Annotated in this window: 113 protein-coding genes and 4 pseudogenes (1 of these 117 running past the window's edge); 72 read left to right on the top strand and 45 right to left on the bottom strand. The window is 71.3% G+C overall.

Annotated elements, in window-relative coordinates; genetic code table 11:
• The 6 genes in view from kdpB to AB0M83_RS11030 are tightly spaced (at most 53 nt apart) and all read left to right on the top strand, a layout consistent with a single transcriptional unit that may run on beyond the window.
• Window positions 1–1,221 carry the 3' portion of a potassium-transporting ATPase subunit KdpB gene (kdpB, locus tag AB0M83_RS11055; protein ID WP_364515685.1) on the top strand. 837 nt of this gene lie to the left of the window's left edge, so only the last 1,221 of its 2,058 coding nucleotides appear in the window; its start codon lies beyond the left edge, outside the window; it ends in the stop codon at window positions 1,219–1,221.
• Window positions 1,222–1,226: 5 nt separating this feature from the next.
• Complete coding sequence (locus AB0M83_RS11050; protein ID WP_364515682.1) at window positions 1,227–1,817, top strand: potassium-transporting ATPase subunit C; 591 nt, start codon at window positions 1,227–1,229, stop codon at window positions 1,815–1,817.
• Between the two features lie 4 nt (window positions 1,818–1,821).
• Window positions 1,822–4,350, top strand: coding sequence for a DUF4118 domain-containing protein (locus AB0M83_RS11045; protein ID WP_364515680.1), 2,529 nt, complete (start codon window positions 1,822–1,824; stop codon window positions 4,348–4,350).
• Window positions 4,347–5,045 carry a response regulator gene (locus AB0M83_RS11040; protein ID WP_364515678.1) on the top strand — a complete coding sequence of 233 codons (699 nt, stop codon included), beginning with the start codon at window positions 4,347–4,349 and terminating at the stop codon, window positions 5,043–5,045. The genes AB0M83_RS11045 and AB0M83_RS11040 overlap by 4 nt, the downstream gene beginning before the upstream one ends.
• A gap of 21 nt (window positions 5,046–5,066) precedes the next feature.
• Window positions 5,067–5,291 (top strand): hypothetical protein, encoded by a 225-nt coding sequence (locus AB0M83_RS11035; RefSeq protein WP_364515676.1) that lies wholly within the window; start codon window positions 5,067–5,069, stop codon window positions 5,289–5,291.
• 53 nt (window positions 5,292–5,344) lie between these two features.
• A complete protein-coding gene (locus AB0M83_RS11030) occupies window positions 5,345–5,575 on the top strand; it encodes a hypothetical protein (RefSeq protein WP_364515674.1) in 231 nt (76 codons plus the stop codon).
• 150 nt (window positions 5,576–5,725) lie between these two features.
• Here AB0M83_RS11030 and AB0M83_RS11025 read toward each other — a convergent pair whose 3' ends face one another.
• Window positions 5,726–6,307, bottom strand: coding sequence for a hypothetical protein (locus tag AB0M83_RS11025; protein ID WP_364515672.1), 582 nt, complete (start codon window positions 6,305–6,307; stop codon window positions 5,726–5,728).
• Between the two features lie 222 nt (window positions 6,308–6,529).
• On the opposite strand from AB0M83_RS11025, the gene AB0M83_RS11020 reads away from it, so the two are divergent.
• Window positions 6,530–6,817: an acylphosphatase gene (locus tag AB0M83_RS11020; protein ID WP_364515670.1), complete on the top strand. Its 288-nt coding sequence runs from the start codon at window positions 6,530–6,532 to the stop codon at window positions 6,815–6,817.
• Window positions 6,818–6,974: 157 nt separating this feature from the next.
• The gene (smc, locus tag AB0M83_RS11015) at window positions 6,975–10,577 is read left to right on the top strand and encodes a chromosome segregation protein SMC (protein ID WP_364515668.1); all 3,603 of its coding nucleotides are present in this window, start codon (window positions 6,975–6,977) and stop codon (window positions 10,575–10,577) included.
• 4 nt (window positions 10,578–10,581) lie between these two features.
• Here smc and AB0M83_RS11010 read toward each other — a convergent pair whose 3' ends face one another.
• The 4 genes from AB0M83_RS11010 to AB0M83_RS10995 all read right to left on the bottom strand — a co-directional run bounded on the left by AB0M83_RS11010 (window position 10,582) and on the right by AB0M83_RS10995 (window position 14,311).
• A complete protein-coding gene (locus AB0M83_RS11010; protein ID WP_364515666.1) occupies window positions 10,582–10,806 on the bottom strand; it encodes a hypothetical protein in 225 nt (74 codons plus the stop codon).
• A gap of 125 nt (window positions 10,807–10,931) precedes the next feature.
• Window positions 10,932–11,432 carry a DUF3455 domain-containing protein gene (locus tag AB0M83_RS11005; protein WP_364515664.1) on the bottom strand — a complete coding sequence of 167 codons (501 nt, stop codon included), beginning with the start codon at window positions 11,430–11,432 and terminating at the stop codon, window positions 10,932–10,934.
• An 84-nt stretch (window positions 11,433–11,516) separates the two neighbouring features.
• Window positions 11,517–13,082, bottom strand: a complete 1,566-nt coding sequence (locus AB0M83_RS11000) for a sodium:solute symporter (protein ID WP_364515662.1) — start codon at window positions 13,080–13,082, stop codon at window positions 11,517–11,519.
• Window positions 13,083–13,102: 20 nt separating this feature from the next.
• Window positions 13,103–14,311 carry an anhydro-N-acetylmuramic acid kinase gene (locus AB0M83_RS10995; RefSeq protein ID WP_364515660.1) on the bottom strand — a complete coding sequence of 403 codons (1,209 nt, stop codon included), beginning with the start codon at window positions 14,309–14,311 and terminating at the stop codon, window positions 13,103–13,105.
• 140 nt (window positions 14,312–14,451) lie between these two features.
• Here AB0M83_RS10995 and ftsY point away from each other — a divergent pair, with 140 nt between their 5' ends.
• On the top strand, window positions 14,452–15,723 hold the full coding sequence (gene ftsY, locus AB0M83_RS10990) for a signal recognition particle-docking protein FtsY (RefSeq protein ID WP_364515659.1): 1,272 nt from the start codon (window positions 14,452–14,454) through the stop codon (window positions 15,721–15,723).
• On the opposite strand, the gene AB0M83_RS10985 is transcribed toward ftsY, so the two are convergent.
• Window positions 15,720–16,208 carry a hypothetical protein gene (locus AB0M83_RS10985; protein WP_364515657.1) on the bottom strand — a complete coding sequence of 163 codons (489 nt, stop codon included), beginning with the start codon at window positions 16,206–16,208 and terminating at the stop codon, window positions 15,720–15,722. The genes ftsY and AB0M83_RS10985 overlap by 4 nt on opposite strands.
• 143 nt (window positions 16,209–16,351) lie before the next feature.
• On the opposite strand from AB0M83_RS10985, the gene AB0M83_RS10980 reads away from it, so the two are divergent.
• The gene (locus AB0M83_RS10980; protein ID WP_364515656.1) at window positions 16,352–16,867 is read left to right on the top strand and encodes a GNAT family protein; all 516 of its coding nucleotides are present in this window, start codon (window positions 16,352–16,354) and stop codon (window positions 16,865–16,867) included.
• A 49-nt stretch (window positions 16,868–16,916) separates the two neighbouring features.
• Here AB0M83_RS10980 and AB0M83_RS10975 read toward each other — a convergent pair whose 3' ends face one another.
• On the bottom strand, window positions 16,917–17,693 hold the full coding sequence (locus AB0M83_RS10975) for an IclR family transcriptional regulator (RefSeq protein WP_364515654.1): 777 nt from the start codon (window positions 17,691–17,693) through the stop codon (window positions 16,917–16,919).
• A 113-nt stretch (window positions 17,694–17,806) separates the two neighbouring features.
• Between AB0M83_RS10975 and aceB the strand changes: the two genes are divergently transcribed.
• Both aceB and AB0M83_RS10965 read left to right on the top strand, forming a co-directional pair.
• Window positions 17,807–19,384: a malate synthase A gene (aceB, locus tag AB0M83_RS10970; RefSeq protein WP_364515652.1), complete on the top strand. Its 1,578-nt coding sequence runs from the start codon at window positions 17,807–17,809 to the stop codon at window positions 19,382–19,384.
• Complete coding sequence (locus AB0M83_RS10965; protein WP_364515651.1) at window positions 19,384–20,571, top strand: aldolase; 1,188 nt, start codon at window positions 19,384–19,386, stop codon at window positions 20,569–20,571. Before aceB ends, AB0M83_RS10965 begins: the two co-directional genes overlap by 1 nt.
• A gap of 3 nt (window positions 20,572–20,574) precedes the next feature.
• Here the strand turns inward: AB0M83_RS10965 and AB0M83_RS10960 are convergent, their stop codons facing one another.
• The gene (locus AB0M83_RS10960) at window positions 20,575–21,726 is read right to left on the bottom strand and encodes a DUF2786 domain-containing protein (RefSeq protein ID WP_364515650.1); all 1,152 of its coding nucleotides are present in this window, start codon (window positions 21,724–21,726) and stop codon (window positions 20,575–20,577) included.
• A gap of 56 nt (window positions 21,727–21,782) precedes the next feature.
• Here AB0M83_RS10960 and AB0M83_RS10955 point away from each other — a divergent pair, with 56 nt between their 5' ends.
• A complete protein-coding gene (locus AB0M83_RS10955) occupies window positions 21,783–22,109 on the top strand; it encodes a DoxX family protein (RefSeq protein WP_364515648.1) in 327 nt (108 codons plus the stop codon).
• Here the strand turns inward: AB0M83_RS10955 and AB0M83_RS10950 are convergent.
• Complete coding sequence (locus tag AB0M83_RS10950) at window positions 22,106–22,594, bottom strand: MarR family transcriptional regulator (RefSeq protein ID WP_364515646.1); 489 nt, start codon at window positions 22,592–22,594, stop codon at window positions 22,106–22,108. The genes AB0M83_RS10955 and AB0M83_RS10950 overlap by 4 nt on opposite strands.
• Window positions 22,595–22,602: 8 nt before the next feature.
• On the bottom strand, window positions 22,603–23,934 hold the full coding sequence (locus AB0M83_RS10945; RefSeq protein ID WP_364515644.1) for a PucR family transcriptional regulator: 1,332 nt from the start codon (window positions 23,932–23,934) through the stop codon (window positions 22,603–22,605).
• A 142-nt stretch (window positions 23,935–24,076) separates the two neighbouring features.
• Between AB0M83_RS10945 and AB0M83_RS10940 the strand changes: the two are divergent.
• The 4 genes and pseudogenes from AB0M83_RS10940 (at window position 24,077) to pucD (ending at window position 28,995) form a co-directional block, all read left to right on the top strand.
• Window positions 24,077–24,948 (top strand): annotated as a pseudogene (locus tag AB0M83_RS10940) (FAD binding domain-containing protein).
• A complete protein-coding gene (locus AB0M83_RS10935; RefSeq protein ID WP_364515641.1) occupies window positions 24,939–25,406 on the top strand; it encodes a (2Fe-2S)-binding protein in 468 nt (155 codons plus the stop codon). Before AB0M83_RS10940 ends, AB0M83_RS10935 begins: the two are co-directional and overlap by 10 nt.
• The gene (locus tag AB0M83_RS10930; protein ID WP_364515638.1) at window positions 25,403–26,743 is read left to right on the top strand and encodes an 8-oxoguanine deaminase; all 1,341 of its coding nucleotides are present in this window, start codon (window positions 25,403–25,405) and stop codon (window positions 26,741–26,743) included. The genes AB0M83_RS10935 and AB0M83_RS10930 overlap by 4 nt, the downstream gene beginning before the upstream one ends.
• On the top strand, window positions 26,740–28,995 hold the full coding sequence (gene pucD / locus AB0M83_RS10925) for a xanthine dehydrogenase subunit D (RefSeq protein ID WP_364515635.1): 2,256 nt from the start codon (window positions 26,740–26,742) through the stop codon (window positions 28,993–28,995). The genes AB0M83_RS10930 and pucD overlap by 4 nt, the downstream gene beginning before the upstream one ends.
• Here the strand turns inward: pucD and AB0M83_RS10920 are convergent.
• The 6 genes from AB0M83_RS10920 to AB0M83_RS10895 form a co-directional block, all read right to left on the bottom strand.
• Window positions 28,988–30,568 carry a ricin-type beta-trefoil lectin domain protein gene (locus tag AB0M83_RS10920; protein WP_364515632.1) on the bottom strand — a complete coding sequence of 527 codons (1,581 nt, stop codon included), beginning with the start codon at window positions 30,566–30,568 and terminating at the stop codon, window positions 28,988–28,990. The genes pucD and AB0M83_RS10920 overlap by 8 nt on opposite strands.
• 114 nt (window positions 30,569–30,682) lie before the next feature.
• Entirely contained in the window at window positions 30,683–31,243 is a 561-nt protein-coding gene (locus tag AB0M83_RS10915; protein WP_364515831.1) for a TetR/AcrR family transcriptional regulator, read from the bottom strand.
• A 203-nt stretch (window positions 31,244–31,446) separates the two neighbouring features.
• The gene (pucL, locus tag AB0M83_RS10910; protein ID WP_364515629.1) at window positions 31,447–32,331 is read right to left on the bottom strand and encodes a factor-independent urate hydroxylase; all 885 of its coding nucleotides are present in this window, start codon (window positions 32,329–32,331) and stop codon (window positions 31,447–31,449) included.
• Window positions 32,332–32,334: 3 nt separating this feature from the next.
• Window positions 32,335–32,652: a hydroxyisourate hydrolase gene (uraH, locus tag AB0M83_RS10905; protein WP_364515626.1), complete on the bottom strand. Its 318-nt coding sequence runs from the start codon at window positions 32,650–32,652 to the stop codon at window positions 32,335–32,337.
• The gene (uraD, locus tag AB0M83_RS10900; RefSeq protein WP_364515623.1) at window positions 32,649–33,128 is read right to left on the bottom strand and encodes a 2-oxo-4-hydroxy-4-carboxy-5-ureidoimidazoline decarboxylase; all 480 of its coding nucleotides are present in this window, start codon (window positions 33,126–33,128) and stop codon (window positions 32,649–32,651) included. Before uraD ends, uraH begins: the two co-directional genes overlap by 4 nt.
• A 79-nt stretch (window positions 33,129–33,207) precedes the next feature.
• Window positions 33,208–33,708 (bottom strand): helix-turn-helix domain-containing protein, encoded by a 501-nt coding sequence (locus AB0M83_RS10895; RefSeq protein WP_364515620.1) that lies wholly within the window; start codon window positions 33,706–33,708, stop codon window positions 33,208–33,210.
• A 130-nt stretch (window positions 33,709–33,838) separates the two neighbouring features.
• On the opposite strand from AB0M83_RS10895, the gene allB reads away from it, so the two are divergent.
• Both allB and alc read left to right on the top strand, forming a co-directional pair.
• Window positions 33,839–35,167, top strand: a complete 1,329-nt coding sequence (gene allB, locus AB0M83_RS10890; RefSeq protein WP_364515617.1) for an allantoinase AllB — start codon at window positions 33,839–33,841, stop codon at window positions 35,165–35,167.
• Window position 35,168: 1 nt separating this feature from the next.
• The gene (gene alc, locus AB0M83_RS10885; protein ID WP_364515614.1) at window positions 35,169–36,191 is read left to right on the top strand and encodes an allantoicase; all 1,023 of its coding nucleotides are present in this window, start codon (window positions 35,169–35,171) and stop codon (window positions 36,189–36,191) included.
• Between the two features lie 45 nt (window positions 36,192–36,236).
• Here the strand turns inward: alc and AB0M83_RS10880 are convergent, their stop codons facing one another.
• The 4 genes from AB0M83_RS10880 to AB0M83_RS10865 all read right to left on the bottom strand — a co-directional run bounded on the left by AB0M83_RS10880 (window position 36,237) and on the right by AB0M83_RS10865 (window position 39,274).
• Entirely contained in the window at window positions 36,237–36,410 is a 174-nt protein-coding gene (locus AB0M83_RS10880) for a hypothetical protein (protein WP_364515611.1), read from the bottom strand.
• A 313-nt stretch (window positions 36,411–36,723) separates the two neighbouring features.
• The gene (locus AB0M83_RS10875; protein WP_364515608.1) at window positions 36,724–37,479 is read right to left on the bottom strand and encodes an MBL fold metallo-hydrolase; all 756 of its coding nucleotides are present in this window, start codon (window positions 37,477–37,479) and stop codon (window positions 36,724–36,726) included.
• A gap of 35 nt (window positions 37,480–37,514) precedes the next feature.
• Entirely contained in the window at window positions 37,515–37,991 is a 477-nt protein-coding gene (locus AB0M83_RS10870) for a CoA-binding protein (RefSeq protein WP_364515605.1), read from the bottom strand.
• Complete coding sequence (locus AB0M83_RS10865) at window positions 37,988–39,274, bottom strand: O-acetylhomoserine aminocarboxypropyltransferase/cysteine synthase family protein (protein ID WP_364515602.1); 1,287 nt, start codon at window positions 39,272–39,274, stop codon at window positions 37,988–37,990. The genes AB0M83_RS10870 and AB0M83_RS10865 overlap by 4 nt, the downstream gene beginning before the upstream one ends.
• 293 nt (window positions 39,275–39,567) lie before the next feature.
• Between AB0M83_RS10865 and AB0M83_RS10860 the strand changes: the two genes are divergently transcribed.
• The 5 genes from AB0M83_RS10860 to AB0M83_RS10840 all read left to right on the top strand — a co-directional run bounded on the left by AB0M83_RS10860 (window position 39,568) and on the right by AB0M83_RS10840 (window position 43,323).
• Window positions 39,568–40,080 (top strand): DUF3887 domain-containing protein, encoded by a 513-nt coding sequence (locus AB0M83_RS10860; RefSeq protein ID WP_364515599.1) that lies wholly within the window; start codon window positions 39,568–39,570, stop codon window positions 40,078–40,080.
• Window positions 40,081–40,120: 40 nt separating this feature from the next.
• The gene (locus AB0M83_RS10855; protein WP_364515596.1) at window positions 40,121–41,419 is read left to right on the top strand and encodes a serine hydrolase; all 1,299 of its coding nucleotides are present in this window, start codon (window positions 40,121–40,123) and stop codon (window positions 41,417–41,419) included.
• 20 nt (window positions 41,420–41,439) lie between these two features.
• A complete protein-coding gene (locus AB0M83_RS10850) occupies window positions 41,440–41,853 on the top strand; it encodes a VOC family protein (protein WP_364515829.1) in 414 nt (137 codons plus the stop codon).
• Between the two features lie 62 nt (window positions 41,854–41,915).
• A complete protein-coding gene (locus AB0M83_RS10845) occupies window positions 41,916–42,329 on the top strand; it encodes a PPOX class F420-dependent oxidoreductase (protein ID WP_364515593.1) in 414 nt (137 codons plus the stop codon).
• Between the two features lie 136 nt (window positions 42,330–42,465).
• Complete coding sequence (locus tag AB0M83_RS10840) at window positions 42,466–43,323, top strand: sigma-70 family RNA polymerase sigma factor (RefSeq protein WP_364515590.1); 858 nt, start codon at window positions 42,466–42,468, stop codon at window positions 43,321–43,323.
• Window positions 43,324–43,328: 5 nt separating this feature from the next.
• On the opposite strand, the gene AB0M83_RS10835 is transcribed toward AB0M83_RS10840, so the two are convergent.
• Together AB0M83_RS10835 and AB0M83_RS10830 are read right to left on the bottom strand one after the other, a co-directional pair.
• Window positions 43,329–44,069 carry a (2Fe-2S)-binding protein gene (locus tag AB0M83_RS10835; RefSeq protein ID WP_364515587.1) on the bottom strand — a complete coding sequence of 247 codons (741 nt, stop codon included), beginning with the start codon at window positions 44,067–44,069 and terminating at the stop codon, window positions 43,329–43,331.
• A gap of 24 nt (window positions 44,070–44,093) precedes the next feature.
• Window positions 44,094–44,945, bottom strand: coding sequence for a putative RNA methyltransferase (locus AB0M83_RS10830; RefSeq protein ID WP_364515584.1), 852 nt, complete (start codon window positions 44,943–44,945; stop codon window positions 44,094–44,096).
• Between the two features lie 174 nt (window positions 44,946–45,119).
• Between AB0M83_RS10830 and AB0M83_RS10825 the strand changes: the two genes are divergently transcribed.
• Genes AB0M83_RS10825 through AB0M83_RS10815 form a run of 3 tightly spaced genes read left to right on the top strand, consistent with a single transcriptional unit; the run spans window position 45,120 to window position 49,162 of the window.
• Complete coding sequence (locus AB0M83_RS10825; protein WP_364515581.1) at window positions 45,120–46,502, top strand: ammonium transporter; 1,383 nt, start codon at window positions 45,120–45,122, stop codon at window positions 46,500–46,502.
• Window positions 46,499–46,837 (top strand): P-II family nitrogen regulator, encoded by a 339-nt coding sequence (locus AB0M83_RS10820; RefSeq protein ID WP_086677886.1) that lies wholly within the window; start codon window positions 46,499–46,501, stop codon window positions 46,835–46,837. Before AB0M83_RS10825 ends, AB0M83_RS10820 begins: the two co-directional genes overlap by 4 nt.
• A gap of 9 nt (window positions 46,838–46,846) precedes the next feature.
• On the top strand, window positions 46,847–49,162 hold the full coding sequence (locus tag AB0M83_RS10815) for a [protein-PII] uridylyltransferase (protein ID WP_364515578.1): 2,316 nt from the start codon (window positions 46,847–46,849) through the stop codon (window positions 49,160–49,162).
• A 70-nt stretch (window positions 49,163–49,232) separates the two neighbouring features.
• Here the strand turns inward: AB0M83_RS10815 and AB0M83_RS10810 are convergent, their stop codons facing one another.
• From AB0M83_RS10810 to AB0M83_RS10785, 6 genes are all read right to left on the bottom strand, one after another.
• On the bottom strand, window positions 49,233–50,609 hold the full coding sequence (locus tag AB0M83_RS10810; RefSeq protein WP_364515575.1) for an FAD-dependent monooxygenase: 1,377 nt from the start codon (window positions 50,607–50,609) through the stop codon (window positions 49,233–49,235).
• Window positions 50,602–51,264, bottom strand: a complete 663-nt coding sequence (locus AB0M83_RS10805) for a VC0807 family protein (RefSeq protein WP_364515572.1) — start codon at window positions 51,262–51,264, stop codon at window positions 50,602–50,604. Before AB0M83_RS10805 ends, AB0M83_RS10810 begins: the two co-directional genes overlap by 8 nt.
• On the bottom strand, window positions 51,261–51,863 hold the full coding sequence (locus tag AB0M83_RS10800) for a TetR/AcrR family transcriptional regulator (protein WP_364515569.1): 603 nt from the start codon (window positions 51,861–51,863) through the stop codon (window positions 51,261–51,263). The genes AB0M83_RS10805 and AB0M83_RS10800 overlap by 4 nt, the downstream gene beginning before the upstream one ends.
• A gap of 67 nt (window positions 51,864–51,930) precedes the next feature.
• Entirely contained in the window at window positions 51,931–53,235 is a 1,305-nt protein-coding gene (locus AB0M83_RS10795) for a GGDEF domain-containing protein (protein ID WP_364515567.1), read from the bottom strand.
• A gap of 810 nt (window positions 53,236–54,045) precedes the next feature.
• Complete coding sequence (locus tag AB0M83_RS10790) at window positions 54,046–54,798, bottom strand: glucose 1-dehydrogenase (RefSeq protein WP_364515564.1); 753 nt, start codon at window positions 54,796–54,798, stop codon at window positions 54,046–54,048.
• A gap of 22 nt (window positions 54,799–54,820) precedes the next feature.
• Window positions 54,821–55,408, bottom strand: coding sequence for a TetR/AcrR family transcriptional regulator (locus AB0M83_RS10785; protein WP_364515561.1), 588 nt, complete (start codon window positions 55,406–55,408; stop codon window positions 54,821–54,823).
• A gap of 120 nt (window positions 55,409–55,528) precedes the next feature.
• On the opposite strand from AB0M83_RS10785, the gene AB0M83_RS10780 reads away from it, so the two are divergent.
• Together AB0M83_RS10780 and AB0M83_RS10775 are read left to right on the top strand one after the other, a co-directional pair.
• Window positions 55,529–55,891 carry a hypothetical protein gene (locus AB0M83_RS10780; RefSeq protein ID WP_364515558.1) on the top strand — a complete coding sequence of 121 codons (363 nt, stop codon included), beginning with the start codon at window positions 55,529–55,531 and terminating at the stop codon, window positions 55,889–55,891.
• A gap of 53 nt (window positions 55,892–55,944) precedes the next feature.
• Window positions 55,945–56,817, top strand: coding sequence for a Ku protein (locus AB0M83_RS10775; protein ID WP_364515555.1), 873 nt, complete (start codon window positions 55,945–55,947; stop codon window positions 56,815–56,817).
• Between the two features lie 281 nt (window positions 56,818–57,098).
• Here the strand turns inward: AB0M83_RS10775 and AB0M83_RS10770 are convergent, their stop codons facing one another.
• The 4 genes and pseudogenes from AB0M83_RS10770 to AB0M83_RS10755 form a co-directional block, all read right to left on the bottom strand.
• Window positions 57,099–57,563 (bottom strand): MarR family transcriptional regulator, encoded by a 465-nt coding sequence (locus tag AB0M83_RS10770; RefSeq protein ID WP_364515552.1) that lies wholly within the window; start codon window positions 57,561–57,563, stop codon window positions 57,099–57,101.
• Between the two features lie 10 nt (window positions 57,564–57,573).
• Entirely contained in the window at window positions 57,574–58,467 is an 894-nt protein-coding gene (locus tag AB0M83_RS10765) for an ATP-binding cassette domain-containing protein (RefSeq protein ID WP_364515549.1), read from the bottom strand.
• Between the two features lie 155 nt (window positions 58,468–58,622).
• A pseudogene (locus AB0M83_RS10760) lies at window positions 58,623–59,141 on the bottom strand (ABC transporter transmembrane domain-containing protein); the annotation flags it as partial.
• Window positions 59,141–59,362, bottom strand: a complete 222-nt coding sequence (locus tag AB0M83_RS10755) for a hypothetical protein (protein WP_364515843.1) — start codon at window positions 59,360–59,362, stop codon at window positions 59,141–59,143. The gene AB0M83_RS10755 and the pseudogene AB0M83_RS10760, both read right to left, overlap by 1 nt.
• Window positions 59,363–59,579: 217 nt before the next feature.
• On the opposite strand from AB0M83_RS10755, the gene ffh reads away from it, so the two are divergent.
• The 17 genes from ffh to AB0M83_RS10670 all read left to right on the top strand — a co-directional run bounded on the left by ffh (window position 59,580) and on the right by AB0M83_RS10670 (window position 74,818).
• Window positions 59,580–61,118: a signal recognition particle protein gene (ffh, locus tag AB0M83_RS10750; protein WP_364515546.1), complete on the top strand. Its 1,539-nt coding sequence runs from the start codon at window positions 59,580–59,582 to the stop codon at window positions 61,116–61,118.
• Window positions 61,115–62,191, top strand: coding sequence for an amidohydrolase family protein (locus AB0M83_RS10745; RefSeq protein ID WP_364515543.1), 1,077 nt, complete (start codon window positions 61,115–61,117; stop codon window positions 62,189–62,191). The genes ffh and AB0M83_RS10745 overlap by 4 nt, the downstream gene beginning before the upstream one ends.
• Window positions 62,192–62,236: 45 nt before the next feature.
• Window positions 62,237–62,962 carry a type II CAAX endopeptidase family protein gene (locus AB0M83_RS10740; RefSeq protein ID WP_364515540.1) on the top strand — a complete coding sequence of 242 codons (726 nt, stop codon included), beginning with the start codon at window positions 62,237–62,239 and terminating at the stop codon, window positions 62,960–62,962.
• Window positions 62,963–63,065: 103 nt separating this feature from the next.
• Window positions 63,066–63,869, top strand: coding sequence for a type II CAAX endopeptidase family protein (locus AB0M83_RS10735; protein WP_364515537.1), 804 nt, complete (start codon window positions 63,066–63,068; stop codon window positions 63,867–63,869).
• A gap of 182 nt (window positions 63,870–64,051) precedes the next feature.
• The gene (gene rpsP, locus AB0M83_RS10730) at window positions 64,052–64,495 is read left to right on the top strand and encodes a 30S ribosomal protein S16 (protein WP_364515535.1); all 444 of its coding nucleotides are present in this window, start codon (window positions 64,052–64,054) and stop codon (window positions 64,493–64,495) included.
• Entirely contained in the window at window positions 64,492–64,731 is a 240-nt protein-coding gene (locus AB0M83_RS10725) for an RNA-binding protein (protein ID WP_003103110.1), read from the top strand. The genes rpsP and AB0M83_RS10725 overlap by 4 nt, the downstream gene beginning before the upstream one ends.
• A gap of 19 nt (window positions 64,732–64,750) precedes the next feature.
• On the top strand, window positions 64,751–65,263 hold the full coding sequence (gene rimM / locus AB0M83_RS10720; protein WP_364515532.1) for a ribosome maturation factor RimM: 513 nt from the start codon (window positions 64,751–64,753) through the stop codon (window positions 65,261–65,263).
• A gap of 1 nt (window position 65,264) precedes the next feature.
• On the top strand, window positions 65,265–66,011 hold the full coding sequence (gene trmD / locus AB0M83_RS10715; RefSeq protein ID WP_364515529.1) for a tRNA (guanosine(37)-N1)-methyltransferase TrmD: 747 nt from the start codon (window positions 65,265–65,267) through the stop codon (window positions 66,009–66,011).
• Window positions 66,012–66,178: 167 nt separating this feature from the next.
• Complete coding sequence (gene rplS, locus AB0M83_RS10710; protein WP_155545319.1) at window positions 66,179–66,547, top strand: 50S ribosomal protein L19; 369 nt, start codon at window positions 66,179–66,181, stop codon at window positions 66,545–66,547.
• 31 nt (window positions 66,548–66,578) lie between these two features.
• Entirely contained in the window at window positions 66,579–67,517 is a 939-nt protein-coding gene (gene lepB, locus AB0M83_RS10705) for a signal peptidase I (protein WP_364515526.1), read from the top strand.
• A 91-nt stretch (window positions 67,518–67,608) separates the two neighbouring features.
• Window positions 67,609–68,451, top strand: coding sequence for a ribonuclease HII (locus AB0M83_RS10700; protein ID WP_364515827.1), 843 nt, complete (start codon window positions 67,609–67,611; stop codon window positions 68,449–68,451).
• Window positions 68,448–68,771 carry a DUF2469 domain-containing protein gene (locus AB0M83_RS10695; RefSeq protein WP_003096226.1) on the top strand — a complete coding sequence of 108 codons (324 nt, stop codon included), beginning with the start codon at window positions 68,448–68,450 and terminating at the stop codon, window positions 68,769–68,771. The genes AB0M83_RS10700 and AB0M83_RS10695 overlap by 4 nt, the downstream gene beginning before the upstream one ends.
• Before the next feature lie 279 nt (window positions 68,772–69,050).
• Window positions 69,051–69,428, top strand: coding sequence for a YraN family protein (locus AB0M83_RS10690; RefSeq protein ID WP_364515524.1), 378 nt, complete (start codon window positions 69,051–69,053; stop codon window positions 69,426–69,428).
• The gene (locus tag AB0M83_RS10685; protein ID WP_364515521.1) at window positions 69,428–70,939 is read left to right on the top strand and encodes a YifB family Mg chelatase-like AAA ATPase; all 1,512 of its coding nucleotides are present in this window, start codon (window positions 69,428–69,430) and stop codon (window positions 70,937–70,939) included. The genes AB0M83_RS10690 and AB0M83_RS10685 overlap by 1 nt, the downstream gene beginning before the upstream one ends.
• A 649-nt stretch (window positions 70,940–71,588) precedes the next feature.
• Window positions 71,589–72,773 carry a DNA-processing protein DprA gene (gene dprA / locus AB0M83_RS10680; protein ID WP_364515519.1) on the top strand — a complete coding sequence of 395 codons (1,185 nt, stop codon included), beginning with the start codon at window positions 71,589–71,591 and terminating at the stop codon, window positions 72,771–72,773.
• Window positions 72,774–72,876: 103 nt separating this feature from the next.
• On the top strand, window positions 72,877–73,860 hold the full coding sequence (locus AB0M83_RS10675) for a tyrosine recombinase XerC (protein ID WP_364515516.1): 984 nt from the start codon (window positions 72,877–72,879) through the stop codon (window positions 73,858–73,860).
• Window positions 73,861–73,969: 109 nt separating this feature from the next.
• A complete protein-coding gene (locus AB0M83_RS10670) occupies window positions 73,970–74,818 on the top strand; it encodes a FliA/WhiG family RNA polymerase sigma factor (protein ID WP_364515514.1) in 849 nt (282 codons plus the stop codon).
• Here AB0M83_RS10670 and AB0M83_RS10665 read toward each other — a convergent pair whose 3' ends face one another.
• Entirely contained in the window at window positions 74,819–75,334 is a 516-nt protein-coding gene (locus AB0M83_RS10665; protein WP_364515825.1) for a M23 family metallopeptidase, read from the bottom strand. It lies immediately after the preceding gene.
• A 728-nt stretch (window positions 75,335–76,062) separates the two neighbouring features.
• Between AB0M83_RS10665 and rpsB the strand changes: the two genes are divergently transcribed.
• The 6 genes from rpsB (at window position 76,063) to AB0M83_RS10635 (ending at window position 81,829) form a co-directional block, all read left to right on the top strand.
• On the top strand, window positions 76,063–76,947 hold the full coding sequence (rpsB, locus tag AB0M83_RS10660; protein WP_364515511.1) for a 30S ribosomal protein S2: 885 nt from the start codon (window positions 76,063–76,065) through the stop codon (window positions 76,945–76,947).
• 94 nt (window positions 76,948–77,041) lie between these two features.
• The gene (gene tsf / locus AB0M83_RS10655; RefSeq protein WP_364515509.1) at window positions 77,042–77,857 is read left to right on the top strand and encodes a translation elongation factor Ts; all 816 of its coding nucleotides are present in this window, start codon (window positions 77,042–77,044) and stop codon (window positions 77,855–77,857) included.
• 118 nt (window positions 77,858–77,975) lie between these two features.
• Window positions 77,976–78,719, top strand: coding sequence for a UMP kinase (pyrH, locus tag AB0M83_RS10650; RefSeq protein ID WP_003065595.1), 744 nt, complete (start codon window positions 77,976–77,978; stop codon window positions 78,717–78,719).
• Between the two features lie 49 nt (window positions 78,720–78,768).
• Window positions 78,769–79,326 carry a ribosome recycling factor gene (gene frr / locus AB0M83_RS10645; RefSeq protein WP_285484806.1) on the top strand — a complete coding sequence of 186 codons (558 nt, stop codon included), beginning with the start codon at window positions 78,769–78,771 and terminating at the stop codon, window positions 79,324–79,326.
• Entirely contained in the window at window positions 79,326–80,423 is a 1,098-nt protein-coding gene (locus tag AB0M83_RS10640) for a phosphatidate cytidylyltransferase (protein ID WP_364515506.1), read from the top strand. Before frr ends, AB0M83_RS10640 begins: the two co-directional genes overlap by 1 nt.
• A gap of 80 nt (window positions 80,424–80,503) precedes the next feature.
• On the top strand, window positions 80,504–81,829 hold the full coding sequence (locus tag AB0M83_RS10635; RefSeq protein WP_364515504.1) for an MFS transporter: 1,326 nt from the start codon (window positions 80,504–80,506) through the stop codon (window positions 81,827–81,829).
• Here AB0M83_RS10635 and AB0M83_RS10630 read toward each other — a convergent pair.
• Entirely contained in the window at window positions 81,817–82,662 is an 846-nt protein-coding gene (locus AB0M83_RS10630) for a VOC family protein (protein WP_364515501.1), read from the bottom strand. The genes AB0M83_RS10635 and AB0M83_RS10630 overlap by 13 nt on opposite strands.
• A 112-nt stretch (window positions 82,663–82,774) precedes the next feature.
• Between AB0M83_RS10630 and AB0M83_RS10625 the strand changes: the two genes are divergently transcribed.
• Window positions 82,775–83,584 (top strand): methyltransferase domain-containing protein, encoded by an 810-nt coding sequence (locus AB0M83_RS10625; RefSeq protein ID WP_364515498.1) that lies wholly within the window; start codon window positions 82,775–82,777, stop codon window positions 83,582–83,584.
• On the opposite strand, the gene AB0M83_RS10620 is transcribed toward AB0M83_RS10625, so the two are convergent.
• Window positions 83,524–84,144, bottom strand: coding sequence for a PadR family transcriptional regulator (locus tag AB0M83_RS10620; protein ID WP_364515495.1), 621 nt, complete (start codon window positions 84,142–84,144; stop codon window positions 83,524–83,526). The two genes, AB0M83_RS10625 and AB0M83_RS10620, sit on opposite strands and share 61 nt — an antisense overlap.
• Window positions 84,145–84,305: 161 nt before the next feature.
• Here AB0M83_RS10620 and AB0M83_RS10615 point away from each other — a divergent pair, with 161 nt between their 5' ends.
• The 6 genes from AB0M83_RS10615 (at window position 84,306) to AB0M83_RS10590 (ending at window position 91,080) form a co-directional block, all read left to right on the top strand.
• The gene (locus AB0M83_RS10615) at window positions 84,306–85,313 is read left to right on the top strand and encodes an iron chelate uptake ABC transporter family permease subunit (protein ID WP_364515492.1); all 1,008 of its coding nucleotides are present in this window, start codon (window positions 84,306–84,308) and stop codon (window positions 85,311–85,313) included.
• Window positions 85,310–86,338 (top strand): iron chelate uptake ABC transporter family permease subunit, encoded by a 1,029-nt coding sequence (locus tag AB0M83_RS10610; protein ID WP_364515490.1) that lies wholly within the window; start codon window positions 85,310–85,312, stop codon window positions 86,336–86,338. Before AB0M83_RS10615 ends, AB0M83_RS10610 begins: the two co-directional genes overlap by 4 nt.
• A 10-nt stretch (window positions 86,339–86,348) precedes the next feature.
• Window positions 86,349–87,167 (top strand): ABC transporter ATP-binding protein, encoded by an 819-nt coding sequence (locus AB0M83_RS10605; protein WP_364515487.1) that lies wholly within the window; start codon window positions 86,349–86,351, stop codon window positions 87,165–87,167.
• A complete protein-coding gene (locus tag AB0M83_RS10600; RefSeq protein ID WP_364515484.1) occupies window positions 87,157–88,164 on the top strand; it encodes an iron-siderophore ABC transporter substrate-binding protein in 1,008 nt (335 codons plus the stop codon). Before AB0M83_RS10605 ends, AB0M83_RS10600 begins: the two co-directional genes overlap by 11 nt.
• A 13-nt stretch (window positions 88,165–88,177) precedes the next feature.
• On the top strand, window positions 88,178–88,663 hold the full coding sequence (locus tag AB0M83_RS10595) for an Lrp/AsnC family transcriptional regulator (RefSeq protein WP_364515481.1): 486 nt from the start codon (window positions 88,178–88,180) through the stop codon (window positions 88,661–88,663).
• Between the two features lie 107 nt (window positions 88,664–88,770).
• On the top strand, window positions 88,771–91,080 hold the full coding sequence (locus AB0M83_RS10590; RefSeq protein ID WP_364515479.1) for a pyruvate dehydrogenase: 2,310 nt from the start codon (window positions 88,771–88,773) through the stop codon (window positions 91,078–91,080).
• Here the strand turns inward: AB0M83_RS10590 and AB0M83_RS10585 are convergent.
• Both AB0M83_RS10585 and AB0M83_RS10580 read right to left on the bottom strand, forming a co-directional pair.
• Window positions 91,073–91,666, bottom strand: a complete 594-nt coding sequence (locus AB0M83_RS10585; RefSeq protein ID WP_364515476.1) for a hypothetical protein — start codon at window positions 91,664–91,666, stop codon at window positions 91,073–91,075. The two genes, AB0M83_RS10590 and AB0M83_RS10585, sit on opposite strands and share 8 nt — an antisense overlap.
• Window positions 91,667–91,757: 91 nt before the next feature.
• Window positions 91,758–92,525 carry an RDD family protein gene (locus AB0M83_RS10580; RefSeq protein WP_364515473.1) on the bottom strand — a complete coding sequence of 256 codons (768 nt, stop codon included), beginning with the start codon at window positions 92,523–92,525 and terminating at the stop codon, window positions 91,758–91,760.
• Between the two features lie 176 nt (window positions 92,526–92,701).
• On the opposite strand from AB0M83_RS10580, the gene rlmN reads away from it, so the two are divergent.
• From rlmN to AB0M83_RS10565, 3 genes and pseudogenes are all read left to right on the top strand, one after another.
• Complete coding sequence (gene rlmN, locus AB0M83_RS10575; protein ID WP_364515470.1) at window positions 92,702–93,808, top strand: 23S rRNA (adenine(2503)-C(2))-methyltransferase RlmN; 1,107 nt, start codon at window positions 92,702–92,704, stop codon at window positions 93,806–93,808.
• A 34-nt stretch (window positions 93,809–93,842) separates the two neighbouring features.
• Window positions 93,843–94,115: a hypothetical protein gene (locus tag AB0M83_RS10570; RefSeq protein WP_364515823.1), complete on the top strand. Its 273-nt coding sequence runs from the start codon at window positions 93,843–93,845 to the stop codon at window positions 94,113–94,115.
• Between the two features lie 253 nt (window positions 94,116–94,368).
• Window positions 94,369–94,592: pseudogene (locus AB0M83_RS10565) on the top strand (IS5/IS1182 family transposase); the annotation flags it as partial.
• A 65-nt stretch (window positions 94,593–94,657) separates the two neighbouring features.
• On the opposite strand, the gene AB0M83_RS10560 reads toward AB0M83_RS10565, so the two are convergent.
• Entirely contained in the window at window positions 94,658–95,614 is a 957-nt protein-coding gene (locus AB0M83_RS10560) for a TIGR03619 family F420-dependent LLM class oxidoreductase (RefSeq protein ID WP_364515467.1), read from the bottom strand.
• A gap of 198 nt (window positions 95,615–95,812) precedes the next feature.
• The gene (locus tag AB0M83_RS10555; RefSeq protein WP_364515464.1) at window positions 95,813–96,706 is read right to left on the bottom strand and encodes an MBL fold metallo-hydrolase; all 894 of its coding nucleotides are present in this window, start codon (window positions 96,704–96,706) and stop codon (window positions 95,813–95,815) included.
• A 316-nt stretch (window positions 96,707–97,022) separates the two neighbouring features.
• On the opposite strand from AB0M83_RS10555, the gene AB0M83_RS10550 reads away from it, so the two are divergent.
• The 8 genes and pseudogenes from AB0M83_RS10550 to AB0M83_RS10515 all read left to right on the top strand — a co-directional run bounded on the left by AB0M83_RS10550 (window position 97,023) and on the right by AB0M83_RS10515 (window position 104,036).
• Window positions 97,023–98,000, top strand: a complete 978-nt coding sequence (locus AB0M83_RS10550; RefSeq protein WP_364515461.1) for an aldo/keto reductase — start codon at window positions 97,023–97,025, stop codon at window positions 97,998–98,000.
• 293 nt (window positions 98,001–98,293) lie between these two features.
• Window positions 98,294–98,719: a MarR family transcriptional regulator gene (locus AB0M83_RS10545; protein WP_364515458.1), complete on the top strand. Its 426-nt coding sequence runs from the start codon at window positions 98,294–98,296 to the stop codon at window positions 98,717–98,719.
• A 79-nt stretch (window positions 98,720–98,798) separates the two neighbouring features.
• Window positions 98,799–99,236, top strand: a complete 438-nt coding sequence (locus AB0M83_RS10540; protein WP_364515455.1) for a hypothetical protein — start codon at window positions 98,799–98,801, stop codon at window positions 99,234–99,236.
• Between the two features lie 20 nt (window positions 99,237–99,256).
• A complete protein-coding gene (locus AB0M83_RS10535) occupies window positions 99,257–101,143 on the top strand; it encodes a RiPP maturation radical SAM C-methyltransferase (protein WP_364515452.1) in 1,887 nt (628 codons plus the stop codon).
• Between the two features lie 11 nt (window positions 101,144–101,154).
• A complete protein-coding gene (locus AB0M83_RS10530; RefSeq protein ID WP_364515449.1) occupies window positions 101,155–101,781 on the top strand; it encodes a DUF5825 family protein in 627 nt (208 codons plus the stop codon).
• Window positions 101,778–103,031, top strand: a complete 1,254-nt coding sequence (locus AB0M83_RS10525) for an MFS transporter (RefSeq protein ID WP_364515446.1) — start codon at window positions 101,778–101,780, stop codon at window positions 103,029–103,031. The genes AB0M83_RS10530 and AB0M83_RS10525 overlap by 4 nt, the downstream gene beginning before the upstream one ends.
• A gap of 137 nt (window positions 103,032–103,168) precedes the next feature.
• Window positions 103,169–103,732: pseudogene (locus tag AB0M83_RS10520) on the top strand (radical SAM protein); the annotation flags it as partial.
• A 37-nt stretch (window positions 103,733–103,769) separates the two neighbouring features.
• Window positions 103,770–104,036 (top strand): hypothetical protein, encoded by a 267-nt coding sequence (locus AB0M83_RS10515; protein ID WP_364515821.1) that lies wholly within the window; start codon window positions 103,770–103,772, stop codon window positions 104,034–104,036.
• On the opposite strand, the gene AB0M83_RS10510 is transcribed toward AB0M83_RS10515, so the two are convergent.
• On the bottom strand, window positions 104,026–104,544 hold the full coding sequence (locus AB0M83_RS10510; RefSeq protein WP_364515443.1) for a hypothetical protein: 519 nt from the start codon (window positions 104,542–104,544) through the stop codon (window positions 104,026–104,028). The genes AB0M83_RS10515 and AB0M83_RS10510 overlap by 11 nt on opposite strands.
• A 45-nt stretch (window positions 104,545–104,589) precedes the next feature.
• Between AB0M83_RS10510 and AB0M83_RS10505 the strand changes: the two genes are divergently transcribed.
• On the top strand, window positions 104,590–105,459 hold the full coding sequence (locus AB0M83_RS10505; RefSeq protein WP_364515441.1) for a helix-turn-helix domain-containing protein: 870 nt from the start codon (window positions 104,590–104,592) through the stop codon (window positions 105,457–105,459).
• Window positions 105,460–105,519: 60 nt separating this feature from the next.
• Here the strand turns inward: AB0M83_RS10505 and AB0M83_RS10500 are convergent, their stop codons facing one another.
• Entirely contained in the window at window positions 105,520–106,017 is a 498-nt protein-coding gene (locus tag AB0M83_RS10500) for a MarR family transcriptional regulator (RefSeq protein WP_364515439.1), read from the bottom strand.
• A 134-nt stretch (window positions 106,018–106,151) separates the two neighbouring features.
• Between AB0M83_RS10500 and AB0M83_RS10495 the strand changes: the two genes are divergently transcribed.
• Complete coding sequence (locus tag AB0M83_RS10495; protein WP_364515436.1) at window positions 106,152–107,096, top strand: NADP-dependent oxidoreductase; 945 nt, start codon at window positions 106,152–106,154, stop codon at window positions 107,094–107,096.
• 225 nt (window positions 107,097–107,321) lie between these two features.
• On the opposite strand, the gene AB0M83_RS10490 is transcribed toward AB0M83_RS10495, so the two are convergent.
• The 4 genes from AB0M83_RS10490 to AB0M83_RS10475 form a co-directional block, all read right to left on the bottom strand.
• Window positions 107,322–108,122: an arginine deiminase-related protein gene (locus tag AB0M83_RS10490; RefSeq protein ID WP_364515433.1), complete on the bottom strand. Its 801-nt coding sequence runs from the start codon at window positions 108,120–108,122 to the stop codon at window positions 107,322–107,324.
• Between the two features lie 94 nt (window positions 108,123–108,216).
• The gene (locus AB0M83_RS10485; protein WP_364515430.1) at window positions 108,217–108,363 is read right to left on the bottom strand and encodes a hypothetical protein; all 147 of its coding nucleotides are present in this window, start codon (window positions 108,361–108,363) and stop codon (window positions 108,217–108,219) included.
• A 90-nt stretch (window positions 108,364–108,453) separates the two neighbouring features.
• Window positions 108,454–108,936, bottom strand: coding sequence for a hypothetical protein (locus AB0M83_RS10480; protein ID WP_364515427.1), 483 nt, complete (start codon window positions 108,934–108,936; stop codon window positions 108,454–108,456).
• A 297-nt stretch (window positions 108,937–109,233) separates the two neighbouring features.
• Window positions 109,234–110,559 (bottom strand): helix-turn-helix domain-containing protein, encoded by a 1,326-nt coding sequence (locus AB0M83_RS10475; protein ID WP_364515424.1) that lies wholly within the window; start codon window positions 110,557–110,559, stop codon window positions 109,234–109,236.
• Between the last annotated feature and the right edge of the window lie 287 nt (window positions 110,560–110,846).

The following is a 110,846-nucleotide window of genomic DNA, read 5'->3' as shown; positions in this document are numbered from 1 at the left end:
GGCATCGCGGGCATGGATCGCCTGGTGCAGCGCAACGTCCTCGCGACGAGCGGCCGCGCGGTCGAGGCAGCCGGCGACGTCTCGACGTTGCTGCTCGACAAAACCGGCACCATCACCTTCGGCAACCGCCGGGCCACCGAGCTGATCCCGGTCGGATCGTCCACGATGGACGAACTCGCGCGTGCGGCCCGGCTGGCCAGCCTCGCCGACGAAACCCCCGAGGGCCGCAGCGTCGTCGAGCTGACGTCGGACCACGCGGCCCAGGACGAGCGGGGAGAGTTCGTCCCGTTCACCGCGCAGACGCGGATGAGCGGGCTCGACGTCGGGGATCGGCGGATCCGCAAGGGCGCGGCAAGCGCCGTCCGGGCGTGGGTGCGCGACAACGGCGGCGAGTTCCCCGACGAGACCGAGCGCGTGGTCGACGAGATCAGCGCCCAGGGCGGCACGCCGCTGGTGGTCGCCGAAGACACCGAGAACACTACTGTGCGCGGCGTGATCCGGCTGTCCGACGTCGTCAAGCCAGGCATGAAGGAGCGCTTCGAGGAACTCCGCGCGATGGGCATCAAGACGGTGATGATCACCGGCGACAACCCGCTCACCGCCAAGGCCATCGCCGCGGACGCGGGGGTCGACGACTACCTCGCCGAGGCCAAGCCCGAAGACAAGATGGCGCTCATCAAGCAGGAGCAGGAGGGCGGCCGGCTGGTCGCGATGACCGGGGACGGCACCAACGACGCGCCCGCGCTCGCTCAGTCCGACGTCGGCGTCGCGATGAACACCGGCACGTCGGCCGCGAAGGAGGCCGGCAACATGGTCGACCTCGACAGCGACCCGACGAAGCTGATCGAGATCGTCGAGATCGGCAAGCAGCTGCTGATCACCCGCGGCGCGCTGACCACGTTCAGCGTCGCCAACGACCTCGCCAAGTACTTCGCGATCCTGCCCGCGATGTTCACCGGTATCTACGCCCAGCTGGGCGGGCTGAACATCATGCACCTGGCCACGCCGAAGTCGGCGATCCTCTCCGCGGTCATCTTCAACGCGCTGATCATCGTCGTGCTGATCCCGCTCGCCTTGCGCGGTGTGCGGTACAAGCCGTCGTCGGCCTCGGCCCTGCTGCGCCGCAACCTGCTCGTCTACGGCCTCGGCGGCATCGTCAGCCCCTTCCTCGGGATCTGGCTGATCGACCTGCTGGTGCGCCTCATCCCTGGAATCGGGTGACCTTCGTGAACACTCTCGTCAAGCAGACCTGGGCCGGCCTGCGCGTCCTCGTCGTGCTGACCGTCCTGCTCGGCGTCCTCTACCCCCTTGCCGTGTGGGCCATCGCCCGCATCCCCGGGCTGGAGGGCGACGCCGAAGGCTCGGTCGTCACGCGGAACGGCCAGGCCGTCGGGTCGTCGCTCATCGGCGTCGACCCGGTGCCCGCCGATCCCGCGCGCGACCCGTGGTTCCACACCCGGCCGTCGGTGGTCACCCCGGAGATGCCGTCGGGTGCGTCCAACAAGGGCCCGTACAACGAGGACCTGGTGAAGACCATTCAGGAACGTCGTGAGGCCATCGCCCAGCGCGAAAGCGTGTCGCCCGATCAGGTACCGCCGGATGCGGTGACGGCGTCCGGTTCGGGGCTCGACCCGGCGATCAGCGTCGCCTACGCGGATCTCCAAGCACAGCGGGTCGCTCGGAACACGGGCTTGCCGCTCGACCGGGTGAAGCAACTGGTCGAGGCGAACACAACGGGCGCGGGGATCGGCGTTCCCGGGGTGAATGTGCTCCAGCTCAACTTGGCCGTGCAAGGTGCGGCCGGAGGGGCACACTGACAGCGTGACCAGTGCAAAGAAGCCGCGCCGGGGGGAGCTGAGGATCTACCTCGGCGCGGCTCCGGGCGTCGGCAAGACCTTCGCCATGCTCGGCGAAGCGCGGCGCCGCCTCGACCGCGGCACCGACGTCGTCGTCGGGCTGGTCGAGACGCACGGCCGCGAGAAGACCGCGGTGCTGCTCGACGGACTCGAGGTCGTCCCGCGGCGGCACGCCGGCCACCGCGGCCGCGAGTTCGACGAGATGGACGTCGACGCTCTCCTCGAGCGTGCCCCCGAGGTCGCCGTCGTCGACGAGCTCGCGCACACCAACGTGCCCGGCTCGCGCAACGCCAAGCGCTGGCAGGACGTCGAGGAACTCCTGGAGGCCGGCATCGACGTCCTGTCCACGGTCAACGTGCAGCACCTGCAGAGCCTCAACGACGTCGTCGAGCGGATCACCGGCGTGACCCAGCAGGAGACCGTGCCGGACGAGGTCGTCCGCCGCGCCGAACAGCTGGAGCTGGTCGACATCACCCCGGAGGCACTGCGGCGGCGGCTCGCGCACGGCAACGTCTACCCGGCCGAGCGGATCGACGCCGCGCTCGGCAACTACTTCCGGCCCGGCAACCTCACCGCCCTCCGGGAACTGGCGCTGCTCTGGGTGGCCGACCAGGTCGACGTCGCCCTGCAGCGCTACCGCGCCGAGCAGAGCATCACCGACACGTGGGAGGCGCGCGAACGCGTCGTCGTCTCCATCACCGGCGGCGCGGAGAGCGAGACGCTCATCCGCCGCGCCAGCCGGATCGCCACCCGGGCCGGCGCCGAGCTGCAGGTCGTCCACATCCTGCGCGGCGACGGCCTGTCCGGGCTCGGGCCCGCCGCGATCGCCCGCTGCCGGACGCTCGCCGAAGAGGTCGGCGCGACCTTCCACACCGTCGTCGGCGACGACGTCCCGACCGCCCTGCTGGACTTCGCCCGCGGGGTCAACGCGACCCAGCTGGTGATCGGCACCTCGCGGCGCTCGCGCGTGGCGCGGCTGTTCGACGAGGGCATCGGCGCCGGCGTCGTGCGGCAGTCCGGGTCGATCGACGTCCACATGGTCACCCACTCCGAGGCGGGCGGACGGCTGCGGGCGCGGCTGAGCGCGAGCCCGCTGGGGTTCTCGCGGCTGGTCGCGGGCTGGGTGCTCGGCGTCGTGCTGCCGGTGCTGGTCACCGTCGTCGGCTCCTTCGTGCCGGCCGGGCTCGACTTCGCCACCGACGTCATCTCCTACGTGCTGGCCACCGTCGTCGTGGCGCTGGTCGGCGGACTCGGGCCGGCGCTGGTCGCGGCCGTGCTCGGCGCCGGCCTGCTGAACTTCTTCTTCACGCCGCCGCTGTACACGCTGACCGTGCACACCCCGCAGAACCTCGTGACGCTGATCGCGATGGTCGTGGTCGCGGTGCTCGTCGCGCTGGTCGTCGACCAGGCGGCGCGCCGGGCCACGCAGGCGGCGCGGGCGCGGACCGAGGCGGCGCTGCTGGCGTCCTACGCCCGGACCGTGCTGACCCACGCGAACCCGATCGAGCGGCTGCTGGAGAAGGTCCGCGAGAACTTCGCGCTGACGTCGGTGACGTTGCTGGAAAAGCAGGAAGGCACGTGGCGTCGGGTGGCGGTCGCGGGGGAGCACCCGTGCGCCGACCCGGATGAGGCGGACGCCGACATCGCCGTCACCGCCGACGTGCACCTGACCCTGCGCGGGCGGGCGCTCCCGGCGGCCGACCGGCGGGTGCTGGAAGCCGTGGCCGGGCAGGCGTTGCTCGCCCTGCGCCAGCAGCGGACGGCCGCCGCCGCGGCGCGCGCCGAGCGGAAGGCCGAGGCGACCGAGCTGCGCACGACGCTGCTGTCCGCGGTCGGGCACGACCTGCGCACGCCGCTGACGTCGATCAAGGCGTCGATCGGCAGCCTGCGCGCGCCCGACCTCGCACTGTCCGAAGAGGACACCGCCGAGCTGATGGAGGCCATCGAGCTGTCGGCCGACCGGCTGGCCGGGCTGATCGACAACCTCCTGGATTCGTCCCGGCTGGCCACCGGCGCGGTGAAGCCGCACCTGCGCCCGGTCGGCTACGACGAGGTCGTCGCGCACGCCTTGTCCAATGTGGACTCATCGGACGGTGTACGGGTGGCCGTGGACGACCAGCTCCCGGCGGTGCTCGCCGATCCCGGCCTGCTGGAGCGCGTGGTCGCGAACGTGCTGGACAACGCGCTCCGGCACGGTGGCGCACCGGTGTCCGCACGGGCTTCGGCGCACTCCGGGCAGGTGGAGCTGCGGATCGTCGACCACGGCAAGGGACTGCGAAAGGGCGCCGCGGACTCGGCGTTCGCGCCGTTCCAGCGTCTCGGCGGCGACCGGGACACGACACCGGGCGTCGGGCTCGGGCTGTCGGTGGCGAAGGGGTTCACCGAAGCGATGGGCGGCACGATCCGCGCCGAGGACACGCCGGGCGGCGGGCTCACGGTCGTGGTCTCCCTGCCCGCTTTCAGTGTCGAGTTCGAGGAAGAGGGGGTGCGATGAGCGACCCGGGTGCCACCGTGCTGGTGGTGGACGACGAACCGCAGATCGTGCGGGCGCTGCGGATCAACCTCACCGCCCGCGGCTACAAGGTGATCACCGCGCACGACGGCACGGCCGCATTGAAAGCGGTGGCCGAGACCAAGCCGGACGTGGTGGTTTTGGACCTCGGCCTGCCGGACCTGGACGGCACGGAGGTGATCGCGGGCCTGCGCGGCTGGACGACGGTCCCGATCATCGTCCTGTCGGCCCGCGGCGACTCGGCGGACAAGGTCCAGGCCCTCGACGCGGGCGCGGACGACTACGTCACGAAGCCGTTCGGCATGGACGAGCTGCTGGCGCGGCTGAGGGCGGCGGTCCGCCGCTCGGCGGTGACGGGCGCGGACGACGCGGACGCGGTGGTGGAGACGTCGTCGTTCAGCGTGGACCTGGCCGCGAAGAAGGTCCGCCGCCACGATGGCGTGGAAGTCCACCTGACGAAGACCGAGTGGGGCGTGCTGGAGCTGCTGGTCCGCAACCGCGGCCGGCTGGTGGCGCAGAAGCAGCTGCTGCACGAGGTGTGGGGGCCGTCGTACGAGCGGGAGTCCCACTACCTGCGGGTGTACCTGGCCCAGCTGCGGCGCAAGCTGGAGCCGGAGCCTTCGCGGCCCCGGCACCTGCTCACCGAGCCGGGCATGGGTTACCGCTTCGAGGTCTGAGGCAGCGGGTACCCGGGTCGGGTGACTGAGGGGAAACGAGTCCCCGGCGGCCGCCTGCCGGCGAAGGCCGCCCTGGGAATGGCGATCTTGTGGACCGTGTGCACGCTCGGCTTCGGCTTCCTCGCCTTCGACGGGGCACTGAGCGGCTGGCGGCAAGTACTCCAGATCGTGGTGGCGGCGGTCGGGCTGTTCCTGGCCGCCTGCTACTGGTTCCGGTACGCCCAGGCGACGCGGAACCGGGGCTAGTGGGTTACCGCTTCGAGGTCTAGGACGGCTTCGGACGGGGTACCTCACCAGGCATGGACGGGTCGAAGACGTGGCTGCTCGGCGGTGAGCGCATCCCGCCGGTGATCGTGCTGACGCTGGCGGTGGGAGCGACCTTCGGGGTGTTCGGCTGGATCCTCACGGCCTTCGACGGCGACGAAGTCGGCTGGGCGAGGTGGCTGCGCATCACGGCCGCGGGCGCCGGGGCTGTGCTGACGGTTTACCTGTGGAGGGTGTTCGCGCACCGGCTCCGGCGCGACGGCTAGCACCGAACCCCTGATCCGGCCGGGCCCGGTGCGCCCCACTGTGGCCTTCGGTGCTCCTCCCATGCCCCCACCGCCACCCTCAACGGAGGCGCTTCGCGCCGCAGTGCTGATTCAGCGCAACCAAGGCCGCCTTGGGGCGGTCGGGACTTCTTACTGCGCGTGCGTGGTGCTTCCGCTCGCGGACGGCGAGTCGCTCGTGCTCGGCGACGGCGAGCCCGCGCTGCTGGTCCCGCCTCCCGTCGGCGACGGTGTTGTCGTCGGGGGCGTCGTCGTGGGGTCCGGTGACGTGGTCGGCGTCGTCTTGGTCGTCGACGGCGGGGGAGTCGTCTTGGGGGTCGTCTGCGGCGGCGGGTTGCCCGTGTCGTCGCGCGGGGGTGGGGGCGGGTCGGCGTGGGTGACCACCGTCGTCGTGGTCTTGCCGTCCGGGCTGATCGACACCACCGTGCTGGGCGCGGCCGACGACGTGGCCGACGACGACGCCGACGTCGGCGCGCCGGCTGTCGACGGGCCGGTGGACGACGGGGTGTTCGGCGCCGTCTGCAGGCCGGCCTGCGAGGTGCCCTGGCCGCCGGTGCCGCCGGTGCCGCCCGCGGTGCTGGCGGGGTCCGGGCCGGCGAGCTCGGCGACCGCGGCGAACGCGGTCGCGACCACCAGACCGGCCACCCCGAGCACGACGTACCCGGTGCGGTTCGGTTTGCTGCTCTTCGGCGGGGCGGTGTCGATCCTGGTCACGTGCGAGCTCGATGCGGACCCGTCGGGGCGGGGCATTGCAGGCTCCTCGGGGGTTCGGGAAGGCGCGGTACGAGGCCGTTAATCGATCACTGCTTCCCCGGGCGGGGGAACCCGGGAGGACGACCTCGGCGGCGAGGCTATCACCGTCGGTGCCCTATTCGCCCAGGTAGTAGGCCTGCGCGATCACTGTGCGCAGTCGAAGTGTCCGGAAAGGATGAAAGCGTGCGTGAGGAACAAACGAACACCCGGTTGACGGCGTGGGTCCGCGGGCGCGTCCAGGGTGTCGGTTTCCGCTGGTGGACCCGCAGCCGGGCGCTCGAGCTCGGGCTGGTGGGCAGTGCCCGGAACATGCCCGACGGGCGTGTCGAGGTCATAGCGGAGGGTGATCGGAACCACTGTGAGCGGTTGCTGGCCGCCCTGCGGTCCGGAGAATCACCCGGAAGTGTGGAGACCGTCGTCGAGCGCTGGTCCGACCCGAAAGGGGGACTCAGCGGCTTCCTCGAGCGCTGAGAGGGCCTTGGTACTTCCGGGCGCACGATGTTGCCGAGGCCGTCGGCGATGTGCTAGGGCGCGCCGAGGAGGGACGCGTCCGGCGGTCCCCGGAGGCCCCCGGGTAGCCTGGGACGATTGAATCGCCAGTACCGGCAGCCAGAGGGGTCAGCACCCAGTGCACCTGAAAAGCCTGACGCTCAAGGGCTTCAAGTCCTTCGCCTCGGCCACCACGCTGCGCTTCGAACCGGGCATCACCTGCGTGGTCGGGCCGAACGGCTCGGGCAAGTCCAACGTGCTGGACGCCCTGCGCTGGGTCATGGGCACCCAGGGCGCCAAGGACCTGCGCGGCGGCAAGATGGAGGACGTCATCTTCGCCGGCACCGCGGGCCGCGCCCCGCTCGGCCGCGCCGAGGTCACCCTCACCATCGACAACGCCGACGGCGCGCTCCCCATCGAGTACGCCGAGGTGTCGATCACCCGCCGGATGTTCCGCGACGGCGCCAGCGAGTACGAGATCAACGGCGACCGCTGCCGCCTGATGGACGTCCAGGAGCTGCTGTCGGACTCCGGCATCGGCCGCGAGATGCACGTCATCGTCGGGCAGGGCCAGCTCTCGGCGATCCTCGAATCCAAGCCCGAAGAGCGCCGCGCCTTCATCGAAGAGGCCGCCGGCGTCCTCAAGCACCGCAAGCGCAAGGAACAGACCCTGCGCAAGCTGGCCAACATGCAGGGCAACCTCGACCGCCTCGGCGACCTCACCACCGAGCTGCGCCGCCAGCTCAAGCCGCTGGGCAAGCAGGCCGAGATCGCCCGCAAGGCCCAGTCGGTCCAGTCCGAGCTGCGCGACTCCCGCCTGCGCCTGCTCGCCGACGACCTGGTCACTCAGCGGGACACCATCGCGCGCGACGAGGCCGACGAGAAGACCGCCCGCCAGCGCCGCGCCGAGGTCGAGCAGACCCTCGAAGTCGTCTCCGCCGAAGAAGCCGAGCTGGAGTCCTCGCTGGCCGAGGACGCACCGCTGCTGCAGAGCGCACAGGAGACCTGGTACAAGCTGTCCGCGCTGGCCGAGCGCCTGCGCGGCACCGTCCGGCTCGCCATCGAGCGGCAGCGCCACCTCTCGGCCGACGTCTCGACGTCGACCGGCGGCCGCGACCCCGAAGAGCTCCTGGAGGAGGCCGAGCGGGTCGCCGAGCAGGAAGAGGAGCTCAACGAGGCCGTCATGGAGGCCCGGGAGCTGCTCGCCCAGACCGTCCTGCGGCGCGAAGACCTCGAACAGCGCGTCCAGGCCGCCGAGCGCGCGCACTGGGCCGCCGTCCGCGCCATCGCCGACCGCCGCGAGGGCATGGCCAAGCTGACCGGTCAGGTCGAGGCCCTGCGCAGCAAGAACGGCGCCACCTCCGACGAGATCGACCGCCTCAGCGTCTCCCTCGAAGAGGCCGCCGAGCGCGCCGAGATCGCCGTCGAAGAGCTCGAAATGGCCAAGGCCGAGGGCGGTGCCGAGGAGTCCGACGACGCCGGCCTGATGGATCGTCACGACCGCGCCGTCGAGGCCAACAACGCGGCCAAGGCGCGCGTCGAAGAGCTGGTCAAGGCGGAGCGCACCGCCGAGCGCGAGATCGCGTCCGAGAAGGCGCGGGTCGAGGCGCTGTCGATGGGCCTGCGGCGCAAGGACGGCGCGGGCGCGCTGCTCGGCGCGTCCCACGAGCTGCCGGGCCTGCTCGGCTCGGTCGCCGCGCTGCTCACCGTCGAGCCGGGCTACGAAGTCGCGCTGGCCGCGGCGCTCGGCCCGGTCGCCGACGCGGTCGCCGTCACCGGCGGCGAAGACGCCCTGCGCGCGTTGAAGTACTTGAAGGACACCGACTCCGGCCGCGCGGGCATCCTGCTCGGCGGCCCCGAGTCCACTGTGGACACCCACTCGTGGCCGTCGCTGCCGGAAGGCGCGCGCTGGGCTCGCGAGGTCGTGTCGGCGCCGGCGCAGCTGCGCCCCGCCGTCGAGCAGGCCCTCGACAAGCTGGCCCTGGTCCGCGACCTCGACGCGGCGCGCCACCTCGTCGCGGTGCACCCGGACGTCCGGGCGGTCACGGCCGAAGGCGACGTCTTCGGTGCCCGCTGGGCGATCGGCGGCTCCGGCAAGCGCGAGAGCGTCATCGAGGTCCAGGCCGCCGTCGACGAGGCCGGGGTGCGGCTGCGGACGGCCGAGCGCCAGCTGGAGCAGTACGCGGCCGAGCTGGAAGGCGCCCGCGCCGAGCAGCAGGCGCGTCGCGAAGAGGTCTCCCAGGCCAAGGACGCCCTCGGCGAGGCCAAGGTCCGCAAGGCCCGCTCGTCGGAGCGGCTCAGCCGGCTGCAGCAGGCGGTCCGCCAGGCGCAGACCGAGGTCGAACGGCTTTCGGGGCAGCGCGCGAAGGTCGAGCAGAGCCGCGTGCAGGCCATGGCCCAGCTCGCCGAGCTGGAGGAACGGCTCTCCGCCGTCGCCGAGCAGCCCGTCGAGGACGACCCGGACACCGCCGAGCGCGACGCCGCCGTCGAGGAGCTGGCCGTCGTCCGGCAGGAGGAGATGGAGGCGCGGCTCGCGCAGCGCACCGCCGAAGAACGGGCGCGCAGCATCGCGGGCCGGGCCGAGGGCCTGCGCCGCGCCGCGCACGCCGAGCAGCAGGCCCGCGAACGCGCCGAGCGCGCCGCCGCGAACCGCAAGCGCGGCGCCGAGATCGCCAACGCCGTCGTCAACGGCGGGGAGATCGCCCTCGAGCGCATCGAGCACTCCGTCCAGCGCGCGGCCACCGAACGCGACCAGGTCCAGGCTCGCCGTCAGAGCCGCGAGGCCGCGCTGACCGGCGTCCGCGCCAAGGTCCGCGAGCTGACCGGCGAGCTGGAGAAGCTGACCGACGCCGTCCACCGCGACGAGGTCCTGCGCGCCGAGCAGCGGCTGCGGCTGGAGACCCTGGAAGCGAAGATCGCCGAGGACTTCGGCATCGGCCTCACCGACCTCGTCCAGGAGTACGGCCCGGACGTCCCGGTCCCGCCGAGCGCGGGTGAGATGGCCGAGTACGAAGCGGCCAAGGACCGCGGCGAAGACGTCACCCCGCCGCCGCCCATGCCGTACGACCGGGACACCCAGGCCCGCCGCGCCAAGCGCGCCGAGAAGGACCTTTCCCTGCTGGGCAAGGTGAACCCGCTCGCGCTGGAGGAGTTCGCGGCGCTGGAGGAGCGCTACAAGTTCCTCTCCACGCAGCTGGAAGACCTCAAGGACACGCGCAAGGACCTCGAGGCCGTCATCAAGCAGGTCGACGAGAAGATCCTCGAGGTCTTCGCCGGGGCGTACGCGGACGTGGCCCGCGAGTTCGAGACGGTGTTCAGCGTGCTCTTCCCCGGCGGCGAGGGCCGGATGGTCCTCACCGAGCCGGACGACCTGCTGAGCACCGGCGTCGACGTCGAAGCGCGCCCGCCGGGCAAGAAGGTCAAGCGGCTGTCGCTGCTGTCCGGTGGCGAGAAGTCGCTGGTCGCGGTCGGCATGCTGGTCGCGATCTTCCGCGCCAGGCCCTCACCCTTCTACGTCATGGACGAGGTCGAGGCCGCGCTGGACGACACCAACATGCGCCGGCTGATCGGGCTGCTGGAGCAGCTGCGCGACTCGTCGCAGCTGATCATCATCACCCACCAGAAGCCGACCATGGAGATCGCCGACGCGCTCTACGGCGTGAGCATGCAGGGCGACGGCATCACGAAGGTGATCTCGCAGCGCCTGCGCACGGCCGACGACGAACCGGTCGCGGTCGGCTGACGCGTCACATCTCGTCTTCACGCGGGGCACGGCGCTCGTCGCCCCGCACGCGCGGCTCGTAGGTGCCGAGGTCGTTGCCGATGTACGTGGCGTCGCCGATCCGCGGACGGCGCCCGCGCGGCGTCATCATGCCCCGCTTGACGCCTCGTTTGCGGTCGGCCCGGTCCATGACCAGCGCGACGGCGAGCACCACGAAGAGCACGGCGCCGATCCCGATGAAGAACCCCATGTGAGAACCCCCTCTCCCGCTCCCAGGCTACGGGAAAGCGCCCCAATGTGGCCTTCGGTGCGTCAGACGCAACCAAGGCGGCCTTCGGTGCGTCTGACGCACCCAAGGCCGCCTTGGGGCGCTTGTCAGCCGGCGACCCAGAAGGCGTAGTCGGCCGAGTAGCGGACCGCCGTCTGCGCGCCGTCGGTGCAGGTCCCGGCCGGAGCCACCCCGCCCCGCGTGTTCAGCCGCTGGATGTAGGTCACCTTGCCGAAGATCCCGTCGCCGGTGTTGAGGTTCGCCTTGAGCAGCAGTTGCGGGATCGCGTCCGGCTGCGGCGAGTTGGCCACCGCCGCCGCGCCGACCGTGCTGCCGTCCACGATGGACGTCCACACCGGGCCCTTGCTGTGCAGCGCCACCGGCTTGCCGTGCTTCGACAGCACCGCCGCGGGCTGGATCAGCGTCCACGCGCCGGCGGTGCACCCGTAGATCTGCACGCCCTCGGCCGGGTAGCTCGCCAGCGCCCGGTTGCCGGCCGGGACCTTGATCGCGTCCGGCACGTCGCGGACCGCCGGGCTGGCCGAAGCCGTCGCCGCGCCGCCGAGCACCAGGGCGCCGACCGCGAGCGCCACCGTCATCCGTTTCATGAACCCACCTTCGATTCCTCCCGCCGCTTCCCGGCGGGCTCCCGATGACCGACACGGGCGCCCGCCGGAAACGGTTCAGAAGGATCAGGCGGCTTCGACCTCCACGGCCTCGCCCACGGCGTTCGCCTCCGCTGCCTTCGGGTCCGGCGTGCGGTGCCGCAGCGCGAGCAAACCGCCCACGACCAGCGTGATCACCACACCCAGCAGCGTGTACCAGGGGTAGGCCAGCGCGACCTTGTCCCCGGCCGCCTTCGAGAAGTCGATCCCGATGAGCCCGCCGGTCTTCGCGCTGAACTTGACCCCGAGGATGACGAACGCCATCACCACGACCGTGGCGACGAACGCGATGATCGCGTCCAGCTGCCGGGCCTTCTTGATCAGCAGGCCGAGCAGGAACGACCCGAGCAGCGCGCCGTAGGTGTACCCGGTGATGGCCAGGCCGAGCTCGATCACCGAGTTCTTCGTGGTGGAGAACAGCGAGGCGAAGAGCGCGAAGACGACCGCCCAGATCAGCGTCCACATGCGACCGTGCTGCAGCAGCTTCGAATCCTCCGGCGAGCGCTTGGTGAAGCGCTGGTAGAGGTCGGCCACTGTCGACGTCGAAAGGGCGTTGAGCGCGGACGCGAGCGCCCCCATGGTCGACGCGAGCACGCCCGCGATGAGCAGGCCCGAGACACCGACCGGCAGGTCGTCGATGATGAACCGCGAGAACACGTCGTCCGGGCTCTGCAGGCCGAGCTGCGCGACCGACTTGCGGCCGTTGAACACCCACAGCATCGCCCCGACCAGCAGGAACAGCGCGAACTGGATGGTGACGATGATGCCGCTGCCGATGAGCGCCTTCTGGCCGTCGCGCAGGCTGCGCGTGGCCATCAGCCGCTGGGCGATCAGCTGGTCGGCGCCGTGCGAGGCCATGGACAGCGCCGCGCCGCCGAGCACCGCCGTGATGAACGCGTACGGGCTGGTCAGCAGGTTCTTCGTGAAGTCGACGAGCATGAACTTGCCGTCGTCGGACGCCTGGGTCATCCAGTCGCCGGGCAGCTTGTTCAGCAGCACGATCGCCGCCACCGCCGCGCCGCCGAGGTACAGCGTCAGCTGGATGACGTCGACCCAGACGACCGCCTTGATCCCGCCGATGTAGGCGTAGATCAGCGTCAGCGCGGTCAGGATCACCACGATCACCCAGTAGTCCAGGTGGATGTTGTAGTGCCCGAGGATCACCTTGATCGGGATCGCGCCGGCGAACAGGCGGACGCCTTCGGCGAGCAGCCGGGTGATCACGAACGTCACCGACGCGGTGCCCTGCAGCCCGGAGCCGAACCGCTTGCCGAGGAACGCGTACGCGCTCACGAGGTTGCCCTTGAAGTACCGCGGCAGCAGCACGAACGCGGCGATCGTCCGGCCGATGATGTAGCCGAACGCCAGCTGCAGGAACAGGAACGCGTTGCCGAAGACGAGCCCCGGCGTGCTGATCACGGTGAGCGTCGAGGTCTCCGTGGCCACCACGGACAGCATCACCGCGCCCCACGGGAGGCTGCGCTCGCCGACGAAGTAGTCGGCCGCCGACCGTTGCTTCCGGCCGACGAGCACGCCTATCAGCGGCATCGCCGCCAGGTAGACCACGATGATGGCGAGGTCGAGACCGCGCATGGACTTCTCCTACTGTCTGTTCATCCGGCCTTCTCCGCGACTCGCAACCGCGTCACGGTGCCCCCCAGCGGGGCGGGAAGGATCAGGGGCCCGGCACCCGGGACGAGCGCGCCGAGCAGGCGCGGTCCGCGGGCACCGGTCGCGGACGGCACCGTACCGGGTACACCGCACCAGGTGAGCCAGCCGAGCAGCGCGGTGAGGTACGCCTCCTTGCCGGCGCCGGGCAGGCCGAGGTCGTCGCTGGTCTTGAGCACGGTGCCGGGCAGGTTCCGGGCGAGCGCCGCCATCAGGGCCGGGTTCGCGACGCCGCCGCCGGAGGCGATGACCGTCGTGACGCCGTGGCGCCGGCACTCGCCGGCGACGGTCACGGCGGTGAACTCGGTCAGCGTCGCCAGGAGGTCACCGGAGCCGACCGGCGGCAGCCCGGCGAGGGCGGCGTCGAGGTACGGCGCGTTGAAGTGCTCCTTGCCGGTGGACTTCGGCGGCGCGGCGGCGAAGTACGGGTCGGCGAGCAGCCGGGCGAGCAGGTCGGAGCGCACCGAGCCGCCGAGCGCGAGCCGCCCGTCGACGTCGCTGTGCCGCCCGGTGACGCGGTGGGCGGCGAGGTCGAGCAGCGCGTTGGCGGGCCCGGTGTCGTAGGCGATCGCCGGTTCGCCGCCGGCGACCACGGTGATGTTCGCGATCCCGCCGAGGTTGAGCGCGGCGACCGGCCGGCCGCCGTCCTCGGCCAGGCCGCGCAGCCACAGCTGGTCGAACGTGCTCGCCAAGGGTGCGCCGTGGCCGCCCGCGGCGACGTCCCGGGCCCGCAGGTCGGCCAGCACCGGCAGCCCGGTGCGTTCGGCGATCCAGGCGGGCTGGCCGAGTTGCAGCGTGCCGCGGACGTGACCGCCGGAGACCCAGTGGAACACCGTCTGGCCCAGCGAGGCGACGAGGTCCGCGCCGCCGGCGGCCAGTTCTTCGGCGCCGCGCGCGGCCGCGTCGGCGAACGCCTGGCCGACGCCGGTGTCGAGCCGCGTCAGCTCGCCGGCGGAGCAGGAGTTCGGCGGCAACGCGGCGAGCAGGCCCTCGCGCAGCGGCTCGGGGTAAGGGATGTCGAGCTCGCCGAGCGGGGTGAGCACGACCGTGTCGCCCTCGGCGCGCAGGTCGGCGGCGGCCACGTCGATACCGTCGATCGACGTGCCCGAAATCAGGCCGATCACCCGGAAGCCGTGGCTGGCGCTCATCCCCATCCGGAGGGGTTTAGTGCAGGGTCGGTGGTGGCGCAACCCCGCGTGGTGAAGTCTTGGCCCAATCGGGATCTACGTCGTTATGAATTGCCTGTGCGGACGGGGTGTCCGGGCCGGTGCGGTGCGGATGAAAGGATGGGCGGGTGTCGAGCACCTGGTTCCTGTTCGTAGTCCTCGCCGTCGTCGTGCTGGTCGCCCTGCTGGTGACCGGCCTGCTGGTCGCACGCCGGCGCCGGATCAGCCTGGACGCCCAGCGCGAGGTCGAGGAGAAACCGAAGGGCGGCTCCTACGCGGCCAGCGGGGGCATCGCCCTCGCGCCCGGCGGGACGGCCGAAGCGCCCGAGCACCCGGTCGAGGACCGGCCGGAGACCGACGGCCAGCCCGCGGTCGGCGACGACGCCGCCGTGCCGCGCGATTCGGCGCAGCGCACGGTCCGCGACGTCAAGCTGCCCGACGAGCCCGCTCCCGCCGTCGAGGAGATCGACCCGGCGACCGGCCGCCTGGAGCGGCTGCGCGGCCGGCTGTCGAAGTCCCGGTCGGTGTTCGGGACGAGCCTGCTCGGCCTGCTCGGCGCGGGTGACCTCGACGAGGACTCTTGGCAGGACGTCGAAGACACGCTGCTGATGGCCGACCTGGGCGCGGCCACCACGACCCAGATCGTCGAGCGGCTGCGCGACGAGCTGTCCCGCCGCGCGATCCGGTCGTCGGCCGAGGCGCGCGAGGTCCTGCACGAGGTGCTGACGGCCCAGCTGTCCACCGACAGCGAGCGCGCGGTGCGGGCGCTGCCGCACATCGTCGACGGGCAGAAGCAGCCCGCGGTGGTGCTGGTGGCCGGCGTCAACGGCACGGGCAAGACGACGACCACGGGCAAGCTCGCCCGCGTCCTGGTGGCCCAGGACAAGACGGTGGTCCTGGGCGCGGCGGACACGTTCCGCGCGGCGGCGGCCGACCAGCTGCAGACGTGGGCCGAGCGCGTGGGCGCCGAGGTCGTCCGCGGCAAGGAAGGCGCGGACCCGGCGGCGGTGGCGTTCGACGCGGTGAAGCGCGGCATCGACTCCGGGGTCGACGCGGTCCTGATCGACACGGCGGGCCGGCTCCACACCAAGACGGGCCTGATGGACGAGCTGGGCAAGGTCAAGCGCGTCGTGGAGAAGCAGGCGAAGGTCGACGAGGTCCTGCTGGTGCTGGACGCGACGACGGGCCAGAACGGCCTGATGCAGGCGCGCGTGTTCGCCGAGGTCATCGACGTGACGGGCATCGTCCTGACGAAGCTGGACGGCACCGCCAAGGGCGGCATCGTGTTCCAGGTCCAGCGCGAGCTGGGCGTGCCGGTGAAGCTGGTCGGGCTCGGCGAAGGGCCGGACGACCTGGCGCCGTTCGAGCCGGGCGCCTTCGTGGACGCCCTGCTGGGCTAGACCCGGAAGAGCGGCGTCCCGTCCGCCTTGCGCAGGCCCAGCTGCAGCAGCACCGGCGCGGTCGGACGCTGGACCGGGATGAGGAACGGCGACGTCCGCCGCGCCGCGACCGTCAGCCGGGACCAGCCGATGCCCTGCAGCGTCGGGCCGGAGCGGGTGCGCCGCAGCGGGTCGACGACCATGGCCGCCCCGAAGTAGTGGCCGTCCGGCACCGAGATGCGGGTGGTGTGGCCCAGCACGACCGAGAACACCGTGCCCGTGCGGCTGCCGGCTTCCTGCAGCGTCAGGATCACCGGCGTGCGCCCCTTCGCGGCGAGGTGGTGCCGCACGCTCATCTCGACGGTCCCGGCGGGCGACCCGGCCGGGCGCGGCCACACGGGTGACGGGGGAGAGCCGTCGAGGGCGCGGTCGACGAGCCGGTCCAGGAGGTTCGAAGCGGCGCCCTGCGCGAGCCAGGCGAGTGCGCCGCCGGTGAGCGGGTCCATCGTGGTCCCTCCGGCGAAAATCGGATGACGGGCGCCCGCGCGGCGGCGCACACTCCCGGGCATGCCCGGTTGACGCACTTCCGCTCGTGCCCCTCCTCGTAGCAGACGTCCCGAATCCGTCATTCGCTACGAGAGGAACCATCATGACCACCATTCACGGCGAACGGGTCCGGTTGCGCCCGATCGTTGCAACCGATCGCGGTCGCGTACGCGAGATCCTCGGCACTCCCGAGGTCGCCCGCTGGTGGGGCGACCCGGACCACGAGACCGAAGGCCTGTACACCGTCGAGGACGGTGTCACGCGCTACGTGATCGAAGTCGACGGCGTGGTCGTCGGGCTGATCCAGAGCTGCGAGGAGCTGGACCCGCAGTACCGCCACGCGGGCATCGACATCTCGGTGCACCCGGACTTCCACGGCCGCGGCATCGGCACGGACGCGCTGCGCGCCCTGGCCCGCCACCTGCTGGACCAGGGCCACCACCGCCTGACGATCGACCCGGCGGCGTCGAACGAGACGGCGATCCGGGTGTACACGAAGGTGGGATTCCGCCCGGTGGGCCTGATGCGCGACTACGAGCGCGCCCCGGACGGCACCTGGCACGACGGCCTGCTGATGGACCTGCTGGCCGGCGAGCTGACCGAGCCCGCAGGTCCGTGAATGTCCCATTGAGAGACGTAGAGTCCCTCCATGCGACATTCACGGACTGTCAGACCGTGACCGCCGCCTGGGACAGGCTCGCGCCCAGGGCGTCCGCCACCCGCTGCACCGCCGGGGCGATGTGCGCCACCGCCTCGGCGGTCAGCCGCCCCGACGGCCCCGACACCGACACCGCCGCCGGCACCGGCGCGCCCGGCACCGCCACCGCGACGCACCGCACTCCCAGCTCCTGCTCCGCCTCGTCCAGCGCGTACCCCTGCTCCGCGATCCGGGAAAGCTCGACGGCCAGCAGGTCCGCGTCGGTGAACGTGTGCTCGGTGTAAGCCGGCATCCCCGTCCTCGAAAGCAGTGAGCGCACGTCGTCCGCGGGCAGGTGCGCCAGCATCGCCTTGCCGACGCCGGTGCCGTGGGGCAGCAGCCGCCGGCCGACCTCGGTGAACATCCGCATCGAGTGCTTCGAGGGCACTTGCGCCACGTACACGACTTCGTCGCGCTCCAGGACCGCCAGGTTCGCCGTCTCGCCGACCTCCTCGACCAGCTCCGCCAGCAGCGGCCGCGCCCAGGCGCCGAACTGCATGCTCGCGTTCTCGCCGAGGCGGATCAGGCGCGCGCCCAGCGCGTAGCGGCGGTTGGTGTTCTGCCGGACGTACCCGAGGTCGACCAGGGTGCGGATGAGCCGGTGGATCGTCGGCATCGGCAGCCCGGACAGCGTCGCGAGCTCGGACAGGCTGGCCTCCCCGCCGGTGTCCGCGAGGTGTTCCAGCAGCTCGAAGGCACGCTGCAGGGACTGGACGCCGCCGTCGCGCCCGTTCTTCTCCGCTGCCACCGGTGGCCCTCCTTACGTCGGCGTTGAGGTTCCGCTATGCAGAAACTATAGTCCGGCTGGTAGAAAACCGTAGGGCCGTTATCCAAAGATCCGAACCTTCGAGGTGTTTCCCCATGTCTTCTGAAGTCCAGGTGCTGGGCGAGCCGGTCGAGCGCGGTGACGAGATCCTCACGCCGGAGGCGCTCGACTTCCTCGCCGGCCTGCACGACGCGTTCGCCGGCTGTCGCGACGAGCTGCTCCAGGCGCGGAGCAAGCGGCGCGAAGAGGCCCGGACCACCGGCCGGCTCGACTTCCTGCCGGAGACGAAGGAGATCCGCGACGGCGACTGGCAGGTCGTCGGCGCCCCGCCCGCGCTGCGCGACCGCCGCGTCGAGATCACCGGGCCGACCAGCCGCAAGATGACCATCAACGCGCTCAACTCCGGCGCGAAGGTGTGGCTCGCCGACCTCGAGGACGCCAACACGCCGCACTGGGCGAACGTCGTGTCCGGCCAGGTCAACCTGTACGACGCCGTCCGCGAGACGATCTCGCTCGAGAGCGGCGGCAAGAGCTACGCGCTCAAGGACGACGTCGAGCACGCCACGATCGTGGTCCGCCCGCGCGGCTGGCACCTGCCCGAGCGCGGCCTGTCCTTCGGCGGCCGCGAAGCCGTCGGCGCGCTCGTCGACTTCGGCCTGTACTTCTTCCACAACGCGGCGGAGCTGCTGAAGCGCGGCAAGGGCCCGTACTTTTACCTGCCGAAGATGGAGAGCCACCTCGAAGCGCGGCTCTGGAACGACGTCTTCACCCACTCGGAGAAGGCACTCGGCATCGAGCACGGCACCGTCCGCGCGACCGTGCTGATCGAGACCATCCCGGCCGCGTTCGAGATGGAGGAGATCCTCTACGAGCTGCGCGAACACGCGTCGGGCCTCAACGCGGGCCGCTGGGACTACCTGTTCAGCGTGATCAAGTACTTCCGTGACGCGGGCGAGAAGTTCGTGCTGCCGGACCGCAACTCCGTCACCATGACCGCGCCGTTCATGCGGGCCTACACCGAGCTGCTGGTGCGCACGTGCCACAAGCGCGGCGCGTTCGCGATCGGCGGCATGGCCGCGTTCATCCCGAGCAAGGACCCCGAGGTCAACAAGGGCGCCTTCGAGAAGGTCCACGCGGACAAGTCCCGCGAGGCCGGCGACGGCTTCGACGGCTCCTGGGTCGCGCACCCGGGCATGGTCGAGCTCTGCAAGGAGGAGTTCGACAAGGTCCTCGGCGACGAGCCGAACCAGCTCGGGCGCACTCGCGACGAGGTCAGCGTCACCGCCGACCAGCTGCTCGACGTCGCCTCGACGCCGGGCGGCGCGACGGCGGCCGGCCTGCGTGCCGCGGTCGACGTCGGCGTCCGCTACATCGCGTCCTGGCTGAGCGGCAACGGCGCGGCGGCGATCCACAACCTGATGGAGGACGCGGCCACGGCGGAGATCTCGCGGTCGCAGATCTGGCAGTGGGTCAAGAACGGGACCACGCTGGACACCGGCGACGTCGTGACGAAGGAGCTGGTGCGCGGCGTGCTGACCGACGTCCGCGGCGAGCTCGCCCGCGAGCTGCCCGCCGACCGGCTGCTGCCGGCCGTCGAGCTGTTCGAGCAGGTCGCGCTGGCCGACGAGTTCCCCGACTTCCTGACGCTGCCCGCCTACGAGCGGATCAAGTAGTGCGTCTTCCCGAGGACGTCTACGACGCCGCCGACGCGCGCCTGGCTGCGGCCGACGCGCGCGTCGCGGCGTCGTACCCGGGGGAGCGGCCGGGACGGCAGCCGGTGCACACGGTGTACGTCCCCGCCTCGCAGTACAAGACCCGCCTGGTCGCCGACTGGGGCAAGCAGGCGATGCGCGTCTTCATCGAGCACGGCGAGCTCCTCGGCGTCGACGCGGACGTGTACGAACGCGTCCGCGCGAAGCTGCTGACCGAGCCGATCGAAGACCTGCGGATCGACTTCGAAGACGGCTTCGGCCGCGTGCCCGACGACGTCGAGGACGCGGCCGCGCGGGCGGCGGGCCAGACCCTGGCCACCACCGGCGGGACGCAGTTCTGCGGCATCCGCTTCAAGAGCTTCGAAGCGGCGACGCGCCGGCGGGGCATCCGGACCCTGGACCTGTTCCTGGGTGCGCTGCTCGACAACGGGCCGCTGCCGCCCGGGTTCGTCGTCACGCTGCCGAAGGTGACGGCGGTCGAGCAGGTGTCCGTGGCCGCGGAAGTGTTGGAGCGCTTGGAATCCGCGTACGAACTCGCCGCGGGGACGCTGCGGTTCGAGGTCCAGATCGAGACGGCCCAGTCCATTGTGGACCTCGACGGGACGCTCTCGGTGGCGCGGATCGTGCAGGCCGCGGCGGGCCGGTGCACGGGCCTGCACTACGGGACGTACGACTACAGCGCCGGTCTGGGCATCGCGGCGGCGTACCAGAGCATGGAGCACCCGGCGGCGGACCTGGCGAAGGGTCTGATGCAGGTCGCGGCGGCGGGCACCGGCGTCCGGCTGTCGGACGGTTCCACCAACCGCCTGCCGATCGGCGACGCGCTCCCGCAGGCGTGGGCCGAGCACCTGCGCCTGGTGCGCCGGTCCTTGGAGCGCGGCTTCTACCAGGGCTGGGACCTGCACCCGCACCAGCTGCCGACGCGTTTCGCCGCGACGTACACGTTCTACCGCTCGGGCTTCCCGGCGGCGGTGGAGCGGCTGCGCGCCTACGCCGACAAGCAGGCCGGGGGAGTCCTCGACGAACCGGCGACGGCCCAGGCGCTGGCGGTGTACCTGCTGCGCGGCCTCGACTGCGGGGCACTCGACGAGACCGAGCTGCCGTTCGGGCGGCCGGAGCTGGAGAAGTACGCGCTCCGGCTCGCGTGAGGGTCACTCACCGAGCCGGGCGCGGTCGGCGGCCGACCGGCCGGCGTGCCAGCCCTCGTGGCTGCGCACGGTCACCGATTTGCTGACCACTGCGGGGAAGAGCGTGGTGAAGGCCGCCTCCACCGCCAGGTCGTGCGACGCCAGCACCGGCAGCAGCCGGTCCGGGTCCGGCGACTCCGCGATCGTCGCTTCGGCGGCCTGGTCGAGCCGCTCGCCGATGCGGGTCGCGTAGGAAACGAGGAACGACTTCCGGAACGCCCGGTCCCGGCCGTCGGGGTCGGCGATCATCGCCCGCGTCGTCTGGACGAGCAGGGAGGTGGTCAGCAGCGCGACGGCGTCCAGGTCGTCCTCGTCGCCGACGACGGTGACGAAGTCCCAGCGCGCGTCGAAGACAGCCCGGCAGCGGTTGGCCTGCGCGACCACGTGGACCAGCAGCGACTTCGCGTCGACGTAAGGGGTGTCGAGCCAGATCCGGCGGGACGCGGGCAGCTCGGGCCCGGCTTCGACCAGCACCCGGTCGAGGGCGTGCCGCGTCATGAGCTCCTGCGCCTTCGCCGAAAGGGCTTCGGCCTCCTCCGGGAACGAGCTCGATTCGGCTTTCGCGAGCAGCGCGCGGACGCGGCTCAGCTTCTTCTCGTCCACGGTGTGGCGGGCTGGTGTCGCGGTTCCCGGCGGGACGAGGGCCGGCAAGGTCATGAGGAAGCCCAGGGCTTCGATGACGGAGGTCAGCGCCTCGGCCGGAGTGAGGATGTGCTTCGCCGCCCACTGCGTCAGGTGCGGTTCGGACTCCGTCCACCAGCGGCGGGCGCCCACCTCACCGAGCCGGTCCGGCTCCTCGGCGTGCGCGGCCAGCGTGTCGAGCACGAAGGACCGGGCGAACTCGTCGACGCGCCGGGCGGCCTCATGGAGGTCCTCGGGCAGCCAGCCGCCCCGGCAGACCCGGGCGATCAGCTGCTGTCCCGCGCGGCGGGCACCTTCGGCCGCATCGGGTGGGAGTTCGAGGTCCGGTGCCAGCCGGTTCGCGGCTTTACCGGCCGCGCCGCGGACTCCCCGCGCGACGTCGGAGGCGGCGGCCAGCAGCGCGTCGCCGAACTCCTCGGCGGTCCGAGGACTCGCCGTCTCTTCGGCCGGAGTGCGTCGCTTCTGCTTACCCACGTGGCGAGTGTGCCGGAACCCGGTCACCTTCCCGGCGGCCGCCCCGTCGGGAAAGCATGCACATCGCCGTCATCATCACCGTGATCGTCCTGAACGCCGGAATCGGCGTCGCCGACCTGCTCAAGGCCCCGTTCGTCTTGGCCACTTCGAGCGCCGTCGACGTCCCACCGAGCTGGTTGCCGATGCTCGGCACGCTGAAGCTCGCCGGCGCGGCCGGCCTCACGCTGGGCCTGCTCGGAGTGCCCGCTCTGGGCGTCGCCGCCGGGATCGGCCTGGTCCTGTTCTACGTCGGCGCCCTCGTCGCGCACCTCAAGGCCCGCAAGTTCGCCACCGGCGCCGCCCCGCTGCTCTTCCTCGGTCTGGCGGCGGCGACGCTGGTCTAACGCAGCCGCGGGAGGGCGTCCCGCGCGAAGTGGCTCAACGTCCGCAGGTCCTCGGCGAACCGCTCGCGGTGGTCCGGGGGCAGCGGCCGGAAGAACAGCTGCTCGATGTTCTCGACGTGCAGCCGGCTCGCCCGCACCGTGGTCTCTTCGCCGAGCGGAGTCAGCCGCACGAGCTGAACGCGCCGGTCGCGCGGGGACGCCGTCCGCGTCACCAGGCCGAGTGATTCCATCCGGTCGACGAGCCGGGTCGCCCCGCCCGTCGTCAGCACCTGTTCCTGCGCGATCGCGCGCATGGTCAGCCCGTCCTCGCCCGTGCGGCCCACGATCAGCAGCACCTCGTACATCAGGTGCGTGATCCCGCATTCGCGCTCGAGGGCCCGCCCGAGCAGGTACTCGAGCCGGTTCGCCGCCCCCTGCAGCCGCCCGAAGGCCAGCACCCGCGGGTCGTACCCCGCCTGCCGGGCCGACGTGATTTCGGGTTCCACGCCGACCATCATCCTGCCTGGTCGCCGGCGCGCAACGCCAGGTAGACGTCGAGCTGGTCGGTGAACTCGGTCAGGTCCGCGCCGAGCAGCTCACCGGCCCGGCCGATGCGGTAGCGCAGCGTGTTGACGTGGACGTGCAGGGCCTTCGCCGCCCGCGTCGGCGAGCCCGAGCACTCCAGGAACACCCGCACCGTGTGCACCAGGTCCGTGTGCTGCTCGGCGTCGTAGGCCAGCAGCGGTCCGAGGACGCGCCGCCGCATCGCCGCGCGCAGCCCGTCCGGCGCTCCGGCCAGCAGCAGCTGGTGCACGTCCACCTCACCGGCCGGGACGACCGCGACGCGTCCCGCGCGCCGCGCCGCCACCGCCAGCGCGTAAGCCGCGACCGCGCGCGCCTCCTCGCGTGGCGCGGGATCGCTGACCCCGCAAAGAATCCGGGAGGCTCGCAGCAACGGCTCTACAGTGGACAGTTCGGCCGAAGAGGGCTGCTGGGTGGTCGCCGCGAAGGAAGTGTCCCCGGTGGACTCGAGCAGGAGCCCGTCCGGGAGCAGCTCCCGCAGGACGTCCCGGCTCTCGTCGCTGCCTTCGGTCCGCAACGCGACAACGCGCGCTTCGCCGGGCAGCTCGGCTTCAGGGGCCGCTCCCCGCGCCCGGGTGACTCCCACGAGCCCGGCGAGCTCTTCGGCCAGTTCCGCCTGCGCGGTGCTCAACGGGCCGCCGACGGCGATCAGCCACGGCACGGCGTGGCGCCCCTCGACCGGGATCAGGGTCAGCGGCCCGGCCTCCTTCGCCGCGTACCGGCGCACGACGTCCGGGGCCGGCACCGGCGGCGCGGAGGTCCCCGCGACCACCCGGCCGAGCCCGGACAGCACCCAGCACGGCAGCCCGAGCTCCGCCGACGCGCGCTCCAGCAGCGTTTCGACGGGGGCGTCCGCGGCGGCCTGCAAACGTTTGCGCGCACTTTCGGACGCGGCCGCGAGCGCCAGCACCACCTGCTCGGTGATCACCGAAAACGACAGGTCGGACGGCACTTCCAGCAGCGGGATCCGGTGCCGCTCGCAGGCCTCGACGACCTCGTCCGGGATGCCGCCGGAGTCGGCGCCGGACGCGGCCAGCGCCGCCGCGCCCGCCCGGGCCAGCGCGGCCACGAACGGCTCGGCGTCACCCGGGCGCCGCCACCACAGCAGGCCGGACAGCACCAGCTCACCCGCCGACAGGTACCGTCCGGGATCGGGCAGCTCCGTGACGTAGATGCGCGTCACGGGCCGGTCGAGCAGGTCGGCCCCGGCCAGCGGGCGCAGCCGCAGCCCCGGCAGGCCCAGCAGAGTTTTCACGGTCGTCATCAGGCTTGTAGGAAAGCACAAACGACCCGGCTTTCGCTCGGGTGCGTTTCATGCGGCCTGCCGTTGCCGCCCACGGCCGGTTCGGCGTCTACTGGTCTATCGCCCTCATCCGGCGAAGGAGCACCTCTTCCAAGGAGAAACCGTGGAGTTCCTGCGTCCCACGACGCTCGCCGAGGCCCTGGCCGTCAAGGCCGAGCGGCCCGGCGCCGTGCCGATCGCCGGCGGCACCGACGTCATGGTCGAGCTGAACTTCGACCACCGGCGTCCCGAGGCCCTGCTGGACCTGACCCGGGTCCCCGAGCTGGCGGAGTGGTCCACTGTGGACGACTCGGGCGGAGCGGTCCGGCTCGGCGCCGGCGTCCCGTACGCCCGCGTCATCGCCGAGCTGGGCGAATCCATCCCGGCGCTGGCCATGGCCTCGCGCACGGTCGGGTCGCCGCAGATCCGCAACCGCGGCACGGTCGGCGGCAACCTCGGCGCCGCGTCGCCCGCCGGGGACACCCATCCGGTGCTGCTGGCCCTGGACGCGCGGATCGAAGCGGCCTCCGTCCGGGGGACCCGCCTCCTCCGCGCGGAGGAGTTCTACGTCGGCGTGAAACGGCACGCCCTCGAGCCGGACGAGCTGATCACCGCCGTCCACCTGCCCGCGCACGCCGGGCCGCAGCAGTTCGCCAAGGTCGGGACGCGCAACGCCATGGTCATCGCGGTCTGCTCCTTCGCGTTGTCCCTGCGTCAAGGCCGGGTCGGCGCCGCCATCGGGTCCGCCGCGCCGACCCCGCGCCGGGCCCGGGCGGCCGAGGAGTTCCTGGCCGCCGAGCTGCCGTGGACGTCGGCCGAAGCGCTGCCGGACTCCCTGAAGCGCCGCTTCGGCGACCTCGTGGCCGAAGCGGCGTCGCCGATCGACACGTCCGGGGCAGCGCCGCGTATCGGAAGCACGCGCTCGGGGTACTCGCCCGGCGTACGTTGACTTGGGCCTGGGACGACCACCGGACGGGGGAGCGCGCATGCGCTTGAATGTCACGATCAACGGCGAGCAACGGCAGGCGGACGACGTCTGGGAAGGCGAAAGCCTGCTCTACGTGCTGCGGGAGCGGCTCGGCCTGCCGGGTTCGAAGAACGCCTGTGAGCAGGGCGAATGCGGCTCCTGCACGGTCTACCTCGACGATCTCCCGGTGTGCGCCTGCCTGGTCGCGGCCGGGCAGGCCGAGGGCCGCGTGGTGCGCACCGTCGAAGGGCTGGCCGACGGCGCCACGCTCGACCCCGTCCAGCAATCCTTTGTGGACGCCGGCGCGGTGCAGTGCGGGTTCTGCACGCCGGGCCTGGTCGTCGCCGCGCACGACCTGCTGAACCGCGTCCCCGACCCGTCCGACGAGGAGATCCGCGAAGCGCTGGCGGGCAACCTGTGCCGCTGCACCGGCTACGAGAAGATCCTCGACGCGGTGCGCGTGGCGGCGAAGGGCGGTGTCGCGTGAGGACGCTCATCTCCGGCGCCGCGATCGCCACGGTCAGCGGCGAGGAATACGCGAACGGGCACGTCGTCGTCGAGAACGACCGGATCGCCGAGGTCGGCGAAGGCATCTACACGGGCGAGTTCGACGAGCGCGTCGACGCGTCGGGCTGCCTGGTCACGCCCGGCCTGATCAACACCCACCACCACCTCTACCAGTGGGCCACCCGCGGCCTGGCCGCCGACCACACGCTCTTCGAGTGGCTGGTCGCGCTCTACCCGGTCTGGGGCCGGCTCGACGCGGAGATCACGCACGCCGCGGGCACGGCCGGGATGGCGCGGCTCGCCCTGACCGGCTGCACGACCGTCGCCGACCACCACTACGTCTTCCCGCGCGACGGCGGCGACCAGGTCGCGGCGCTGGCCGCGGCCCGCCAGCGGATCGGCGTCCGGCTGCACGTCGTGCGCGGGTCGATGGACCGCGGCGAGTCCGACGGCGGCCTCCCGCCGGACAACCTCGTCGAATCGACCGAAGAGGCGCTGACCGGCACCGAAGCGGCGATCGGCCGCTTCCACGACGACTCGCCGGAAGCGCACCTGCAGATCGCCGTGGGGCCGTGTTCGCCGTTTACGGTCACCGAGCGCCTGATGTCGGGCGCGGCCGAGCTGGCGAGGCGTAACAGCGTCCGGCTCCACACGCACCTCGCCGAGACGCTGGACGAGGAGAAGCAGTGCCTCGCCGAGGTCGGCTGCACGCCCGCGGAGTACGCGGACAAGCTGGGCTGGCTCGCCGAAGACGTCTGGCTCGCGCACACCGTCCACCTCGCGCCCGAGGCGATCCGGCGGTTCGGCGCGACCGGCACCGGGTCGGCGCACTGCCCGACGTCCAACGGCCGCCTCGGCTCCGGCATCGCCCCGGTCCGCGACCTGCTCGACGCGGGCGTGGCGGTCGGCCTCGGCGTCGACGGGGCCGCGTCCAGCGAGTCCGGCGGCCTCGGGGAAGAGCTGCACCAGGCGCTCCTGCAGGCCCGCCAGCGCGGCGGACCGCGCGGGCTGACCACGCGCGAGGCGTTGTGGATGGGCACCATGGGTGGCGCCCGGTGCCTGGGCCGCGAGGACGACCTGGGATCGATCGAACCCGGGAAGCTCGCCGACCTCGCCGTCTGGGACCTGACCGGCCTGAACCACGCCGGGATCGCCGACCCGGTCGCGGCGCTGGTGCTGGGCGCCACGCCGCCGGTGCGCCGGCTGTTCGTCGGCGGGAAGGCCGTCGTCGAGGACGGCACGCTGCGCGAGGCGGACGAGTCGGAGATCGCGTCCGAACTGGCGGCCGCGAGCGCCCGGTTGCGGGAGGGCAGATGACCACCACCGTCAGCACGCCGACGGTCGACGGCGTCGGCACGTCGCCGCGGCGCCCCGACGGCATCGTGAAGGTCCGCGGCGAGTTCGCGTACTCCTCGGACCTGTGGCACGAGGACATGGTGTGGGGCGTGACCCTGCGCAGCCCGCACCCGTACGCGCGGATCACGGCGATCGACATCACCGACGCCCTGACCGTGCCCGGCGTCTACGCGGTGCTTACCCACGAGGACGTCCCCGGCGTCAACCGCTACGGCCTGGAGCACGCCGACCAGCCGGTGCTCGCCTCCGACGTCGTGCGCTACCAGGGCGAACCGGTCGCGCTGGTCGCCGCCGACCACCCGGAGACCGCGCGCCGCGCGATGAAGCGGATCGCCGTCACCTACGAAGAGCTTTCCCCGGTGACGGACTCCGAAGCGGCTGTCGCAGGCGAAGGGCCTTCGCTGCACTCCGGTGGGAACGTCGTGCGGCACGTGAAAATCCGCCGTGGGCCGCAGGACCCGGCCGCCGACGTCGTCGTCTCGGGCGTCTACGAGGTCGGCATGCAGGACCAGGCGTTCCTCGGGCCGGAGTCCGGGCTCGCCGTGCCGGACACCGAAGGCGGCGTCGACCTGTACGTCGCGACGCAGTGGCTGCACGTCGACCAGCAGCAGATCGTGGCCGCGCTGGGTCTGCCGACCGAGAAGGTGCGGCTGACCCTCGGCGGCGTCGGCGGGGCGTTCGGCGGCCGTGAGGACCTGTCGATGCAGGTCCACGCGTGCCTGCTGGCGCTGCACACCGGCAAGCCGGTGAAGATGGTCTACAACCGCGAAGAGTCCTTCTACGGTCACGTCCACCGCCACCCGGCGAAGATGTACTACGAGCACGGCGCCACTCGCGACGGCCGTCTCGTGTACGTGCGTACGCGCCTGTACCTCGACGGCGGCGCGTACGCGTCCTCGACGGGCGCGGTGGTCGCGAACGCTGCCACGCTCGGCGTCGGTCCGTACACAGTGGACAGCGTGGCGGTCGACTGCTGGGGCACCTACACGAACAACCCGCCGTGCGGCGCGATGCGCGGGTTCGGCGCGGTGCAGGCGGCCTTCGGCTACGAGTCGCAGATGGACAAGCTCGCCGCCGCCTGCGGCCTGGACCCGGTCGAGATCCGCGTCCGCAACGCGATGAATGAGGGCGACCTGATGCCGACCGGCCAGGTCGTCGACTCCGCCGCGCCCGTCGCGGAGCTGCTGGGACTGGTCCGGGACAAGCCGATGCCCCCGGAGCGGCCGTTCGACCTGCGGCACATGCCGGGCGGGGTCTCGAACACGACCCACGGCGAAGGCGTCGTCCGCGGGGTCGGGTACGCCGTCGGGATCAAGAACGTCTGCTTCTCCGAGGGCTTCGACGACTACTCGACGGCCCGCGTGCGCCTGCAGCTCGTCGGCGGCGAGCCGGCGGCGACGGTGCACACCGCGGCCTGCGAGGTCGGCCAAGGCTTGGTGACGATCATGCAGCAGATCGTCCGGACCGAGCTGGGCGTCGAGCAGGTGACGGTCCTGCCGATGGACACCTCGATCGGCAACGGCGGCTCGACGTCGGCATCGCGCCAGACCTACGTCACCGGCGGCGCTGTCCAAGCCGCCTGCGTGGCGGTGCGGTCGCGGCTGCTTTCGCGGTTCGACGCGAAGGTGCGCATGGTCGGCGGCAAGCTCGTCGCGGCCGACGGCCAGGTGCTCGCCGACCTGGTGGACGTCCTCGCCGACGACGTCTACGACGAAACGGTGGAGTGGCGGCACCGGCCGACGTCCGCGCTGGATCCCGAGACCGGCCAGGGCAGCGCGCACGTGCAGTACGCGTTCGCCGCGCACCGGGCGGTCGTCGACGTCGACACGGAACTGGGCCTGGTCAAGGTGGTCGCGCTGGACTGCGCCCAGGACGTCGGCAAGGCGCTGAACCCGCAAGCCGTGCTGGGCCAGATCCAGGGCGGTTCGGCGCAAGGGCTCGGGCTCGCGGTGATGGAGGAGATCCAGACTTCCGGCGGGAAGATCCGGAACCCCTCCTTCACCGACTACCTGATCCCGACGGTCCTGGACATGCCGCCGATGAGCATCGACGTCCTGGAGCGCCCGGACCCGCACGCGCCGTATGGCCTGCGCGGGGTGGGGGAGCCGCCGACGATCTCGTCGACCCCGGCGATCGTGGCGGCGATCCGCGCCGCGACCGGGCTCGCGCTCACCCGCGTCCCGGTGCGGCCGGAGCACCTGACCGCTACTTGAGCTGCCAGTTCTGGTTGGCGTCGTCGTTGCAGCCCCAGAGCTCGAGCTGCACGCCGTTGACGTTGCCGGCGGGCTTGTCGCCGCCGGTGACGTCGACGCACAGGCCTGACTGAGTGCCGGTGATCGAGCCGTCCGGATTCAGCTTGAACTTCTGGTTCGCGCCGCCGTGACAGGTCCAGGCGATGAGCTTGGTCCCGGCCGCGGTGCCGCCGTCGTCGGCGTCGAGGCAGAGGCCGTCGGCCTTCAGCTCACCGGCGCCGGTGAACGTCCAGGACTGGTTCGGCCCGCCGTCGCAGTCCCAGATGTCGACCTTGGTGCCGGGCGTGGTGACGTTGCCGTTGATGTCGATGCAGCGTGCCGACGACGCGCCCTGCAGCGGGTGGGCGGTGTCGACGCTGCTGCCGCTCGCGTTGGCCTTCACGCGGTAGACGACCGTGCTGTGCGACGGGACGTTCGCGCTGATCGTGCCGGTGCTCGTGGTCAGCTCCTTCGACCACAGGTTGGTCAGCCGGTAGTTCGCCGCGGCGGGCAGCCCGGCCGCGGCGGCCGTCGTGGAGACGGTTTTCGTGGTGCCGTTTTCGTTGAACAGCACGACGGCGACGTCTCCGCCCTGGAGCGGCTTCGCCAGGACGTCGACGCCTCCTGATGACGAGATGCGCGTGGCCTGCTTGCCGAGCGGGTCCTGGTCGATGGCGATGACGTCGGCGTTGAGGTAGGTCGAGAAGGTCGCGACGCTGGCGGAGCGGAGGTCGGCGCCGGCGATCAGGGGCGCGGCCATGGCGGCCCAGAGCGTGAAGTGGGCGCGGTCCTCCTGGAAGTCCATGCCGTCGCCGACCTCGAGCATGTCGGGGTCGTTCCAGGCGCCGGGTTTCGCGGCGGACGCGAGGCCGACGTTCTGGCGGTAGATCGAGTCGATGCTGCCCCAGTTGTTGGTGATGTCGCCGGTGGTGCGCCACAGGTTGCCGACGTCCGGCGCCCAGGTGGACGGCGAGAAGTTGCCCCATTCGCAGATGCTGTAGGCGATCGGGCGGCCGGTGGCCTTGAGCGCGTCACGCATGGCGGAGTAGCGGCGCACGTAGTCCTGCTGGGTTTCGCCACCGGGGCTGCCGCAGTTGTCGTACTTGAGGTAGTCGACGCCCCAGCTCGCGAAGCTGTTCGCGTCGGTCTGCTCGTGGCCGAGGCTGCCGGGGTAGTGCTGGCAGGTTTCGCTGCCGGCGCTCTCGTAGATCCCGAACTTCATCCCGCGCGCGTGGATGTAGTCACCGAGGGCCTTGAGGCCGCTGGGGAACTTCGCGGGGTCGGCGACGAGGTGGCCGCCGGCGTCGCGGGTGCGCGTCATCCAGCAGTCGTCGAGGTTGACGTAGGTGTAGCCGCGGTCGCGCATCCCGGAGCTGACCATGAGGTCGGTGGTCTGCTTGACGAGCGTCTCGTTGATGTCGCACTCGAAGGTGTTCCAGGTGTTCCAGCCCATCGGCGGGGTTCTCGCGAGCCCGTTTTCCAGGGCGTCGGCAGAGGGGCTGAGGAGGGCGGCAGCGGCTACGGCGGTGGCGAGGACGGCGAGGACTCGGCGCATGGCGGCTCCAACCGAACGACGATGTTGAGGCAGGAGGACTAGACCACTTGGTAGTTTCAATGTCCGATACTGCGTGGTCAAGCGCCATGTTGAATATTCTTGTTGGATTCCCGACTAAAGTTGCGTCGTTTCTTGGAGCAGTCGCCGGGCGACGTCGACGGTTGCAGCACCCGCGACGGCCATGGCCTCGGTGTCCCGCAGCGCGCGGCAGAGGACGAAGGCGCCTTCGAGGTTGTTGACGGCGGTGATGGTCAAGGTCCGCGCGGCTTCGGTGCTGATGCCGAACTGGGCGAACCTTTCGGTACCGGCGTCGATCCAGGCGGTGAAGACCTCGGCGGTGGCCTGCCGCAGCGGCTCATTGGTGGCGGCGACCTCCAGGGCAACGGTCGCGATCGGGCAGCCTTCGACGTAGTCGGTGGCTTCGAGCGTCGCGATCCCGGCGGCGAAGAAGGCCTCGACCCCACTGACGAGATCGGGAGCGGGCGCGATGAAGAGGTCGAAGAGCTGGATGTAGGCGAGCCCGGAGGTCCGGATGACCTCCTGGCCGAGCTGCTCCTTGCCCCCGGGAAAGAAGTGGTAGAGCGACCCGAAGGGAGCGTTCGCCTCGGCGACGATCTGCTTCAGCCCGGTACCGCTGTAGCCGTTGCGCCGAAACAGTTCCGCGCCGGCGGCCATGATGCGTTCCTTGGTCCCTGCCACGGTCCCGAGGATACGCGCTTGCTAGAGCGTTCTACCGAGTCCGGCTTGTCCACACCCCCACGGTGATGTGGACAAGCCGACGCCGACGACGGCTTTTCGCGGGTTTCGTCGGTCGCCCCCGATACACTGGATGCGGGGCCGGACCCCCGGAGAGGGCGGGGGCTGCGCGGGGGTCGCTCTCAGTGGATGTCCCAGGCCGGGCCCGGGTCCTCGGCGTCGTCGTCGCGCAGGATCGTGCCCTCGATCAGCCCGTACGGGCGGTCCGCCGCGTAGAACACCTCGTTGTCGTTCTTCAGCCCGAACGGGCTCAGGTCCACCAGGAAGTGGTGCTTGTTCGGCAGCGACAGCCGCACCTCCGCCACCTCCGGCCGCGCCTCCAGCACGGCCGAACCCATCGCATACAGCGTCTGCTGCAGCGAAAGGCTGTGCTTCGTCGCGAACGTCTCGAGCATCAGCCGCCGGATCTCGCGGTGGCTCCCGGCCCAGTCGATGCCGTCGCCCTGGTAGCGCCACTTCGCCGTGACAGCCGTCGCCAGGATGCGGTCGTCGGTCTCGGCGAGAGTCGTGTACTGGTCGCGCGGGAAACCGTGGAACTCCGACCCTGTCGACTTCAGCAGGGTCAGGCCGTCGATGCCGGACACGACCCACGCGTGGCCGTCCCGGATCGTCACGGCCGTGGTGCGGCGCTCGTCGCCGGAGCGGCTGAACGCGTGGTCGTGCGGCTCGCCGCCGACGGCGATCCGGTCCCAGCCGTGCTCGTCGACCTTGATCCGCGCGCCGGTGATGTTCCCCTGCGTGCCGGTGAAGTGCCGCGCCAAGCGCAGGGCGAAGTCCTCGATCTCGCCGACCGGCGACTCCTTCGCGAAGGCGTACACGGTGTTCTTCTGCGTGTCGGTCGCGAGCACGCCCGCGTTGTCGCCGGTGAGGTGCGTCGCGGCGAGCTCACCGCGCAGCGACGTCGACACAGTGAGGTCCTTCAGGTGGTGCACGGGGCCGTCGCGGCGCACCGTCACCAGGCGGACCTCCGCCTTGCCGTACTGGTTGGGGCCCAGGGTGATGGCCACGGTTCAACTCCCTCGATAGGTCGAATAGGCGAACGGGCTGAGCAGGAGCGGCACGTGGTGGTGCGCGGTGCCGTCGGCGATCCGGAAGGTGAGGGCCACCTCCGGGAAGAAGGCGTCCGGACCCAGGTAGGCGCCGGTGTCGAAGACCAGGCGGTAGGCGCCGGGGTCCAGGGTTTCGGGGCCGAGGTCGCGGATCCGGCCGTCGTCGTCGGTGCGCCCGTCGGCGATCGGCTTCCCCTCGGCGGTCTCGAACCGGACGGCGATCCCCTTCGCGGGGCGCCCGGTCGCCGTGTCGAGGACGTGGGTGGTCACGAGGCTCACGCGGTCACCGCTTTCGCGAGTCGGAGTTGGGCGATCTTCAGCAGTTCCCGGCCGGCGACGGCCAGTTCGGTCGCGGGGTCGTTGTCCAGCCTTTCGCGCAGCGTCTTCAGCAGTTCTTCGCCACTGCGCCCGCTGGCGCAAACCAGGTACACGTGCCCGAACTTGGCTTCGTACTCGGCATTCGCGGCGGCGAACGCGTCGGCGTTGTCCACACCGGACTGTTCGTTCCGCGACCAGTCGCCCTCGGTGCCCCGCTGTTTCGGCTTTTCCCCGATCCGGGGGTGGGCGGCCATGGCCTGCCGGATCTCGTCGCTGCTCAACGGCAGCTCGGCGGCGGCGATCAGCGCGTCCCGGCTTGCGTAGGGCCGGTGTTCGAGAATCGTGTCCACCCAGCGGGGGACGGCGAGACAGGCGGTCAGCGCCGGACGGACGTCATCGGCGTCGGCGGCGTTGAAGGCGGTGAGGGTGAGCGGCACGGGGAACTCCTCGTGAGTGGCGTCCCGCTGACCGTACGTTGGCGCCGGAGTCTCGTCAACATTTTGTTGAACGCCCTGGTCAGTCGGCTTCCCGGTTGAGGTAGTTGTAGACGGTGAACCGCGTGACCCCCAGCGCGTCGGCCACCGACGAGACGGATTTCCGCAGGCCGAAGGCGCCGCGTTCGCGCAGCAGCCGGACGGCGCGCTGCTTGCCGGGCCGGTCGAGTTCGCCCAGCTTGGCGCCGAGTTCGCGCTCGACATCGGCGATCAGCCGGGCCAGCGCGTCGTTCAGTCCTACGGCCGGGCCGGCCGCGGGCTTTTCGCCCGCTTCGGCGCCTCCCGGCTCGACCCGGCGCACCTGCAGCGTCACCTGGGTCGCACCCGCGTCGAGTGCTGCCTGCGCGATCACCGGAAGCGCGTCGTAGAGCTCCTTCGCTTCGCCCCGGGCGAGCGTTCCGAGCGGGCCGAAGTCGGTGTCCAGCCCGGCTTTCACGGCGGCGTCGCGCGCGGCGATCGCGTGCTCGGGCGGCGAACCTTCGCCGTGGAACGGTTCGCTCGTGAACTCCGCTTCAAGCCGCACAGGATGACCGTAACGTGCCACGTCCGTCGTTGACGAGCGGCGCGAGCCGTGGTTACTGTCGTTGTGCGAAACCGCCTTTCCGTACTGTGAAATCGGCGGTGGTTCAATCCTCCCGGAGAAGGGTTTTCGGATGGATCTTGTGGTGCGCGCGGCCCGAGCCGTCACGGCCGAGGGCGAAGTTCCGGCGACCGTCGGTGTCGACGATGGCCGGATCGTCGCGGTCGAACCCGGCGGGGCTTCCCTGTCCGGCGACCGCGTGCTCGACCTCGGCGACGACGTCGTGCTGCTGCCGGGACTCGTCGACACGCACGTCCACGTCAACGATCCCGGCCGCGCGGAGTGGGAGGGCTTCGAGACGGCGACCCGGGCGGCCGCCGCGGGCGGCGTGACCACGATCGTGGACATGCCGCTCAACAGCCTGCCCCCGACGGTCGACGTCGCGGCCCTGGAGGTCAAGCGCAAGGCGGCGACCGGCCGGGTGCACGTCGACGTCGGCTTCTGGGGCGGCGCGATCCCCGGCAACGCCCGCGACCTGCGCGCTCTGCACGATGCCGGGGTGTTCGGATTCAAGTGCTTCCTGCTGCACTCGGGCGTCGACGAGTTCCCGCCGCTGGATCCGGCGGGACTCGACGAAGCGTTGCGGGAGCTGAGTTCCTTCGACGCGCTGATGATCGTCCACGCCGAGGACGCGCACGAGATCGACGAAGCCCCCGAGCCGCACGGCGGTCGCTATGTCGACTTCCTGCGGTCCCGGCCGCGCGCGGCGGAGAACCTCGCGATCACGCACGTCATCGAGGCGGCCCGCCGCAACGACGCCCGCGCGCACATCCTGCACCTGTCTTCGGCGGAGGCCCTGCCGCTGGTCGCGGCGGCGCGTCGCGACGGCGTGGCGCTGACGGCCGAGACCTGCCCGCACTACCTCAGCTTCATCGCCGAAGAGATCCGCGACGGCGCGACGCAGTTCAAGTGCTGCCCGCCGATCCGGGAGGCGGCCAACCGCGAGCTGCTCTGGCAGGGACTCGCCGACGGCGTGATCGACACCGTCGTCAGCGACCATTCGCCGTGCACGCCGGAGCTGAAACGCTTCGACAGCGGCGATTTCGGACTTGCCTGGGGCGGGATCTCCAGCTTGCAGCTGGGGTTGCCGGCGATCTGGACGCAGGCGCGGCAACGCGGGTTCGCGCTCACCGACGTCGTCCGCTGGATGGCCGAACGTCCGGCCGCGCAGGCCGGGATGCGCCGCAAGGGGCACCTCGCGGTGGGCTACGACGCCGACTTCTGCGTGTTCGCGCCGGAAGAGGCGTTCGTGGTCGACGTCGCGAAGCTGAAGCACCGCAACCCCGTCAGCGCGTACGACCGGCGGCCGCTCGCCGGCGTCGTGCGCTCGACCTGGTTGCGGGGCACCGAAATCACCGGCGACGAGCCCCGCGGCGCGTTGCTGACCCGGGGGAACTGCTGAAATGGAGGCCGCCTTGTCCGACGACCCTGTCCGTCCTGAGTGGACGGAACTGCCCGACCTCGCGTCACGTCGCTTCGGCGGGACGGTGATGTGGGCGACCGACGAGCTGTTCGCCGAGAAGGAGAACCTGGTCAACCCGTGGACGCCGGCGCACCGCGCCGAGACGTTCGGCCCGAAGGGTCAGGTGTACGACGGCTGGGAGACCCGCCGCCACCGCGGACCGGGCGACGACCAGGCCGTGGTCCGGCTCGGCCTGGCCGGCACGGTCACGGGCGTCATCGTCGACACGGCGTTCTTCAAGGGCAACTACCCGCCGTTCGTCTCGGTCGAGGCGGCGTCGGTCCCGGGCTACCCCTCGGCGGCGGAGCTGGCGTCGGCGGACTGGGACATCCTGGTCGACCGCGCCCCGGCGGCCGGCCACACGGAGAACTTCTACGCGATCAACGGTTCGCGCCGGTACACGCACGTGCGCCTGACACAGCACCCGGACGGCGGCGTGGCGCGCCTGCGCGTGCACGGCGCCCCGATCCCGGACCCGGACCTGCTGGACCTGGACGCGCTCGACCTGGCGGCCCTGGAGAACGGCGCCCTGGTCACCGGCTGCAGCAACAAGTTCTATTCGTCGCCGAACAACGTGCTCTCACCCGGTCTTGCGGCGCACCAGGCCGAGGGTTGGGAGACGGCCCGCCGCCGCGACGACGGCAACGACTGGCTGACGCTGCGCCTGGCGGGCGCGGGCATCGTCCGGTTCGCCGAGCTGGACACGAGCAACCTCAAGGGCAACGCCCCGGGCTGGGCGTCGGTCAGCGGCCGCGACACGTACGGCGAATGGGTCCCGCTGTTGCCGAAGACCCGACTGCAGCCGGACACCCGCCATCGGTTCGCACTGAAGGACGGTCCGGAGGTGACGGAGGCCCGCCTGGACATCTACCCGGACGGCGGACTGGCCAGGCTGCGCCTGTACGGCCGGCTCACCGAAGCGGGCCGGACCAATGTGAAGGCGCGCTTCGCCAAGACGCGGTGAGGTGCGTTTCGCGAGTCGCCGGCTGCCCTCGCCGGCGGCTCGCGATCAGCCCGCGTTCGGCCGGTTGAGGTAGGCGGAGGCCAGCGACAGGACGCAGGCGCACCCGATGATGGCGCTGACCCACCACTCGAGCCCGGCCACGACGCTCCAGACGAAGCCCGCCGCCGCCAGCACGGCGACGAGGATGTTCCGGAACTGCAGCGGGGTCGGTTTGGCCATGCCACCAGCCTCTCACGGGCTCGAGTCAGCCGGCTGCGCACCCAGGGACGACGCATCGCCGAACAGCGGCGCGACCGAGCGAGACGTCGCCGGACTACGACCTCCGTGCTCCGTGCTCCGTGCTCCGTGCCCGTGCCCGTGCCCGTGGTCCGGCCGGCGTCAACTCACGCCCGGAGGAAGGCTGCGCTTTCCGCGGCCCGGCCCCCGGCACCGGCGGCCCTTCCAGCAGTCCCGGCTCGGGTCCTCTCACGTCTCGACTGCGTTGACCTCCCGGTGATCCAGTTCGCGTCACCTCCTGATGACTCCGTCGGCGTCAGATCTCCGCGCGCTCGCCGGGTTCGAGCAGCACCAGCCGGTCGGTGAGACCGGCTGCCTCGAACTCCTTCCGCAGCGCGTCCGGCCCTTCGCTGAAGTGCTGCCAGCCGCGGAAGTGCAGCGGCACCACCTTCGCCGCGCCGAGCACCTTGGCCGCTTCGGCGGCGTTCGCGCTGGTCAGTGTCAGGGGAGCGCCGTCGAAGAGCGCCGTCCGGGCGGCGCCGGCGAACAGCACCGCGATGTCGACACGGAACCGCGACGCGATCTCCCGCACCAGTTCGACCGACGCGTTGTCCCCGCTGACGTACACCGTCGGCAGGCCGTCGCCGCTCAGCACGAACCCGGTGACCTCGCCGGTCGTCGGCTCGGCGCCCTCCGGCCCGTGCAGCGCCGGGACGGCGGTGACCGTCAGCGGTCCGACCTGCGTCTCCTCCCACGGCTTCAGTCCCCGCGCGGTCCCACCCAGCCGCTCGGCTCCGCTGGGCGTGATCAGCGTCAGCGGCACCGTCCCCAGGTAGGCGCGGCCGCGGTCGTCCAGGTTGTCGGGATGCTGGTCGTGAGACAGCAGGACAGCGTCCACCACGCCGACCGCGTCTTCGGTCAGCACGGAGTCCTCGGTCTTGATCAGCACGCGGTTGCCGATCGAGTGATCGCCGGGCGCGTCGAAGGTCGGGTCGGTGAGCAGCCGGACGCCGCCCAGTTCCAGGAGCGCGGTCGGACCACCGGACAAGGTGATCCCCAGGTTCTCGGTCATACCCCGGGCAACAGTGGGAACGCTCGTTCTCTTCCCTAGGGTGCCGACTGCCTCCGGGAGCTGATCACGCCGGTGTTGAACCCGGCCAGGTGGAGCCCGCCGGCGAAGCGCGCGTGTTCGATCTTCACGCACCGGTTCATGACGACGTCCAGCCCGGCCGCCCGCGCCCGTTCGGCCACCGGCTCGTGCCACAACCCGAGTTGCAGCCACAGCGTCCGCGCGCCCGCGTCGATCACCTCTTCGGCCACCTGAGGCAGATCGTCGTGTTTGCGGAACACGCTGACCAGGTCCGGTTCACCCGGTACGTCCTTGAGCGAGGCGTACACCGGTTTCCCGAACAGCGTGTCCAGCCGCGGGTTGACGAAGGTGACCTCGTAGCGCGTCGACGAGAGCAGGTACGTCGCGACGAAGTAGCTGGGCCGCGCCGGGTTGGCGGACGCGCCCACCAGCGTCACCGACTTCGTCCGGTTGAGGATCGCCCGCCGCTCGACGGCTCCCACCGCGTACGTCATCCGGCCACCGCCTTGCCCAGCGCCTGGTCGAGATCCCAGAGGATGTCGTCGACGTCTTCCAGGCCGACCGACAGCCGGATCAGGTCGGGACCGACGCCCGCGGCCGCGAGCTGATCCTCCGACAGCTGGGCGTGCGTGGTCGACGCCGGGTGGATCACGAGTGTCCGCGCGTCCCCGACGTTCGCCAGGTGGGACAGCAGCTCCACCGATTCGACGAACTTCTCGCCCGCTGCCCGGCCGCCGTCGATGCCGAACGAGAACACCGCACCCGGCCCGGCGGGCAGGTATTTCTTCGCCAGGTCGTGGTGCTGGTGGGAAGGCAGCCCAGCGTACGAAACCCAGGCCACCCGTGGGTCCGCTTCGAGGTACTCGGCGACCGCCCGGGCGTTGGCCACGTGCGCGTCCATCCGTTGCGGGAGCGTCTCGACCCCTTGCAACAGCAGGAAAGCCGAGTGGGGCGAGAGGACCGCGCCGATGTCCCGCAGCTGCTCGGCTCGCAGGCGCGTGCAGAACGCGTACTCGCCGAAGTTCTCCCAGTACCTCAGGCCGCCGTAGCTCTCGACGGTCTCGGTCATCCGCGGGAACTTCCCGTTGCCCCAGTCGAACTTCCCGGACTCGACGACGACGCCGCCGAGCGTCGTCCCGTGACCGCCGAGGAACTTCGTCGCCGAATGCAGCACGATGTCGGCGCCGTGCTCGATCGGCCGGCACAGGTACGGCGTCGCCAGCGTGGCGTCCACGACCAGCGGGATGTCGTGGGCGTGCGCGAGGTCCGCCAGCGCCGCGAGGTCGGCGATGCCGCCGCCGGGGTTGCCGATCACCTCGGTGTAGAGCAGCCGGGTCCGGTCGGTGATCGCGGCCGCGTAGTCGTCGATGCCGCCGCTGACGAACGTCGTCTCCACGCCGAACCGCCGGAGCGTGCCGGTGAGCTGGGTGACCGTGCCGCCGTACAGGCCGCTCGCCGACACGATGTGGTCGCCCGCCTCGGTGAGCGCGCTGAACGTCAGGAACTCCGCGGCCTGCCCGCTCGCGGTGGCGACGCCGCCGATGGCGCCTTCCAGGCTCGCGATCCGCTCTTCGAACGCGGCCACGGTCGGATTCCCGATGCGGCTGTAGACGTTGCCGTACTTCTGCAGTGCGAAGAGGTTCGCCGCATCGGCGGCGTCCTCGAAGACGAAGCTCGTGGTCTGGTAGATCGGCACGGCCCGCGCGCCGGTCGCCGGATCGGGGGTGCCACCCGCGTGCAGTGCGCGGGTCCGAAAGCCCCAGGTGCGTTCACTCATCGGTTCTCACCGTAACCGTCCTCCCCTTCGGATGGCCACGCCTCTCAGGTGCTGGGCGGGACCATTTCGTGCTTCCGAGCTTAGCACGATTTAGAATTTCGTGCGCTACACTCGAAAGTATGAAATGTGCTGCGTGTGGCAAGCCGCTGCCACCTCGGCGTGGAGCTGGGCGAAACCGCCAGTACTGCGACGCCACTTGCCGGAGTGCTGCCCGCCGTCAGCGAGCGCACGTAAAGAATGGCTTGACAATCCGGCCGCGTCAATCCACTCTTGACGTTGTGCCGGGAGGGCCCTTGGCCGCGGTCGGTGAGGCGTTGCGGAAAGTCCGTGAGGCCGAAGCGGCGCTGCGGGACACCGTGGACGCGGCCAGGGCGGCCGGGCACACGTGGCAGGAGCTCGGCGACCTGCTGGGCACCAGCCGGCAGGCCGCCTTCCAGCGGTTCGGCCGGCCGGTCGACCCGGCGACCGGAGCGTCCATGACGGAGCTGAAGCCGCCGGACGTGATCCACCGCGCCGAGGGGCTCGTGGCGGAGCTCGTCGGCTGCCAGTGGCACGAGGTGCGTCGCGACTTCGACGACCGGATGCAGGCGGCGGTCGGCGAGGACGAGCTGCGGCTCGCCTGGGCCCAGGTGGCCGGAACGGTCGGGAGTTACGAGGGGATGGGGGAACCGTATGCGCGGTCCACGGGCGACTACACGGTCGTCCACATGCCGCTGGCCTTCGAGGCCGGCGAGCGGACGGTGCAGGTGACCTACCGCGAAGACGGCCGAGTGGCCGGGTTGTGGATCCGGCCGCCCGAACAGTAGCCGGAGACCAAGGGGGAACGATGGAAGCACAGGGGGAGAAATGAAGAAAGCGATAGTGGGCGTGCTCGCGGTCCTGGCACCGCTGGTGGCGCCGGCCGCCCAGGCCGCCGAGATACCCACCGCGACGCACCAGCTCGAGTGGGTGGTCGACGCGACCGCGCGCGTCCCGGTGTCCGACGCCGAGGTGCGTGAGCACGTCGCCCAGGTCCTGTTGACCGCCGTGGGCGGTACAGCGGGCGTCAACGGCGCACTCGCGCAGCTCGGTCCGCTCGAGCTGAAACGGATCGTCGCCGAGGCGCCGGACCACGTGGAGGCCGCGGTCCACGGACCCGCCGACGACTACCTGCTCGACCTGCACGTGGACCAGGCCGGCCTGATCGACGGGCTGAGGGCGAGCCCGGACGACCCGGTCCCGGCGTCCTGGGCGGAGGTCGACGCGCAGCTCGCGGCGCTCGGCGCCCGCGTGTCGTTCGGCGCGTCGGAGATCCTCCCGGACGGGCGTTGCCAAAGCGTGCACGGCGTGCACACCGACGTGCAGCGGCCGCTGGGCTCGGCCTTCAAGCTTTATGTCCTCGGTGCGCTCGGCAAGGCGGTCGCCCAGCACAAAGCGTCCTGGAGCGAGCAGCTGGCGATCCGCGACGACTGGAAGAGCCTGCCGTCGGGGGTGCTGCAGAACGAGCCGGCCGGCACGCGGCTCCCGCTGTCCGAGTACGCCGACAAGATGATCTCGATCAGCGACAACACCGCGACCGACCACCTGATCCACCGGCTCGGCCGGGACGCTGTGCAGCGGCAGGTGGCCGCGTTCGGCAACCAGCGGCCGTCGGCGAACGTCCCGTTCCTGACCACGAAGGCGTTGTTCGAGCTCAAAGCCACGCAGTACCCGGCTCGCGCGGACGCCTACCTGGCGCTGCCGCGCTGGGCGCGTCCCGCGGCGGTCGCCGGGCTGGAACGCCTTCCGCTCACCGGCCTCCAGGGCTGGCAGTCGCCCGAGAAGATCGACGACATCGAGTGGTTCGGTTCACCGGACGACATCTGCCGCGCGTTCTCCGGGCTGCAGAAGGAGAACCAGCCGGAGATCGGGCACGCGCTGGCGCTGAACGACGGTGGCTTGGGACTCGACCGGACGAAGTTCCCGGAGGTCTGGTTCAAGGGCGGCAGCGAACCCGGCGTGCTGACCTTGAACTACCTGGCGCGCACCGCGGACGGCCGCTCGCTGGTCACCAGCGTCATGGTGTCGGACCCGGCCGCGCCATTGAACGAAAGCCACGTCGCTGGGCGGGGAATCGCCGTCGCGAAGGGTGCGGTGGCCCTTCTCGCGGCTACGCTTCGACCGTGACGGTGCGGTGGAGCCTGACGATGGATTGCGCGGAACCTCGCGCGCTGGCGAGGTTCTGGGCGGTGGCCCTCGGCTACATCGAGCGGCCGCCACCCGCCGGGTTCGCCAGCTGGGAAGCGTGGTTCGCCCAGCAAGGCGTGCCCGAGGCGGAGTGGGACGACGGCGCGTACCTGAGCGATCCGGAAGGGGTGCTGCCGAACCTGAGCTTCCTCAAGGTGCCCGAGGGGAAGGTCGCGAAGAACCGTCTGCACTTGGACATCCAGGCCGGCGGCGGGCGTGAGGTCTCCTGGCACACGCGGTGGGAGCGGGTCGTCGAAGCGGTCGCCCGGCTCACCGCGGCGGGCGCGACGGTGCTGTACGAGGACGAGCTGGACGGTCGTCCCGACCACGTCGTGATGGCGGATCCGGAGGGCAACGAGTTTTGCGTGCTCTGAACTGTCGATCCGGGTGCCCTGAGTTCGTGTAGGAGGTGGATCCGGATCACGAAGGAGCGCTGATGAGCTTCACCGCCGAAGAGATCGACTACCTGCGTTCGCAGCCGCTCGCCCGCGTCGCCACGCTCGGCGCGGGCGAGCAGCCGGACGTCGTCCCGCTGGCGTTCGAGTTCGACGGCGAACACTTCTGGGTCGGCGGCGTCGGCGCGACGGTGACGGCGACCCGCAAGTTCCGGAACGTCGCCGCCGGCCGCCGGAAGGTCGCGGTCGTGGTGGACGACCTGGTGTCGCTGCACCCGTTCGTCGCGCGGGCGATCCGGGTGTACGGCGACGCGGACGAGCCCGTGGAACGGACCGGCTTGGTCGGGCCGGGCCTGTACTCCCGGATCACCCCGCGGATTTCGTGGAGCTGGAACATGGCGGGGGAGCCGGTGGGCGAGACGTGGTACGAGCCGAGGAGGGCGGTACATGGGTAGTTGAGCGGGCGCGGCTCCGACGCCGGCCGGAATGCCGGAATGGCTCAGATCACTCCGTGCGTCCCAGCGTTCTCGTCACATCGGCCGCCGTGGCGGGGTCTACTGCTACGACTGCGGCGCGAAGGAGACGGGCACGGTGGACACGCTGACCGAGCGGTTCGAGCAGGAGCGGTCGCGGCTGCGGGCGGTCGCCTACCGGATGCTCGGTTCGGCGAGCGAGGCCGACGACGCCCTTCAGGAGGCTTGGCTGCGGTTCGACCGCACCGACACGGGTGAGGTCGAGAACGTCGGCGCGTGGCTGACGACCGTCGTCGCGCGGGTGTGCCTGTCCATGCTGCGGACGCGTCGCAACCACCGCGAGGAGCCTCTGGACGGCCGGCCCGAACAGAGCGAGGAGCGGCGGGACCCCGAGCAGGAGGCGGAGCTGGCCGACACTGTCGGGCTCGCGCTGCTGGTGGTGCTCGACGCGCTGGCGCCCGCCGAGCGGGTCGCGTTCGTGCTGCACGACATGTTCGCGGTGCCGTTCGACGAGATCGCGCCGATGATCGACAAGACTCCGGCGGCGGCCCGGCAGCTCGCGAGCCGGGCCCGGCGGCGGGTCAAGGGCGGTACCGCGGCGGACGCGGGCCTGCCGCGGCGGCGCAAGGTCGTCGAGGCGTTCCTGGCCGCGTCGCGGGGTGGCGACTTCGAAGCGCTGCTCGCGCTCCTCGATCCGGACGTGGTGCTGCACGCGGACCGGTTCGTCGGCCCGAGCCCGGCGCCGGTCGTGCTGCGCGGCGTCGAGAGCGTGCGCGAGGGCGCGGTGCTGGCGGCCGAGCGGTCTCGCGCCAGCGAGCTGGTCCTCGTCGACGGCTCGCCGGGGCTGCTGTGGGGGCACGCGGGGCGGCTGTCGGTCGTCCTGGCGTTCCAGGTGGACGGCGACCGGATCACCGGCATCGAGGTCATCGCCGACCCGGAGCGGCTGCGCGGGCTGGAGCTGGCCGTCCTCGACTGACGTGTTCAGCCCAGGGCGGCGCGAAGCCGCGCCTCGCGCTCGGCGGGCGTCTGGCGCGGGCAACTCACGCACTTCGGGTTGCCGACCTCGTAGATCAGGCAGCACGACGCGCGGCGGACAGCCGGCGTCCGGCCGACGCGCACGAAACGCGGCTTCGGCAGGTCCAAGCCGATCGCGGCCACGAGCGGTTCGGCCAGGGCCATCGCGCGCTCCGGGTCGGGTGTCCACAGCAGCCGGTTGCCGATCGAGTCCGTGGCGATGGCGCCGAGGGCGCGCGCACGGGCGCCGGTGACGGCGGCGATCGTGGCGATGGCGGCCCCAAGCGCCTTTCTGAACGCGGCGCCCAGTTCGGGCAGCCCGCCGGCGAGGGGACGGGTGGAGCGGGCGCCGAGCAACCGGCCGTCGGCGAGGAGGTCGATCTCCATGGCGTCGAGCGACGGGTCGGCCAGCGCCGGCCGCGGAGACCCGCCTGCTGCCGATCCGCCGGGTGGTACCGGGTGTGCCATCGGGTCGCTCGCCGAGTGCTGCGCATGGCCGGCCGGTACTGGGCTCGCCCCGCCCTCCGTCGCGGCGGCCAGGCTCTCTACAGCCGGAGCCACGAGCACCGAGGACAGCGAGTACCACCAGATCGTGCCGAGCACCTCCGGCCCGGCACACCCGTAGAGCTTGGCCGCGCCGCCGATGCGGGCGCGAACCCACTCCGCGTCCGCGAGCAGCGTCGCGGACGCGGTCCAGTCGGGCTTCACGTCACCCAGCCTTCCAGAACGTCCTCAGAGCCGCCGGTACGTGGAGACCGTGAACGACACCGTCACCGCCTGGGGCTCGGCCAGCGCGTCCAGGCGGGCACGTCGGTCGCCGCGGTCGAGGTGGAAGGCCGTCGGGCCCATCTCCACCGCCTGGCGGATCTGGCGCGGGGTCAGCTGCGCCGTCCGGCGGACCTCCGTGCGGCCGGTGCGGGCGAAGTACTCGCCGAGGGTGCCGTCCAGGCGCTCCTCCTTGCGGTCGTCCACCGACAGCACCAGGTCGCCCAGCTCGCGGAGGTGGTCCGGGTCCGGAGACGCCACCGTCAGCAGCCCGCCGGGCCGCAGGACGCGGTGGAACTCCGGCCCGTTGCGCGGTGCGAAGACGTTCAGCACCGCCGAGGCCACCTCGTCGCCCACCGGCCACGGCTCCCACAGGTTCCACACCGCCGCGCCCAGGCGCGGGTGGGCGCGAGCCGCGCGTCGCAACGCCACCGCGGAAACGTCCAGGGCGAGACCCCAAGCCGCAGGAGCCGCCTCCAAGACGTGCGCCAGGTAGTAGCCCGTTCCGGCGCCCGCGTCGATCACGAGACCGTCCGCCTCCGCGCACACGCGGGCCAGCTCGTCCGCGAGGGGCCGGTACGACTCCGACGCCAAGAAGTCCGCGCGGGCCGCGACCATCGGTGCCGTGTCCGCCGTCCCCGCCGGGATTCGCGCGTGCAACAGGTTCACGTAACCCTGCCGGGCTAGATCGAAAGAGTGGCTGTTCTCGCAACGCAGCGTGCGATCCACGGCCTCCAGCGGCGTACCGCACACCGAACAGCGCAATGCGTCCACGACCCGAGGTGGCAGTGAGTCATTCCCGTGGTCGCCAGACGTCATGGGGCTATTCGACCACGACGTTACGCAACCAGACACTCCAGGACACGTCCCGGGAAACCTGGCCGTAACAACCGGGCGCGGACAGTTCACGCGGGCGAAACCTCTCGCGCCGCCCCGTGAAACACCGCGAGCCAAAACTGCCTTCGCAGGACACCCAGGGCACGGGAGGACGATGTGCTGAACGCAGGAGACACCGCATGGGTACTGGCCAGCGCCGCGCTGGTCATGCTCATGACCCCAGGATTGGCCTTCTTCTACGGCGGCATGGTCCGCGCGAAGAGCGTCCTGAACATGCTGATGATGAACTTCATCGCGCTGGCCGTGGTGGGGGTGCTCTGGGCCCTCTACGGCTTCTCGATGTCCTTCGGCGACGACGCCTTCGGCGGCTTGCTCGGCAACTTCCACTTCGCCGGCTTGGAGAACACCTTCGGGAAGCTCGCCGGCTTCGCGGTCGCCGCCACCGACTCGGCGCCCGCCGTCGCGTGGCCCGGTACTGACGCGCTGCCGGTGCTCGCGTTCGTCATGTTCCAGCTGATGTTCGCCATCATCACGCCCGCGTTGATCTCCGGCGCCATCGCCGACCGCGCGAAGTTCTGGGGCTGGACGCTGTTCGTCGTCATCTGGGTGACGGTCGTGTACTTCCCGGTCGCGCACTGGGTGTTCTCCTTCAACGGCTTCATCGGCGAGAACTCGGTCGGCGGCTGGATCGCCAACAACCTCAAGGCACTCGACTTCGCCGGTGGCACCGCGGTCCACATCAACGCCGGTGCCGCGGGCCTCGCCCTGGCGATCGTGCTCGGCAAGCGCAAGGGCTGGCCGAAGGACACCGGCCGCCCGCACAACGTGCCGTTCGTCCTGCTCGGCGCCAGCCTGCTGTGGTTCGGCTGGTACGGCTTCAACGCCGGTTCGGCGCTGGCCGCCAACGACCTCGCCGCCGTCGCGTTCACCAACACGACCGTCGCCACCGCCGCCGCCGTGCTCGGCTGGCTGATCGTGGAGCAGCTCAAGTTCGGCAAGCCGACCACCCTCGGCGCGGCGTCCGGCGCGGTCGCCGGCCTGGTCGCCATCACTCCGGCGTGTGGTTTCGTGAGCCCACTCGGGGCCATCGCGATCGGCCTGATCGCCGGCGTCCTCTGCGCGCTCGCCATCTCGCTCAAATTCAAGTTCGGCTTCGACGACTCGCTCGACGTCGTGGGCGTCCACCTGGTCGGCGGTATCGTCGGCACGCTGCTGATCGGCTTCTTCGGCACCACGAGCGTCAACGCGCTCGGCGCCGACGGCCTGTTCTACGGCGGCGGGTTCACCCAGCTGGGCAGGCAGGCCTTGGCCGCGGGCGCGGTGCTCGCGTACTCCTTCGTCCTGTCCTTCATCATCGGGTTCGCGATCAAGAAGGCGGGCGGTTTCCGCGTCAGCACCGAGGACGAGGTCAGCGGCATCGACGAAGCTCAGCACGCGGAGAGCGCGTATGACTTCACCGGGTTGTCCGGCGGCGGCGCTCCGTCCATCATCCCGGTCAAGTCTTCCCCCGCCGCGAAACTCGAGGAGACCAAGGCATGAAGCTCATCACGGCGATTGTCAAGCCGTTCACGCTGGACGACGTCCGCTCCGCGCTGGAGCAGCTGGGCGTGCTGGGCATGACGGTCAGTGAGGTCCAGGGGTACGGCCGGCAGAAGGGCCACACCGAGGTCTACCGCGGCGCCGAGTACTCGGTGGACTTCGTGGCCAAGCTGAAGATCGAGGTCGTCACCGACGACACCAACGTGGAGAAGGTCCTCGAGGCCATCACCACGGCCGCGCACACCGGCAAGATCGGCGACGGCAAGGTGTGGGTGACGCCGGTGGAGACCGTCATCCGGGTACGGACCGGCGAGCGCGGCACGGACGCTCTATAGGCGACGGGGATGGCCGACGGGGGCGAACTGGTCAAGGCCACCGAGCGATTGCTCGAGGGCAGGCACGGGAGGCTGGGGGCGTCCGCACTGCGGGCGGCCCTGGTCGACCTCTACGAGTTCTGGCTGGGCAGGGGAGCCTCGGCGGCCGGCGTCGACACCGCGGAACCGGGTGTCGCGCTGGTCGCCGTGGGCGGGCTCGGCCGCCGGGAGCTGGTGCCGTTCTCCGATCTCGACCTGGTGCTGGTGCACAACGGCAACAGCAAGGTCGGCGAGATCGCGGACGCGCTCTGGTATCCCTTGTGGGACGCGAAAGTCGGGCTGGACCACTCGGTCCGCACACCCGGTGAAGCACTGAAGGTCGCTTCGGAGGACCTTCGCACGGCGATGGGCCTGCTCGACGCCCGGCACCTTTCCGGGGACGCCGAGCTGACCGGCCGCCTGGTTTCCGCGGCGCGCGACCAGTGGCGCCGCACCGCGCGCAAGCAGATCCCGGACATGACGGCGTCGGTCCGGCAACGCTGGTCCCGCAGTGGCGAGATCGCGCAGTCCGCCGAACCCGACCTCAAGCACGGGCGGGGCGGGCTGCGGGACTTCGCCGTCCTGGAAGCCCTGGCCGCGGCGCAGCTCACCGCGCGGCCCGGCGAAGAGCTCCTGGAAGCCAAGGGGCTCCTGCTCGACGTCCGCACCGAGCTGCGGCGGGAGATCCGGCGCGAACGCGACATCCTGTCCGCGCCGGAGGCCGAGCTGGTGGCCGCCGAACTCGGGTTCGGCGACCGCTTCACGTTGGCCCGCAAGCTTTCCGGCGCGGGCCGCACGATCGCGTACGCGCTGGACGTCGCGCTCCGGTCCACTGTGGAACCGCCGAAACCGCGGTTCGGACGGCGGCCGTCGCGCACTCCGCTGGCGGAAGGCGTGGTGCTGCACGGGAACGAGGTCGCGCTGGCCCGCGACGCCGTCCCGGCGAAGGACCCGGCGCTCCTGCTGCGGGTCGCCGCGGCGTCGGCGCGCACGGGCAAGCCCATCGCGCTCGGCACCCTCAAGGCGCTGGCGGAATCGGCGCCGGAGCTGCGGGCGCCGTGGCCGCCTGATGCGTTGAACGCCCTGGTCGAGCTGCTGGGCGCGGGGGAGGGCCTGGTCGACGCCGTCGAGTCGCTGGACCGGACCGGCCTGTGGGCCCGGCTGTTCCCCGAGTGGGGCGCGGTCCGCGACCTGCCGCCGCGCTCGCCGGTGCACCAGTGGACGGTCGACCGGCACCTCGTGCGCACCTGCGTCGAGGCCGCCAAGCTGACCACCACGGTGTCGCGGCCGGACCTGCTGCTGATCGGCGCGCTGCTGCACGACATCGGCAAGGGCCGCGACGCCGACCACTCGGAGCTGGGCGCGAAGATCTCCCTCCAGGTCGCCACGCGGCTGGGGCTGAGCCCGGCGGACGCGGCGACGGTGTCGGCGATGGTCCGCCACCACCTCCTGCTGCCGCACACCGCGACGCGCCGCGACATCAGCGAGCCGGAGACGGTCGGGCGCGTGGTGAAGACCCTGGACAGCGACCTCGTCCTGGTCGAGCTCCTGCACGCGCTCACCCAGGCCGACTCGCTGGCCACCGGCCCCGGCGTCTGGACCGACTGGAAGGCCCGGCTGCTCGCCGAGCTCGTCACGGGATGCGAAGAAGTGCTGCGCGGCAAGGGCTTCACCGCGCCCGAACCGATGGACGGCGACCAGCGCGAGCTCGTCGCCCAGGCCGTGGCTTCGGGCACCGGCGAAATCCGGATCACCGCTCAGGGCAAGGTCGTCACGGTGCTGCTGGCCGTGCCGGCCCGCGCGGAGCTGCTGGCGCCGGCGGCGGGCGTGCTGGCCCTGAACTCCCTGGAAGTGCACTCGGCGGTCCTCCGGGGTCACGATGGCGGCCGGGCCGGTGTCTTCACGGCGTCGCCGAAGTTCGGCTCCTTGCCGGACGCGACACTGCTGCGCGAGCAGTTCGCCCGCGCGGTCGCCGGCACCCTCCCGCTGACCCAGCGCCTGGCGGCGAAGGAACGCGACTACGGCTCGCCGGGCGCGGCCCCCGTCGCGCCGAAGGTCCTCTGGTTCGACGACGAGACGAGCGGCCCCGACACGGTGGTCCTCGAACTGCGCGCCGCCGACCGGATCGGCCTGCTGTTCCGGGTCGCGGGCGCCCTGCGCCGCTGCGACGCGGAGGTCCGCTGGGCGAAGGTGTCGACCCTCGGCGGGGCGGTGGTGGACTCGTTCGCGGTGACGCCCCGCGGCGGCCGCATCGAGCCGGGCTGGCGGCGCGAGGTGGAGCAGGCCATCCTGGCCGCCGCTTCGTAAGCGCTTCAGGGCCGTGAATGTCGCATTGAGGGACTTCCCTCAATGCGACATTCACGGCTTTCGGCGACCGTTAGAACACGCCGCGGTTGGACGCCGCCAGCTCGTGAGCGGGCCGGCGGGCCTCGGGCGTTCCGAACCACCGCAGCAGCGCCTCTTCCAGGCCCGGGCCACCGGACCAGACCACGTAGCCGTCCGGCCGGACGAGCCGCGGCTGGGCACCGGGCCGCGTCTCGACCCGGTCGGCCCACCCCGCGGGAAGCGCCGCACCGATCAGCACCGCGCGGCCGTCGGGTGCGGCCGGAACCTCGGCGCGACCGCTGACCCCGGGATAGGTCACCCCGAGTCCCGACAGCTCCGAGGCGAGGGCGCGGCGTGCTTCGGGGACGGCCAGGAGTCCCGTGACGATCTCCCGCACGGCCGCCGCGTCCGGGTCCGGCACGCCGAGCACCGCCTGGGCGCGGGTGCTGACCAGCACGCGGGCCGCGATCGGGTGCCGTTCGTCGTGGTAGGTGTCGAGCAGGCCGTCCGGTGCGGTGCCGCGGACCGTCGCGGCCAGCTTCCAGCCGAGGTTCACCGCGTCCTGCAGACCCAGGTTCAGCCCCTGGCCGCCGACCGGCAGGTGGACGTGCGCGGCGTCGCCGGCGAACAGCACCCGGCCGTGGCGGTAGCGCTCCAGCTGCCGGGCCGCGTCGCCGAAGCGCGACGCCCACCGCACTTCGCCCACCTCGATGCCGGGTCCGTGCGCGGCGGTCAGGGCCCGCTGCAGTTCGGGGAGCGTCACCGGCTCGTCGCGGCCGAGCCGCTGCTGCTCCTCGCCGAAGACGATCGTGCGGTGGCGACCGCCGGACAGCGGCAGCAGGTAGCCCGATCCCGAAGACGGCAGCTGCCAGTCGTCCGCCAGGCCGGCGGGCTTGGCCGTCAGCGTGACGTCCGCGACGACCAGGGAGATCCGCGCCGGCGTGCCGGGGAACGCGGCGCCCAGGAGCGTGCGCACCGTGCTGTGCCCGCCGTCGGCGGCGACGAGCCACCGGGCGCGGTGAGTACGTCCTCCCGCCGTGACCGTGACGCCCTCGTCGTCCTGCGCGACGGCGGTGACGGCCGCGTCGCGCAGCACCGGGGTGCGCAGCCGCGCCTCGATCGCCGCGGCGACGTGGACCTGTTCCACGCCGAGCTGGTACGGGAAGCGCGTCGGCAGGTCGGTGTAGTCGATCGGGAGGCCCGAGAAGTGCCCGGCGGGCAGCTTCGCCTGCACGTGCGGCTCGAAGGCGGGGAGCAGCCCGCGGTCGGCCAGCACCTCGACCGACCGGGGCTGCAGGCCGAGGGCCTTCGACTGCGTCGTCGGCCGGGCGTCCCGTTCCAGGACCAGCACGTCGAGCCCGACGCGTTCCAGTTCGAACGCGGTCAGCAGGCCGGTGGGCCCGGCGCCCGCCACCAGGACGTCAGGCATCGAGGTTTTCCTTCTTGAGGTACCAGAGGTGCCAGCCGATCAGGACGGCCAGCGCGCCGAACCACGTCACGTTGGTGACGAGCGCGATGAGGTCGATCGGCAGCGTGTAGACGAGCACGATGTGCAGCACCGCCCCGGCCAGCAGCACCGCGCCCCAGACGGCCGTGTTGATCCGCAGGCCGCGGCGGAACCGGGCGTCGGTGTCCCAGCGGCCCGCCCAGGCGTCCGCCCCCTCGGCGCCGCGCTTGACCTCGGCGATCGTGCGGCCCAGCGTCAGCTGAGCCGGCCGGCCGACGAACACCGAGACCAGCATCCACGCGCCGAAGACGCCGCCCAGCGCCGCCGTCCACCCTTCGCGGATCACCAGCGTGCGCGGGTCGTCCGAAAGCAGGCCCAACACCACCGACAGCACCAGGACGCTCAGCGTGACCAGGGCGACGAGGTCGATCTTGCGGGTGCGCACGATCGTCCACACCACGTATGGCGCGGCCACCAGGACGCCGGCCATCAGCGCCCACCACTGGCTCACGCCCGCCGCGCGCAGGCCGTAGAACAGCGCCATCGGCACGACCACTTCGAACACGACGGTCAGCACGTTCGCGCGGATCAGCCGGCGCAGGCCGGCGTCGGGTTCGGTCTTCTCTTCGATCATCATGCGGGTTCCCCAGTGGATTCGGGTGCGGTCGCCCGCACGTAGAGGTCGGCGAGCTCACGGCCGATGCGCGTGAGCTCGGCGGGCGCCAGCCCGGCCGCGGCCGCCGTGGCGACGACGGCGTCGAGGCCGGAGGTGAAGGCGAGCGCCGTGGTCCGGGCGTCGAGCGGGCCGAACGCGCCCGCCGCCTGCCCGGTGCGGAAGTGCTCTTCGAACAGCGCGAGCCGCCCGTTGACGCCCACGCTCTGCGAGCCGGCGTTCTTCACGAGGTCGATCAGCGCGCGCACTTCGTTCGGGTGCTCGCCGACGAGCTCGACGTTCGACTCGACGTAGGCCCGCAGCTGGGCGACGTGCCCCACGGCGGCGTCGATGCGGGGCCCCATGAAGGCTCCGGTGATCTCTTCGATTTCGGTGACGCAGGCCGCGAGCAGGTCGTCCTTGCCCTTGAAGTGGTAGCTGATCATGCCGGTGCTGGACAGGCCGGCGTGCTTCGCGATCCGGCTGAACGACGCCTTGGCGTAGCCGTCCTCGGCGATCACCTCGATCGCCGCTCGCACGATCTGGGCTCGCCGGCCGGATTCGGTGAACGTTCTTGCTCGCATGAGCAAAATTTAGCTCAGCCGAGCAAAACCGGCAAGTCGCCTGGTCAGGGTCGGGAGAAGGGGTGGCTCAGGCGGTGGCGGTGCCGTCGACGACGCGGTTGCGGCCCGCGTCCTTGGCCCGGTAGAGGGCCTTGTCCGCGGCCTGCAGCAGGCGCTCGACGGCCGCGCCGCCGTCCGGGTACGTCGCGACGCCGATCGACGCCGACAAGCCGCCGATCACGCGGACGTGGCTGCCGTCCTCGTACTCCACCTTCAGCGACTCGATCGCCGACCGGATGCGCTCGGCCACCGCGAGCACCGCCGCCGGGCCGATGTCCGGCAGCAGGACCACGAACTCCTCGCCGCCGAAGCGGCCGACCGAGTCGTAGTCGCGGACCGCGCTCTTGATCGTCGACGCGACCGCGCGCAGCACCGTGTCACCCGCCAGGTGACCGTGCTGGTCGTTGATCAGCTTGAAGTAGTCCAGGTCGATCATCAGCACGCCGAACGTGCTCCGCGAGCTGCGCTGGGCGCGGGCCAGTTCGCGGGAAGCGAGCAAATGCCACCCGGTCGTGTTGAACAGGCCCGTCTTCTCGTCGGTCGTCGCCGCGATCTCCAGCTGCTTGATCAGCACCGCGCGGTGCAGCACCAGCAGCGGCGGCACGATCGCGACGGCGAGCGCGGGCAGGGTCGCCAGCGTCAACGCCGTGAGCAGGCCCAGGCAGAGCGTCGCGACCTCGAGGAGGTTGTCGCCGAGACCGCCGAAGAACGCCTTGATCGTCCGCTTGGTGATCGTCAGCGCCGGGACGATCGTGATCGCCGAGACCAGGAAGTACGTCACCGCCGCCAGCGAGATGGCTGTGACGCCGCGCCAGCCCGACGTCAGCGCCGCGTACATGTCGCCGACGCCGAGCCGGGCGAGCACGAACTCGGCCGAATAGCAGGTGATGACGACCAGGGTCGCGTTCAGCGTGGTCCGGAACGGCGGGACGCGCTTCATCCGCGCGAGGCTGCGCGTCGCCAGGTGTAGGTAGAGGACGGCGACCAGGGCCGTCACGAGCGCGGGCGGCAGGAGCAGCACGCCGGCGAACGTCCAGACCGACGTCAGGTTGATGTGCGGGGTGTCGGACACCAGCCGCCGGACGCGCTCGATCTGCCGGCCGAGCTCCGCCTGCAGTACGCCGAGGACCGCGAGGACGCCGAAGACGACGAGATCCCACTCGCGGACGGGTACTTCGGAGGCGGTCCAGACGGTCGCCACGAGCGCGACGGACTCGACGAGGAAGCAGTAGAAGACGAGCGACCCGCGCTGGCGCCAGAGGGCCCAGTGAGCAGGGAAAAGCGCCCCACGGATCCGCCCCACGCGGGGTTCGGCCGGACGGGCGCCGTCCATACTCAAGGCGGTGCAACTCCCCTGGGTGATCCGACGATCCGCGTCCACTTCACCACATCGGGCGACCCTGATCGACGATTGCCACACGTTCGGAGCAGTGAAGGGAGGCCACCGTGCGCAACCGCGAGTCCTGACGCCCCGACCGCTGCCGACGCCGACGCCGGAGGGAGGCCGTCATGCGCAACCGCGAATCCTGAGCCGCCGAAGCCCCGCTGGAACGCCCGAGAGGAGACGTGCCGTGCGCAATCGCGAGTCCTGAACCGACGCCTGCCTGCTGCTACGCGGGAAAGGAGAGTGCTGTGCGCAATCGCGAGTCGTGACCTCAAGCCAGCCTGTCGCTACGTCCGGAAGGAGATGTGCCGTGCGCAACCGCGAGTCGTGAACCCACGCCCGCCTGTCGCTACGTCCGGAAGGAGACGCGCCGTGCGCAATCGCGAGTCGTGAACCCAAGTCCACCTGCCGCTTCGCGCGAGAGGAGAGCGCTGTGCGCAATCGCGAGTCCTGAATCCGTGCCCGCCTGCCGCCACGTCCGGAAGGAGACGCGCCGTGCGCAATCGCGAGTCGTGAACCCAAGCCCACCTGCCGCTACGCGCGAGAGGAGTGCCCCGTGCGCAATCGCGAGTCCTGAACCCACACCCACCCGCCGCTACGTCCGAAAGGAGACGCGCCGTGCGCAACCGCGAGTCCTGACCACGCCGAACACCCGTCCGTCCAGCAGGAGAGGGGAAACGTCACCATGCGCAACCGTGAGTCGTGAACACCCGCCGGAGGAGCTCCGGCCCCAGAACCCGCAGGCCCGGGTGGGGCCGCTCAGGCGGTCGCGCCGCCGTCGACCACCAGGTCGTGCCCCACGGTGAAGGCCGCTTCGTCCGAAGCCAGCCACAGCACCGCGGCGGCCACCTCGGCGGTGGCCCCCACCCGGCCCAGCGGGATCGCGTCCTTCAGCCGCGCGGCGCGGTCCGCGTCCGTCTCGCCGGGGCGCAGTGACATGTCCGTGGCGGTCGCCCCCGGGCTGACCGCGTTGATGCGGACGCCGTCGGTGATGTGGTCGCGCGCCGCCGTGCGGGTCAGCGCGCTCACCGCGGCCTTCGACGCCGCGTAGGCCGCCATGTTCGGCAGGCGGCCGTGCGCGCCGATGTTCGACGCGATCGTGACGATCGCGCCGCCGCCGTGCGCCCGCATGTGCGCGACCTCGTGCTTCAGGCACAGCCAGGTGCCGGTGAGGTTCGTGCCGATCACCGCGCCGAAGCCGTCCTCGTCGAGGTCCGCCGCCGGGGCCGGCGACCCGAGGATGCCCGCGTTGTTGACCGCGACGTCCAGCCCGCCGTGCCGCTCGACGACCGTGGAGACCATCCGCGCCACGTCCGCCGAGTCGGTGACGTCCACCGTCACCGCGCTCGCCGCGTCGCCGATCTCCTTCACCGCGGACGCGAGCCGTTGCTCGTCCCGCCCCGCGACGACGACCGTCGCACCTTCCGCTGCGAACGCCTTGGCCGTCGCCAGCCCGATGCCCGAGCCGCCGCCCGTCACCAGGACGACCTTGCCTGCGAACCGTGCCCCCATGGCTGCCTTCTTTCTGGTCTGATCAGTCTCGAATGAGAATGCGCATTGCCTGTGAGACGGCCGCGTCGAGCCGGCTTGCCGCGTCCGTTCCCTTGCCCAGGACGCGCAGCCCCTGGAGCACGGTGAGCAGGAAGCGCGCCAGCGTCGCCGGGTCGCTGCCGCCGGGGAGTTCGTCCTGGGTCCTGGCGCGTTCGAGCGCCATCGTCAGGGCGACTTCGAGGGTGTCCCAGCTGCGCTCCACGATCCGCGCGACCGCCGGATCGCGGGGGAGGAGCTCGATCGCCGCGTTGACGACGAAGCAGCCTACGGGCCCGTCTTCGCCCAGGATGTCCGCGACATAGCCCTCGAAGAGCCGCCGTACCGCGGCCACGCCCGAGCCCGGTTTCGACAGTTCGGACACGACCCGGGTGTCGGTCCGCTCGGCGTAGCGCTTCAACGCCGTCACGTAGAAGTCGTGCTTCGTGCCGAAGGTCGCGTACAGGCTCGCCTTCGCGACGCCGAGGTGCGTGACGAGGTCGCTGACCGACGTCGCTTCGTAGCCCTGGCGCCGGAAGAGCGCGAGCGCGGCGTCGCACGCTTCGTCGACGTCGAACTCCTTGACCCGGGACATGTTCGAAACCCTAGCCGTATCGAGAACGCCCGGTCAAATAAGCGTGCCGCGGTGTGTCGCCTCCGATGACGGGCTGTGCGGTGGCACGATGGCTGATCTGACCGCCGGAGGGGGTGAGTGATGCAGGACCTGACGCTGCCGCCGACGGTCGTCGCCACCCACCTGCGCTCCTGCGCCGAGGAGCTCGCCGCCGGCCTGCGCTGCGGCGGACCGGGCGCCACGACCGCCGAGCTCACCGACGTCGTCGCGCACCTGATCGCGAGCCAGGAAGCCATCTCCCACGCGCTCGCCGGCCTCGCCGCCCGCGTCGAAGGCGGCGGTGCGCACGCGCTGGCCGCGGCTCCGCCCCTGGACGTCGAGGTCGTCGCCGAGGTGTTCCGCGAGGCGGCCATCGCGGCCCGCTGCACGGCTGAAGCGCTCGGCGAGGTCACGCCGTCGTTCGAATGTGTGAGCGAATCCGTCGCCCCTGACACCCGTTTGTAGCTGTCGGGGCGCGCAGGCGCCTGTCTAGCCTGAGAGCTGCGGAGGTGGCTCGCATGCGCGCGATGTGGATGGGCACGATCGGGTTCGGCAGTTACGCCATTCCGGTGAAGGCGTACAGCGCCACCGAAGACCGCGAGATCCCGCTGCACCAGGTGCACGAGGCCGACGGCGGCCGGATCCGGGTGAAGCGGGTGTGCGAGGTCGACGGCGCCGAGGTGCCGCCCGAGGAGATGGTCCGCGGGTACGTCGTGCCCGGCGGCGACGTCGTGCTGCTGTCGGACCACGAACTCGCGTCCCTGCCGATGCCCGGCCGCACGATCGCCATCCGCGGCTTCGCGCCGCAGGCCGACGTCGACCCGATCTGGTTCGCGAAGAGCTACTACCTCGAGCCGGAGCCGGCGGGCACGAAGCCGTACGTGCTGTTCAGCGAGGCTCTGCAGCAGTCCGGGCGGGTCGCGCTGGTCACGGTCGCGCTGCGCCGGCGCGAGACGCTCGGCGCGCTGCGCGTGCGCGACCAGGTGATCGTGCTGGAGACGATGCTGTGGCCCGATGAGGTTCGCACGCCCGACTTCCCGTTCCGGCACGCCGACGTCGACATCCGGCCGGGCGAGCTGCGGCGCGCGGTGAACCTCGTCGAGGAGCTGACCGGCGAGTTCGACCCGGGCCGCTATCCCGACCGTTACCGCGAGGCCTTCCAGGCGTTGGTCCAGGCGAAGATCGACGGTGCCGAGGTCGTCCAGCCGACGGCCGCGGAGCAGGCGGAGGGCGTCACGAGGCTGCTGGCGGCGCTGCAGGAGTCGGCGTCCGAAGCCGAGGACGCGCGCACCGCGGCCGTCACGAAGGCCAAGGCCGCGGCTTCGAGGGCGGCGAAGGCGCGTACGACGGCGAAGCGAGCCGCGTCTCGCGGGCGCACGAAGACGTCCTGAGTAGTACTACCCACGGGTAATTGAGGGTTCTCCCACTGCTGGCCGGGTGTCCGGCGCGGCAGACTTCCTCCTGCCAGCGGATACCGGATCGCTGGCGAGGGGGGAAAGGGAACCGGACGGCCCCTGGGGAGGTGAGCCGTCCGGGCACCAGGGTTCCGGGGCGGGCCGACGGAGGAGCGGCCCGTTCCCGGAACCCGTGTCGCACCGCGGGGAGGCGGCGCGACACGAGGGGGTGGCCCGGAAGCCGCCGTGGAGGGATCGAGGGGTCTCCGCGGCGGCTTTCAGGCGTCCGCCACCCGGAGCATCAGCTCCGAAGCCAGTTTCAGCAGCTGCCGTTCGGTCGGCGAAAGCGTCGCCTCGATCGCACCGGCCAGCCAGCGCTCGCGGCGGACGCTGTACTCGCGCAGCACCGCCAGCCCCGCCGGCGTGATGCTCACCAGCGACCGGCGCCCGTCCGCGGGGTCCGGCGAGCGCGTCACCAGCTCGCGTTCGGTCACCCACGCGAGGATCCGGGTCAGCGACTGCGGCTGCAGCCGTTCGGCTTCGGCCAGCTCGGTCGGTGTGTGCGTGCCCGCCCGGTAGAGCCGGCTCAGCACCGCCAGCACCGCCGGACCCGGGCCGTTCGGGTCCCGCTCCGCGCGCATCCGCCAGTTCAGCCGTCCGACGCCCTCGCGCACCCGGTGGGCCAGGTCGGCCAGCTCGGGGTCCGCGCTGACCGGTGGTGCGACGTCGGATTCGGGCTGCATGCCCCCAAGGTTAGGCGGTTCCCCGGACCAGCCGGGCATAACGCCCGTCGCGCGCCAGCAGCTCTTCGTGGGTTCCGCGTTCCACGATCCGGCCCTCGTGCAGCACCACGATCTGGTCGGCGTGCTCCACAGTGGACAGCCGGTGCGCGATCGTCAGCGTCGTGCGGCCCGCGGCGAGCCGGTCGAGCTCGGCCTGCACCGAGCGTTCCGTGCGGGTGTCGAGCGCGCTGGTCGCCTCGTCGAGGATGAGCACCGGCGGGTTGCGCAGCAGGATCCGCGCGATCGCCATCCGCTGCTTCTCGCCGCCGGAGAACCGGTAGCCGCGCTGGCCGACGACCGTGTCGTAGCCGTCGGGCAGCCCGGCCAGGGTGTCGTGGATGTGCGCCGCCTTCGCCGCGGCCTCGATCTCCTCGTCGGTCGCGTCCGGCTTCGCGAAGCGCAGGTTCTCCCGGACGGTGTCGTGGAACAGGTACGTCTCCTGCGACACCATCCCGACGCCCGCCGCGAGCGACGCCAACGTCACGTCGCGGACGTCGGTGCCGTCGATCCGCACGGAGCCGGAGCTCACCTCGTACAGCCGCGCCACCAGGTACGCGAGCGTCGTCTTGCCCGAACCGGTCGAGCCCACCAGCGCCGTCGTGGTCCCGGCCGGGACGTCGAGGTCGATGTCCTTCAGCGTCAGCGCGCCTTCGTCGTCGTAGCGGAAGGACACGCCACGCATCGAGACGTCGCCGCGCCGCACCTCCAAGGTCTCCGCGCCCGGCTTGTCGCTGATCTCCACCGGCAGGTCGAGGACCTCGAAGATGCGCCCGAACAGCGCCTTCGACGTCGCCACGTTCTGCCCGATCGTCTGCATCGCGCTGGCCGGCGCGACCAGCCGGTTGAGCATGCTGGTGAACGCCACGACCGTGCCGAGCGAGATCGGCGACGCGCCGCCCGCCAACGCCAGGCCGGCGATCCAGTAGACGAGCGCGGGATGACGGTCAGGCTCATCCCGCGCGACGCGATCTGCCAGCGCCCGGCCAGCGCCGCCGCGCGTTCCAGCGCCGCGATCTCCCGGGACTCGGCGCCGAAGCGCTCGCGCATCGCCCGTTCGTTGCCCATCGTCTTGGCGAGCAGCACGCCGGTGACCGAGAGGGACTCCTCGACCATCGTCGTCAGCCGGGCCATCCGCCGGGTCCGGCCGCGGGCCAGCGTCCGCCGCTTCTTGCCCAGCCGGAGCGTGAACAGCAGGAACAGCGGGACGACGATCAGCGACAGTGCCGCGAGCTGCCAGTCGAGCACGATCAGCGCCACCGTGATGGCGATCGTCGTGGTCGCGTTCTGCACCACCGAGCCGGCGGTCGTGGTGATGACGTTGTCGACGCCGCCGATGTCGTTGAAGACCCGCGAGAGCACTTCGCCGCTCTTCGTCCGGGTGAAGAAGCCGAGGGACATCCGCTGCAGGTGTCCGTAGACCGACACGCGCAGCTCGTTCATCACCCGCTGCCCGATCGTGTTGGACAGGCCGGTGGTGGCGACGCCGAGGGAGCCGCTGCCGACCGCGCAGACGATCATCCCCGCCGCGAGCAGGCTGATCAGCAGCGTGTTCCGGTGGGGGAGGGCGTCGTCGAGGATCTCCCGCAGGAGAACGGCGAGACGACGCCGAGCCCGGCTTGCACGACGATCAGCGCGAACAGCGCGGCGAGGGCCGCGCGGTGCGAGTCGAAGAGCCCGGCGATCCGCCGGAGGGGGACCGGCTCGTCGGTGTCGGCGGCCGGTTCGGCGAGCGACGGCCGGGGTCTGGTCGCAGAAGTCATACACGTATGTTTACTGAATCTGACTGAACTGGCTACCGGATATTCCCAGGTAAAGCCATCTTTACTTCAGGCGGTCGGCAAACTGGTACATCTATGTGTACTGATCGAGTGGGCGACCTTCGCGTACCCGTGAGGGGGGCGAGCCGGAGCGACTACCCTCGGGAGGGCCGGCCTCGTCCGGCGCGCCACTCTCGACCCAGCTGGAGCGTGCACACCCGTGTTCGACACCCTGTCCGATCGGCTCACCGCCGCCCTGCAGACGCTCACGCGCAAGGGCAGGCTGTCCGACGCCGACATCGACGCCACCGCGCGCGAGATCCGCATCGCGCTGCTGGAGGCCGACGTCGCCCTCGGCGTGGTCAAGACCTTCATCGCGAGGATCAAGGAGCGGGCGAAGGGCGCCGAGGTCTCCCAGGCGCTCAACCCCGCGCAGCAAGTCGTCAAGATCGTCAACGAGGAGCTCGTCGGCATCCTCGGCGGCGAGACGCGCCGGCTGAACCTGGCGAAGAACCCGCCCACCGTGATCATGCTCGCGGGTCTGCAGGGTGCCGGTAAGACGACGCTCGCGGGCAAGCTCGCGCTGTGGCTGAAGAAGCAGGGCCACGCGCCGATGCTGGTCGCCTGCGACCTCCAGCGCCCGAACGCCGTCACGCAGCTGCAGGTCGTCGGCGAGCGCGCCGGGGTCGTCACCTTCGCCCCCGAGCCGGGCAACGGCGTCGGCGACCCGGTCGACGTCGCCCGCCGCGCCATCGCCGAAGCGAGGCACGCGCAGCACGACGTCGTCGTGGTCGACACCGCCGGCCGCCTGGGTGTCGACGAAGAGCTGATGAAGCAGGCCGCGGACATCCGCGACGCCGTCCAGCCGGACGAGACGCTGTTCGTCGTCGACGCGATGATCGGCCAGGACGCCGTGACCACGGCCGAGGCGTTCCGCGACGGTGTCGGCTTCACCGGCGTCGTGCTCACGAAGCTCGACGGCGACGCCCGCGGTGGTGCCGCGCTGAGCGTCCGCGAGGTGACCGGCCAGCCGATCCTCTTCGCCTCCAACGGCGAGAAGCTCGAGGACTTCGACACCTTCCACCCGGACCGGATGGCGTCGCGGATCCTCGGCATGGGCGACGTGCTGACCCTGATCGAGCAGGCCGAGCAGGCCTTCGACCAGGACCAGGCCGAACAGGCCGCGGCGAAGCTGTCGAGCGGCCAGCTCACCCTCGAGGACTTCCTCGAGCAGATGCTCGCGGTCCGCAAGATGGGCCCGATCGGCAACCTGCTCGGCATGCTCCCGGGCGCCGGCCAGATGAAGGACCAGCTCGCCCAGGTCGACGACAAGCACCTCGACAAGCTGCAGGCGATCATCCGTGGCATGACGCCCGCCGAGCGCGACAACCCGAAGATGATCAACGGGTCGCGCCGGCTGCGCATCGCCAACGGCTCGGGCGTCAGCGTCCGCGAGGTCAACGACCTGGTCAACCGGTTCTTCGAGGCCCGCAAGATGATGGCCCAGATGGCCGGCCGGTTCGGCTTCGGCGGCGGGGGCGGCGGTTCCAAGACGCGCAAGGGCAAGAAGGGCAAGAAGGGGAAGGGCCCGACGCAGCCCAAGGTCCGCGGCGGCTTCCCCGGCGGCATGCCGATGCTGCCCCCCGGTGGTCAGATGCCGGGCGGGATGCCCGACCTGTCCAAGCTGGGCGGCATGAACGACGTCCCGGGCTTCGACCCGTCGAAGTTCAAGCTGCCGAAGAACCCCAAGGACAATTGAGCGCCGCGCTCCACGCCGCCGGGGTGATCCTGCCCGGCGGCGAGTCCCGGGACCTCTGGATCACCGGCGGCCGGATCTCGTTCGAGCCGGTGCCGGACGCCGAGACGCTCGGCCGGGACGTCTTCCTCGTGCCGGGCCTGGTCGACGCGCACTGCCACCCCGGCATCGGCGTCGGCGGGCCGGTGTCGCTCCATGACGCAGCGACCCAAGCGCTGGCCGACCGGGCCGCGGGCACGCTGCTGATCCGCGACTGCGGCCTGCCGATCGACGTCCGGCCGCTGCAGCGGCGGTCGGACCTGCCGACGATCATCCGGGCCGGCCGGCACCTCGCCCTGACCAAGCGCTACATCCCGGGTCTCGGCATCGAGCTGGACGACCCCGCGCAGCTGCCCGAGGCGGTCGCCGAGCAGGCTCGCGACGGTGACGGCTGGGTCAAGCTGGTCGGCGACTGGATCGACCGCGGCGCCGGCGACCTCGCCCCGCTCTGGCCGGACGACGTCCTGGCCGAAGCGGTCAAGGTCGCGCACGACCACGGCGCCCGCGTCACCGCGCACGTGTTCGGCGAAGCCGCGCTGCCCGGGCTGATCGCGTCGGGCATCGACTGCCTGGAGCACGGCACCGGCCTCAGCGCCGACCAGCTGTCCGATCTGGCCCGCAACGATGTCGCTCTCGTGCCGACGCTGATCAACATCGAGAACTTCCCGGGCATCGCGGACAAGGCCGGCAAGTACCCGGCCTACGCGGCGCACATGCGGGCGCTGCACGCCGGCGTCGGCGAGATGGTCGCCACGGCGATCGAAGCGGGCGTACGCGTCTTCGCGGGCAGCGACGCGGGTGGCATGGTCGAGCACGGCCGGCTCGTCGACGAGATCGAGGCCCTGCACCGCGCGGGCATGACCCGCGAAGCGGCGCTGGCGAGCGCGTCGTGGGCCGCACGCGACTGGCTCGGTCACCCGGGCATCGCCGACGGCGCGCCCGCCGACCTGCTCGTCTACGCGAGCGATCCCCGCGAGGACCTGGGCGTCCTGCGGCACCCGGAGCACATCGTGCTCGGCGGTGTCGTCTACGCGTGACCCCCGCCGTTTTCCTTGCTGGGTCGGCACTTTAGCGTTGGGGCCGTGACGGACGACGACGGCGCACGGCGCGTGCTGGGGGCGCACTGGTGTTTCGTGGCGTTCTTCGCGGGGATCGCCGGCTACTACCTGATCAACCTCGTCATCGCCGCCGCGGTCAACCGCAACGTCGGCGAGTTCGACCCCCTGGAACTGCACGACGTCGGCCCGCTGCTGCTCCTGGCGTTCGTGCCCAACCTGCTGCTCGGCCTCGGCCCGGCGGCGGGTTCGTGGCGCTGGGGCGAGGGTTTGCGCGCCGACTTCGGGCTCAAGCCGACCTGGCGCGACGTCCGGATCGGCCTCGCCTGCGGCGCGCTCGCGCTGGTCGTCGGCTACGGCCTCAACCTGGTGCTGATCGCCGTCTACGGCGCCGACGACGTCTCCGACAGCCCGCTGAGCGACCTCGCCGACACCTTCGACGGCGACACCGTCTGGCTGGTGCTCGCGGCGGTGATCGTCATCGCGGGCGCGCCGATCACGGAGGAGCTGCTGGTCCGCGGCACGCTGTGGAACGCGCTGTCGTTCCACCGGGTCCCGCCGTGGGTGGTGCTGCTGGTGACCTCGCTGGTGTTCGCCCAGCTGCACGGCGAGCCGACCCGCACGATCGCCCTGTTCGGGCAGGGCATCGCGATCGGGCTCGCCCGGCACCTGTCCGGCCGGGTGAGTGCCGGGGTGATCGCCCACGCGGCCAACAACCTGCCGCCGGCGGTCCTGCTGTTCGTCGCGCACTGAGGGCGCCTGCGAGGATCGTGGACAGTAGTCGGACGGATACTGTGCGATCACTCTCCGGCGGCTAGGCTCGGGACCAGGAGCCGACGATCGCGGAGGGCAACGCGTGACCACTTCCCAGCCCCGGGACCCGGCTCCCGACGCCGCGCCGATGCCGGAGCCCGAGGAGCCCGCCGCGACGGCGTTCCTGCCGCCCGCGCGGCGGCACCGGTGGGGCTTCGGGGCGTTCCTGCTGGTCGAGGCGGTGCTGCTGTCGTCGGCCGCGTTCGTGTCCGTGCTGGTCGGCGACACCGGCCCGGGCCCGCTGCCGATCCGGGTCGTGCTGCTCGGCACCATGCTGCCGACGATGATCGCGGCCGGCGTCGCGGTGCTGATCACGTACGTGCGCGGCAACGGGCCCGTGATCGACCTGCGGCTGGAGTGGCGCTGGGCCGACGTGAAGACCGGGTTCCGCTTCGGCTGCGTCGGGCTCGTCTTCACCACCCTCGGCGCCTACCTCTGGACGCAGCTGGTCGGCAACGCCAACGCGACGTCGGCGATCAGCGCGCTGGTGGAGGACCGGAAGATGTCCGTCTCGGCGGCCGTCGTGATGTTCGTCTACCTGTGGCTGCTCGGCCCGATCTGCGAAGAGATCATCTACCGCGGCCTGCTCTGGGGCGCCGCCGAACAACTGCAGTGGCGCAGCGAGCGCTGGGCGGGCGCGGCGGCCTTCATGCTGTCCACGGCGGTGTTCGCGGCGAGCCACCTGGAGCCGCTGCGCACGACGTTGCTGCTGGTCATCGCGGTGCCGATCGGCCTGGCCCGGCTGGTCACCGGCCGGCTCCCGGGCAGTATCGTCGCGCACCAGGTGAACAACTTCCTGCCGGCGCTGACGATCCTGCTCGGAGCGCTCGGAGTGGCGTCTTTCTGAGCCTCTTTCCCGGCCTCTTTCCGGGTGCGGAGGGCCGTCTGGCAGAATGGTTCACTGCCTGCTTCCGCCGGACCCTCTCACCGTGCGAAAGCTCCTGACCTTCGGGTGCCCGCGACCGTGTCCCCACTCGGCCCGCGTGCGCCCAGCCCAGCACCAGAGAGATTCGAGGAGAACCCACACCCGTGGCCGTCAAGATCAAGCTGCAGCGCCTCGGCAAGATCCGTGCGCCGTACTACCGCATCATCGTCGCCGACGCGCGCACCCGCCGGGACGGCAAGGCCATCGAGACGATCGGCAAGTACCACCCGAAGGAAGAGCCGAGCCTCATCGAGGTCGTCTCCGAGCGCGCCCAGTACTGGCTGGGTGTCGGCGCGCAGCCGACCGAGCCGGTCCAGCGCCTGCTCGAGATCACCGGCGACTGGCAGAAGTTCAAGGGCCTGCCGGGCGCCGAGGGCACCCTGAAGGTGGCCGAGCCGAAGCCGTCGAAGCAGGACCTGTTCAACGCGGCCCTGGCCGCCGCCGGCGAGGAGCCCTCCTCGGAGGCCACCACGCCGAAGAAGAAGTCCGCCCCCAAGAAGGCCGAGGCCGAGAAGGCCGAAGCCACCGAGGGTGAGAAGGCCGAGTGAGCTTTCTGGCTGACTCCCTCGAGCACCTGGTGCGCGGGATCGTCGACAACCCGGACGAGGTCCGGGTCGAGCTGCTGACCACGCGCCGTGGCCGCACGCTCGAGGTGCACGTGCACCCCGACGACCTCGGCAAGGTGATCGGCCGGGGTGGTCGCACGGCGACCGCCCTGCGCACCGTCATGGGTGGCATCGGTGGGCGAGGCGTCCGCGTGGACGTCGTCGACACCGACCGCTGAAGTCTGTTTCGGAACAGTCATGGACGTCGTAGTCGGTCGCATCGCCAAGGCGCACGGAATCCGCGGGGAGCTCGCGGTGGACGTGCGCACGGACTCGCCGGACGAGCGGTTCCGCATCGGTGCGGCCGTGACGACCAGGCTGCGTGACGGCAGCACAAGGGACCTCACCATCGCAGCCGCCCGCGAACACAGCGGGCGGCTGCTGGTGCGTTTCGAGGAGGTCCCGACCCGCGACGTCGCCGAGACGCTGCGGGGCGCCCTCCTGCTCGCCGACACCGACACGCTGCCGCCGACCGGCGACCCCGACGAGTTCTACGACCACGAGCTGGCCGGCCTCCGGGCCGAGCTGCCCGACGGGACGGTCCTCGGCAAGGTCGTCGAGGTCGTGCACTCGCCCGCGGGCGAGCTGCTGGAGCTGGACGTCGAGGGCCGCGAGGTGCTGGTGCCGTTCGTCCACGCGATCGTCCCCACGGTAGACATCGCGGGTGGCCGCGTCGTGCTCGATCCGCCGGAAGGGCTCCTGGACGCCTGAGATGCGCATCGACGTCGTCACGATCTTCCCCGAATACCTCGACCCGCTGCGCGCCGCGCTGCTGGGGCGGGCGATCGACCGCGGCCTGATCGAGATCGGCGTGCACGACCTGCGCGACTGGACCCACGACGTGCACCGCGCGGTCGACGACGCACCGTACGGCGGCGGGCCCGGCATGGTGATGAAACCGCAAATCTGGGGCCCGGCGCTGGACGACGTCTGCCGTCCGGAGACCCGGCTCGTCGTGCCGACGCCGGCCGGGCGGCCGTTCACCCAGGAGCTCGCGCACGCCTACGCGGCGGAAAAGCACCTCGTGTTCGCCTGCGGCCGGTACGAGGGGATCGACCAGCGCGTCGTCGACGACGCCGCCCGCCGGATGCCGGTCGACGAGGTGTCGATCGGCGACTACGTCCTGGTCGGCGGCGAGGCGGCGGTGCTCGTCATGGTCGAGGCCGTCGTGCGGCTGCTGCCCGGCGTGCTCGGCAACGCCCGCTCGGCCGAGGAGGACTCGTTCTCCGACGGCCTGCTCGAAGGGCCCAGCTACACGCGGCCCGAGGTGTGGCGGGAGCTGTCCGTGCCCGACGTGCTGCGGTCCGGGAACCACGCCCTGATCGACCGCTGGCGGCGCGACCAGGCCCTGGAGCGCACCGCCCAGCGCCGCCCCGATCTCCTGGCGCGGCTGCCGGAAGGTAGCCTCGACAAGCACGATCTCAGGGTCCTGGAGGGCTTGGACCCCGAGCGGGCCTAGGGGGCCGGTGCTTCCGCCGGATCCCGGTCTGTAATACTTGACAGGTTGGCGTGAGTGGACTTCCTCGTCCACGAGCCCGCCAGCAGCCCCCTGGGTCGCCCGCAGCGGAGTCGTTGCGCGCCCGGGGACGTGTACGCAAGCCATACGAAGACGAGGACGGACCACCGATGAACACCCTGGACGCGCTGGACAAGCAGTCACTGCGTTCCGACATCCCGGCCTTCCGCCCGGGCGACACGCTCAAGGTGCACGTCCGCGTCATCGAGGGCAACCGTGAGCGCAACCAGGTCTTCCAGGGCGTCGTGATCCGCCGTCAGGGCGGCGGCATCCGGGAGACCTTCACCGTTCGCAAGGTCTCCTTCGGCGTCGGCGTCGAGCGCACCTTCCCGGTGCACTCGCCGAACGTGGCCGAGGTCGAGGTCCACAAGCGCGGTGACGTGCGGCGCGCGAAGCTGTACTACCTGCGCGACCTGCGCGGCAAGAAGGCCAAGATCAAGGAGCGCCGCGAGAACCGCGAGACGGCTTCGGCTAACTGAGTCACAACCCGGTTACCGGTAGCCTGACGACGTGGCCGAACCCGTGTCCCAGAACGCTCCTGAGGATGACCCCGATCGCTCCGAGGAGGACCAGCCCAGGCGGTCCCGCTCCGAGGAGCGCGGGGGATCCCGGCGGCGGCGAGCCAAACCCGCCAAGAAACGGTCGTTCTGGAAGGAACTGCCGATCCTGCTCGTGATCGCCCTGGTGCTCACGATCCTGATCCAGACGTTCCTTGCGAAGGTCTTCATGATCCCTTCGGGATCCATGGAGGCCACCCTGCACGGGTGCCCCGGGTGCACCGGTGACCGGATCCTGGTCGACCGGGTCACCTACGACTTCACCGAGCCCTCGCCGGGCGACGTGATCGTGTTCAAGGGTCCGCCGGCGTGGGTCAACAACGAGGTCCCGCCGCAGGAGTCGAGCAACATCGTCGTCCGCGGCCTGCGTGGTCTCGGTTCGCTGGTCGGGTTCGCCCCGCCGGACGAGCGGGACTTCGTCAAGCGCGTGATCGCGACCGGCGGCCAGACGGTCCAGTGCTGCGACACGCAGGGCCGGGTCGTCGTGGACGGCAAGGGGCTCGACGAGCCGTACGTCCACTGGGAAGACGCGTCCAACCAGAACGAGCGCGCTTTCGAGCCGGTCAAGGTTCCCGCCGGGACGGTCTGGGTCATGGGCGACAACCGCAACAACTCCGACGACTCCCGGTTCCAGGGTGGCGGCGGCGTGAACGGCGCGGTCCCGGTGGACAACATCATCGGCAAGGCGCGGATCATCGTCCTGCCGCCGGGCCGGTGGGGTGGGATCACCGATCACAACCCGCAAGAAGGCGCCCAGCCGGCGGCGCTCGGCGCGCCCGCCTGGCAGAGCGGTATCCCGCTCGGGGCCGGCGTCGCGGCGGCCTGGCCGGCGTTGTTCCTGGGGCGCAAGCTCAAGTCCGGAGTGCGCCGGGCGGCCGGGCGGAAACGCTAGCCACCCCGATCCGTGCCGGCAGACGGGTGATCCAGCCTTGACTCTTCCCGTTCCCCTCACCGCGGCCGAGCCGATCCGGCCGCCGCGGGCCGTGGTGCGCGGCGACCTCTTCTGGGGTCTGCAGGGCGCGCTCGACCGCCGTGGCCTCGGCCCGGTCGCCGGTGTGGACGAAGCCGGCGCCGGGGCGTGCGCGGGGCCGCTGGTGGTCGCGGCCTGCGTGCTCAAGCAGGGCGACGCGGCGAAGCTCACCGAGCTGACGGACTCCAAGCTGATGACGGCCAAGGCGCGCGACCGGGTCTACGACCTGGTCCTCGCCCGGGCCGTCGACTACTCCGTGATCGTCATCCCCACCGCGGAGGTCGATCGCTACGGCATCCGGGTGATGAACCTGGAGGGCATGCGGCGCGCCGCGGCGGCGCTGCGTGTGTCCCCGGGCTACATCCTCACCGACGGCTTCCGGGTCCCGGGGCTCACGGCCCCGAACACGGCGGTGATCAAGGGCGATCGTTCGGTGGCGTGCATCGCGGCCGCGTCGGTCCTGGCGAAGGTGACGCGCGATCGCATCATGGCGGGCCACCACGACGACTTTCCGCACTACGGATTCGACGTACACAAGGGCTACAGCACTTCCGAGCACCTGGCGGCGCTGCGCGAACACGGTCCCAGCGACGTCCACCGGTGGTCGTACACGAACGTCGCGACGGTGGCCATCAAGCACGGCGTGCGACCCGCGCGGCCGGTCCTGCTGACCTACGCGGCGCTGGAAAAGGCCATGGAGGCCGGGGCCGGGGCGGAGCTCGCCGCGGTCCTCGACGAGGCACTCGAGCCACAACTCAGCCTGCCGCTGCATGCCCCGGCCGCGGGTGTGGGTCACAATGAACGCTCCGCCGGCGGAGCAGCAGCACGATCCCGAGGAGGGGCGCGGATTTCATGAGCGCAGAGGATCTCGAGAAGTACGAGACCGAGATGGAGCTCTCGCTGTACCGCGAGTACCGCGACATAGTCGGCCAGTTCTCGTACGTGGTGGAGACCGAGCGGCGGTTCTACCTGGCGAACGCGGTCGACGTCCAGGTCCGCGACGGCGGCGGCGAGGTGTACTTCGAGGTCCGCATGTCCGACGCGTGGGTCTGGGACATGTACCGCCCGGCCCGCTTCGTCAAGCACGTCCGCGTCATCACGTTCAAGGACGTCAACGTCGAAGAGCTCGACAAGCCGGACCTCCGGCTGCCCGAAGACGGCCCGTTCTCGGGCTGAGCTGGTCTTTTCCCGCGCCGGTTCGTCCTGGACGAGCCGGCGCGGTGCTTTTGCGTGATCTCCTCCTGTCTTGACGCAGCGGCCCCTAGCACAACGGACCGACAATTCAGCGCGTTCCGCGCTTTCTGTGGACCGGTTGTCCACATACCCCCGGTTGTCCACAGAGCAGCGATTTCGCTCTGGTTTCGCCGCCTCGCGTGCTGGCATCGTCGAACGCACACGCACCGTGATCGCCGGGACCGCCCCGGTGACCGGCGCACCGACGAGGGGGCGACCACGATGACGGGCACCGACCAGCTCGCAAGACACCGCCGCGACCTGGGCGAGTGGGGCGAAGACCTCGCCGCCCGGCACCTGCAGGACCGCGGCCTCGTCCTGCTCGGCCGCAACTGGCGCTGCCGCGAAGGCGAGATCGACCTGATCCTCACCGACCGCACCCGCGTCGTGTTCTGCGAGGTCAAGACCCGCACGGGCACCGAGTTCGGCCTGCCATCGGAGACGGTCACGGAGGAGAAGGCCGGCCGCGTGCGCCGGGCCGCCCAGCGCTGGCTGCGCGAGTTCCGCATCGGCTGGTGCCCGGTCCGCTACGACGTCGTGACGATCCTCGCCGAGCCCGGCAAGCGCCCCCGCGTCCAGCACATCGAGGCGGCGTTCTGATGCCCATCGCCAAAGCGTGGAGCGTCGCCCTGCTCGGCATCGACGGCCGTGTCATCGAAATCGAAGCCGACCTCGGCGGTGGCCTGAGCCGCGTCACCCTCGTCGGCCTTCCCGACGCCGGGCTGCGGGAGGCCAAGGACCGCGTCCGCTCGGCCGTCCGCAACTCGGGTCAGCCGTGGCCGGACGGCAAGGTGACGCTCGGCCTGTCCCCGGCGAACCTCCCGAAGGTCGGCTCCGCGTACGACCTCGGCATCGCGGCCGCGGTGCTCGCGGCGACGGGATCGGTCCCGGCGACGCGCCTGCTCGGCACGGTGCTGCTGGGCGAGCTCGCGCTCGACGGCCGCGTCCGCCCGGTCCGCGGCATCCTCCCGGGCCTCCTGGCGGCTCGAGCGGCCGGCTACGAACGAGCTGTCGTCCCGGCGGACTCGCTGGTCGAGGCGGGCCTGGTGGACGGCATCGACGTCGCGGGCGCGGCCCATCTGCGCGATCTCGTGGCGTGGCTTAAAAGGGAGGCCGAGCTGGTGTCGCCGGAGCCCCCGGTGCCGCAGGTACCGCCGGCGGTACCGGACCTGGCCGACGTCGTCGGCCAGCCGGAGGCGCGCTGGGCGCTGGAGGTCGCGGCGGCGGGCGGGCACCACCTCCTGCTGACCGGCCCACCCGGCGTCGGCAAGACGATGCTCGCCCGCCGGTTACCCGGTCTGCTGCCGCGCCTGTCCCACGAAGAATCCTTGGAGGTGACGGCGGTGCACTCGGTCGACGGCTCGCTGTCGAAGTCGTCGCCGTTGGTCACGGTGCCGCCGTTCGTGGCCCCGCACCACTCGATCACGGTGGCGGCGTTGATCGGCGGCGGCAGCGGCCTGGCCACCCCGGGCGCCATCAGCCGGGCCCACCGCGGCGTCCTGTTCCTCGACGAGGTCTGCGAGTTCGGTGGCCAGCGGCTGGAGTCGCTGCGCACGGTCCTCGAGGAAGGCGAGGTCCGCATCGCGCGGGTCAAGGGCTCGATCACGTACCCGGCGCGGTTCCAGCTGATCCTGGCGACGAACCCGTGCGCGTGCGCGCCCCCGAAGGAAGCCGACTGCGTGTGCTCGCCGACGGCCCGCCGCCGCTACCTCGGCCGGCTGTCCGGCCCACTGCTCGACCGCGTCGACCTCCGGGTCCGCCTACGGCCCCTGAGCGCGATCAACGCCCACGACACCGGAGCCACGGAATCGTCGGAAACGGTCCGCGCCCGGGTCCTGCAGGCTCGCGACCGGGCGGCCCACCGCTGGCAGGCCCACGGCTGGCGCTCGAACTCTGAGGTCCCGGGCCCGGCCTTGCGACGCGAGTTCACCCTCCCGGCGGACGCGACGCAGTTGCTGGACCGGGCAATGGACCGCGGCGCCCTGAGCGGCCGGGGAGCAGACCGTTGCTTGCGCATCGCCTGGACCCTGGCCGACCTGGACGGCGAGCAACGCCCAGGCACCGAACAGGTCGGCTCGGCCCTGGCGTTCCGAGAGCGGGTGGCGGCATGAACGCGCGAAAGCACTCGTACCCGTTTCGACCAGCGTCGGCGTTCGCGACTGGCCACGCCGTTCCGGGGCGCGGAATCGAGCTCGTTCGGAGCCGGCTCAGGCCGCCGATGCGTTCCACCGCGGCGGCCGTACAGACTTGCGCCGGCCGTAGGCAGGTGACGGTATGAGTCCTGATGAGCAGCGGCCCGCGCGCCTGTTGGCCGGAGGTAGCGGCACGAGTGCGGATGAAGCGCGCGATGCGCGGCTGGCTGCCGCCGATAGCGTGAGTCCCGGTGGGCAGCGCTCCGCGCGGCCATTGGTGGCCGGCAGTGGCACAAGTCCGGATGAGTTGCGCGATGCGCTGCTGCCCACCGGCGGTGGCGTGAGCCCCGATGAGCAGAGGCTCGTGCGTCCAATGGCCGGAGGTAGCGGCACGGGTCCGGATGAGTTGTGCGATGCGGGGCTGGCTGCCGCGAATTGCGTGAGTCCCGGTGAGAAGCGGTCCGCGCGCCCATTGGCTACGGGCAGCGGCACGTGCCCCGCGGAGCTGCGCGATGCGCGGCTGGCTGCCGGGGATGGCGTGAGCTCTGATGATCAGCGGCCCGCGCGTCCATTGGCCGCGGGCAGCGGCACGAGTTCGAACGAGCAGTCGGCTGCTTCGGGCAGCGGCATGAGCCCGATTGAGCAGCGCGAGGCGACCCCTGCCGCACGCAGCACGAGCCCCGACGAGGTCCACCGAGCTCGCGCCTACCTGCTGCGAGTCGCCGAACCGCCGGCTCCGGCGCTGATCGCCTTCGTGGCCCACCACGGTCCCATCGATGCCGCCGCCCGGGTGCGCCGAGGCGACTGCCCACCCGAGGTGCTCAAGGCGACCGAAGCGCGCCGCGAGTACGACCTCGTCGACCAGGACTTCGCGCGGGCCGCCGCGGCGGGGGCTCGGCTGATCGTTCCCGAGGACGATGAATGGCCCGCCTGGCCGCTGCTCGCGCTCGATCTCGCGGCCCGGCGTGGCGTCACCGAGGCCGTGCCTCCGCTGGCGCTCTGGGTCTCCGGCGATGTCGCGCTCGGCACCGCCGCCGATCGCGCTGTCGCCGTCGTAGGGGCGCGGGCCGCCACCGAATACGGCGAACACCACGCCGCCGAGCTGGCGTACGGGCTGGCCGGCCGGGGCGTCCCCGTGTTCTCAGGCGCTGCCTACGGCATCGACGGCGCCGCCCACCGCGGTGCGCTCGCCGCCGAGGGGATCACCGTCGCGGTGCTCGGCTGCGCCGTCGACGCGGGCTACCCGGCGGGCCACGTCGGGCTGCTGAACCGGATCGTCCGCAACGGCGGCGCGGTCGTCAGCGAGTACCCGCCCGGCACCCCGCCGGCGCGGCACCGCTTCCTCGTCCGCAACCGGCTCATCGCGGCCCTTACCGAGGGCACCCTGGTCGTCGAGGCCGGGCGCCGCAGCGGTGCCCGGAACACCGCGAGCACCGCCGGCGCCCTCGGCAAGGTGGTGATGGCGGTGCCCGGGCCCATCTCGTCCGGGATGTCCGTCGGCTGCCACGAACTGATCCGGGACGCCCGGGCGACCCTCGTCTCGACGGTCGACGAGGTCCTCGAGACCGTGGGCCGCTTCGGCATCGCCGAGGACCCGGCCGCCCGGCCGAAACGTCCCACCGACCGGCTGGGCCCCGACGCGCTGCGGACCTACGAGGCGCTGGCCGCGCGCACCGACCGGTCGGACACCGAAATCGCGGCCGAATCCGGGCTCCCTCTCCGGAAAGTGCGGGCGCTGCTGCCCGCGCTGGAGATCGACGGATTCGCCGTCCGCGGGGAAGCGGGGTGGCGACGACGGAGGAAAAGCGCGTGAAGGCCACGAATTCCCGGGGAAATCGGCGAAAGTGTTCGGCCGGTTCGGTGGGGCCGCGTGGCGATCCTTGACCGAGGACGGTTGTTCGCGCAGCGTGACAGCCATGCCGCCGTCATCACGCTCCGGCCGGGAGCGCCGCCCGGACCTGCGCGCGCTCCGGGCCGCGCTGCCCGAGCCCGTCCAGGCCGTCGTCACCGGCTACGAACGGCACCTCGGGCTGGAGCGGGGACTGTCCGCGCACACCGTCCGGGCGTACGTCGGTGATGCGGTCGCGCTGCTGGGGTTCGTCGTGGACGGCGGTGGCGGGCTCGCGGAGCTGGACCTCGGCCGGCTGCGGGCGTGGCTCGCCGCCCAGCAGACCGGCGGGGCGAGCCGGACGACGCTCGCCCGGCGCGCGGCCTCGGCGCGGACGTTCACCGCCTGGGCGCACCGCACCGGTGTCCTCGCCACCGACCCTGGTGGGCGGCTCGCCGCCCCGCGGGCGCACCGCACCCTGCCCGGGGTGCTGCGCGCCGGGCAGGCGGGTGAGGTCATGCGGGCGTCGGCGGCCGGCGCGGCCCAGCGTGATCCTGTCGCCCTGCGTGATCGCGCGATCGTCGAGCTGCTCTACGCCACCGGCATCCGCGTGTCCGAGTTGTGCGGGTTGGACGTCGGCGGCGCCGACTTCTCCCGTCGTGTCGTGACGGTGCTCGGCAAGGGCGGCAAGGAGCGGGTGGTGCCGTTCGGCGTCCCGGCGGCGGAAGCCCTCGACGACTGGATCACCGAGGGGCGGCCGAAGATCGTCGCGGAAACCGCCGGTGAGCGCGTCGAGCCCGCGCTTTTCCTCGGTGCACGGGGGAAACGCCTCGACCCGCGTGCGGTGCGGCGGGTGGTGCACGACGCCGTCTCGGCGGTGCCTGGAGCGACCGACATGGGGCCTCACGGCCTGCGTCATTCGGCCGCGACGCATCTGCTGGAGGGGGGTGCCGATCTCAGGAGCGTTCAGGAACTGCTTGGTCACGCTACGCTTGCCACGACGCAGCTCTACACTCATGTGACCGTCGACCGGTTGAAAGCGATCCATGACCGAGCGCACCCCAGGGCCTGAGGCGGCCCGGGGAGTCTCGCCGGGGTCGTCACCAGCGGGCCCGGCGGCGCACGCGCATCCGCACGAGCACGGAGACGATACTGAGCCGCATGCCGAGAACGACTGTGCAATGACCGCAGGGCCGCACGTGACCGACGCCACCGGAGTGACCACTCGCGGTGACGCCGCCGTGCCCGCGGAAGCGCGGGCCGGTTACGACGTCGACGCCGGGATCGCGGCGCTGTGGCGGCAGTTCGCCGACGGCCCCGACCAGGCGTCGCGCGATCGGCTCGTGCTGCACTACGCCCCGCTGGTCAAGTACGTCGCGGGCCGGGTCGGCACCGGCCTGCCGACCCACGTCGACGTGGGCGACCTCGTGCAGTCCGGCATCTTCGGGCTCGTCGACGCGATCGAGAAGTTCGACCCCGAGCGCGGTCTGCGCTTCGAGACGTACGCGATGCAGCGCATCCGCGGCGCGATCCTGGACGACCTCCGTTCGCAGGACTGGGTGCCGCGCGCCGTCCGCAGCAAGGCCAAGGAGGCCGAGCGCGCGATGGAGCGCCTCGGCGCCCGCCTGAACCGCACCCCGACCGACGCGGAGCTCGCCGCCGAGCTCGGCATCGGCCTCGACGACCTGCGCGACTTCTACGGCCAGCTGCAGCTCACCAGCGTCGTCGCGCTGGAGGACCTGGTGGCCGCGGGCAAGGACAGCGGCTCGCTGGTCGACACCATCCCCGACGACGACGCCGTCGACCCGGTCGCGGTGCTCGTCGACCAGGACAACCGCCGCCAGCTCGCGCAGGCCATCGCGCAGCTGACCGAGCGCGACAAGATCGTGGTCAGCCTCTACTACTTCGAGAGCCTGACCCTCGCCGAGATCGGCAAGGTCCTCGGTGTCACCGAGTCGCGAGTCAGCCAGCTGCACACGCGGGCGGTCATGCGGCTGCGCGCCAAGCTGGTCGAGCAGACCGGCTCCTGATCACGGACCACCTCCCCACGGCTTGAGCCGGAACTCGCCCACCTCACCGGTGAGGGCGAGGGGATCGACGTACTCGTCGCCCCGCCGCACGCCCCAGTGCAGGCAGGCGGCGATCGCGCAGCCCGGGTGCCCGGCGAGGACGGACCCGAGCACCTGCCCCCGGTAGACCTGCTCCCCGACGGCCACCTTCGGCTCGACGGGCTCGTAGGTGGTGCGCAGGCCGCCGTCGTGGTCGACGGAGATCACGGGACGCCCGGCCACGAGCCCGGCGAAGACGACGACGCCGGCATCGGCCGCCAGCACCTCCTGCCCGGGTACGGCGGCCAGGTCGACGCCGCGGTGCCCGGCGCCGTAGGGCGTTTCGGGGGCGTCGAAGTACTTGGTGACCACCGGAACGGGTGAAAGTGGCCAAGACAGCCGCGCTTGGGGCACGGCCGGCGCCGAGCCGGCCGGGGTGGATCCGGCGGGCCCGGAGGAGTGGGGCTCCGCGGCGGGCGTGGCCGGGCGGAGGGGTATCGCCGCTGCCGCCGGTTCGGAGCTCGCCCGCCCCGCCCACGGTGACCTGAGATCGCCCGGCTGGGGCGGGCCGAAAGTGTCCGCCCACGGTGGCCCGAAATCGCCCGGTCGTGGCGGAGGTGCCGGTGGTGGCCCGAGGTCGGCCCAAGCAGCAGGCATCCCCAGCCCCAGCGCCGCTGCCACCCCGGATCGGACCGGCTCACCACCGGCGCCGACCGCCGAGCCGGTCGGCCGGACACCCGCCGCCGGCGCCGAAGCCCCACCGCCGAACACCATCACAAAACCGGCCGTGACCAGCGCGACCACGACCAGACCACGACCCGTTGCCCGGTGTCGGAAACCCTTGATCCACTCCATGGCTCCAGCCTGCGGCACCCGGGACGCCCGTGGGGACCCGAAGCCGAATCTGTGGACAACCGGACCCGATGTGGACAACTCCGTCCGTCCGCGGCCGCCGGTGGGGGAGGGGCTGGTGGCAGGGGGTAGAATCTTTTCCGCGGTCCGCGTGAGCGGGCTGACTTCGCGTGCACGTGCGCGATACCCGGCGGATTTCGCCGGCGAGTCGCACGATGTCCGGCGGTCCCTGGGGCTCCTCACTCCTCAGGGTCCGGACACCGCCACGGGCACCAGGGCGAGCGGCCACCCGGCCGCGAGCGACAAAACCGAGCAGCGCGTCAGCGGCGAACCACCGCGGGGCGCGCACGACACAGAAGAGGTTGATTCCGGCAATGGCCGTCGTCACCATGAAGCAGCTGCTCGACAGCGGCGTCCACTTCGGGCACCAGACCCGTCGGTGGAACCCGAAGATGAAGCGCTACATCTTCACCGAGCGCAACGGCATCTACATCATCGACCTGCAGCAGACGCTGACCTACATCGACCGTGCGTACGAGTTCATCAAGGAAACCGTCGCGCACGGTGGCACGATCATGTTCGTCGGCACCAAGAAGCAGGCTCAGGAAGCCATCGCGGCCGAAGCCTCGCGCGTGGGCATGCCCTACGTGAACCAGCGCTGGCTCGGCGGCATGCTGACCAACTTCCAGACGGTGCACAAGCGTCTTCTCCGCCTGAAGGAGCTCGAGTCGCGTGAGCAGACCGGCGGCTTCGAAGGTCTCACCAAGCGCGAGATCCTGACGCTGACCCGCGAGAAGGACAAGCTCGAGCGGACCCTCGGCGGTATCCGCGACATGGCCAAGGTGCCCAGCATCGTGTGGATCGTCGACACGAAGAAGGAGCACATCGCCGTCGGCGAGGCTCGCAAGCTGAACATCCCGGTCGTCGCGATCCTGGACACCAACTGCGACCCGGACGAGGTCGACTACCCGATCCCGGGCAACGACGACGCGATCCGCTCCGCCGCGCTGCTGACCAAGGTCGTGGCCGAGGCCGCGGCCGCCGGTCTGATGCAGCGGTCCAGCCGCAACGGCGCTTCGGCCGACACCAAGCCGGAGCCGGGCGTCGCCGCCGACGAGCCGCTGGCCGAGTGGGAGAAGGAGCTGCTCGCCGGCTCCGAGACCGCCGCCGCCGACGCGACCGAGGCGGCCGCGGCCGTCGAGGCGCCGACCGAGACGCCGGCCGAGGCCCCCGCCGAGCAGGCCACCGCCTCCTCCTGATGTCCCATCGTCCGTGCGGCCGGCCCTCGTGGCCGGCCGCACGGGCGTAGCAACCCAGAGTTTTCGCGTACCTGAAAAGGACGGATTTACCAGAATGGCGAACTACACCGCCGCTGACGTGAAGCGCCTGCGCGAGATGACCGGCGCGGGCATGATGGACTGCAAGAAGGCGCTGGAGGAGAACGACGGCGACTTCGAGAAGGCCGTCGAGTTCCTCCGCATCAAGGGCGCCAAGGACGTCGGCAAGCGCGCCGAGCGCGCCACCGCCGAGGGCCTGGTCACCGGCGAGGGCGGCGTCCTGATCGAGCTGGACTCCGAGACCGACTTCGTCGCGAAGAACGCCGACTTCCAGGCGCTCGCCGCGAAGATCGTCGAGGTCGCGAAGACCCTCAAGACCAGCGACGTGGAGGCCCTCAAGGGCGCCGAGCTGGACGGCAAGACCGTCAACGAGGTCGTCCAGGAGCTCTCCGCCCGCATCGGCGAGAAGCTCGAGCTGCGCCGCGTCGTGGCCTTCGAGGGCCAGACCGCGACCTACCTGCACCGCCGCGGCTCCGACCTGCCGCCGGCCGTCGGTGTGCTCGTCGAGTTCACCGGTGACGACGTCGAGGCCGCCCGCGGTGCCGCCATGCAGGTCGCCGCGCTGCGCGCGAAGTACCTGACCCGCGACGAGGTGCCCGCCGAGATCGTCGAGAACGAGCGCTCCATCGCGGAGAAGACCGCTCGTGAAGAGGGCAAGCCGGAGCAGGCCATCTCGAAGATCATCGAGGGCAAGGTCAACGCTTACTACAAGGACAACGTCCTGCTCGAGCAGGCGTCGGTCAAGGACAACAAGAAGACCGTCAAGGCCCTGCTCGACGCGGCGGGCGTGACGATCACGAAGTTCGCCCGCTTCGAGGTCGGCCAGGCCTGAGGCCAGGTCCGGGCGTAGGTTTCACCCCTCCAGTGCCCCGTCTCCGTCCATCGGGGACGGGGCACTGCCGGGTCCAGAGAAGAATTCAGCGGGTCGAAGGGCCTAGGAGGCGACATAGATGGGTGACCGGGTCGAGGGTGGCTACCGGCGGGTGCTGCTGAAGCTGGGCGGCGAAATGTTCGGCGGTGGTTCGATCGGCGTCGATCCGGATGTCGTCCACTCGGTCGCGCAGCAGATCGCCGACGTCGCCCGCACCGGCGTCCAGGTCGCGGTCGTGATCGGCGGCGGCAACTACTTCCGCGGCGCGGAGCTTTCGCAGCGCGGCATGGACCGCGACCGCGCCGACTACATGGCGATGCTGGGTACCGTGATGAACTGCCTGGCGCTGCAGGACTTCCTGGAGAAGGAGGGCCTGCCCACCCGCGTGCAGACCGCCATCACGATGGGCCAGGTCGCCGAGCCCTACATCCCGCGCCGCGCCGAGCGGCACCTGGAGAAGGGGCGCGTCGTGATCTTCGGCGCCGGGGTCGGCATGCCGTACTTCTCCACCGACACCGCGGCGGCGCAGCGGGCGCTCGAGCTGGGCTGCGAGGCCGTGCTGATGGCCAAGGCCGTCGACGGCGTCTACACCGCGGACCCGAAGGCCGACCCCACCGCCGAGATGTTCCGCGAAATCACCCACCGCGAGGTGCTGGAGCGGGACCTCAAGGTCGCCGACGCGACGGCGTTCAGCCTCTGCATGGACAACAACATGCCGATCATCGTGTTCAACCTGCTCACCGAGGGGAACATCGCCCGCGCGGTGAGTGGTGAAAGAATCGGCACGTTGGTCAGCACCCCCGCCGACGGGGTGCCGGCCTAGACCTGCTGGGATCAGCAAGCGCCACACCATCACAACACCGGGAGTAGCCGTGATCGACGAGACCCTCCTCGACGCCGAGGAGAAGATGGAAAAAGCGGTGTCCGTCGCGAAGGACGACCTGACGTCGGTGCGCACCGGCCGGGCCACCTCGTCGATGTTTTCGCGCATCGTCGTCGACTACTACGGCGCGCCGACCCCGCTGAACCAGCTGGCCAGCGTCAACGTGCCGGAGGCGCGGATGGCGTTGATCAAGCCCTACGACCAGTCGCAGCTGAACGCCATCGAGAAGGCGATCCGCGAGTCCGACCTCGGCGTCAACCCGAGTAACGACGGCAACGTGATCCGGATCGTCATCCCGCAGCTCACCGAGGAGCGGCGCAAGGAGATGGTCAAGGTCGCCAAGAGCAAGGGCGAGGACGCCCGGGTGACCATCCGCAGCATCCGCCGCAAGGCCAAGGAAGAGCTCGACCGCATCGGCAAGGACGGCGAAGCGGGCGAAGACGAGGTCGTGCGCGCGGAGAAGGAACTGCAGAACCTCACCGACACCTACTCGCACAAGGTCGACGAGCTGGTCAAGCACAAGGAAGCCGAGCTGCTCGAGGTCTGATGGCACAGGTGAGCGAGGAACGCGAGGACCGGGTGGAAGCCACCGGGGATCAGCCGGCGGCTCCCGGGGCGCCGGGGACACCGGACACCGGCGCTCCGGCCACGCCGGAGTTCCCGGGAACCACCGCGACGCCGGAACCGGGCGCGCCCGCGGCCTCGGATTCGAGCGCGGCGGAAACGCCGCTCGCGGCCGAGGCGCCGGGAAGCGGCGAAGCGGACCGGTTGTCGGCTGCCGGAAGCGCCGCGGCCGGGCCGGCTGTCCCGGCCCCCGAGGCCAAGAAGGCCTCCAAGGCCGGCCGGAACCTGCCCGCGGCGATCGGGGTCGGGCTGCTGCTCGGGGCCGCGATCATCGTTTCCCTGCTCACCGTGCGCTTCCTGTTCATCGGGATCATCGCGATCGCGATCGCGGTCGGCACCTTCGAGTTCGCCGGGGTGCTGCGCCGGGTCGCCGACACGCGGGTCGCGATGATCCCGGTGCTCGTCGGCGGGCAGGCGATGATCTGGCTCGCCTGGCCGTTCGGCCGCGAAGGCGCGCTCACCGCGTTCGTCCTCACTGTGCTCGCCTGCCTGCTGTGGCGCCTGCCCGGCGGCGCGAAGGGCTACCTGCGCGACATCAGCGCGTCGGTGTTCGCCGCCGCCTACCTGCCGCTCTTCGGCGCTTTCGCGGCGATGCTCGTGCCGCCGTCGGACGGCGTCGGGCGAGTCCTGACCTTCCTGATCGGCGTCGTCGCCTCGGACACCGGCGGCTACATCGCCGGCGTGCTCGGCGGCAAGCACCCGATGGCGCCGTCGATCAGCCCGAAGAAGACCTGGGAAGGCTTCGCGGGTTCGGTCGTCGGCGGTGTCGTGGCCGGCGCCCTGACCCTCAGCCTGCTGCTGGACGGCCACGTCTGGCAGGGCGTGATCTTCGGTGTCGCGATCGTGCTGACCGCGACCCTGGGCGACCTCGTCGAGTCGCTGATCAAGCGCGACCTCGGCGTCAAGGACATGGGCACCCTGCTGCCCGGGCACGGCGGGATCATGGATCGCCTCGACTCGCTGCTGCCTTCGGCCGTGGTGTCCTGGCTCCTGCTTTCGGCGTTCGTCCCGCTCGGCTGACCTGCGGTGGGAGCCGTCGCCTCCCAGCGGTAGGCGACACGTCGTGGACCACCGAAGCTTCGGTGGGTTTCACTCGGGACATGCCCACCGAGACCCGCGCCCCGGCGAAACTGGCGCTCACCGCCGTCTGCCTGGGCTTCGTGATGATCACGCTCGACGCGACCATCGTGAACCTCGCCCTGCCCGCGATCGGGGCCGATTTCGGCGAACCGTCGACCGCCGCGCTGCAGTGGGTCGTCGACGCCTACACCGTCACGCTCGCCGCGTTCCTGCTCACCTGGGGCGCCGCCGGCGACCGGTGGGGTTCGCGACGCGTCTTCGAAGCGGGCGTCGCCGTCTTCGTCGTCGCGAGCATCGGCTGCGCACTCGCCGGTGACACGGCTTGGCTGATCGCGGCACGGGCCGTCCAGGGCGCGGGTGCCGCCGCGCTGCTGCCGTCGTCGCTCGCGCTGATCGTCCACCAGTTCCCGGACGCGCGGGAGCGGGCGCGCGCCCTCGGCGTGTGGGGCGGCATGAGCGGGGTCGGGCTCGCGGCCGGGCCGATGCTCGGCGGGCTCGCGGTCGGCCTCGCCGACTGGCGGCTCGTCTTCGCGGTCAACGTCCCGGTCGGCGTCGTCGCGATCGTGCTGACGCGCCGCGCGGTCGCGGAACCGCCACGCCACAGCGCCACCCGCCTCGATCCGTTCGGGCAGGTGACGGGCACGGCGTCGCTCGCGGGGATCGTCGCCGGATTCATCGAATCCGGGCACGCCGGCTGGTTCGCGCCCGCGACCCTCGCGCTGCTGGCCGGGGGACTGGTGGCCGGCGCGGTGTTCGTGGCGGTCGAAAAGCGCGTCGCGGAACCCGTGCTGCCGCTCGGCATCCTGAAGATCCGTAACTTCGCGGTGGCGACCGGGATCGGCGGCCTGTTCAACTTCTGCCTCTACGGCACGCTCTTCTGCCTCGCGCTGTACCTGCAGCGCGCCTGGTCGCTCGGCGCGCTCGCCGCCGGGCTCGCCCTGGTGCCGCTGACGCTGGTGGTCGGGCTCAACGCGTTCTTCAGCGGCCGCCTGACCGGGCGCTTCGGCCCGCGCGTGCCGATGGTCGCCGGCGCGCTGGCGGGCCTGGCCGGTTCGGCGGGCTTCGCGCTGCTGCCCGCGGACCGCGCGCTCGTGCTGTTCGCCGTGGTCTCGGTCGTGTTCGGCGGCTGCTCGCTGGCCATGCCCGCGATGACGTCGCTGGCGATGAACTCCTTGCCGGGCAAGGCCGGGCTGGCCGCGGGCGTGCTCAACGCGTCGCGGCAGACCGGGGGAGCGATCGGCGTCGCGCTCGTCGGCGCGCTGCTGCCCGCCACCGGGATGTGGCTGGTGGCGGGCGGCTACGCGCTCGTCGCGGGGCTCGCGTTCGCCGGGCGTCAGTCGTCGTAGGGATCGTCGACTTCGGCGCGGCCCCACTCCTCGGAGACGCGCGAGTGGTCGATCACCGCGAAGACGGCACCTTCCGGGTCGGCGAGGATCGACATCCGGCCGAACGGCGTGTCGTAGGGCTGGATCACGACGGTGCCGCCGTTCATCAGCGCTTCGCCGGCGACGGCGTCGACGCCGCGGGCCGGGTCGATGTCGAAGTAGACGAGCCAGTGCGGCGGCGTGTCGATGCTGTACTCCGAGCCCATCACGTACCGGTACAGCACCGGCTCGTGCTCGATGAGCCATTCGACGTAGTCCAGCGACTCGCCGTCGCCGATCTGGTGGCTCCCGTAGGTGAACAGCTTGGTGTAGAAGTGATCCGCCGCGACGCCGTCGTGGGTGTTGAGGTCCGCGCCGCTGAAGGTGTTGGGGATCCCGGTGACGAACTCCCAGTCCGGCGGCACCTCCCAGAACACCACCGGCGCGCCGCACGCGTCGAAGGCGTGCAGGATCGTGCCGCGCTGCGGGATCGGCATCGGCCCGAGCGTCAGCCGCCCACCGAGGTGCTCCACCCATTCGGCCGCACTCGCGGTGTGCGGCACGGACAGGTGCGGCATCCAGCCCAGCGGCGCGCCCTGAGCGGCGCGGTAGAGGCCGCCCACCGGGACCGTGTTCAGCGTCGCGATGGCGTACCGGCCGTCGGACGTCGCCGGGTCGCGCTGAGTGGCGTACGTCCAGCCGAAGAGGGCCCCGTAGAATCTCTCCGCCACGGCCTGCTCGCGGCAGGCCAGCTCGATCCAGCACGGAATTCCGGCCGGGACCGGGGATGGGGTACTGGACGGGTCGATCGCCATGGGTGCTCCTCCCGAGACCCACCGAATTCTATGCGTGATCCGTAAGGTTTCCGCCAAGAATTCGCCGCCGGTCGATCACTGTCGGCGGGTGAAGGGCCCGAAAGGAGCAACGGTGCGGTGGTCGTCCCGGCGCGCGGAGGTCGTGCCGAGTCCGAACATCTGGTACTACCAGGCCGATTACGAGCTGGAGAACCGGGCGCAGGACAGCGGCGGCGAGATCTGGCGCGTGCTGCGTGAAGAGGGTGACTGGGTCGGCCGGGACGTGCTGGACATCGGCTGCGGCGACGGGTTCCACCTGCCGCGCTTCGCGCGCGACGCGCGTTCGGTGCTCGGGGTGGAGCCCCACGAGCCGCTCGTGCGAAGCGCGTTGGAGCGCGTGAAGGGTCTGTCGAACGTGGACGTCAAGATGGGCCGGGCCCAGCGGCTGCCGGTCCGCAGCGCGAGCGTCGACGTCGTCCACGCGCGCACGGCGTACTTCTTCGGGCCCGGCTGCGAGCCGGGGCTCGCGGAGGCGGAGCGGGTGCTGCGGCCGGGCGGGGTGCTCCTGATCGTCGACCTCGACGTGACCAGCGAGCCCTACGGCACCTGGATGCGCGCCGACCTACCGCACTACGACCCGGGCGCCGTCGAACGGTTCTTCGCCCGGGCCGGGTTCGGCTGCCGCCGGGTCACCACCGAATGGCGGTTCCAGACGGCGCGGGACCTCGAGACGGTGCTGAAGATCGAGTTCAGCAAGCGCGTCGCCGAACAGGCGATCGCGGAGTCGGTGCAGCGTAATGGGAATCGCGCGCACGACCTGACGCTGCCGGTGGGCTACCGCGTCCACACGCGGGTCAAGCCCACCGGCCTCGTCGTACCAGGTCACTCGGCTGCCGCTTCACCCGAAGCGGATTCCTCGTCGTCTTCGCCGAGGATGCCGTAGAGCGATCGCCGGGCGTCGTTGAGCACTTCGGCCGCGCGGGCCTGCTGGCTTTCGGTGCCCGCGCGCATGATCTGCACGACGGCGGCGGCCAGGTTCTTGCCCGCCTTGGCGAGCCCGACCTCGGTCGGGTCGACGTCCTGCGCGATGTGCTCCCACGGCGGGGTGCTGTCCTGCTCTTCCGCGGCGGTGCGGCCGGCGTCGGTCAGCTCGAAGAGCTTCTTGCCGTGCTCGTCCTTGCTGATGACCAGGCCTTCGTCGGCCAGCAGCTGCAGCGTCGGGTAGACCGAGCCGGGGCTCGGCCGCCAGAAGCCGCCGGAGCGTTCGCCGATCTCGCGGATGATCTCGTAGCCGTGCCGGGGCTGCTCGGCGAGCAGCGCCAGGATCGCGGCGCGGACGTCACCGCGGCGGCTGCGCCGTCCGCCGTGACCCCGCCGGCCCGGTCCGTGGCCGCGACCGCGTCCACCGGGGCCGAAGCCCGGGGGGAACTCGCCGAAACCACCGAAGGGCCCGAATGAGGCGCGCCCACGTTCGTGAGCGAAGGGGTGTCGTTGCCTACGCATGTCTGGGTTCCTTTCTCGAACTGTTGCGACACGTTCACGATATATCGGAAACGGTCGGATGACAACCTCGGTCCGGTGATGCCGCTCACGGAACTTGAGCCTTCAAGTGCTGAGCCTTAGATTAGGCAAGCCTAAACACCTGTTAGCAAAGGTAACGACCAGTGCGCACCCGATCGCTCCCGCTGACGGCGGGGCTGCTGGTCCTCGCCGCGGCGCTCGCCGCCGCCGTGCTGCTCAGCATCGCCGTCGGCACCCGCGGCCTGAGCCCGGGCACCGTGCTGGACGCGCTCTTCCACTTCGACCCGGCGAACCCCGACCACCTCGTGGTCCGCGAACTCCGGCTCCCGCGCACGCTCGCCGGGGTGCTCGCCGGCGTCGCGCTGGGCCTGTCCGGCGCCGTCATCCAAGGCGCGACGCGCAACCCGCTGGCCGACCCCGGACTGCTCGGCGTCAATGCCGGCGCGGCGCTCTTCGTCGTCCTGGGCATCGGCACGTTCGGCATCACCAGCGTCGGCGGCTACGTGTGGTTCGGCTTCGCGGGTGCCGCGGCGGCCGGGGCTGTCGTCTACGGCGTCAGCTCGCTCGGCCGGGCGGGGGCGACACCGGTGAAGCTCGCGCTCGCCGGCGCCGCGGTGACGGCGGCCCTGGCTTCGGTGACGAGCGCGCTGCTGCTGACCGACGCCACGACCTTCGACCAGTACCGCTTCTGGCAGGTCGGCTCGCTGACCGGCCGGGACGCGGCGACGATCACCCAGGCCGTGCCGTTCGTCCTGGCGGGCGTCGTGCTCGCGCTCGTCTCCGCCCGGCTGCTCAACGCGCTCGCGCTCGGCGAGGACGTCGCCCGCTCGCTCGGCCAGAACGTGCCGGTCGCGCGGCTGGTGTGCGCGCTCGCCGTCGTCGTGCTGTGCGGTTCGGCGACGGCGATCGCCGGGCCGATCGCGTTCGTCGGGCTGACCGTGCCGCACGCCGCGCGGCTGCTCACCGGCCCCGACCACCGCTGGCTGCTGCCGTACTCGGCGTTGCTGGCGCCGCTGCTCCTGCTGGTTTCCGACGTGCTGGGCCGCGTGGTCGCGCGCCCGGCCGAGGTGCAGGTCGGGATCGTCACCGCGCTCGTCGGCGCGCCCGTGTTCGTGTTCCTGGTGCGGCGCCGGAAGGTCGTGGCGGTGTGAACGCCGTCGAGGTGGTCGCCGCCGCGCGCCGCCGTGGCGTGGTCCGGACCCGTTCGGTGTCCCTGCTGCTCTTCGTCGCGATCGTCGTCGTCTTCGCGCTTTCCCTGGCGGTGGGCGACTTCCCGGTCCCGCTCGGCGACCTTCCCGGCCTCCTGTTCGGCGGCGACGGCGTCGGCCGCGCGGCCTACGTCGTCACCGAGCTCCGGCTGCCCCGAGCCGTCACCGGCGTGCTCGTCGGCGTCGCCTTCGGGACCTCCGGCGCGCTCTTCCAGCGCCTCCTGCGCAACCCGCTGGCCAGCCCCGACGTCATCGGCGTGACGCAGGGCGCGAGCGCGGCGGCGGTCGTCGCGATCGTGCTGGTCGGGGCCGGCGGCGCGGTCGTCTCGGCCGCGGCGCTGGCCGGCGCGCTGCTCACCGGCGCCACGATCTACCTGCTCGCCCGCCGCGGCGGCGTCCACGGCTACCGGCTGGTGCTCGTCGGCGTCGGCGTCGGCGCGGTGCTGACCAGCGTCGTCTCGTACCTGATGACCTGGGCCGACGTCACCCTCGCCCAGCAGGCCCTGGTCTGGCTGACGGGCAACCTCAACGGCCGCGGCTGGGACCACGCCCTGCCGCTCGCCGCCGCGCTCGTCGTCCTGCTGCCGGCGGCTCTGGTCCAGAGCCGCGCGCTCACCGGGTTGCAGCTGGGCGACGACACCGCCGCCGGGCTCGGCCTGCGCGTCGAACGCAGCCGCGTGACGCTCCTCCTGGTCGCCGTCGCGCTGGCCGCGTTCGCGACGGCGGCCGCCGGGCCGGTCGCGTTCGTCGCCTTCGTGGCCAACCCGATCGCGACCCGGCTCATCGGCGGGGCTCGCGCGGGACTCGTCCCCGCGGCGCTGACCGGCGCGCTCGTGGTGCTGCTGGGCGACTTCGCCGCCCAGCACCTGCTCGGCGCCCAGCTGCCGGTCGGCGTCGTCACCGGCGCCGTGGGCGCGCCCTACCTGCTGTGGCTGCTCGCGACGGCCAACCGCGCCGGGCGAGTGTGAGAGGAACGCCGTGACACTGCACACCGAGAACCTCGACCTCGGCTACGGGCCGCTGCGGGTCGTCAAGGACCTCTCCGTCCGGATCCCGCCCGGCAAGGTCACCATGATCGTCGGGACGAACGCCTGCGGGAAGTCGACGCTCCTGCGCGGGCTCGCGCGGCTGCTCACGCCGACCGCGGGCGCCGTCTACCTCGACGGCAGGGGCCTCACGACGTGGCGCAGCAAGGACGTCGCGACCGTGCTGGGCCTGCTGCCGCAGTCGCCGACCGCGCCCGAAGGCATCACCGTCGCCGACCTCGTCGGCCGCGGCCGCTACCCGCACCAGGGGATGTTCCGCCGCTGGAGCGACGAGGACGACGACGCCGTCGCGAAGGCGATGCTCGCGACCGACACCGTCGAGCTGGCCGACCGGCCCGTCGACGAGCTGTCCGGCGGGCAGCGCCAGCGCGTGTGGATCGCCATGGCGCTGGCGCAGCGGACGCCGTTGCTGCTGCTCGACGAGCCCACGACGTTCCTCGACATCGCCCACCAGGTCGAGGTTCTCGACCTGCTGTCCGAGCTGAACGCCGAGGACGGCCGGACGATCGTCATCGTCCTCCACGACCTCAACCTGGCCGCCCGCTACGGCGACCACCTGATCGCGATGAAGGACGGCCGGATCGCCGCCGAGGGCGCGCCCGCCGACATCCTCACCGCCGAGCTCGTCGCCGACGTCTTCGGCATGCCCTGCCGGGTCATCGAAGACCCCGTCTCCGCCACGCCCCTGGTCGTCCCGATCGGCCGGCGGCGGGCCACCCCCCGAGAAGAAGGAACTCCCGATGCGTCCTAAGTGGACATCCGTGGTCGCCGTCCTGTCGTCGGTCACGCTCCTCGCCGCCTGCGGCCAGCCGGAAAAGCCGAGCAGCTCCGGCGTCGGCGACCAGGAAGTCGCGACGGGCGGGCGCCTGTTCTCGACCGCCGACAGCGAGACCGCCAAGCTGGGCGCGGACGTCAGCCCGGGTGTCTTCCCGCGCACCGTCACGCACGCGCTGGGCAAGACGAAGCTCGACAAGAAGCCCACGCGGGTCGTGGTCCTCGACAGCGGGGAGCTCGACGACGTCCTCGCGCTCGGCGTCACCCCGGTCGGCATGGCCACCACCGCCGGGCAGAGCGGCGTGCCGTCCTACCTGGCCGACCGCGTCAAGGGCATCCCGGCGGTGGGGGAGATCAACAATCTGAACCTCGAGCAGATCGCCGCGCTGGACCCGGACCTGATCGTCGGCAGCAAGCTGCGCGCCAACGACCTCTACCCGCAGCTGTCGAAGATCGCGCCGACGGTGTTCAGCATCCGGCCCGGCTTCCCGTGGAAGGAGAACCTGCTGCTGATCGGGGCCTCGCTGGGCGACGAGACGAAGGCCGTCGGGCTGCTGAACGACTACCAGAAGCGCGCGAACGAGGTGAAGGCCGGGATCAAGGGGGCGCCCAAGATCTCGCTGCTGCGGTTCCTCTCCGGCAACATCCGGCTCTACGGCAACCTGTCCTTCATCGGCGTCGTCCTCAAGGACGTCGGCCTGGAGCGGCCGGCGAACCAGAACATCGACGAACTCGCCGCGCAGATCTCCAAGGAGCGCATCGACGAAGCCGACGCCGACTGGATCTTCTACTCCAGCTACGGCGCGGGGCCGAGCGCCGACGAGAAGGCCGTCACGAGCAGCGGGCTGTGGGCCGGGCTGGGCGCGGTGAAGGCCAAGCACGCCATCCCGGTCGCCGACGAGGTGTGGTTCCTCGGCCTCGGCCCGATCGGGGCCATGCGGGTCCTCGACGACCTCGAGAAGTACCTGGGCTGACAAAATCGGCGGCGTGCCGGAAACCATCGACGAGATCGACGCGCGCCTGCTCCAGGCGCTGGGGGAGGACCCCCGGTCCACGGCGGTCGCGCTGGCCGAACGGCTGGGCCTGTCCCGCAACACGGTGCAGGCCCGGCTCGCGCGGCTGGAGCAGCGCGGCGTCCTCGGGTCGTTCGAACGCCGCATCGACCCGGCTCGCCTGGGCTACCCGCTGCGGGCGTTCGTCAACGCGCAGGTCGACCAGCGGCGGCTGGCCGAAATCGCCGACGCGCTCGCGACGATTCCCGAGGTCACCGAGGTGTGCGGGCTGACCGGGGCGAGCGACCTGATGGTGCAGGTGGTGGCCGTCGACGCCGACGACCTCTACCGGATCGCCGGGCGCATCCTGGCCTCGCCCGGGGTCGAGCGGACGAACATCTCGCTCGTCATGCGCGAACTCGTCCCGTACCGGCTGACGCCCCTGCTCGAGCGCGTGCATTCTGCGCAGCCGGAGACCTGAGCCGTCCGTCGCCGGTGGGCATTCTGCTCACTTCCGGCGGTATCGGTTGTGCGTTGCGTCCACCAGTGCTGTCCTAGGGGGCGCTTCCTGCACGAAAGGTGTCGACGATGACTCAGGCCTCCCCGACGGCTCCGGCGACCGGCTCGGACGAGCTCGCCGCGATCGAACGGCGGGTGCTGTGGCTCGCCACCGCGATCGTGCACCAGGCCAACCGCGTCCGGCCCAACCCGTCCGGGCTCAAGGTCGGCGGGCACCAGGCGTCGTGCGCGTCGCTGGTCTCGATCATGACGTCGCTGTGGTTCCGGCACCTGCGTCCCGAGGACCGCGTCTCGGTGAAGCCGCACGCGTCGCCGGTGCTCCACGCGATCAACTACCTGCTCGGCGAGCTGGACGAGGCCTACCTGCCGACGCTGCGCGAGTTCGGCGGGCTGCAGAGCTACCCGAGCCGCGCCAAGGACCCCGACCCGGTGGACTACTCGACCGGTTCGGTCGGCATCGGCGCGACCGCCCCGATCTGGGGCGCGCTGGCCCGCCGCTACCTGACGACGCGGGGCTCGTCCGCCGGCTCGGGCCGCCAGTACTCGCTGGTCGGCGACGCCGAACTGGACGAAGGCGCGATCTGGGAAGCCATCCTCGACCCGGGGGTCGCGGAGCTGGGCGAAATCGTCTGGATCGTCGACCTCAACCGCCAGTCGCTCGACCGCGTCGTGCCGAACATCGCGGCCGGGCGGCTGCAGGGCATGTTCGACGCGGCCGGCTGGCAGGTGCTGACGCTGAAGTACGGGCGGCTGCTGGAGGAGCTGTTCACCCGGCCCGGCGGCGCGGAGCTGCGGGCGCGCATCGACGCGATGCCGAACCCCGAGTACCAGCGGCTGCTGCGCTGCGACGCGGCCCAGCTGCGTGACCGGCTTCCCGCGGGCGACGCCGCGCTGGCTTCGTTGGTCGCCTCGCTGGACGACGAGACGCTGCTGGCCGCGATCCGGAACCTCGGTGGCCACGACCTCGGCTCGCTCGACGAGGTCTTCGCGTCCATTTCGGACAGCCGGCCGACGGTGATCTTCGCCTACACCGTCAAGGGCCGTGGCCTCCCCACCCAGGGACACCCGCAGAACCACTCGTCGCTGCTGACCGTCGCGCAGATGGAAGAGCTGGCTTCGTCGCTGGGAACGGACCTCGCTTCGCCGTGGGAGGGCTTCGCTGAGGGGACGTCCGAAGCTGCGTTGTGCGCTGAAGTCGCTTCACGCCTTCGCCGTCCTGACGTCCCTTCGGCGCCTTCGCTTGAGCTGCCGGTCGACATCGGGCGGACGCCGTCCGGGACCGCGACGACCCAGGCCGCGTTGGGACGCGTGCTGCTCGACCTGACGCGCGAGGCCCCCGAAGCGGCGAAGCGGGTCGTGACGGTCAGTCCCGACGTCAGCTCGACGACCAACCTCGGCGGCTGGGTCAACAAGGTCGGCGTCTGGTCCGCGACCGAGCGCCGCGACTGGTTCGACGACGACCCCGAAACGATCATGCACTGGCGGGAGAAGCCGACCGGGCAGCACGTCGAGCTGGGCATCGCCGAGACGAACCTCGTGGGGCTGCTCGGCGAGCTGGGCGCGACCTGGAGCCGCTGGGGCGAGCCACTGCTGCCGATCGGCGTCATGTACGACCCGTTCGTCGAGCGCGCGCTGGAACCGTGGTCGTTCGGCATCTACGCGGGCGGGCAGTCGATCCTGATCGGCACGCCGTCCGGTGTCACGCTCGCCCCGGAGGGCGGCGCGCACCAGTCGATCACCACGCCGTCGATCGGCATCGAACAGCCCGGCTGCGTCAGCTACGAACCGGCGTTCGCGATCGACACGGAGTGGACGCTGCTGGCGGCCCTCGGCCGGTTGGGCAAGCCGGGCGGCACGTCGTCGTACTTCCGGCTCTCGACGCGTCCGGTCGACCAGACCCTGGCCGGCGTGCCCACGGACCCGGCGGCGCGCGAACGCCGTCGCCGTCAGGTCGTCGCGGGCGCGTACCTGCTGCGCCGCGCGGATTCCCCCGCGGTCACGCTGGCGGCGATGGGCGCGCTGGTGCCGGACACCCTGGCGGCGGCCGAGCGGCTGGCCCAGGTGGGGGTCGAGGCCGACGTCGTGTGCGTGACGAGCCCGGGCCTGCTGTTCGAGGCTCTGCAGGCGCGCTCGGGCCGGGGCGGCGGGGAGTCGTGGATCCTCGACCAGGCGTTCCCGGCTTCCCGGGCGAAGCCGCTGGTCACCGTCCTGGACGGGCACCCGCACACGCTGGCGTTCCTGGCCGGGATCAACCGGGTGCCGTCGGTCGCGCTGGGCGTGACGGGCTTCGGTCAGTCCGGGTCGCTGGAGGACGTGTACCGCCACCACGGCATCGACACCGACGCGATCATCCGGGCGGCGCTCGACGTCGTCAGCTGAACGTCGCCGCCGCGAGCATCGAGTCCATCTTCTCGTCCCATTCGGGGAAGGACCCGTACTCGACGACGAGGATCTTGCTCGTCGGCAGCCACCACATCCGGACCTGGTTGTTCTGCGTCGAGTCCTGGCAGGTGACCTGCCACTTGCCGTACTCGGCCTTCTTCGGGCCGATCGGCTTGAAGCCGGACTCGAGCAGGTCGCTGCCGGTCGCGACGGCGGCGTCGCCGGGCGGCGAGGCGGCGGTGATGCAGGTCGGGACGTCCGTGCCGGTGTACCACCCGAAGGGCCGCTTCGCGCTGGGCAGGTTGATGGGCGCGTTGGGGTCCGAAGTCGCTTCGCGCAGGTCCAGCAGCCGCGCCTGGCAGACGGCGCCGCCTTCGGCGACACAGCCGTCGAGGAGGCCGTCCTCGCTTTTGTCCGTGTACTTCGCCCCGACGGGCAGGGCGACGTGCATGGTCGCGATCACGATCTGCGGCCCGGCGACCTTGGTCACGGTCGGGACGGGCTGCGCCTGACCGCCGGTGGCGGTGCTGCAGGCGGCGGTGCCCAGCACCACCGCGACGGCCAGGAAGAAACGGCTCCGCACGGGCTCACCTCTTTCGTCCGCCCTTGGACTCTCGAGCGCCCCGGCCGGTTTCACCGGGCGATCGACAATCTAGCCAGGGCGCACGGAGACGTCAGGACGCGGTGTCGTCCACCGGATTACCGGCCACGCGGGACCGCAGCGCGCGGATCTCATCGGCGGCGCGGCGGCCCGATTCACGCAGCTGAGCCGCGGCCTGCGAGTCCTGCACCTGCCGGAGCTGCTGCACCCAGGTGACCGGGACGACGACCGACCCGGCGCGGCGGTCGTGCCAGCAGGTGCGGCCTTCGGGCGCGGCCCGCAGGGCGAGGCAGTCGGCGATCGATCCCGCGAGCAGTAGGACGCCGACGGCCGTCCACAGGAGGCTGAGGTCCAGCAGCGCGAGGATCAGCAACACCCAGGCCAGCCCGGGGAGCACGACCGCGATCGCGGTGCGCCGGGCGGTCGCCATGAGCGAAAGCCGGGCCCCGCCGGCCGCACCCGTCCCGGCCCGGATGACGGTCAGCGAAAACGCCATCTTCCCCGGGGTCCGGCCGAACCGGTGCACGAAGCCGACCTCGTACGCCGCGACGAGGAGGACCTGCACCGTGAGCGTGCAGCCGACGATGAGCACGATGGTGCCCCAGTAGCCGGACAGCGCCGCGAGCCCGACGTCGTCGAGGTCGCCCCATTTGCCGAACACGGCGTCGAGGGCACCGTCCCGGGTCAGCAGCGCGGCCTGCTCGCCGGCGCCGGACTGGATGAGGTGGCCGGCCGGGAACCACAGCGGCGAGCCGATGAGCCAGGGCAGGAGCCAGTCGATCCAGCGGGCGCCCCACCGGCGCCAGGTCGTCGGGCGCTGTCCGCCGCCGGGTGTGGTCACGGTCGTTTCCCTTCGCCGCCGTTCGCGTTCAAGCCGGGAAGTCGCGCGGTGCCGCGGCGGCGATTCAGGCCCCGCGCCTTTGTCCGGGAACTGTCCAGTCCGCCGGGTGACCTGGCGTACACCCGGCCAGGGCGGCTCCGGCGGCGGTTCGGGGGTCGTGGGAGACTGGTTCGGTTATGACTGCCCTCCCGCTCGTCTTCGACGCCCCCAAGCGTGGCCTGCCGCCGCGCCACCTCGCCGACCTTTCGGTGGCCGAGCGCGCCGCCGCCGTCGCCGAGCTGGGGGAGAAGCCGTTCCGCGCGAAGCAGCTGTCGAACCACTACTTCTCGCGGCTGACGGTCGACCCGGCGGAGATGACGGACATCCCGGCGGCGTCGCGGGACCGGCTGGTCTCGGACCTGATGCCGACGCTGCTGACCGAGGTCCGCGCCTTGCAGGCCGACAACGGCGCGACCCGCAAGACGCTGTGGCGCGCGCACGACGGCACGCTGCTCGAGAGCGTTTTGATGCGCTACCCGGACCGCGCGACGCTGTGCATCTCGAGCCAGGCGGGCTGCGGCATGGCGTGCCCGTTCTGCGCGACCGGCCAGGGTGGCCTGGATCGGAACCTGTCGACGGCGGAGATCGTGGACCAGGTCCGCTCGGCGGCGGCGGTCATGCGCGACGGCACGATGCCGGGTGGCCCCGGGCGGCTGTCGAACATCGTCTTCATGGGCATGGGCGAACCGCTGGCCAACTACAAGCGCGTGGTGGCGGCGGTCCGGCGGATCACGGATCCCGCTCCGGGTGGGCTGGGGATCGGGCAGCGTTCGGTGACGGTGTCCACTGTGGGTCTGGCGCCGGCGATTCGTAAGCTGGCGGACGAGAAGATGCAGGTGCGTCTCGCCGTTTCGCTGCACACGCCGGACGACGAGCTGCGGGACACGCTCGTGCCGGTGAACGAGCGCTGGTCGGTCGACGAGGTCCTTTCGGCTGCGCGGTACTACGCCGACACGTCCGGGCGGCGGGTGTCCATCGAGTACGCGCTGATCCGGGACATCAACGACCAGCCGTGGCGGGCGGAGCTGCTCGCGAAGCGGCTGCGCAAGCACCTGGGCCAGCTGGTCCACGTCAACGTCATCCCGCTGAACCCGACCCCGGGTAGCAAGTGGGATGCGTCGCCGAAGCCGGTCGAGCGCGAGTTCGTGCGCCTGGTGAACGCCGGCGGCGTCGCGTGCACGGTCCGGGACACCCGTGGCCAGGACATCGCCGCAGCCTGTGGCCAGCTGGCCGCTGAAGGCTGAGTTTGTTCGTTTCGATGATGGAGTGTTTGTCGTGATGTATGCCCCCAGCCTGTTGGATCCGGCTGCGGAGGAGCTTCGGCTCGCGGACGTGGTCGGTCGCGGCGCGACCGAGGTGGCCCGCGAGGCGCGGACCCTGTTGGGTGAGCGGTTCAGCTCGGTAACCTTCATGTACGTGCTGATGCGGGCGTTCGAGGTCGAGTACAACGCGGCGTGTGACGCCTCGCGCTGGCACGAGTTCCACGGTGGGCCACGGGCGCTGTCGGACGCCGACCTGGAGAAGCTGCTCGCTCCGTGGCTTGATCGCTGACCGTTCGATCGCCGTCTGAGGCGGGGCGGCCGGGCGCCCGGCGACTTCGGCGCCGCGAACCGTGGAGAGCTGACTGACCAGCTGAGCGTGTTCGGTTGCCTCCGGTCGGCCTGCCCCCTGAACAGAGCTGGATGGTGGCGACTACGCCGTCGGTGACGGCGAGCGCTGGTGGCGCCGCTGATTCCCGAGCATGGAGTTTGCCGACAGGGTCGACCGCGACAAGAGCGGCTCGAAGATCCACGTCCTGTCCGACGACCTGTCGGCGTGGGTTCGCGGACGGGGCATCAAGGTCCGGATCGTTCGCAAGGGCACCGAGTCGAGCAAGAAACTCGGCAAGCACTGCCAGGTCATCGAACGATTCGTCGGCTGGCTCTTCGGCTACCACCGGCCGATGACCCGGTACGACCGCTACGCAACCACTTCTGCGCCTTCCTCCCTGGCCGCCGCCTCACCTGCTTCAAGAAGATCACCTACTGAGACCCCCTCTTAGGCGCTGCCTGGGCAGAACCGTTCTCACCGTTTCCGGCGTTCGCGACAAACGGTTATGAGGCTGCGGCTCGTTCGCGGATCTCCACCGCCGTCTCGAGCATCTGCCGTGTGCTCGTGAACCAGTCCTGCAGATTCAGATCCACGATCAGCTCGTCCGCGCCCGCATCGGCGGCTGTGTGGATGTCGTCCATGACCTGATCGAGAGTGCCGACGAACGCCGATCGGTCAGCCCCGGCCGGACGGTCGGTGAAGGTCACGTTCCCCACCACGACCATCTCCATCCCGCTCGTGTCCCGGCCATACCCGGCAGCCATGTCCCGGATCCGGTCCCAGCTCGCACGCAATTCCGCGGCCCCGGCCGGCCCCGGTGTGCTGAGCAGCGGCAGCCAGCCGTCCGCACGCTGGGCAATGCGCCGCACAGCCCTGGAACTCGTGCTGCGGCCCAGGTTGGCGCCACCTCCGCCCAGCATCACTGGGATCTTCGAAACGGGCTTAGGCAGGACCGAGGCCTTGTCGATGACGACCCGAGCACTCCGGAACGACACCGGGTCCGCCCCCCACACCGCAGCGAAGACGTCCAGCGTCTCATCGAGAAAGCGCCCGCGATCCGCTCGGCTGGTGCCAGCGGCCCGGAATTCATCGCTGGACCAGCCGGTGCTCATCCCCGCGACCACGCGACCGCCACTGATCTGATCGATCGTAGCCAGCGCCTTCGCCAGCTGGACGGGTGTGTGCAGTGGCGCGACCAGAACGGAGGTACCGAGGCGCACCTTCTCGGTCGCCACCGCCGCGGCCGTGAGGACTGCCAAGGGGTCGGCAGCCTGCCGCGAGGACTCCGGCCACGGCACGTTCGGCGGGGCATACGGTTCGACGGGCGTCTCCGGGAAGAGCAGCCGTTCGTACACCCACAAACTGGCGTAGCCGGCTGCCTCCGCCGTCCTGGCGGCTTCGACCACGTCACGTTGCAGGTCCACGCCCAGCCTCTGGGGCAACCGAAGTCCGAGTTTCATTGCTTTCTCCGTTGTGATCGTTGGGGTGTGGCGACAAGGCAGGACGTTGAGCACTCACACCAATGTGGAGCCCGTCTGCCGCGACCGGCGTGGCCATCGCCCCGACAGGTGACGCGCCGCGCGGCCGCGATCACGCTTGCCCTTCGGCGCGTGGTGTTGCGGCCCGTTCCAGGTACCGCGCCGCCGGTACGCGAACGGTCAGGCGACGGGTACCCAGTCGAACCGGCCATCGGGTCGGCGTTCCGCGCGTCCGAAGACCACGTCCCCGAAGTGGTTGCCGTAGCCGATGGTGTCGGGGCGGCTCAGCTCTTCGACCAGGCGGCGGCGGTGCTCGGTGGCTTCGGCTGGGTCGTGGTCGAGCGCGCAGCCCCATTCGGGGTGGGTGACCTGGATCGGCGCGTGCATTGCGTCGCCGAATGCGATGAGCCGCCGGCCGCCGCCGGTGATGGTGTACGTGGCGTGACCGAAGGTGTGTCCGACCGAGAACGATGCCCGCACGCCGGGGAAGATCTCCTCGCCGTCCTCGACCGTACGGACGCGGGGCGCGAAGGCGGCCAGACGTTCCTCGGTCGCCCCGGCCTCGGCGGCCAGGTCGCGCCGGTCCCACTCGGGTGCCGCGATGAAGTGGGTGGCGTGCGCGAACGGCGGCGCATCGGTGCCAGGCTCGGCACTCCAGGCCCAGCCCAAGTGGTCGAGGTGCAGGTGACTGATGGCGACGGCCTCGATCTCGCTCGGCTCGCGGCCCAGCCGCCGCAGGCCGTCCGGCAACTCACCGCCGTAGATGCTTCCAATCGTCGGGTTGGCCGGGTCGTCGGGGTAGGACTCGGGTCCGAACCCGGTGTCGATGAGCAGCGCCCGGTCACCCCGCTCGACCAGCAGCCCGCCGATAGCCGCGGGCAGGAAGCCGCCGTCGTCGAGATGATCGCGGTTGGCCGCCCAGTCCGCGTCGGTCGTGCCGGTCAGCCAACCGCGCGGTTTGCACAGGCACAGCCCATCCGGGACATAGGTGATCTTCAGTTCGCCCAGGCGGAGCGAACGAACGCGTGGTGCGCTGGTCAGCCGTGCGCGGTCGAACTCGGTCGTCGTGGCCATGGTCCTGCCTCGTGATCGGAAAGGTGCCGCCGGGCGGCGGCACGACCTAAGTTACAACTAGAACAGTACTAGTTGCAATCATATGAGTTGTAGTAAAGTTGGGTCGTGCACCGAGCGCAAGACCTGAGCCCAAAGCCGCCCGCCGGCCGTGAGAGCTGGTCAACGGCCCTGGCCGAAGGCTGAAGGGGTGGCGCGTCCTCGGGGTGCGCGGTCCTCCACGCTCCATGGAAGGACCATTCGGCGTCGACCCCAGGGTCGGCTGCTGTTCCTCGCCCTGTCCAATAAGTCCGGCAAATGCCAGAAGTGGAGAATTGTGATGAAGCACATCAAGCTCGGGGACCTGGAGGTCTCCCGTATCGGCCTGGGCTTGGTATCGATGTCTTACGCCTACACGGGCGCGGGCACGGACGACGCCGAGTCGATCCGCACCATCCATCGGGCGCTGGACCTGGGTGTCACTCTCCTCGACACCGCCGAGGTCTACGGCCCTTACATCAATGAGGAACTCCTGGGCAAAGCGCTCCAGGGGCGCCGAGACCAGGCCGTGGTGGCGACGAAGTTCGGCATGATCTCCCACACCGGCGGGCCGGACGGACAGCTCGACAGCAGCCCGGCCAACATCCGCGCCGCCGTCGAGGGCTCGCTCAAGCGGCTGGGCACGGACTACATCGACCTGTACTACCAGCACCGCGTCGACCCGAACACCCCCATCGAGGACACCGTCGGGACGCTGGCCGAACTGGTCATCGAGGGCAAGATCCGCCACATCGGCCTCTCGGAGGCCGGACCGGAGACGATCCGCCGCGCCCACGCCGTGCACCCCATCGCTGCCGTCCAGTCGGAGTACTCCCTGTGGACCCGGCACGCGGAGGAACGGGTGCTGCCGCTGCTGCGCGAGCTGAACATCGGCTTTGTGCCCTATTCGCCGCTGGGACGCGGCTTCCTCACCGGGCAGATCCGCTCGACCAGCCACTTCGACGACACCGACCTGCGCAAGAGCAACCCGCGCTTCACCGGCGAGAACTTCAAGCGCAACCTGCGTATCGCAGACGAGGTCCAAGCCATTGCCGCGGAAGCGAGTGTCGCCCCGGCACAGATCGCACTGGCCTGGCTGCTGAGCCGGGGCGACTACATCGCCCCCATCCCCGGCACCAAACGCGTGGCACGCGTTGAGGAGAACACCGCCGCCGATGCCATCGAATTGACCGCGGAACAGATCGAGAAGCTCGACAACCTTCCCCCGGCCGTCGGTGAAACCCACGACGAAGCCGCCCTGCGCCTGCTGGACCGTTGATCCCGGCCCGGCTCCCGGAGCGTCGACACCAAGGCGCAGCAGGCCGGGCAGGCACTGCTGCGCCTTGGTCATCGGGTGCTCTCGGCGGCTGCCGCGACACGCGAACCTTGCTGCGCACGTACGGGCGGGCATTGCCGAGCGCGATCCCCGGAGTCGGAAGCTGCAGTTCGGTGACCGGGACGTCGGCGTAGCGCAGTCGTCGGAGTCCCACTGAGTTCGGCCAGGGTGCTGGAGGAAAGTTACAACTAGAACAGTCGTAGTTGTAATCATTCGAACGGTAGTAACCTTGTGCGGTGGCCACGAAGCGCGAGACCCGAGTCCAAGCCGACCGCCTGCTGTGCGGGCTGGTCAACGGCCTGGCCAATCACATCGAAGCCCACGTTCGCGTCCGGGCGGCCACCCTCGGCCTGACCGCCTCACAGGGCACCGCGCTTGCCGAGCTGACTCGCCCCCTGACCCTGCGCGAACTCGCCGAGCGAATGAGCTGTGAGCCCTCGAACGTGACCTTCGTCGCCGATCGGCTCGAAGAGCAGGGCTACCTCGAACGCCATCCCCACCCCGACGACCGCCGCGCCAAGCAGCTCGTCCTGACCCCCAAGGGCACCGAACTGCGCGGACGGCTCCTCGAGCTGCTCTCCGAGGACTCCCCCCTGGCGCCCCTGTCCTCCGAAGAGAAGGACACCCTGCAGCAACTCCTCACCCGCGCCCTCGTCCGCTGACCCGCCCTCTGTACTCGGCGGACATCTTCGCGAGGGGGAACGGGCCGAGGCTGCAGCACTCGCTACGAAGGTCTCAGCCATGGCCGTCCAGGTCTGCGGCGCGCACGGAATCCAGGAAACGACCTCCTTCGGCCATTGCCTCCGTGACGTGAAGCGTATGCAGTCGCCGGCGGATCTTCGGAAATCTCCAGATGAGGAAACGCTTTACCGGCGAGGCTTGCGGGAATTACCCTGTAGCTGCGGGGTGGCCGGCAACGACTTCGTCGGCGCGTCTCCAAATTCCGGAATTCGTATCTCAACGAGGGGGAAAAGGATGAAATCCACACCCGCTGCCACGCGCACGGCGACGAACCTCGCGGAATCCGACGATCGTTCCGATGCCGGTCGCGGCATCCGGGCCACCGCCGCGCTCACCGTGACGCACCTGGCCGAGCGTGACGAACACGGCGGAACCGGCCGCGGCGTGACCATGTACAACAAAGCCGGAACGGCCGACGCCGCTGCGAAACCGCACTGACCGGCGGAACAGGCGCTTCGATGCCCCGCGGGCGTGTTCCCCGCACCTGCCTGGTGTCGATGCCGTGGCACTCGCTGCACCGCCCCTCCCTCGCACTCGGCGTACTGCGCGCGGCGTGCGCGCGGGAGGGAATTCCGGTCCCGGTTTCTTACCACGGCAGTCTCGCCTTCGCCGACATGATGCTGCGGGCGGGTCTGACCGTCGGCGACTACGCGGAAATGGCGGACACCGGGTTCCACCATTCGCTCGGCGAATGGATCTTCGCGGGCTCCCTCAATGGACCCGATTTCGGCTATGCGGGCATGCGGGATCTGGCCCGTCGCGCCGGCCTGCCCTTCCGCGTCGCCGCGGCGGTTCGTGAACTCGCGGACGAATTCGCCGACCAGGCCGCCGACGCGATTCTCGCCCACGAGCCGGAACTGGTCGGCTTCAGCGCGACCTTCAGCCAGACCATCGCCAGTCTCGCGGTGGCCCGGCGGATCAAGGACCGGCGACCCGGCGTGCAGATCCTGGTCGGCGGCTACTCGACCGACGGCCCGATGGGTGTGGCGCTGCACCGGGAGTACCCGTTCGTCGACTACGTCCTGCGCGGCGAGGCCGACGTGACTTTCCCGAAACTGCTGCTGGCCCTCGCCGAATGCCACGCGACCGGAACCCGCGACGGCCTCGACGACGTGCCCCAGCTGTGCTGGCGTGACGACGACGGCGCCACCCGGGTCAGTCCGCGCCCGTCCCGGCTGGTCTCGCCGACGTCGATCACGACACCGGACTACGACGACTGGTTCGCCGCCGTGCCCGCTTCCGTCGCGGCCCGCGTCGAACCGGAGCTGGTCGTGGAGTCCTCCCGCGGCTGCTGGTGGGGCGCGAAACACCACTGCGTCTTCTGCGGCCTCAACGGCACCGCGATGACCTACCGGGCCAAGCCCGCCGAGTCCTTTGTGGACGAGGTGCTCGGATTGGTGCGCCGGCACCGGATCCTCGACGTCACCACGATCGACAACATCCTGCCGAACGAGTACTACCGGTCGGCGCTGCCGGGGCTCGCCGGCGCCGGGCACGACCTGCGCATCCACTACGAGATCAAGGCCAACGCGCAGGTCGAGGATGTGGCCGCGCTGCGGGCGGCCGGGGTGTGGGACGTCCAGCCCGGCGTCGAGAGCCTGGTCGACGACGTCCTGCACCGGATGCGCAAGGGCGTCCGCGGGGCCCACAATGTGCGGATGCTGCGTGACGGTGCCTCGGCCGGGCTCACCATCAGCTGGAACTGGTTGTACGGGTTCCCGGGCGAACGCGTGGCGGACTACGCCGCGGTCGTGGCCCAGCTCCCCGCCCTGGTGCACCTGCAACCGCCCAGTGGTGCGGCACGGATCGCCCTGCAACGGTTTTCGCCGAACTTCGACGACCCGCGGCAGGGCTTCGCCGAGCGTCGCCCGGCGGCGGGGTCGCGCTTCGTGCACGACATCGACGACCCGGAGCGGCTCGCCGAGCTCGTCTACTCCTTCGACACCCCGGACCAGGGACTCACGGCCGAGGAGGTCGCGCCGCTGGTCGACGCGCTGGCCGCGTGGACCGCGGGCTATCCGGGGAGTGCGCTGATCGCCCGCACCATCGGCGACGTCGTGGTGATCCGGGACCGGCGCCACGGCTGGGCGCCGGCCGACCACGTGCTCGAGCACCCGCGGGAAATCGCGGCCTGGCGAGCACTGGAAACCGGCCGCGCCCCACGCCGGGTCCTCGCCGAACAGAACCACGAATGGGACCCGGGTGACTTCGGCCACTGGCTTCGCCGGCTCGAAGAGGCCGGCCTGGTCTTCACCGACGGCACTTTGTGGATCACCCTGGCCACCTCGCCCACCGTGGCGCGGAAGACCCACTTGCCGTTGCCGGTTCTCACGCCGTCCGCCTGAGAAGGAGCCATATGCGTACCCTGTCCGCTCCGCACCCGGCGTGGCCCGAAACGGTCGACCTCGACTTCGGCCGGATCGACGCCGATCCCGGCGCCGCACTGCGTGTCGTGGCCGGACTGGCCGGGCGTGCGCAGCGGCTGCGGCTGCCGGAGCCGTTCACCTTCGGCGACTCCGCGCACCGCGACGCGACGATGGTGCGCTTGCTCGCCGTCGCCGCGGCGACGTTCGTTCCGGTGGACTGGACCTTACGAGAGCCGTTGCCGGACACCATTCCCGGACGCGCTCTGTGTCATCTTCCGCCACCGCGGAACGAACTCGGTCGCCGCTGGCGTGAAGCCCACGACGGGAGCAGCTGCACCTACCGGTACGGTCCGGGGTTCGTGCTCATCCACGACACCCGCCCGGGCGGGCCGCTCAACCGCGTCCACGTCGAAGCCGGCTGGGTCGACACCTTCCGGACTGTGGCCGGCACGGACCGGCCGCCGGCGGACGGAGCCGCGGCGGATCTCCTCGACCAGTTGGTGGCTCACCAGCTCGCCCTGCGGTTGGACGACCGGTACGCCGTCGTACTGCCCTACCACGCGGATCGGCGTCCGCCACCCGGCCGGGCGGTCCCGTCGGTGAAGCCGAGCCCATGACCGACGCCTCGCCGGACGAGTCGACATCGGCGACCGGGCTGCGCGGGCACCGCGCGTTCCGGTTCCTGTGGACCGCGGACGCCGCCTCCCAGCTGGGGACCGCCGCCGCGACCGCGCTGGTGCCCCTGCTCGCCGCGACCACCCTCGGCGCCACTCCGCTGCAGATGGGACTGCTCACCGCGGCGCAGACCGTGGCGTTCCTGGTCATCGGCCTGCCCGCCGGTGCTTGGATCGACCGGACCCGCCGCCGCCGCGCGGTACTCGTCGGCGCCGACGTCGTCCGTGCCCTGCTGTTCTTCGGGCTTCCGGTCGCGGGCTGGGTCGGTGTGCTGGACTTCGGGCAGCTGCTCGTCACCGCTGTTCTCGTCGGCGTCGCGACCGTGTTCTTCGACGCCGCCTACCAGGCGTACCTGCCGGTGGTGATCGGGCTGGAGAATCTGGAAACCGGCTATGCGCGCCTGCAGATCACCCTGTCGGTCGCCGCGGCCGCCGGGCCCGGCATCGGCGGCCTACTCACTCGCGTGATCGGTGCTGCCTCCGGGCTGGTGCTCACCGGGGCGGGTTACCTGACTTCGGCCGCGCTCCTGTCGCGCGTCCGGGCCGACGTGCCGCCGATACCACCGCGGCCGCGGAAGGTGCGGCTGCGCACCGAGATCGCCGAGGGTCTCCACTACATCGCCGGTCACCGCCAGCTCCGCCCGCTGGCCGTCGCGAGTTCCGTCGCCGCGTTCTTCACCGCCGGCATCATGTCCATGGAAGTCCTGTTCTTCACGCACGACCTGCACCTGGACGCGGCGGGTGCAGGCGTGCTGCTGGCCCTGTCGGGTGTGGGCAGCGTCATCGGCGCCGCGACGACCGGCCGCTGGACCCGCCGCATCGGGGCCGCTCGCGCCAACTGGCTGGTGCCGGTGCTGACGTGGCCACCCCACCTGCTGCTTCCGCTCGCCCAGCCGGGCCCGATCGGCCTGGTCCTGGCCGCAACGGGAATCGTCATCCACGCCGCCGGCGGCACGACCTACAACGTGATCGTGATGACCCGCCGCCAGCGCCTGACCCCGGACGCACTGCGCGGCCGCGTCCACACCAGCATGCGCGTGCTCATCTGGGGAACCATGCCACTCGGCGCGCTGGCTGCGGGAGTCGTCGCCGAGTCAGTGGGTACGCGCGCGACCCTGACTATCGCCGTCGCCGGAATCCTCATCGCGATCGTGCCCGCGGCTTGGTCCGCCCGCGACCACCCTGCCTCTTGACGGCCCGCGGGAGGGGGCCAGGCCAGCCGCCGCTCCGCCGAAACCCGATACGTGTGTCTTGTTTCGCTGGTTGCCCACATGACGCGGTTGACCTGCGATTTCTGACTGGTAAGAGTTGCTGTAAAAGGGTGGGGAGGGGTGAACCGCTGGCCAACTACAAGCGCGTGGTGGCGGCGGTCCGGCGGATCACGGATCCCGCTCCGGGTGGGCTGGGGATCGGGCAGCGTTCGGTGACGGTGTCCACTGTGGGTCTGGCGCCGGCGATTCGTAAGCTGGCGGACGAGAAGATGCAGGTGCGTCTCGCCGTTTCGCTGCACACGCCGGACGACGAGCTGCGGGACACGCTGGTGCCGGTGAACGAGCGCTGGTCGGTGGACGAAGTTTTGTCGGCGGCTCGGTACTACGCCGACACTTCGGGGCGCCGGGTGTCCATCGAGTACGCGTTGATCCGGGACATCAACGATCAGCCGTGGCGGGCGGAGCTGCTGGCGAAGCGGTTGCGCAAGCACCTGGGTCAGCTGGTGCACGTGAACGTGATCCCGTTGAACCCGACGCCGGGGTCGAAGTGGGATGCGTCGCCGAAGCCGGTGGAGCGGGAGTTCGTGCGGCTGGTGAACGCGGGCGGAGTAGCGTGCACGGTGCGTGACACGCGCGGCCAGGAGATCGCCGCGGCTTGTGGCCAGCTCGCGGCCGAAGGCTGAGTTTCGTTTCTGTTTCTGTGATGGAGAAATCGTCGTGATGTATGCCCCCAGCCTGCTGGACCCGGCTGCGGAATCGTTGAAGCTCGGAGACCACGTCGGCGCGACGGACGTCGCCCGTGAGGCGCGGACGCTGCTCGGTGAGCGGTTCAGCTCGGTGACGTTCATGTACGTCCTGATGCGCGCGTACGAGGTGGAGTACAACGCGGCGCGCGATGCTTCGCGCTGGCACGAGTTCCACGGTGGACCGCGGGCGTTGTCGGACGCCGATCTGGAGAAGCTGCTCGCTCCGTGGCTCAGCCGCTGACGACGGCTTGGACGTAGACCCTGACGGGCACTTCCCGGTCGCCGCGGGTGCTGAAGTTTTCGTGCACCCGGAACTCGCCACCGGTCCCGAGCGCGGACTCGACGAACCGCGCGCACGGTGAGGTGCCGGCTGACATCTCGAAGGAACTCATGGCCGGATGAGCCATGTCGCCGATCCAGAACCGGGGCACGAGGAGCAGTTCGGCTTCATCGTCGGACCACTCCGTGAGTGAGATCCTCCGCAGGTACCGGCCGGCAGGCTCGCTGCCCGCACGCTCGACCGCGCCGACCAGGCCGGCGAGGAACCGGGCCGAGTAGCGAAGCAGAACCTCGTTCGCTTCTCGAACCGGCCGGCCTTCGAAGAAAGCCACGTCGGAGTCCCGGGCGTAGAGCGGGATCTCGTCGAACGGCGAGGACGGGTGGTACGAGCCGATGTCCGGCCACTCGGCCGAGGCCGCGAGCGCGTCCAGTTCGCTCGTGAACTCGCCGTGGATCTCATCCCAACTCATGGGTGCCCACCGTAGGGGCAGAGCGCGGGCGTGCACACTCGCACCATGGCGTTGCGTGATCTCGGGGCGGCCGTGCGCTGGTTGCGCGAAAACACCGACCCCGTCTCAGTGGGGCTGCCGGCCAGCGGGCTGACGTCCGGTGTGCGGCGGGTTCGCGGGTTGCGGCGCGAAGAACTCGCCGAGCTGGCCGGGGTTTCGGCGGACTACGTGCGGCGCCTGGAGCAGGGGCGCAGTCACCCGTCGGCCGGGGTTGTGGGTGCCATCGCCCGTGCCTTGCGCGTGGGACGTGCCGACTACGAGCGGCTCTGCGCGCTGGCCGGGTACGCCGCCGCGGAGGGGCTCGTGCCGCGCGCGGCCGGGGCAGCTTCCCTGCGGCTGCTGGACCGGTTCGGCGCCACTCCCGTCTTCCTGACCGATGCCGCCTGGAACGTCATCGCCGTCAACGGTGCCTGGCTGGCGTTGCAAGCCGGCGCGCCGACCGGGCACGCCCGCGACTGGAACGTCGCGTGGCGCACCTTCCGCAGCGCACTCGGCGGGATCAGCCGGACCGACGAGCGCGCGGCCGGGTTCCAGGCGATGCTCGTCGCCCGCCTGCGCGACACCGTCGCGCGCTACCCCGCCGACGAGTCGCTCGCCGAACTCGTCGACGAGCTGCGGAGCACCAGCCGGCCGTTCGACGCCTTGTGGCGGACGCCGAAGACCGTGGACGCCTACGAGAACCGTGCCGTGTTCCGCCACCCGGACGGTGGCGAGATCACGCTCGACGGCAATCTGCTCGAGGTCCCGGGTGACGACGTGATGGCCGTGGTCCTCACCGCGGCACCGGGCTCGGCCGACGCGGCGCGGCTCGGTGACCTCGTCAGGGCGTCCGGCGGGCCGGCCGTGCTCGAGGTGGGCCAAGCCGGCCCAGGCTGACCGGGCCGGGGGCCTTGATCCTGGGCTCATGGAGATCACGGGCGTGCCCAACGCCCCAGCTCAGCCTTTGCGGCGGCGCGGCGCGGCCGACCGCGGCGGCGTCGAACGCATGTGATCGCGCACCGGCGCCAGCAGGCCGGCGAGGGTTTCGACGTCCGTGCGGGAGAGCGGCTCGAACAGCAGGCCGCTGACCACCTCGATGTGACCCGGCAGCACCTTCGCGAGCAGCGCGCGGCCGGCGTCGGTGATGGTGACCGTGACGCTCCGCTCGTCGTCCGGCGAAGGGGAGCGCACGACCAGGCCTGCCTTCTCGAGCAGACCGGCCTGGTAGGTCAGGCCGCTGCGGCTGTAGACGACGCCGTCGGCCAGGTCGGTCATGCGGTGGCTGCCCGTCGGCGAATCCCCGAGCCGGGCCAGGAGCTGGAACTGCACGTAGCTGAGCTCGCCGGCCTCGCGCAGCTGCTGCTCGACGGCGTGCCGGAGCAGGCTGGTCACCTCGACGAGGTCGAAGTAGGCGCCGAGCTGCACGGGGTCGAGCGACGGCGACGAATCAGGCATGACCCAAGTCTACTGCTTCGAATTCGAACCAGCAGTGATCGGCATCACTTGCTTCGAATTTGAAGCAAATGTACTGTCGCCTTCAGTTGCTTCGAACTCGAAGCAGCTGGACCAGAGTGAAAGCGAGAACTCCGATGAAGGCAGTGCGTTTCCACGAGTACGGCGAGCCCGGCGTCCTGCGCTACGAAGACGTCGAGCGACCGGTCCCCGGGGCCGGTGAGGTGCGGATCCGCGTCGCCGCGACGTCGTTCAACTCGGTCGACGGCAACATCCGCGGCGGCTTCATGCAGGGGCCCATCCCGGTGGCGCTGCCCCACACGCCCGGGATCGACGTCGCCGGCACGGTCGACGCGCTGGGCGAGGGCATCGACGGCGTCGAGGCCGGGGACGACGTCATCGGTTTCCTGCCGATGGACGGCGACGGCGCCGCCGCGGAGTACGTCATCGCGCCGGCCGGAATCCTGACGAAGGCACCCAAGAGCGTTCCGCTGCCCGACGCCGCCGCGCTGCCGGTGGTGGGTCTCACCGCGTGGCAGGCGCTCTTCGACCACGGCAAGCTCCAAGCCGGGCAACGCGTGCTGGTCAACGGCGCCGGGGGAGCGGTCGGCGGCTATGCCGTGCAGCTGGCGAAGAACGCCGGTGCGTACGTGATCGCCACCGCCAGCCCGCGCAGTGGTGACGCGGTCAAGTCGGCCGGCGCCGACGAGGTCGTCGACCACACCACCACCCGCGTCACCACGGCGGTGACCGAGCCGGTCGACATCGCGCTGAACCTCGCGCCGGTCGACCCGGCCGAACTGGCCGCGCTGGTCACCCTGGTCCGCCCGGGCGGGGTCGTGGTCAACACGACGGTGTGGATGCCCGCGCCCGCCGACGAAGAGCGTGGCGTGCGGGGCGTCGACCTGTTCGTCCGCAGCGACGCCGGCCAGCTGGCGCAATTGGTGGGGCTGATCGACCGCGGCGAGCTGCGTGTCGACGTCGCCCGGCGGGTCCCGCTGGCCGAGCTGCCGGCTGTCCACGCCGAGGCCGCCGCGGACACACTGGCCGGGAAGGTCGTCGTCCTCCCGCCCACTGCCTGACCCGAACGGGCGGTCGAGCAGCGTCGCGACGTCGAAGCCGAGACCTTGGTCGACGACCTCGTCCCGGGGGCGGGGCAGCGGGCGGCCTTCGTAGGCCGGATGCGGGTTCTCCATGCCGTCGACTCTGCCGGGAGAAGGTAGGGGGCCGATGTGCGAGAGCTGTGCGGCGGCTTTGGAAAAGAACCGCGGCGCCTGGCGAGGGGCGGCCTCGCCAGGCACCAGGCGTCAGACCGGGTTGTCCAGCGTCAGCGCCGTGCAGCGGATGCCGCCGCCGCCCTTGCGCAGCTCCGTCGTGTCCAGCTCCGTCACCGCCAGCCCCAGCGACCTGAGGTCGGCCGCCAGCCGCGGGGCGCCCGCGGTCATCGTCACCGTGCGGCCGTCGCTGATCAGGTTGAGCGCGAACGCCGCCGCCTCGGCCGGCGACACCGCGATCAGCTCCATCCCCAGCCCCCGCAGCGTGCGCAGGCTGGCCGCGTCCAGTGCCGCCGGGTTGTACGCCAGCACGGAGCCCGGGTGGATCACCGCCACCGCCAGATCCAGGTCGTACCACTGGGAACTCGTCGTCCGGAGCGGGACGATCTCGTAGTCCAGGTGCCGCGCCAGCGTGCGGAACGCGCGGATGTCCGTGCGTTGCCCGTGCGCCGCCAGCAGGAAGGGCCCGCACGCGAGCGCGTCACCCTGGCCGCTGAACGCGTAAGGCGTCGAAGCCACCTCGAACTCGTGGGACTCCAGCCACGCCCGGTGGTGCGGGGTTTCGGCCGCCCGCTCGGGAGGCAGCGTCGCCAGCACCGCGCGGTTTCCCTGGACCACCGCCGCGTTGGCGGTGTAGGTCATGTCGGGGCAGGACGGGTCGGCGTCGACGAACTCGATCTTGCGGCCTGCCGCCAGGTGCGCTTCCACGATGTTCTCGTGTTCCACGAGGGCGGCCTCGACGTCGGGCTGGACGCCGACGTGCATGTACGGGTTGATTTCGTAGTCGATGCGGAAATACCGCGCGGAACACATCAGGAGCCGTTGGTGCGTCATGGGTTCACTCGATTCGTCGGTCGGGCGGGCGGTTGCGGGCTGGCGGGAAGCACCAGCCCGGGAGGCGCGCGGCCGACGAAACGAGCGAGGCGGGTCAGCCCAGGCCGCGCAGGCGGAACAGCTCGATCGTCATGAGGTAGCCCGGCTCCGACCGGGCCGCGTCGATGCGCTGCGCGACGGTCGTGGCCGAGGGGGCCGGACGCAGGGCCGCGCTCACCGCGCGCGCCAGTTTCGCGATCATTCCTACTCCTCTTCTTCGCGGAACTCGGGGAAAACCCAGGGTGCCCGGGCACGGGGTCCCGGGTCTGGCCAGATCCGGACAGCTTCGCGGTCATCGCGTCGCGTTCAGGAAGCCGATGACGACCGCGCCCCACCAGCACAGCTGCGAAACCGCCGTGGTGAGCCCGCCCTGGACGAGCAGGCGGAAGGGAACCGGCTCGTCGAGCAGGGCCATGCGGTGGCCCAGCACGGTCGCGCGGACGCCGTTGACGGCGAGCACCCCGACGAGGCAGAGCTTCACGACCGTGGCGGCGGAGCCGAGGTCGGGGGAGAGCAGCGCGCCGCTGGCCACCAGGCCCGTCAGTCCGCCCCAGACCAGCAGGTGCAGCCGGGAAGCGCTGTGGACGGCCTCGGCGAACGACGCGCGCCCGAGCGCCCACAGGGCGAAGAAGTAGTCCGCGACCAGGACCGCGCCGAAGCCCACGATGAGGAACGCCAAGTGTGCGAACAGCGCGATGTCGTGCCACGCCGGACTCGGCCGCAGCCGCGTCGACAGCCAGATCGCGCCGGCGAGCAGCATGATCGAAGCAGACATGGCGTAATAGGCCGCGTAGCGTCGGTGGACACCGGGCCCCGGCGGACGCGGGGTGGGCGGGATCCGAACCGGGATGCCGTTGTCGAGCATGACCTGTCCTTCCGGGAAATCCGTGGGGAACGGGTTCCGCCGGAACGACCGGTGCGTCCGACCTGCCTGCGTCAGCGGGAAACCCGTGCTCTGCTGATTACAGGCCATCGCGGACTTGGCTGGGAGCCTTGTCCGCAAAGGACAATCAATCCGGCGCTTCCGTGGAGAAGACAGGGACGGCGGCGCCGTTGCCGGGCCGTCCCGGTGCTAGGCGGACACCGGCCCCGCGAAGGCGGAAAGGTCGTGTCCGCCGCTTTCGACGGTGCTGAGCACGAAGTCGCGCACGGGCGGGAGCAGCGCGTGGCCGTCGAGGTAGGGGTCGGCGTGCGCGAGCAGGCCGGCGTCGGCGATTTCCTCGACGAGCTCCTCCAGCGCCGCGGACACCGCGTCGAACCCGCTGGGCGGGGTCCGCGCCAGCCGCTCCAGCAGCTCCCGCGCGGGCTCGCCGAGCGTGCGGTAGGCCGACTCCAGGGAGTCGCGCAGGGAAAGGTCCCCGACGCTCAGCCAGTCGACGCTGGTGCCGTTCAGGCGCCACTCGTCGACGACCCGCCGCAGCGTCAGCCGCGGCCGCGAGGCGATCTTGCGCAGCGCCAGGTCGAGCGCGAGCGGCAGGTCGCCGCACAGCTCGGCGAGCCGGTCGCGGTCGGGACCCGCGGAGACGGCGACGTGCGGGAGCGCCGAGGTGATCATCGCGATCGAGTCGCCGCGCGGCAGCGGTGTCAGCTGCAGCCGGTGGACGTCGCGCAGCCCCAGCAGCCGTTTGCGGCTCACCAGCAGCGTCGTGCTCGTGGTGGTCTCGGCCAGCAGCGGGCGCACCTGCTGCTCGTCCTGGACGTTGTCCAGCACGACCACGAGCCGGCGTTCGGCCAGCAGCGTGCGGTACAGCCCGGCCCGGTGGTCGAACGTGCCCGACAGCTGGTCGTCGTCGACACCGAGCGCGCGCAGGAAGCCGTCGAGGACGTCCGCGGTCGCCGGCACGGGAGGAGCGCCGCCGCCGTGGCGCAGGCCGCCGAGATCGGCGTAGAGCTGCCCGTCGGCCTGCTCCGCCGCGATCGAATGCGCGTAGTGCAGCGCGAGGTCGCTCTTCCCGACCCCGGCCGGGCCGCTGATCACCAGCGGGGTGTCGCGCGGGGACCGCAGCCAGGCCAGTTCGGCGGTGCGGCCGGTGAACCCCCGGGGGCGCTGCGGTAGCTGGGCCGGGTGCGGCGCGGAGCCGCGCCGCTGGAACAGCGGCGGTCTTCTCTTGCGTCCCCCGAACGGAGGCTGCGTATACCCGCTCGTCGCGGCGTGCCAATGGCGTCGCCACGCCTCGTCGTCGCCGCCGCACGCGGCGACGAAGGCGAGCGTCACCTGCAGCGACGGCATCCGGTTGCCGCTCGCGGCGCTGGAGAGCACCGACGACGAGAACATCGCCGACCGGGCCATTTCCCGGTAGGTCGGGTTACCCGCCCGTGCGCGCAGCTCGCGCAATTCCCGGGCGAACTGGGTGGCGATGCCACCGGAGGTGTTGACGGGCTTTTCTGGCCTGCCCATGTGAATCCCCTTCCCCTCACTCACTCAGCGTCGCTCTTCGCGGCCGGTGTCTCTTCCGCTCTTTGGCGGTTTCGCTAGTCCGTTCGTGCATTTCTTTGACGTTGAGTAGATCATTTTCCGATGCTTCTTACGGCATTTCGGTGAATGGGGGCAGCGCTCGACGGCCGTCCGCGTGGAGCGGACACCGGGGGGGGGGCGGGGCCGGCGGGGGGGGGGGGGGGGGGCGGCATTGCGGCGCGGGGGGCCCGCCCCGCCCCCCCGGCGCGCGCCCCCCCCCCCCCCCCCCC

The organism is Amycolatopsis sp. NPDC051106 (assembly GCF_040682775.1).
In the GTDB taxonomy this organism is placed as follows: Bacteria; Actinomycetota; Actinomycetes; order Mycobacteriales; family Pseudonocardiaceae; genus Amycolatopsis.
Note: the sequence above shows the minus strand (reverse complement) of the source record. Positions and strands in the feature narration are given on the sequence as shown.

Excerpts from the sequence above, each read along its gene's own strand:
- AB0M83_RS10915 (WP_364515831.1), bottom strand. The coding sequence starts at position 31,243 with ATGGCCGCCGGCGCGGAACTGTTTCGGCGCAACGGCTACAGCGGTACC.
- AB0M83_RS10755 (WP_364515843.1), bottom strand. The coding sequence starts at position 59,362 with ATGACTTCTGCGACCAGACCCCGGCCGTCGCTCGCCGAACCGGCCGCC.
- AB0M83_RS10945 (WP_364515644.1), bottom strand. The coding sequence starts at position 23,934 with ATGACGACCGTGAAAACTCTGCTGGGCCTGCCGGGGCTGCGGCTGCGC.
- rimM (WP_364515532.1), top strand. The coding sequence starts at position 64,751 with ATGGACGTCGTAGTCGGTCGCATCGCCAAGGCGCACGGAATCCGCGGG.
- AB0M83_RS10785 (WP_364515561.1), bottom strand. The coding sequence starts at position 55,408 with ATGTCCCGGGTCAAGGAGTTCGACGTCGACGAAGCGTGCGACGCCGCG.
- allB (WP_364515617.1), top strand. The coding sequence starts at position 33,839 with ATGGATCTTGTGGTGCGCGCGGCCCGAGCCGTCACGGCCGAGGGCGAA.
- AB0M83_RS10855 (WP_364515596.1), top strand. The coding sequence starts at position 40,121 with ATGAAGAAAGCGATAGTGGGCGTGCTCGCGGTCCTGGCACCGCTGGTG.
- AB0M83_RS10770 (WP_364515552.1), bottom strand. The coding sequence starts at position 57,563 with ATGCAGCCCGAATCCGACGTCGCACCACCGGTCAGCGCGGACCCCGAG.
- AB0M83_RS10850 (WP_364515829.1), top strand. The coding sequence starts at position 41,440 with ATGGATTGCGCGGAACCTCGCGCGCTGGCGAGGTTCTGGGCGGTGGCC.
- AB0M83_RS10640 (WP_364515506.1), top strand. The coding sequence starts at position 79,326 with ATGGCACAGGTGAGCGAGGAACGCGAGGACCGGGTGGAAGCCACCGGG.
- AB0M83_RS10935 (WP_364515641.1), top strand. The coding sequence starts at position 24,939 with ATGCGCTTGAATGTCACGATCAACGGCGAGCAACGGCAGGCGGACGAC.
- AB0M83_RS10495 (WP_364515436.1), top strand. The coding sequence starts at position 106,152 with ATGAAGGCAGTGCGTTTCCACGAGTACGGCGAGCCCGGCGTCCTGCGC.
- AB0M83_RS10630 (WP_364515501.1), bottom strand. The coding sequence starts at position 82,662 with ATGGCGATCGACCCGTCCAGTACCCCATCCCCGGTCCCGGCCGGAATT.
- AB0M83_RS10570 (WP_364515823.1), top strand. The coding sequence starts at position 93,843 with ATGTATGCCCCCAGCCTGTTGGATCCGGCTGCGGAGGAGCTTCGGCTC.
- AB0M83_RS10620 (WP_364515495.1), bottom strand. The coding sequence starts at position 84,144 with ATGCGTAGGCAACGACACCCCTTCGCTCACGAACGTGGGCGCGCCTCA.
- AB0M83_RS11005 (WP_364515664.1), bottom strand. The coding sequence starts at position 11,432 with ATGAAACGGATGACGGTGGCGCTCGCGGTCGGCGCCCTGGTGCTCGGC.
- AB0M83_RS11000 (WP_364515662.1), bottom strand. The coding sequence starts at position 13,082 with ATGCGCGGTCTCGACCTCGCCATCATCGTGGTCTACCTGGCGGCGATG.
- AB0M83_RS10780 (WP_364515558.1), top strand. The coding sequence starts at position 55,529 with ATGCAGGACCTGACGCTGCCGCCGACGGTCGTCGCCACCCACCTGCGC.
- AB0M83_RS10985 (WP_364515657.1), bottom strand. The coding sequence starts at position 16,208 with ATGGACCCGCTCACCGGCGGCGCACTCGCCTGGCTCGCGCAGGGCGCC.
- AB0M83_RS10475 (WP_364515424.1), bottom strand. The coding sequence starts at position 110,559 with ATGGGCAGGCCAGAAAAGCCCGTCAACACCTCCGGTGGCATCGCCACC.
- AB0M83_RS10995 (WP_364515660.1), bottom strand. The coding sequence starts at position 14,311 with ATGGGGATGAGCGCCAGCCACGGCTTCCGGGTGATCGGCCTGATTTCG.
- AB0M83_RS10670 (WP_364515514.1), top strand. The coding sequence starts at position 73,970 with ATGACCGCAGGGCCGCACGTGACCGACGCCACCGGAGTGACCACTCGC.
- AB0M83_RS10820 (WP_086677886.1), top strand. The coding sequence starts at position 46,499 with ATGAAGCTCATCACGGCGATTGTCAAGCCGTTCACGCTGGACGACGTC.
- AB0M83_RS11010 (WP_364515666.1), bottom strand. The coding sequence starts at position 10,806 with ATGGGGTTCTTCATCGGGATCGGCGCCGTGCTCTTCGTGGTGCTCGCC.
- AB0M83_RS10870 (WP_364515605.1), bottom strand. The coding sequence starts at position 37,991 with ATGACGTACGCGGTGGGAGCCGTCGAGCGGCGGGCGATCCTCAACCGG.
- AB0M83_RS10485 (WP_364515430.1), bottom strand. The coding sequence starts at position 108,363 with ATGATCGCGAAACTGGCGCGCGCGGTGAGCGCGGCCCTGCGTCCGGCC.
- AB0M83_RS10795 (WP_364515567.1), bottom strand. The coding sequence starts at position 53,235 with ATGGACGGCGCCCGTCCGGCCGAACCCCGCGTGGGGCGGATCCGTGGG.
- AB0M83_RS10800 (WP_364515569.1), bottom strand. The coding sequence starts at position 51,863 with ATGCGAGCAAGAACGTTCACCGAATCCGGCCGGCGAGCCCAGATCGTG.
- AB0M83_RS10920 (WP_364515632.1), bottom strand. The coding sequence starts at position 30,568 with ATGCGCCGAGTCCTCGCCGTCCTCGCCACCGCCGTAGCCGCTGCCGCC.
- tsf (WP_364515509.1), top strand. The coding sequence starts at position 77,042 with ATGGCGAACTACACCGCCGCTGACGTGAAGCGCCTGCGCGAGATGACC.
- AB0M83_RS10690 (WP_364515524.1), top strand. The coding sequence starts at position 69,051 with ATGACGGGCACCGACCAGCTCGCAAGACACCGCCGCGACCTGGGCGAG.
- alc (WP_364515614.1), top strand. The coding sequence starts at position 35,169 with ATGGAGGCCGCCTTGTCCGACGACCCTGTCCGTCCTGAGTGGACGGAA.
- pyrH (WP_003065595.1), top strand. The coding sequence starts at position 77,976 with ATGGGTGACCGGGTCGAGGGTGGCTACCGGCGGGTGCTGCTGAAGCTG.
- AB0M83_RS10875 (WP_364515608.1), bottom strand. The coding sequence starts at position 37,479 with ATGACCGAGAACCTGGGGATCACCTTGTCCGGTGGTCCGACCGCGCTC.
- AB0M83_RS10955 (WP_364515648.1), top strand. The coding sequence starts at position 21,783 with ATGCACATCGCCGTCATCATCACCGTGATCGTCCTGAACGCCGGAATC.
- trmD (WP_364515529.1), top strand. The coding sequence starts at position 65,265 with ATGCGCATCGACGTCGTCACGATCTTCCCCGAATACCTCGACCCGCTG.
- AB0M83_RS10635 (WP_364515504.1), top strand. The coding sequence starts at position 80,504 with ATGCCCACCGAGACCCGCGCCCCGGCGAAACTGGCGCTCACCGCCGTC.
- AB0M83_RS10775 (WP_364515555.1), top strand. The coding sequence starts at position 55,945 with ATGCGCGCGATGTGGATGGGCACGATCGGGTTCGGCAGTTACGCCATT.
- rpsB (WP_364515511.1), top strand. The coding sequence starts at position 76,063 with ATGGCCGTCGTCACCATGAAGCAGCTGCTCGACAGCGGCGTCCACTTC.
- dprA (WP_364515519.1), top strand. The coding sequence starts at position 71,589 with ATGAGCCCGATTGAGCAGCGCGAGGCGACCCCTGCCGCACGCAGCACG.
- AB0M83_RS10500 (WP_364515439.1), bottom strand. The coding sequence starts at position 106,017 with ATGCCTGATTCGTCGCCGTCGCTCGACCCCGTGCAGCTCGGCGCCTAC.
- AB0M83_RS10515 (WP_364515821.1), top strand. The coding sequence starts at position 103,770 with ATGTATGCCCCCAGCCTGCTGGACCCGGCTGCGGAATCGTTGAAGCTC.
- AB0M83_RS11040 (WP_364515678.1), top strand. The coding sequence starts at position 4,347 with ATGAGCGACCCGGGTGCCACCGTGCTGGTGGTGGACGACGAACCGCAG.
- rplS (WP_155545319.1), top strand. The coding sequence starts at position 66,179 with ATGAACACCCTGGACGCGCTGGACAAGCAGTCACTGCGTTCCGACATC.
- aceB (WP_364515652.1), top strand. The coding sequence starts at position 17,807 with ATGTCTTCTGAAGTCCAGGTGCTGGGCGAGCCGGTCGAGCGCGGTGAC.
- AB0M83_RS10845 (WP_364515593.1), top strand. The coding sequence starts at position 41,916 with ATGAGCTTCACCGCCGAAGAGATCGACTACCTGCGTTCGCAGCCGCTC.
- AB0M83_RS10525 (WP_364515446.1), top strand. The coding sequence starts at position 101,778 with ATGACCGACGCCTCGCCGGACGAGTCGACATCGGCGACCGGGCTGCGC.
- rlmN (WP_364515470.1), top strand. The coding sequence starts at position 92,702 with ATGACTGCCCTCCCGCTCGTCTTCGACGCCCCCAAGCGTGGCCTGCCG.
- AB0M83_RS10490 (WP_364515433.1), bottom strand. The coding sequence starts at position 108,122 with ATGACGCACCAACGGCTCCTGATGTGTTCCGCGCGGTATTTCCGCATC.
- AB0M83_RS10805 (WP_364515572.1), bottom strand. The coding sequence starts at position 51,264 with ATGATGATCGAAGAGAAGACCGAACCCGACGCCGGCCTGCGCCGGCTG.
- pucD (WP_364515635.1), top strand. The coding sequence starts at position 26,740 with ATGACCACCACCGTCAGCACGCCGACGGTCGACGGCGTCGGCACGTCG.
- AB0M83_RS10685 (WP_364515521.1), top strand. The coding sequence starts at position 69,428 with ATGCCCATCGCCAAAGCGTGGAGCGTCGCCCTGCTCGGCATCGACGGC.
- AB0M83_RS10980 (WP_364515656.1), top strand. The coding sequence starts at position 16,352 with ATGACCACCATTCACGGCGAACGGGTCCGGTTGCGCCCGATCGTTGCA.
- AB0M83_RS10550 (WP_364515461.1), top strand. The coding sequence starts at position 97,023 with ATGAAGCACATCAAGCTCGGGGACCTGGAGGTCTCCCGTATCGGCCTG.
- AB0M83_RS10535 (WP_364515452.1), top strand. The coding sequence starts at position 99,257 with ATGCCCCGCGGGCGTGTTCCCCGCACCTGCCTGGTGTCGATGCCGTGG.
- AB0M83_RS10510 (WP_364515443.1), bottom strand. The coding sequence starts at position 104,544 with ATGAGTTGGGATGAGATCCACGGCGAGTTCACGAGCGAACTGGACGCG.
- AB0M83_RS10480 (WP_364515427.1), bottom strand. The coding sequence starts at position 108,936 with ATGTCTGCTTCGATCATGCTGCTCGCCGGCGCGATCTGGCTGTCGACG.
- AB0M83_RS11030 (WP_364515674.1), top strand. The coding sequence starts at position 5,345 with ATGGACGGGTCGAAGACGTGGCTGCTCGGCGGTGAGCGCATCCCGCCG.
- AB0M83_RS10880 (WP_364515611.1), bottom strand. The coding sequence starts at position 36,410 with ATGGCCAAACCGACCCCGCTGCAGTTCCGGAACATCCTCGTCGCCGTG.
- AB0M83_RS10675 (WP_364515516.1), top strand. The coding sequence starts at position 72,877 with ATGCCGCCGTCATCACGCTCCGGCCGGGAGCGCCGCCCGGACCTGCGC.
- AB0M83_RS10695 (WP_003096226.1), top strand. The coding sequence starts at position 68,448 with ATGAGCGCAGAGGATCTCGAGAAGTACGAGACCGAGATGGAGCTCTCG.
- AB0M83_RS10830 (WP_364515584.1), bottom strand. The coding sequence starts at position 44,945 with ATGACGTCTGGCGACCACGGGAATGACTCACTGCCACCTCGGGTCGTG.
- AB0M83_RS10530 (WP_364515449.1), top strand. The coding sequence starts at position 101,155 with ATGCGTACCCTGTCCGCTCCGCACCCGGCGTGGCCCGAAACGGTCGAC.
- AB0M83_RS10815 (WP_364515578.1), top strand. The coding sequence starts at position 46,847 with ATGGCCGACGGGGGCGAACTGGTCAAGGCCACCGAGCGATTGCTCGAG.
- AB0M83_RS10600 (WP_364515484.1), top strand. The coding sequence starts at position 87,157 with ATGCGTCCTAAGTGGACATCCGTGGTCGCCGTCCTGTCGTCGGTCACG.
- AB0M83_RS10560 (WP_364515467.1), bottom strand. The coding sequence starts at position 95,614 with ATGAAACTCGGACTTCGGTTGCCCCAGAGGCTGGGCGTGGACCTGCAA.
- AB0M83_RS10540 (WP_364515455.1), top strand. The coding sequence starts at position 98,799 with ATGGCCGTCCAGGTCTGCGGCGCGCACGGAATCCAGGAAACGACCTCC.
- AB0M83_RS10810 (WP_364515575.1), bottom strand. The coding sequence starts at position 50,609 with ATGCCTGACGTCCTGGTGGCGGGCGCCGGGCCCACCGGCCTGCTGACC.
- AB0M83_RS10555 (WP_364515464.1), bottom strand. The coding sequence starts at position 96,706 with ATGGCCACGACGACCGAGTTCGACCGCGCACGGCTGACCAGCGCACCA.
- AB0M83_RS10865 (WP_364515602.1), bottom strand. The coding sequence starts at position 39,274 with ATGAGTGAACGCACCTGGGGCTTTCGGACCCGCGCACTGCACGCGGGT.
- AB0M83_RS10505 (WP_364515441.1), top strand. The coding sequence starts at position 104,590 with ATGGCGTTGCGTGATCTCGGGGCGGCCGTGCGCTGGTTGCGCGAAAAC.
- AB0M83_RS10590 (WP_364515479.1), top strand. The coding sequence starts at position 88,771 with ATGACTCAGGCCTCCCCGACGGCTCCGGCGACCGGCTCGGACGAGCTC.
- AB0M83_RS10790 (WP_364515564.1), bottom strand. The coding sequence starts at position 54,798 with ATGGGGGCACGGTTCGCAGGCAAGGTCGTCCTGGTGACGGGCGGCGGC.